The following is a 106,795-nucleotide window of genomic DNA, read 5'->3' as shown; positions in this document are numbered from 1 at the left end:
TCCCTCCCCCCCCCCCTCCCCCCCCCACCCCCCCCCCCCCCCCCCCCCCCCCCCCCCCCCCCCCCCCCCCCCCCCCCCCCCCCCCCCCCCCCCCCCCCCCCCCCCCCACGCCTGCTCAGGCGAGTGCCTGGTAGACGGTGGTCCAGAAGTCGTGCATGAGCTGTACCGAGTACGGGGCGGACGCCCCGACCTGGGTGAGCAGGATTCCGGTGAGTTGGTTCTCCGGGTCGGCGTACGAAGAGGTACCGCTCCCGCCGTCCCAGCCGAACTGGCCGACCGGCGCGTAGTCGCCGCGGTAGGTGCGCACAGCCATCCCGAACCCCCAGCCGCCGTGCTGCCCCTGCCCGAACGAGATGTGCACGTTGTCGCGGGCCAGGGCCTCCCGGGCGGCGTGGTAGTCGTCGACGGTGGAGTTCAGTCCGCCGCCACCGCCCGCGAACGCCGGCGGCGTGCTCGGTGGTGGACATGATCATGTACTCCTTCGATCGATGACGCGGTCAGAGACTGCGGGCAACGATGTCGCCGACGGTGGTGGTCGCGTGGATGGTCAGCTCGGCGGCGGCGCCTTCGGCGTTCTTGAGCGCGTTGCTGATCCGTCCGGTGGTGGTGCCGGCGTCCAGCGAGGCCGAAGCCCCGGCAGCGGCGCCGATCTCCACGTCACCGGCGACGGTGCGCAGTACGACCGAGCCGCGGACGGCCTCGGCGACCCGGATGTCGCCCTTGCTGGTGCGAATCTCGGCGGGGCCGTTGAGGCGGCCGACCGTGACGTCACCGGCGGTGGTGGTGATGCGGGCGCTCGCGACCTCGTCGAGGTCGATCGAGCCGTGCTCGCTCTCGACGGCCACCTCGCCGAACCGTCCGGCAGCCCGGAGCTCGGCACTGGCGGCCTTCACCTGGACCCGGGAACCCGCCGGCAGCTGGACCGTCACCGCGACGGATCCGGACGGCCCGAAGTACTGGTTCTTCGCGACGACCTCGATCCGCAGGACGCCGTCGCCGTACTCGACCTTGGCCTCCTCGGCCACCTTCACGTCGCGGCCCTTCGAGGGGTCGGCGGGCAGAATCTCGACGGCGGTGTCGGTCCGGTCGGCGGCGATGAACTGGACGCGTCCCGCGGGGATGTCCAGGACAGCGGAGATCGGCTCGGGGGTGTTGAAAGTAGGCATTGTCGTACCTTCCTGATGCGTTGTTGACGACCTGATGACTGAAACGATCGACGACCGCCCTGACACCAAGCAGCCACCGTGCTGACACGACCGAAGGACGGTTGTCAGCACCCGAGCCGATCGGCGATCACCGGCCCGGCCCGCGGTCACAGCAAGCGCTTGAGAGCGGCCCGGCCCGCCGGGCCCCAGGTCGGCTTGCCGCCGGGCAAACCCTTGTCCCCGGCATCGCCGACCGAGATCAGCGCGAGCGCCTTGCCGACGGCCCAGCCCCGGGCGCGCGTGATCATCGCGTCGTCCGCGGCCGCGTAGGCGTCGAAGAAGCGGTCGGCGGCACCGTCGGGCAACAGCACCCACGCGGCGGCGAGGTCGCACGCCGGATCGCCGACGCTCAGGTCGCCGAAGTCGATCACCCCGGTGAGCATCCCGTCGGCGACGACGATGTTCGCGGGATGCAGGTCGCCGTGCAGCCACACAGGCCCGCCGTCCCACTCCGGCGCGGCCACGGCCTCGTCCCAAACCTTGCGGACAGCAACGGGTGCGTCCTCGTCGATTCCCAGAGTCCGCAGCGGGACTCCCCGGTCGTAGCTGACCGGTCCGTCCGCGGGCGCGTCGACGTGCAGGGCCTGCAGGAACGTCGCCAGTGTGTCGGCCGCCTCGACCGCGGTGATCGGCGTACGGTCGGCCGGCTCGCCGCCGACCCAGGTGGTGACGAGCCAGGTGTGCGGGAAGCGCTCGGACGGCTCGCCGATGCGCTGAGGCACTGGTACCGGCAACGGGAGCCGCGGCGCGAGCTCGGGCAACCAGCGGTACTCCTTGCGCAGCAGCTCCGGCGCACGCTCCGTCCGCGGCAGCCGCACCGCGAGCTCGTCCCCGAGCCGCCAGAGCTGGTTGTCCCAGCCTCCGATCACCTGACCCAACGCCAGGTCGGCGAGGTCCGGATGCTGCTCCTTCAACAGTCCGCGCACCAGTTCTTCGTCCATGGAGCGTCAGACGCGTCACAACCGGATCGGGTTGGGAATAGCGCCGGAATGCTCCGAGTTGCCGACAAGCATGCGTATTGATGTGTGGTCCGACGTCGTCTGCCCGTGGTGCTACATCGGCAAGCGGCGGCTGGAGCAGGCGCTCGAGCAGAGCGGGGACCGGGCCGAGATCGTCTGGCACAGCTTCCAGCTGGATCCGTCGTCGACGAACGACGACCCGCGGGACCTGCCGACCCGGCTCGGCGAGAAGTACGGGCGCGGCCGCGAGTGGGGCGTGCAGGCGAACGCCCACGTCACCGAGATCGCCTCGGAGCTCGGCCTCGAGTACCACCTGGATCAGGCGAAGTCCGCCAACACCGTCGACGCACACCGCCTGCTCCATCTCGCTCGTGAGCTGGTCGAGTCCGGCCAGGTGCCCGCCGACACCCAGGACCGCCTGAAGGAGCGCCTGCTCAAGGCGTACTTCACCGACGGCCTCCCGGTCGGCGACCACATCACCCTGACCGAGCTGGCCACCGAGGTCGGCCTCCCGTCCGACCGGGTCCAGGAGGTCCTCGCGAGTACGACGTACACCGAGGAGGTCGCCGAGGACCAGGCGCAGGCGCTGGCGTACGGCGCGAACGGGGTGCCGTTCTTCGTGATCGACGAGAAGTACGGCGTGAGCGGCGCGCAGCCCGTGGAGGTGTTCCAGGAGGCCCTGCGGCGGGCGAACGCGGACCGCAAGCCGGTCACGCTCATCACCAGCCCGGGTGCGACCGACGACCCCACCTGCGGACCTGACGGGTGTGCGATCTGACTCTTGGGTACCGGGAGTCATCGAAAACTTGGTGTATGAAGGAGGCATGACTGTCGTGCGCGCTCTGGCCAGGCCGTTGCTGTCCATGATCTTCGTCGTGCAGGGTGTGAACTCGATCCGCAACCCGGAGCCACTGGTGCCCAAGGCCCAGCCGGTGACGGACCGGTTGGTGCCGATGGTGAAGCGGGTCGCGCCGGCGCAGGTCGGCGACCGGATCCCGGAGACCACGGTGAACCTGGTCCGCCTGAACGGTGCGGTCCAGGTCCTCGGCGGTCTCGCGCTGGCCAGCGGCAAGGGCCGGCGGGTCGGCGCCGCCACGCTGGCGGCCACGCTGATCCCGGTGACCGTCGCCGGGCACCCGTTCTGGCAGATGAAGGACAAGGAGACGCGGGCCGCGCAGCGGATCCAGTTCATGAAGAACCTGGGCCTGTTCGGCGGCCTGTTGCTCGCCGCGGTCGACACCGAGGGCAAGCCGGGTGTCGCCTGGCGCGCCACGCACGGCGCCAAGGCCGCGAAGCGCGAGACCAAGCGCGGCGCGAAGGCAGCCAAGCGCGAGACCAGGCGCGGCGCTACGGCGGCCAAGCGCGAGGCCAAGGACCTGGCCCGCGAGGCCCGGCACGCCGCGAAACTCGCCAAGGCGCAACTGAACGTCGGCTAACGCCCCAGCGCCCATGCCCTAGGCTCAAGGCAGTACACGAGCCGAAGGAGTGGGATGAGTACAGAGCAGGGCTGGCCGACGCCGCGCGTCAACGGACCGGTCACCGGCCGGGTCACGGTGCCCGGATCGAAGTCGATCAGTAACCGCGCTCTCATCCTCGCCGCGCTCGCCGACGGGCCGTCGCACCTGACCGGCCTGCTCGCCGCCCGCGACACCGCCCTGATGCGGTCCGCGCTGGTATCCCTCGGCGTCGGCATCAGCGAGAGCGGTACGACGGTCACCGTCACCCCAGGTTCGCTGAAGGGCCCGGCGAGCGTCGACTGCGGTCTGGCCGGCACCGTCATGCGCTTCGTCCCACCCGTCGCCGCACTGGCCGACGGTGTGGTCGCGTTCGACGGCGACGCGTACGCGCGGGAGCGTCCGATGGACGTCATCCTCGGCGCCCTGCGGACCCTCGGCGTACAGATCGACGACGCGGGCACCGGACGGATGCCGTACACGGTCTCCGGCACCGGCTCCGTTCGTGGCGGCAAGGTGACGCTCGACGCGTCCGGTTCGAGCCAGTTCGTGTCCGCGCTGCTGCTGGCCGGAGCCCGGTACAACGAAGGCGTCGACATCCGGCACGACGGGAAGCCGGTGCCGTCGCAGCCGCACCTGGACATGTCGGTGGGCATGCTGCGCGAGCGCGGCGTCCAGGTCGACGACAGCGAGCCGAACCGCTGGGTCGTTGCCCCTGGCCCCATTCGGGCGCTGGACACCGCGATCGAGCCGGACCTGTCGAACGCGGCGCCGTTCCTGGCCGCGGCCGTGATCACCGGCGGCGAGGTCACCGTGACCGGCTGGCCGTCGCAGACCACCCAGCCCGGCGACCACCTGCGTGAAATCTTCACCCGCTTCGGCGCGGAGGTCACCAGCACCGACGAGGGTCTGACGGTTCGCGGCACCGGTCGCGTGCAGGGCGTGGACCTCGACCTGAGCGAGGTCGGCGAGCTCAGCCCGGTGATCGCGGCGGTGGCCGCGTTCGCGGACGGACCGTCGTACCTGCGGGGGATCGCGCACCTGCGCAACCACGAGACGGACCGGCTGGCGGCGCTCGAGCAGGAGTTCAACGCGCTCGGCGGTGACGTGACGCAGACGGCCGACGGGCTGATCGTTCGGCCGAAGCCCTTGCACGGCGGGCTTTTCGGCACGTACAACGACCACCGGATGGCGCACGCCGCCGCCGTACTCGGCCTGCTCGTCGACGGCGTGCTGATCGAGAACATCGGGACCACGGCGAAAACCCTGCCCGAGTTCCCAGAGCTCTGGACCGGGCTCGCCGGCTGATGTCGCGGTACGACGAGGAGGCCCGGTACGACCGTCCGAAGCGCCGGACCCGGCCGCGGACCAAGGACCGCCCCTCGTACGACGACGCCACCATCGGCTTCGTCTTCACCCGCGACCGCGGGCGGTACGCCTGCTGGGTCCAGGACGCCCACGGAGGCCACGAGGTGACCGCGATGAAGGCGCGTCAGCTCGGCCGCACGAGTGTGATCGTCGGTGACCGGGTCAAGCTCGACGGCGACGCCAGCGGCTCCGAAGGGACGCTGGCCCGGATCGTCGAGGTACTCCCCCGGACCACGCTGCTGCGCCGATCGGCCGATGACGACGACCCGGTCGAACGACCGCTGGTCGCGAACGCGGATCAGCTCGTCATCGTCGTCGCAGTCGCGAACCCGGAGCCGCGGACCGGACTGATCGACCGCTTCCTGGTGGCGGCGTACGACGCGGGGATGCGGCCGCTGCTGTGCCTGACCAAGACCGACCTGGCCGACCCGGATCCGCTGCTGTCGATCTACCGCCCGCTCGGGGTCGAATCCGTGGCGACCCACCAAGGTGGCGACCTCAGCGAGCTCCGTGCGCAACTCGACGACCGTACGAGCGTCCTCGTCGGCCACTCCGGCGTCGGCAAGTCGACCCTGGTGAACGGGCTGATCCCGGGTGCGGACCGGGCGATCGGCGTGGTCAACGAGGTGACCGGCCGTGGGCGTCATACGTCGACCAACACTCTGGTGCTGCGCCTGCCCGACGGCGGATGGCTCATCGACACCCCCGGCATCCGCACCTTCGGCCTGGCCCACGTCGAGCCGGACCAGCTGATCCACGCCTTCCCCGACCTGGCCGAGATCGCCGAGACCTGCCCGCGCGGCTGCACCCACACCGAGACCGCTCCCGACTGCGCCCTCGACGAGGCAGTCGCCGAGGGTCGCGCCGACGCCGAGCGGGTCGCGTCGTTCCGCCGGCTCCTCGCCAGCCGCGAAGGCCGCGAGACCCGCCAGGACGCCGTACCGCAGCAGGACGCTACTTAGCCGGGAGCTGGCCGTCCCAGACCGCCTTGGCGCCGGCATCGCCGGTCCGGATGGTCTGCCAGAGGACGAGGACGGCGATCACCACGACCGCGGCCTGGGTGACGAGCTCGAGCGGGCGGCTCGTCGTTGCCTTCTCACCCTTTCCGCTGGCGAGCGCAGACGTGCCGCCGAGCAGCAGGAAGGCGGCGACGGCAACCACGGCGAAGGTCAGGCAGTACCAGAACAGCAGGTTGCCACGCTGCTCGTGCAGCTCGACCGGCTTCTGCAGCGTCGGCACCGCGGCCACGAACGCCTCGCCGCTCTTCTTCGCCACGAACGCGCAGACCAGCGCACCAATGCCCAGCAGCAACGCCGGCCACCGCAGGAACCAGCGCCACTTCGGCACCAGCGCGAAGACGATCAGCGTGAGCGCGGCCACCGGCAGCAGCACCACCGCCAGGTGAATCACGAGCACATGCAGCGGCAGGTCCCCGAAGCGCTCGAACATGGACGCCTCCCGGCAGTCGTATGACGTGGGTCAGACACTAGGGCATGGCGCCCGGTGACATTGCTCTTAGCACGTTCGACGACCGGATTCGGTTCAACTCGCGCCGCAACCGATCCGCAACGTTTGCGGTCACTTGCCCCGCTGAGCGGGGTGACGGGCTAGCCTTCCGGCATGCCTTCGCACACGGATGACCTGCGGCTCGCCCACATCCTGGCCGACGACGCGGACTCGACCACGATGGACCGCTACAAGGCGCTCGACCTGCACGTGGCCACCAAGCCGGACCTCACCCCGGTGAGCGAGTCGGACAAGAAGGTCGAGGACGTGATGCGCAAGACGCTCTCCCGGGCCCGCCCGCGGGACGCGTTCGTGGGCGAGGAGGACGGCACCTCCGGCTGGGGCGTCCGCCGCTGGGTGGTCGACCCGATCGACGGCACCAAGAACTACATCCGTGGCGTCCCGGTCTGGGCCACGCTGATCAGCCTGATGATCGAGGACCAGGTGGTCGTCGGCGTGGTGTCGGCTCCGGCGCTGGGCAAGCGCTGGTGGGCGTCGTACGGCGATGGCGCCTGGACCGGCCGCGCGCTGCACTCGTCGCAGCCGTGCCGGGTCAGCGACGTGAGCAAGATCGAGGACGCCTCCCTGTCGTACGCCTCGCTCAAGGGCTGGGAGAAGATCGGCAAGAAGAACCAGTGGGCCGAGCTGATGGAGTCCTGCTGGCGGACCCGCGCGTACGGCGACTTCTGGTCCTACATGCTGGTCGCCGAGGGAGCCGTCGACATCGCCGCCGAACCGGAGCTCAACCTCTACGACATGGCCGCGCTGGCGATCATCGTCGACGAGGCCGGCGGCAAGTTCACCTCGGTCGAGGGTGCTCCCGGTCCGAACGGCCCGAACGCCGTCGCCACCAACGGCCGCCTGCACGACGAGGTGCTCAAGCGCCTCGAGTGATCCGCCGCTGCAGGAACTCCGCCTCCACGGCATTGCTGGTGAACGCCAGCGCCTCCTCGTACGCCGCCCGAGCCTCCTCCACCCGGCCGGTCCGCCACAGCAGCTCGCCCCGCGTCGACGCCAGATAGGGGTACGTCGCCAACGCCGGATCGTCGGCCAACTCCGCCAGCGCCACCTCAGGACCGGCCACGTAGCTGAGCGCGACCACCCGGTTCAACGCGACCACCGGCGACGGCCAGCACGCCAGCAAAACGTCGTACAGGCCGAGGATCTCCGCCCAATCGGTGTCCTCCCAGCGTGCCGCCTCACCGTGCACGGCGGCGATCGCCGCCATCAGCCCGAAGCGCCCGGCCGACTGTCCCAACGCCTCACGCACCAGCGCCAACCCTTCAGCGATCAGCGCTCGATCCCACAGCGACCGGTCCTGGTCCTCCATCAACACCAAGTGCCCGGCACCATCCACCCGGGCGGCCTGCCGGGACTCCGTCAGCGCCAGCAGCGCGAGCAGACCCGCCGCCTCCGCGCTGTCCGGCAACAGCAACCGCATCATCCGGGCGAGATCGATCCCCCGCCGCGCCAGATCCGGCCGGGTCAGCCCCTCTCCATCCGCCGCCGTGTGTCCCGCCGTGTAGACCAGATGTACGACGTCCAGCACCGCGTCGATGCGCTCCGGCAGATCGGCCCGCCGCGGGATCCGGTAAGCGATCCCCGACCTCGAGATCTTGTGCTTCGCCCGGGTGATCCGCGCTTGCATCGTCGCTTCCTTCACCAGGAACGCCTTCGCGATCTCCGCCGACGACAACCCGCACACCAACCGCAGCGTCAACGCAATCTGTGCTTCCTGCGCCAGCGCCGGGTGACAGCACGTGAATACCAGTCGTAGCCGGTCGTCCGGGAACACCCCGGGCGCGTCCTCGGCGTCCGGCACCAACATCGGAAGCTTCCGCCGTGCGACATCGGCCCGCCGCCGCAGTTCCAGCGCTCGCCGCGTGGCGACCGTCGTCAACCATGCACCCGGCCGCCGCGGCACGCCCTGCTCACGCCAATGCACCAGCGCCTTGGCGTACGCGTCCTGCACGCAGTCCTCGGCCAGATCCAGGTCGGCCGCGACCCGCGCCGTGGCGGCCAAGACGGCGGCCCACTCGGTCGAGTGGGCCTCCGCCACGGCCTGAGTGATCTGATCAGCCACCGTTGATGATGGGACGCACCTCGACCCCACCCATCGGCGACGGGACCTGCTTCGCGATCTCGAGCGCCTCGTCCAGGTCGGCCGCCTCGATCAGGTAGTAGCCGCCCATCACCTCTTTGGTCTCCGCGAACGCCCCGTCCGTGACCACGAACCCGCCGTTGCCGTCGGACCGGATCGACGTCGCGGTCCTGCTGTCCCCCAGTTGCGCGCCACCGCGCAGCGCGGGGCCGTTCGCGTCGGCGAAGGCCTGGTGGTTCTTGTGGTTCTGCTCCATCACGGACGGATCTGCCGCGTCCCACTTGGCTTCGTCGTCGTAGATCATCACCAAGTACTTGCCCACTGATGTCACCTCTCTTGTGCGGGTCGGTCCCAACATCTACCACTCCGATGCGCGACCTGGGCCGAGATCGACATCTCACCCGAACAATTTCCGGACCACGTAGGGTGGCCGGTATGCCCTTGACGTACCCCATCGCGGAGCAGACGCTCGACAACGGCCTGCGGGTCGTCGTGAGCTCGGACCGCGCCGTCCCGATCGTCGCCGTGAACCTCTGGTACGACGTCGGGTCGCGCCACGAGCCGCCGGGCCTGACCGGCTTTGCGCACCTGTTCGAGCACTTGATGTTCCAGGGATCGCGCAACGTCGCCTCCGGTCAGCACTTCAGCCTGCTGGAGACGGCCGGCGCGAGTCTGAACGCGAGTACCTTCTTCGACCGCACCAACTACTTCGAGTCACTGCCCAGCGGCGGACTGGATCTCGCGCTCTGGCTCGAGGCGGACCGGATGGGCTACCTGCTCGACGCGGTCAACCAGGAGAACCTGGACAACCAGCGCGACGTGGTCAAGGAGGAGAAGCGGCAGAGCTACGACAACCGCCCGTACGGCGACTCGTACGAGCGGCTCGTCCGGCTCGCGTTCCCCGCGGACCACCCGTACGCGCACATGACGATCGGCTCGATGGAAGACCTCGACGCCGCGTCGGTCGAGGACGTGCACGCGTTCTTCCGCAAGTACTACGGCCCCAACAACGCCGTCCTGACGATCGTCGGGGACGTCTCCGTCGACGATGCGTTCGACGCCGCCAAGCGGTACTTCGGGCACCTGCCCGCGATCCCGCCGCCGCCGCCGGCACCGGACGGCACGATCGGCCCGCTCACCGAGGTGCAGCGCGACGACGTCGTGTCCGACGTACCGTCCGACCTGATCACGATGATGTTCCGGCTGCCGATGGACGGGACGCCGGAGCTGGACGCGGCCGGGCTCGCGCTCGACATCCTGGCCGCCGGCCAGAGCGGCCGGCTGAACCGCCGGCTGGTCCGCGACGAGCAGATCGCGCAGTCGGTGTCCGGGGGCGCGCTGCCGCTGATCGGCGGGGTCTCGTTCGGCACGCTGACCGGGATCGCGTCCGACGGCGTCGACCTGCAGAAGGTCGAGGATGCGCTGCTCGACGAGCTCGAGAAGCTGGCCGAGGACGGCGTCACCGAGGACGAACTGGCCACCGTGCAGGCGCAGGCCGAGCGGGACTGGCTGGAACAGCTGGCGACGTGCGCCGGCCGCGCCGACGAGATCTCCCACCACGCCCTGCTGTTCGACGACCCGAACCGGATCAACACGCGGATCGACCAGGTCCGCGCGGTGACCGTCGAGCAGGTCAAGAGCGCCGCGTCGCAGTGGCTGCGCGCCGCCGGGCGCGTCCAGGTCAGCTACCGCCGTGCGGAAACAGCTGAAGGAACCGAGGGAGAGCAGGCATGAACCAGGTTCTGACCACGCCGCCGGCGGTCGGCGCGCCCCGCCCGTGGAAGTTCCCGGCCGCCACCACCACGATCACCAGCGTCGGCGCACCGGTGCACGTCTTCGACCGCCCCGGCCAGTACGTCGCCACCGTCCGGGTCACGATCGCGATGCCGCTGATCGCCGAACCGCGTGAGCTCGAAGGCGTCGCGACGATCATGTCCCGCACCCTCGACGAAGGCACCGAGCTGCACTCGGCCAACGAGTTCGCAGCCGCGCTGGAACGGCACGGAGCGGCGTACGGCGTGGATGTCAGCTCGGACGCATTGCACGTAGAGATCTCGGTGCCGGTGTCGCACCTCGCGCCCGCTGTGGAGCTGCTCGCGGAAGCGATCACCCGGCCCGCGTTCAACCAAGCCGATGTCGGCCGGCACGTGACGATCCGGCTCGGCGAGATCAACCAGGAGCGGGCGAACGCGGGCTACCGGGCCCGTGAGGCGTTCGCGGCCCACCTGTTCGACCCGTCGACGCGGCGGTCCCGGCCGACCGCGGGGTCGCCGGACACGATCCGGCCGCTCACCAACGTGCAGGTGGCCGACTTCTACCGCAACAACATCGGCCCGGAGCGCGCTGAGATCCTGTTCGCGGGCGACGCGACCGGTGTGGACGTCGCCGCGATCATCGACCAGGCCTTCGCCGGTTGGACCTCCACGGCCGGTACGGCGCTGGCGACGCCGGAGCCCTTGTACATCCCGGGCAACCGCGTCGTCCTCGTCGACAGGCCAGGCTCGGTGCAGAGCCAGTTGCTGATCGGCTGCGCCGGCCCCGATCGCCGGGATCCCGCCTGGGGTGCGGCGGCGGTCGCGAACCACGTGGTCGGCGGCACGATCACCTCCCGCGTGGACACCGTGCTGCGTGAGGAGAAGGGCTACACCTACGGCACGCGGACCAGCTTCGCCGCGCCCCGCAAGGGCGGGACCTTCAGCCTCGGCGGCGCCGTCCGCACCGAGGTGACCGGGGCCGCGATCGGTGACGCGCTGCGGATCCTGCGGGAGGCTCGCGACGGGCTGACCGAGCAGGAGGTCCAGGAGGCGAAGGACAGCCTGATCCGGACCGCGCCGCTGCGCTACGAGCAGGCGGATTCGGTGGCCCAGCAGGTCGGCAGCAACATCGCGAACGGCGTACCGATCGACTTCGCCGACACCTACCTGACCCAGATCGCCGGCACCACCGCCGCCGAGGCCACCGAGGCCTACCGCCGGTACGTCGGAACCGACGGGCTACTGGTCGTCGTCGTAGGGGAAGCCAAGGATGTCCGCCCCCAGCTCGCCGAGCTGGGCAGTGACATCGTCGGCGACCTGGTCGACCAGAGCTGAGGACATCGCTGCTCCTCTGCGCGGCCACCGGCCCTGAGCAGAGGAGCAGCACCATGTCGTTCACCGAACGTCCCACCGACGCCACCGACCGGACCCACACCTTCTGGGCGCCGGGCACCTACCCGGTCCAGCCCGGCTTCCCGGACCAACCGGCGTACGGCGTGCTGCGCGACCACTCGGAGGCCACCGTCGCGCTCGTTCTCGGCGTACTCGCGCTGTGCACCGGTCTCCTGGTCGTATCGCCGGTCGCGTGGTGGCTGGGCAACCAGGCGCTCGCCGAGATCGACGCCGCGCCGGGCGTCTACAACAACCGGGGCATGGCTCAGGCCGGGCAGATCTGCGGCCTGATCGGCACGGTTCTGCTCGGCGCCGGCCTGCTCTTCCTGCTCGCGATGGTGGTGCTGTTCGCCGCCGCCTGACCTGGGCTCCGCCTGCGGCTCGGCTCAGCTGGTGATGTAGTTGGAGAGTTGCTCGCGCTCGAACTCGAGCTCGCCGATCCGGGACTTGACCACGTCACCGATGCTGACCAGACCGGCCAGGTTGCCGTCGACCACGACCGGGACGTGCCGGATCCGGCGATCCGTCATCAGCCGCATCAGGTTGTCGATATGCTCGTCCGGGGCGCAGGTGGCGACCTCGGCCGTCATGATCGCGCTCACCCGGACGTCGCCGGCCTCGGGGGTGCCGTTCCAGAGCCTGACGATGTCGCGCTCGGACACGATGCCGTCCACCGCGGACCCGTCCGAGCTGACCACCACCGCTCCGATGTTGTGTTCGGCCAGCAGTGCGAGCAGTTCGGTGACAGTGGCTTCTGGGGAGATGGTGACGACCTGGTTACCCTTGCCGCGCAGTACGTCGTTGATCTTCACGGAGCCTCCTGCAAATCGAAGGACCAATACCCCAAGGTAGCGAAAACCCGCCCCCAGCGGCAGCCCCCGCATGTCCCCACCCCTGACAACGAAAGACAATCCCCAACTCAGTTGCCTCCGGCATCAATCACCCCCGAACCCCCACAAAATGAAGGTTCTTTCCCATATGGTGGGTCGGGAGGTACAGATGGATTTGCTCGAACCGCCTCGTGTCGTCGAGCGGCCGCCGCAGGACTATCTCGGCATCCGCGTCGTCACGCCGTTCCGTGGCATGTTGAGCGTTCGTAATGAACTGATCGACGAGCTCAGTGCCTGGCTGCAACGGCAGAGCGTTGACGACCTCGGCATGTTCTTCCTCCGGCTGCATGTGATCGACATGAGCGGCCCGATGGACCTGGAGGTCGGCGTGACCACCCCCGGCCCGCGTGCCGGTGATGCTCGGGTGCGGCCCGCCACTCTTCCGGCAGGCCGCTACGCGACCCTCACCTACCGCAACCACTCGCTCCGCGCGAACCGCGCCCTCCTCGAGTGGGCCGGTGACCTCACGCTCGACCGCCGCGATGTCCCCGAAGGCGACCTGTTCGGCTGCCGGTACGAGGCGTTCCGCACGGATCCCCGCACAGAGCCCCGCAAGACGAAGTGGGAAGTCGAACTCAACATCCGTCTCGCCGACCCGCCCGGCTCCGGCCGCTGACACACCTCGCCCGTTCACGACCCCAGCCGCCCGGCCGCCCGCCGGAGCTCCGGGGCCGCAGGTCGGGCGGGGCTCTGCCCTCGGAAAACAGCAGGCCCGGTCGGCCTGGTAGCTCGTAGGATCGGCGGGTTCGGGTGGTGATCGAGGGAGTTGCGGGTGAGTTGGCGGCAGGATCTTGCGGTGCTGCGGCATCGGGATGTGCGGATCTTCATCTCGGCCAGGTTCGTGTCGCTGCTCGGCTCGGCGATCGCTCCGATCGCCCTGGTGTTCGCCGTACTTGACATATCCGACGAGGCCGGCGCTGTCGGCATCGTGCTCGCCGCGCGCAGCATCCCGAACATCGTCTTCCTGCTCATCGGCGGCGTGATCTCCGACCGGCTACCCCGGAATCTGGTACTCGTCGTCGCCAACACCGTCAGCGGCCTCACCCAGGGCCTCGCGGCCGTTCTGGTCCTGTCCGGCCACGCGACGATCTGGCAGTTGGCCGCAATCGAAGCCTTGAACGGCACCGCCGCCGCGTTCGTGATGCCCGCGCTCACCGGGATCCTGCCGTCGATTGTCGACCGTACGGAACTCCCCCAGGCGAACGCCGTCTCCGGCTTCGCCCGTTCGATCGCCCTGATCGGCGGCGGCGCGGTCGCCGGCGTGCTCGTCGGCTTCACCAGCCCGGGCATCGGGCTCGCGGTCGACGCCATCACGTTCCTGCTCGGCGCGTACTTGCTCGCCCGGCTGTCCATCCCGAGGATCGAGCGTCCGGCGAGCTCCGTGCTGACCGACCTGCGCGTCGGCTGGACCGAGTTCGTCTCCCGCCAGTGGGTCTGGGTGATCGTGCTCGGCTTCTGCCTGCTGAACGTGATCTTCGTGGCCTGCTACCGCACCCTCGGCCCGGTGATCGCCGACGACACCTTCGGCCGGACCGGCTGGGGCATCGCGAGCGCCTGCTTCGGCGTCGGCCTGATCGTCGGCGGCGTGCTGATGATCCGGGTCAAGCCCCGCTACCCGTTGCGGATCGGCATGTTCGGCATCCTGCTCGGCGCACCGATCATGGTCGTCCTCGCGCTCGCACCGAACACGATCATGGTCGCCGCGATGTCGTTCCTGGTCGGCATCAGCTACGAGATCTTCGGCATCGGCTGGGAGACCGCCCTCGGCCAGCACATCCCGATCGACAAGCTCTCCCGCGTCTCGTCGTACGACATGCTCGGTTCGATCATCGCCGTACCCATCGGCCAGCTGTCGGTCGGCGCCGTGGCAGCCGCCGCCGGCATCACCGCGGTCGAGTTGTACGGCGCCGCCCTGTACGTCGCCATCACCCTGGCAACCCTCGTCGTCCCGTCCGTCTGGCACCTCAGGCGAACCGAGTAGGCACGTAAGGTTGTGGTGTGAGCTTCATCGTGCCGGGGCAAGGGAAGAAGAACGAAGAGGTCATCGGCACGCGTGCCGGTGCCAAGCCGTTGGCTCCTGAGTCCGCCGCGCCGGTACCGATCGAGGAGCCGCCGGAGGTGGCGATCGCCGGCTGGCCGCCGGCGTTGCAGAAGGTGGTGGAAGACGACTTCCGCCGTACGAACGCTCTGGCCACCTACCGCTGGAAGACCGCCGACGCCGCGCTGGTCGACGTCGTCCGCGGCCTGGACGACCTCCTCGACCTGGCCGCCGACAGCATCCGCAACGACGAGCCACGACGCTCCCGCCGTCAGCCCCGCAAGGCCGCCGCGGCCGACGCCGCCGCCAAACTGCTGACCGAACTTCCCTTCGCCCAGGTAGCGGACCTCCTCGGCATCCCCGCCGACGAGATCGACCAGGCGATCGACAGCTTCGGCCATCCGCTCCGCCGCTCCCGGGCCGACCGCCGTACGGCGCTGCGAGCCATCAAGCAACTCCGCGTCCAACTCCAACAGGTCGAGATCACCCGGGACCACACCCGCCTGAACCGCCTGCTCAGCTTCATCGTCAGACTCATCCTGGTCCTCGCCACCGCCGTCGGCTCCCAATCAGCCGCCGCCCTGGTAGCAGGCGACGAACACCTGGACGCCGTCATCCAAACAGCCGTCGGCGCCCTGGCGGCATTCGCCCTGGAACGCTCCACCGGAGCCCTCCGCGACGCCTGGCACGAACACAAGCCGGCAACCATCGCAGCCCAAACTCACAAAGACCTCCTCGAGTCCCTGGCCGACACCAACGCCGACCACGACAAAGTCCTGGCCTTCCGAGTCCTCGTCCACTCCGCCCGAGCCTGGACAGCCTGCTTCCAACTCGACTGGCCCTTCACCCAAAAAATCGAATACTGGTCAGCCCTCGACGAAATCCCCGAAGCCCTCCACTCCGGAACCGGCCTCCAAGCCGTCCACGACCGCCTGCAAGCCTTGACCCCGAGCTGAGCACCCCCACGAGACCGTTGCCATAGACTCCTACTCTCGTGTGATGAACTGCGGTATGTGTTGAATGCAAGGGATCTACGCGCCGCCTCAGATCACAACATCGAAGCAGCAGTGGAGCACTTCGGTCGGCACGGCAACGACTCGGTCCTCACCCGGCAGCCGGGCGCCCTCTTCATCGCGGCCGCATCCGACTACGTCGGCGCCTTCCACAACGCAGCCTTGCGACTGACCCCGAACGTCGCCCCCGGACAATTGCTCAGCGAAGCGCAGGCATTCGGTCAGCTGCACCACCGAGACCTCATCGTGTGGGCCTCGACCCATCGCGACCAGGACCTGATCGAAGAAGCCCAAGCCAAAGGACTGCACCCTCAGTCCACCGCCCTAGGCATGGCGCTCCACATTCCGCCGCCCCCACTCTCTCCCTCCATGGCAGTAGACCTGACCCAGGTCGTCGACCAAGCCGGAGTCGAAGCCTTCGCCACGATCCACCGCCGCGTCTTCCACGACACCGGCCGAGACACCAAGGCCGTAGACCAGTTCGCAACACCGGAAGCCCTGATGGCCCCGAACGTCGCCGCGGTAGTCGCCAGCACAAACGGCACCCCCGTCTCCTGCGCAATGCTCATCCACACCGGCCCCACCGCCGGCATCTACTGGGTAGCCACCACCCCCACAGCCCGCCGCCAAGGCCTAGGCACCCTGGTCACCACCGCCACCACCCACCTCGCCTTCGACCAAGGCGCCGAAGTCACACTCCTACAGGCCACCACCCAAGGAGCCCCGATCTACCAACGAATGGGCTTCACCCCCTTCACCAACTACCTAAGATTCGTCCTCCCCCACACCGCACAACTCCAGTAGAACAGTCATCCCGCCCGGCCTGATCAACAGCCGCTGTACGGCGCGAGCACATGTCGGATCCACTTCCCGTCCCCCGCTCCCCGACCGCAACCACAGCAACCGGGTTCTCACGCGGGCGGCAGCCCGCACAACCATGGGCGGGCGAGGCGGCCTGCGTAGTACGCGATGGAGGAGCGCGCGCGTAGCAGGCCGCCTGGGGCGGTAGGTGTCAGCCCTTGATGGCTCCGCCCAGTGCGAACGCGCCGCCGAGCTTCTTGCTCAGGAGCAGGTACAGGAGCAGGACCGGCATTGTGTAGATGAGGGAGTATGCCGCCAGCTGTCCGTAGTTCGGTTCGCCGTATTGGCCGAAGAAGGTGAAGATGCTGACCGAGGCCGGCAGCCGCTCAGGGGAGAGCAGCAGCATGAACGGGACGAAGAAGTTGCCCCACATGCCGATGAAGGTGAAGATCGCGACCACCGCGATGCCCGGCCACATCAGCGGCAGGACGATGCGGCGCAGGGCCTGCATGTTGCTGGCGCCGTCGACCCAGGCGGCCTCCTCGAGGGACAGCGGTACGCCGTCCATGAACGTCTTCGTCAGCCAGATCGCGAACGGCAGCGACGACGTCGCCATGAACATGATCGTGCCGCCGAGGGTGTCGACCAGGTTCAGCTGCACGAACAGGCCGTACACCGGCACCATCACCGCGGTGATCGGCAACCCGGTGCAGAAGAGCACGGTCAGCAGGAACGGCCGGTTGAACTTCGACTTGAAGCGGGACAGCGGGTACGCCGCCAGCACCGCACAGACCATCGTGAGCAGAGCGGAGCCGCCGCACAGCACGATGCCGTTGAACACCGGCCGGTACGTCGTGTCGGTGTTCAGCACCGCCTTGAAGTTCCCCAGGGTCGGATGAGTCGGGAACTCGACCCGCAACCCCGCGGTCCTGTTGATCGACGCGAACAACACCCACAGCAACGGGAGCACGAACAGCACGCCGATCGCCAGCAGAACGAGGTTGGCGGACAACTTGCTGATCCGGTCGCGGGCTATCACGCTGCCTCCGAGTTCAATCCACGCAGGTAGATCAGCGAGAAGACCGCGCCGATCGCCAGCATCACCAGGGCGATCGCCGTGCCGTAGCCGATCTGGGAGAAGCTGAACGCCTGCTCGTACATGTACAGCGGCAGCGTCTGGCTCTTGGTGCCGGGGCCGCCGCGAGTCATCGCGAAGATCAGGCCGAACACGCTCAGCGTCTGCAGCGTGATCAGCATCAGGTTGGTCATGATCGCCCGGCTGATCATCGGCAGCGTGACGAACCACAGCCGCCGCAGGCCCGCCGCACCGTCCATCTCGGCCGACTCCTCGATCTCCTTGGGTACTTCGCTCAGTGCGGCGGAGTACACCAGCATCGAGAACGCCGTACCGCGCCAGATGTTGGCCAGCGACACCGCGATGATCGGTGCCGCGTACAACCAGTCCTGACCGGGCAGGCCGACGGCGTGCAGCATCACGTTCAGCGTGCCCTCGTCGTTGAAGAACGCGCTGAGCAGGTACGCCGCCACCACTTCGGGCAGCACCCACGCACCGATGACCGCCGTACCGACGAAGTTGCGGACCACCTTGGTGGACCGGCGCATCAGCAGCGACAGGCCGAGGCCGAGGGTGTTCTGGCCGATGATCGCGGAGATCAGCGTGAACACCAGGGTCAGCCAGATCGCGTTGGTGAACGCACCGCTGCCGAACGCCTTGCGGAAGTTGTCCAGCCCGACGAACTTCACGTTCGCCGCGCCGGTGCCGGTGAGCGCCATGTTCGTGAACGCGGCGTACACGCAGTAGATGATCGGGCCGGCCAGGAAGACCAGCATCAGGCCGATCGCCGGACCCAGCGGCAGCATCTTGAACAGCTTCGCGGCCCGCGGCTTCCCGCCCGCTCCGGAAGACTTACCGGAGGGAGCGGTGCCGGCCGCTGTGGGGGCGACTGTCGTCGTCACAGGGGAACTTCCTCGCCGGGCCGGGTTACTGGCCCTGGGTCGTCTTGTCCTTGCCGACGATGCCTTCGACCGCTTCGTCGTAGTTCTTCGCCGCGTCGTCGACCGACGACTGTCCGGTCATCACCGCCTCCATCGAGGTGATGATCTCGTTGGAGACCTTCGGGTACTCGGCGTACGCCGGCCGGTACACGGTGACCGAGACCAGGTCGGTGAAGAACTGCGTGCTCTGCGAGGAGCTCTTGTAGCCGGCGTCGGAGGCGACGTCCTTGCGGACCGCGATCTGAGCGCCGTCGGTCGCGTACTTGGCCGCGTTCTTCTGGGTCTGCAGGGTCTTGATCAGGTTCCAGGCCGCGTCCGGGTTCTTCGACTTGGCCGGGATCGCCCAGGTCCAGCCGCCGGACAGGCTGACCTTCCCCTTGCCGCCGCCGTCCTGCGTCGGCATCGCGGTCTGGCCCATCACCGTGGTCCACTGCGGCCACGGCTTCGCACCGGTCTTCTGCCAGTTGCCGTAGATCCAGGAGCCGTCCAGCGCGATCCCCAGCTTGCCGCCCGGCAGCAGCTCGGTCCCGACCTTGCTGCCCATGTTCGGGTCCAGCGCCTGCTTCGGCGACGGGCCGAGGCCCTCGGTGTAGACGGTCTTGATGAAGTTCAGCGAGTCCTTGTAGCCCTGGCTGCCGACGACCCACTTCTGCTGGTCGTTGTTGTACAGCGTGTCCTTCGTGCCGTACAGCAGCATCTCGAAGCCCTGCATGGCCGAGGCTTCACCCATCGGCTTGCCCGAGTACACGTTCATCGGGATGACGCCGGGGACCTTCTGCTTGATGGTGCGAGCAGCCGACAGTACGTCGTCCCAGTTCTTCGGCTGCCAGTCGGCGGGCAGCCCCGCCTTGGCGAAGATCTGCTTGTTGTACCAGAGCGCCCGGGTGTCGGTGCCGTCCGGGACGCCGTACGTCTTGCCGTCCAGCGCCTTGGCCGCACCCTTGGCGGTGTCCTCGAACTGGCTCCACTGGTCCCAGTTCTTGATGTAGTCGTCGAGCGGCCGCAGGTAGCCGGCGGTGATGTCGGAGTTGATCAGGAAGGTGTCCTCGTAGACCACGTCCGGCGCGGTGTTGGGCGACCGCATCATCAGCTGGAGCTTGGTGTAGTAGTCGTTCTCACTGGCCACGATGGGCAGGATCTCGACCGTCGACCCGGGGTTGGCCGACTCGTACTCGGCCTTGACGCCGGTGAGGAAGTTCTTCATCACCACGCCCGGGCCCCACTGCTGGTACGCGATCTTGATGTGCGCCGGTCCCGAGCTCTGCGAGCCGCCCGCCTCCGGCTGTTTGGTCGTCGAGCCCTGGCCGCAGGCCGAGACCGCCAGCAGCAGCGCACTCACCACAGCAGCTGCTTTGAAACGTTTCCTTGTCACCATCAGGTCCACCTTCGGGCAATCGTTGTCATCCCGGTACCACAGCCCAAACCCAGCGGGCTTTCCCGCGACCGTAGGAGTCCTGGGCCGCCGAAGTCAATGCTTGACAGACAACGTTGTCCGCGCAGGTACGCGGTAACGCGGTGACCGGTACGTAACAATCCGGTCACCGCGTTGTCATGACATTCAGACAGTAACTGGTTTCGCCTCGTGGCGGGCCTGTACGGCGCGCTGCGACCTCATCGCTCCGAGTGCACAGAGCGCGAATCCGGCGATCAGCCAGCAGCTGAGTACGACGAGCGGCCGAGCGGCCCCCGCACCGTCGAAGAAGCTGACCGAGCGCAGCGCAGTACCTGCGGCTCCGGGCGGCAGCAACTGCCCCAGCGTGCCCCAGCCGCTGGGCAGCATCTCGGGTGCACTCGTCATCCCGGACAACGGGTTGCCGAGCAGCATCATCACCGCGCCACCGAGCGCGAGACCGGCCGTCCCGAGCAGCCACTCCAGCCCGAGCAGCGTCAGGCTGATCGCCGCGATCGACATCCCGATCACGCCGGCGTTGCCGAGATAGCTGCCCTCGAACGAACCGAGCCAGTACTGCAGTACGGCGGCCAGCGCGAGCCCACCCGTGATCGCGAACGCGACCGCACCGATCATCCGCCTCGAACCGGACCGCACCAGTTGCGTCAGTGCGCCGGCGGCGATGATCCCACCGAGCACGAGCGGCAGCGCACCCGCGGCGAGACCGGCACCGCGCGGGTCGTCCTGCGGCAGCGGTACGACGTCCGTCACCTTCGGCGGGTTCTCCGGGGAGAGCCGGGCCGACATCTGCGTCAGCAGCTGCGCGACCACGGGACCGCCCGCGGAGGCGGTCAGCACCTCGGGCTGCGTCGCGTCGAGCACGATCGCGCCGTACACGTCGCGGTCCTGGATCTTCTGCACCGCGGCGGCCCGATCAGGTACGGCGGTGATCTCGAAGCCACCGGGCATCGCCTGGTCGAGGCCGGTCGTGACCTGCTGGACGGCCGGGGCTGGACCGGCGACGGCGAGCGGCAGGTCGCGTGGTTCGGACCGCGCGGCCGGCCAGGCGAAGGCGATCAGCAGGACGGTGAGCAGGACGGTCAGCAGCGTGATGACTGCGACCAGCGGCGGCCGGCGACGTTCGGCCGCGTGCACCTCAGCGGACATGGCGGGGACTCCTAACAAAACCGAATGACCGTTCTTTATTGTTTCGAGCCTGGAACATCCACGCCGACTTGTCAAGAACGGACATTCGTTTTATGTTCCGGACATGCCCAAGGTCACTGAGGAGCACCGCCTGGCCCGCCGACAGCAGATCGTCGACGCCGCCCGGCTCTGCGTGATCGAGCAGGGCTTCCACAAGACGACGATGGCCGACGTGATCCGCGCCTCGGGCCTGTCCGCCGGCGCGGTGTACGGCTACTTCAAGAGCAAGGAAGACATCGTCGCGGCGATCGCCGAGGACGCGCTGAGCACGATCGACGAGCTCTTCGAGAAGATCCTCGCCACCGACGAGCCGCTGTCACCGCTGGCCGCGCTCGAGGCGACGCTCAACCACGTGGTCACCGTCGCCGAGGCACCCGGCGGCGATGTCACCCGGGTCGCGGTCCAGGCCTGGGCGGAAGCCTTGCGCAACGAGTCGATCCACCGGACCGCCCGCGGCAAGTACTGCCAGCTGCGTGACCACTTCCTCGAGATCGCCCGCCGGGCCCAGGCCGACGGCACGGTTCCCGCCGACGCCGACCCAGCCGACATCGCGCAGGTCATGTTCGGCATGGTGCCCGGTTTCGTCCTGCAGCGCCTGCTGATCGGCGACGTCACGCCCGCCTCCTACACGGCCGGACTGCGCGCACTACTCCGTTCCTAGGTGGACTTTCATCTACCCTGAGCGGCGGTCCAGCACCATGGGGTGGCCGGTGCGCGCTCCGTAGCGTCATCGGCATGAAGAAACGGACGCGGGAAACAGTCGCCGGCACCGAGTACTCAGTCGTCCTCAACGACGTACGGCGGGTCTACGGCCGGGGCACCAACACCGTCACCGCCCTCAACGGCATCAGCATCAACTTCACGCCTGGCACCTTCACCGCCGTGATGGGCCCGTCCGGGTCGGGCAAGAGCACCTTCCTGCATTGTGCCGCCGGGCTCGACCGGCCCACCTCCGGCAGCGTCTACATCGACGGCCGGCCACTGGCCGGTCTGAGCGAGCGCAGGCTCACCGAGCTCCGCCGCGAGCGGATCGGGTTCGTGTTCCAGTCCTTCAACCTGCTGCCCGCGTTGACCGTCTGGCAGAACGTCACCCTGCCGCAGGAACTCGATGGCCGCCGCGTGAACCGCGCCGCGGTCCGCGAGGTCCTCGACCGGGTCGGCCTCGGCGACCGGCGCAAGCACCGTCCCGGTGAACTGTCCGGTGGCCAGCAGCAACGCGTCGCCATCGCTCGCGCCCTGGTCGCCCGGCCGGCCGTGATCTTCGCCGACGAGCCCACCGGCGCTCTCGACACCCAGACCGCGGCCGACGTACTCGAGCTGCTCCGCGAGCCCGTCCGTACGCAGGGCCAGACGGTCGTGATGGTCACCCACGACCCGGTCGCCGCGTCGTACGCCGATCAGGTGGTCTTCCTGGCCGACGGCGTCCTGGCCGGCAGCCTCACCGCGCCGACGGCCGAAGAGGTCGCCGACCGGATGACCCACCTCGGCGCGCGGTCCAAGCTGAAGGCGGTAGCGGGATGATGCGCCTGGCAGTCCGCACCTTGCGGCACCGCAAGAGCGGCTTCATCGCCACCTTCGTCGCGGTCGTCTTCGGCACCGCGATCGTGATGGCCTGCGGCGGCCTGATGGAGACGGGGATCCGTTCCAACGTCGAGCCCACCCGGCTCGCCGCCGCCTCACTCGTGGTCACCGGCAATCAATCTCATCTGCGCCCGGGAGCTGAGGACGCGACCCCGCTGCCCGAGCGGGTCGGCGTACCGATCGACCTCGTCGCCAAGATCCGTTCTGTGCCAGGCGTTTCGGCCGCGATCGGCGACCTCACGTTCCCAGCGATCGGTGGTCCGGTTGCTGAAGGCCACAACTGGTCCTCGGCCGCGCTTGCGCCGTACAAGCTGACGTCCGGTCACGCGCCGCGCGCCGGCCAGGTAGTGATGACTGGCGCCAAAATGGGAAGCCGGGTCACCTTCCTGATCGACGGCGAGCCGTCGACCTTCACGGTGAGCGGGTCGGCTACCGGACCGACGGGTCATGCATTCTTCTCCGACCGCGAGGCGGCCGAGCTGGCCGGCAACCCCGCCCGCTTCGCCGATGTCGGCGTACTGGTTGCCCCTGGCACCAACGTCGACGACGTGAAGGACCGGATCAAGGCTCTCGATGGCGAGATCACCGTCCGCGCCGGGATCGACCGCGGACTGGCCGAGCACCCGGACGCCGAGTCGCACCGGACCGCGCTGATTTCGATCGCCGGCTCGTTCGGCGGGATCGCGACGATGACGATGATGTTCGTGGTCGCGTCCACGCTGGCGTTGTCCGCCCAGCACCGCGAGCGCGAGTTCGCGCTGCTCCGCGGCATCGGCACGACGCCTGGCCAGGTCCGGCGGATGATCCTCGGCGAAGCGATGCTCGTGTCGCTCCCGGCGGTCGCGCTGGGCGCCGTACCCGGGATCTTCCTCGGCCGGTTCCTGTTCGAGCAACTCGGCTCGCACGGCGTCGCGTCGCCGGTCGTCGAGTTCTCCCAAGGCCTGATCCCGTTCGCGGCCGGTGCGGGTGCGGCCGTTCTCGCGGCCATCGGTGCCGCCCTGATCGCGGCTCGCAAGTCGGCGAAGATCCGGCCGGTCGAGGCGTTGATGGAGGCGTCGCTGCAGCGGAAGTGGTTCAGCTGGGTGCGCTTGCTGTTCGGTCTGGCGTTCCTCGGTGGCGGCCTCGCGCTGCTGATCGTTACCGCGACCGTGATGACAGGTCCGCTCGCCGGTGCAACTGCCGGCCCATCGATCCTGTGCTGGGCCATCGGTGTCGCGCTGCTCGGGCCGTTCTGGACCAAGGCAGTCCTCGCGGTGTGGCGCTGGCCGGTGCAGGCACTGACCCGGGTCAACGGACGCCTCGCGATCCGCAACGTCACGGCGCGTTCGGTGGCGATGTCGGCCGCGGTGATGCCGGTGATGCTTGCCGTCGGCATCTCGACCGCCAACCTCTACATGCAGACCACGCAGGTCCACGCGTCGTCCGAGGCGTTCACGCGAGACCTGCGGGCGGACGCCGTACTGGTCTCGGACGCAGGCCTGTCCCCCACGGTGCTGAGCCAGGTCCGTGCGGTGCCGGGTGTCACGAGTGCGTCGGCGTTCGTCACCAGCCTGGGAACGATCGACGAGCCCCGCAACGCTCCGTTCGACGAGGACGGCGCTCCGCTGATCGGCGTGGATGCCCAGGGCGCGGACGGTACGGCGCCGGTGCGGCTGACGCATGGATCACTCGCCGGCTTGACCGGGTCGACCGTCGCTCTGCCGGACTATGTGGCCGGGAAGATCGACCGCCCGGTGGGCTCGACGATCAGCATGACGTTGGGCGACGGCACCGCGGTGACACTGCGGGTGGTCGCGACCTTCGCGGCCGAGCGCGGCTACGAGAGCATCATCCTGCCCGCTTCGCTCGTCGCCGCTCACACCACGGACGGACTGACCAAGCAGATCCTGGTTCGCACCGCACCGGGTACCGACGTACGACCGGCCCTGACCAAGCTCGCCGCCGCGCATCCCGGCGTACAGGTCGCCGACCGGGACAGCCTGGTTGCTGCCAACGCGGAAGACCTGCAGACACAGGCGTGGGTCAACTACATGCTCGTCGGGATGCTGATCGCCTACACCGCGGTCTCGGTTGTCAACACTCTCGTCTCGACCACGTTGCGCCGGCGCCGCGAGTTCGCCCTCCAACGCCTCACCGGATCCACCCGCGGCCAGGTCCTCCGCATGCTGTGGACGGAAAGCACCCTGGTCACCCTGGCCGGCATCACTCTCGGCACGCTTGTTGCCCTGGCCTGCCTCCTCCCCTATTCGGCCAAGGTCTCCACCAGCGCCATCCCGACCGGCCCGTTGTGGATCTACGGCGTGATCGTCGGAGCCGCCACGCTCCTCACCTTCGCCTCAACCCTGCTGCCCGCCACCACAACCCTCCGCCACTCCCCCACCCAGCCAACCCACGCGGACTGAAGCCGGCCCGCTGAGCTGGAGGGTTGCCCCCTCGGATTCTCAGGGGGCAACCCTCCATGTGAGGGGATGCCCACCGCCCTGGAGGGTTGGACCGCGATCGTGCTAACGGGCCGGGGTAGGCTCTGCGACGGGTTGGAGGGCGATGGTCGTGGCCTGGACGATGCCGGCGTTGGTGCGGAGCCAGCCGGAGAGGACCACCTGGAGGTCCTCGAGGTCGCGCTCCTCGAGGATGACGCCGGGGACCGGAACGCTCGCACCGAGCTCAGCCAGAACGGGACGCAGATGCTGGTCCGCGAGCAGCTTGTGGCTCGGCGCCGCGGAGACCGTCACAGGCACAACGACCGCGCCCGCCAGAGCCTGCGGTCGCAGGACGTCCAGGAAGCTCTTCAGCAGACCGGTGTAACTGCCCTTGTACACCGGCGTCGCGACCACGATCACCGAGGCCGACGACACCAGATCGATCGCGCTCTCCAACGCCGCGCGCTCCTTGTCCGCGGCCCGCTCCCCCTGGAAGATCGCCGGTGCGAACGTCACCAGGTCGATCAGTTCGTCGATCCGGTACGGCGTACCGAGCTCGGAGGCGAGCAACTCCGCCACGGACGCCGCCGCGGCCGCGGTCCTGGACCCGGGCCGGGGGTTGCCGACCACGGTGACAACAGACTGCGGCCAGACCGGAGGATCCGGTACGACCTGCGGTTCGAACGCGACTGAGGGCATCTGACCCAACTCCTGAACTCGGCAAGTGATGGATCGAGCGTAGTTAAAGTCGAGCTTGCTACTTGACTTTCTCAGTATCCGAACGCCGGGCCCGGATCTTGACCGCCACGAACCACACCACCGCCGCCACCGCACCGGCGATCACGAACTTCTGGAAGATGCCCACCGAGGACTCCACCACATGCCAGCGCTCACCAAGCTGATAGCCGGCAACGATCAGCAACGCGTTCCAGACCAGGCTGCCGACCGCGGTCAGCGCCAGAAACAACGCCACCGACATCCGCTCCACCCCGGCCGGAACCGAGATCAGACTGCGCACGACCGGGACCAGCCGGCCGATCAGCACTGCCTTCGGCCCGTGCCGGGTGAACCACTCCTCGGCCTTGTCGACGTCCTGCACCTTCACCAACGGCAGCTTGCCGGCGACCGCCCTGGTCCGATCCCGGCCGAGCCCGGCGCCCACGCCGTACAGGGCGAGCGCGCCGACGATCGAGCCGAGCGTGGTGAAGAGGATCGCGCTGACCAGCCCGAGATCACCGCGGCTGGCCGCGAACCCGGCCAGCGGCAGGATCACCTCACTGGGCAGCGGCGGGAACAGATTCTCCAGCGCGACCGCGAGCCCCGCTCCTGGCGCTCCGAGTCGCTCCATCAGGTCGATGGCCCAGCCGGCCACTCCTCCGGTCGGTTCCTGTGTCGCCTGCAGCGCGGCCATCATCACCTGATTCGTCGTGTGCATGCCGACGACGCTAGGCCCGCGCGTACCACTCACACACTGTGGCCAACCGCCGTCTCGGGGTCGGGCCTTCCACCGTACCGACCGGGGGAAAACCCAACCCCGTCAGGCGAAACGAGGTCCGAGGAACAACCCTCCGGTGGCGTCCACCGTCTGGCCGGTGACCCAGCGAGCCGCGTCGGACGCGAGGAACGCGACCACCTCGGCGACATCCTCGCCCCGACCGAGCCGTCCGAGAGCGGTCTGCTGCGTGACGAAGTCGACCAGCCCCGGGGTCTCGAAGAACGCGCCGTTCGCCTCGGTCCGGGTCGCGCCGGGCGACACCGCGTTGACGGTGATGCCACGACGGCCCAGCTCCTGGGCGAGTGTGAGAGTCATCGTCTCGACCGCACCCTTGGTCATCGCGAACGACGTCTGGACGGGGTTCGCCATCCGGGTCGCGGCGGACGAGATCGAGACGATCCGACCGTCGTCGGCCAGGACCGGAAGCAGCCGCTGGATCAGGAAGTACGGCGCGCGCACGTTGACCGCGAACAGCCGGTCGAACGCGTCCACGGTGTCTGTCTCGAGCGGACCCGCCGGCGGCGCGGCAGCGTTGTTGACCAGGATGCCCAAGGACCGCCCCGACAGACCTTCCGAGAGCTGCCCGAACACCTCGTCGACGTCACCCGCGACACCGAGCTCGGCGCCGACCAGGAATCCGCGACCGTCGATGCGCTCGAGGGTCTCCTCGGCGCCGGCCTTGTCGCTGTTGTAGTGCACCGCGATCTCGACCCCGTCCGCGGCCAGCCGTTCCGCGATCGCGCGGCCGATCCCCCGCGACGCCCCCGTTACCAACGCCACCCTGCCGATCATGTTAGAAACTATCATGTTGTTAGTATCTACCACATGAACCTGAAGGACCGCCAGCGTGCCGAGACCCGGCAGCGGATCCAGCGGCACGCGATCCGGCTGTTCGAGGAACGCGCGTACGACGCGACGACGGTGAACGACGTCGCGGTCGCCGCCGGCGTCTCCGCGATGACCGTCTACCGGCACTTCCCCACCAAGGAAGACCTCGTCCTGTACGACGACCTCGACCAGCTGGCCGCGGCGACGATCAGCGAACTTCCCACCACCGGATCGTTGGCAGACCGGATCGGTCGGACGATGCTCGCGACGTTCGACCTGACCACCGGACCGGATCGAGAGCTCCTGCTCGCCCGGCTGCGACTGATGATCTCGACACCAGCCCTCCAAGCCCGCCACCTCGACAGCCAGAACCGACTGCAGGAAGCGTTCGTCACCGCGCTCCGCGCCGACTCGTCCGGCCCGGTCTTCGAGTTCCAGACCCGCGCGGCCGCCAGCGCCTGTCTGGGAGTCGCCCACGTCGCCCTACTTCGCTGGGCCTCCGAAGACGGTAAGACCAGCCTGCCCGACCTCTTCCGCGACGCCTTCAAGGCGACCTTCGACCACGAACTCAGCCGGTAGACGGCGTATATTCCTCATATGGCAAGTACGTTCGAGGTGCTGGCGGAGCCCCGGCGCCGGGAGATCCTGGATCTGCTGCGGACCGGCGAACGGCCGGTCGGCGAGCTCGTCGACGAACTGTCGCTCAGCCAGCCCGCGGTCTCGAAGCATCTGAAGGTGCTCCGCGACGCCGGTCTGGTCGAGGTCCGCCGGGAGGCCCAACGCCGCTGGTACCGCCTCAGCCCGGGCCCGCTCGCCGAGATCGACACCTGGCTCGAGCCTTACCGCGACCTCTGGCGCACCCGCCTGGACGCCCTCGAAGCCCATCTCGACACGATGGACTGAGCGACGGCCCGGAGTTGGGTCCGGGCCGCGCTGGTCGGATGGGCCGACGACGGGTTGCTTCAGGTGAGCTCGGGGACGTGAAGATGGGCGAGGACGAGCTCGAACTCGCCGACGTCGACCATCTCGGCGCCGGCGTCCTTCGCGGTCGCCGACCGCATCGACGCGGCGGCCTCCCGGTTCGAGTCCATGGCCTCCTGGGAGTCGTACGTGACCGACGAGACCGCCCGGCCGGACGCGCGGTCCACCAGCAGGCTCGCGCTGCAGAAGCCGGCCAGGTCCTCGAGCCGCGGCAACGACGCCAGCCGGTAGACGTCGATCGCCCGGTCCAGCGTCGCGGGGTCGACCTTCACCCAAGTGGCCCGGACGCAGGCGCCTGCGACCGAACGGTGGTCACGGTGCATGACGGCGATCTCCCACTCCTGCACCATCGGGCTGCCACCGAGCGTCCGCGCGAGCCGGTCCCGGACCGACCAAAGCTCTTGGTCGGTGGCCCGCATCGCCATCTCCGACCGCCAGGCACTCGTGGCGATGCACCGGCCGGACTCCCTGTCGATCATCATCGACAGGCCGACACAGCCGTCCATCTCCAGGAGCGAGGGCATTACCTCGTCCCGCACCTGCGCGACACCGGCGTCGATCGATGCCGACAGGGCGTTGATCGTGGTGGAACGTGCGTACACGACCCACCCCCTCATCTCAGGGCAGCACCCCGCCGGCGCCGCCGGTCACAACCCACACTCCTCCGCGCGTCCGACCAGCACAAGGGACTGATGATTGACTGGCCCTATGGGACTCCCGAGCACCTCCGACGCCGAGCTCGGCCAGGCTCGCGCCACCCGCTGGTGGATCCGCGGCCGACGGATCGGATCGATCGAGCGCGCCGCGAGGTTCGTCGACGACGTCGGTTTCGCGCTGCTCTTCCCGGCACCGCGAGCCGTCGTCCCGTCGCTGTGGGAGGCGGTCGCCGGCGAGGACGAGGAGCCGTTCGGTAGCGGCATGGGCACGAACGAGCAACGTGTCTGGACCTGGAAGGACGAGCTGCCCCGGCGAGGGCTCGCCTGGTACGGCGCCTACCTCGGCGGCCGTGGATCGTTCTTGTCGCCGGAGTTGCTGACCGCGCTCTACCCAGCCGCGGGCGACCCCGGCGACCACCTGTTCCTGAACCTGTCTCCGACCGCACACGAGATCGCCGACGCCATCGCGGCCGAGCCGTTGCCGAGCGCAACCCTGCGGGCGTTGGTCGGTGATCGCAGCCGCTATCAACGGGCGATCACCGAGCTGCAGCGCACCCTGCTGGTGACCACAGCCGGTGTCCACGAAACCGGATCCGGCTGGCCGGCCGCGATGATCTCACTCACCTGTCACCAGTTCGACATCGGTGGCGCGGCCGACCATGCGCTCGCGACCCGACGGTTCCTGGACACCATGCTCGCCACCACGGCAGGCGAACTCGCCCGCGCCTTCCGCTGGCCGGTGGCGACAGCGCGAGCCCGCTTGGAGCAACAGGTCGAGCTCGGCAACGCGAGCTTCGACGGCACCCGGTACTCGTCCAGTCACCCGTAGCGCACCGAGAACCTGTGCCGGCCTCAGCGGATCTCGGCCAGGTCGAAGACGTTGCCTTCGGGGTCGGCGAGGGTGATCCAGTGAGTGCCGTACTCGTCGTGCTCGTCGAGGCGCTTGGCACCGAGGCCGACCAGGCGGTCGAGCTCGGCAGACCAGTCCGCGGTGGCGAGGTCGACGTGCAGGCGGTTCTTGCCGTTGCGGGGCTCGGGCACCTGGACGAACATCAGCGTCGGCCCGTCCGCGGACCGGTTCACGGTGGCGAAGAACTCATTGCTGTCAGCATCGACCTTCGAGGACAGCACGTCGGCCCAGAAGGTGGCGAGGGCGCCGGCGTCGGCGCAGTCGAAGACGACGTTCTCAAGCGTGATGGACATGGATTTCAGCCTCTCAGTGTTGGATTCTTTCCCGACCCCGCCCCAGTCGCAGGGATTCGCTGGATCGGCCAGCAGATCTCGGTTCGGTAGGTGGTGGGATCGGGGTCGTCCCCCGGCCCGACGACATACAGCTCGCGGATCGGGCCCGGCGCGACCTCGCAGTGCTCGGCGACGTGCGTACCGAGTGCGCCGTAGCTGCGGTCGAAGTCGGTCAGCGGCCCGCTGTGGACGGCGATCGCGAAGAACCCGCCGGGCAGGTCGACGAGCTCGACCCCGTCGGCCGGCGCCTGGTCCGGCGCGACCGGCAGGAACGCGACGACCTCGCCCGCGTCCTCGGCGAAGAAGTCGTCGCTGTACGTCGCTCCCGCCGTAGCCGTGATGTCACCGGCGACCGCGTTGAGCCGGCCGAACGCGTACTCGCACCACGGCCCGATCCCCTCCCGCTCGACCCGATCGCGCACGCCGTACGCACGAAACGCGGGGATGAACCGGTATTCGACATCGAGCGCGGGCCGGCCGGGGGTGAGCAGCTCGCGCAACGAGACGACGACCTCACGGGTGTGCGCGAGCTCCTGCTCCATCCGCTCCAGGTGCGTCCGCAGCGTTTCCTCGCGCTTCGTGCCGTCGGTGGTCTCGACCAACTCGCGGACTTCCGGCAACGGCATCCGGAGCTCGCGGAGCCGGCGGATCAGCAACGCCGTCTCCACCTGAGCCGTGGCGTAGCGCCGGTAGCCGGACGAAGGATCGACCGTCGCGGGCGCCAGCAGGCCGATCTCGTGGTAATGATGCAGCGTTTTCACGCTCAGATGGGTGAGGCGGGAGAACTCGCCGACTGTCACCGTTGCCGTCATGCGACAAGCTTCCACCCTCCGGTAACCGGAGGGTCAACACGCAACTGCCCGCCTGAAAGATCAGGCGGGCAGTTGTTGGTGGAGAGGTCAGCCGCGGTAGCGGCCTATGACCTTGGTGTAGTCCCAGGGCTGCTGAGGGACGCCGCCGCAGGAGTCGGCCGGGCCGCCGGTGCACGGGCGGTCACGGTTGACCGACCAGAACGTGAAGCGCGCCAGGTGGTGCTCCGAGGCGTACGACAGCATCGACTCGAAGTCGGATAGGTTGACCCGCTCCCCGGCGACATCGGTGATCCCGTTCATCGACGAGATCCCGATCTTGCGGTACGCCGCGTCGTCGCTCAGCCCGTACGCCGACTTGACCTGGTTCTTCAGGCCATCGGCCGCCTGCCGGGTCAGCGTGCCCATGTTGTTCGACCCACCGCCGAAGTCGAACGGCATGATCACCCAGCCGTCCAGGTTCAGCGCGGAGGCCGCGCCCCGCCGGATCAGGTCCTGACCGTTGCCGTCCGGACCGGAGGTCGTCGTACCGAAGGTCAGGTACGTCGCGATGCCCGGGTTGTTCTGCTCGACGATCTTCAGCGCGTCGATCACCTTCTGCCGGACGGCGGCGTTGGCGAACTCCTGGTCCTCGATGTCGACGTCGATCGCCTTCAGCGACAGCGCGTTGATCACCTTCTGGTACGCGTCGGCCAGCTCGCTCGCACTGTTGCAGCTCTGCCCGAGCTTGTTGCCGGACCAGCCTCCGACCGACACCACGGCGTCACCGCCGTTGGCGCGGATCGTGTTGAGCGCCTGCTGATCCACACCACCCGTCAGCGGCCGGTTCCCGTCCCACTGAGGGTTGCAGTATCCGTTGGACAGGATGAACGCCATCGTGAACCACTTGACCCCGGTCGCGTTCATCACGGTCGCCGGGTTGGGCGGGCTGCCCCAGCCCTGGTACAGGTACGGCGCTGCCGCCATCGGCGCGCCACCGGCCGGCGGCGGTCCGTCGTCGGCCGCCGGGACGTTCCACTTCTGGTTCGCCGCACCGGTGCAGGTCCACAGCTGCAGCGGTGTGCCGTTGGCGGAGTTGTTGCCGGTGACATCGAGGCACTTGTTGGCCTGCGGGTTCACCAGATCGCGGCCGGACGTGTAGGTCCACTGCTGCGCGGCGCTTCCGTTGCAGGTCCACAGCTGGATCCGGGCACCGTTCGCGACCGAGCCGCCGCTGACATCGAGACACTTGCCGAGCGCGGTCAACGTGCCATTGGAGTTGCGGCTCCAGTTCTGCGCGCCGGTTCCGTTGCAGTCATAGAGCTGTACGGCGGTCCCGTCGGCAGTGTTGGCCGCGGCGATGTCGGCGCACTTGCCGGCCAACCCGGTGATCGTCCCGGTCGCCGCCTGCGCGGGTGCGGCCGTCATGAGCAGTCCCGCACCGAGCACCAGCGCCGCGGCGAGCGCCGCCACCCGGCGCATCAGACGGTCCACTTCTGATTCGCCGCACCCGTGCAGGTCCAGATCTGCAGTGGGGTCGCGTTCGCGGAATTGTTGCCGGTGACATCAAGACACTTGTTCGCCTGCGGATTCACCAGGTCTCTCCCACTCGTATAGGTCCACTGCTGGGCGGCAGTTCCGTTGCACGAATACAGCTGCACGCGAGCACCATCGGCGACCGATCCGGCGTTCACGTCGAGGCACTTGCCGAGGGCACGGATCGTCCCGTCACCCGGGCGCTCCCACTGCTGAGCCGCCGTACCGTTGCAGTCGTAAAGCTGTACGGCGGTCCCGTCGGCGCTGTTGGCTCCGGCGACGTCGATGCACTTGCCGGCCAGCCCGGTGATCGCCGAACCACCGCCGCCGCCACCGCCCTGCGTGCCGGACCAGGTGAAGGTCGCGGACGTCTTGGTGGGCAGTGTGTAGACGAACGACTGCGAGCCCCAGTTCACCCGCACCGACTGCGGGCTTCCCGTGGTGTTGAACGCGATCAGTGCCTTCGAACCGTCCGGGTTCTTCCAGGCCACGTTCTTCACCGAGTTGTTCGCGCTCGAGTCGATCCGCAGCGCACCCGGCTTCACGAACTTGGTCAGGTGGCCCATCGTGTAGTACTCGACCGTCTTGGTGACCTGACCGCGCTGGCTGTCGTTGCGGTGCACGGTGACGAGCCCGGTACAGACGTTGCAGCCGGCTCCGACGAACGGCAGGTGGTCCTCGTCGAGCGCGATGCCCCACTTCACCCACGACTTGTCCCAGTTGCGGGTGTAGTCGATCAGGTTGTTCATGTCCTCGACCTGCTGGTTCGGGATCCAGGTCCCGCCCGAGTGCTCGGTCATGTACGCGTTCACGTTCGGGTACTGGTTGTGGATCTGGGTCTGCAGGTTCACGTCGCCGCCGTACCCGTGCCAGGCGATGCCGCCGAAGTTCGGGTCGTTGCGCAGCCCGGCGTCCGCGATCGGGACCGAACCGAGGTCGTTGTAGTTGCCCCAGTTGTAGTCGAGGATCAGCACCTTGGTGGAGAGCCCGGCGGCGTGCAGCGCCGGGAACAGGTGGTTCTTGGTGAAGTTGAGCAGGCCCGCGCCGTTCCAGTTCATCGAGGCGTAGCCGGTGTTGTCGTTGCCGCAGCACGTCGGCTCGTTCTGCACCGAGATGTAGTCGATGTGGTTGCCCTGGGCCTCGTTCTGCTGGAGGTACTTGACGAAGTACTGCGCGTACAGCGGGTAGTACTCGGCCTTCAGCCAGCCGCGGTGGACGAAGTCGTTGTTGTCCTTCATCCAGGCCGGCGCGCTCCACGGCGAGCCCATCACCTTGACCGCCGGGTTGAGCTGCTTGGCCTGCTTGGTCAGCGGGACCACGTCCGCCAGGTCGTGGTTGATGCTGAAGTCGTTCAGGTCGCAGCAGGTGTCGTCGTAGGAGTAGTTGAAGCGGGCCAGGTCCGAGGCACCCATCGGGTTGCGGATGAAGGCCAGGCCGATGCCGTTGACCGGGTCGAACAGGTCCTTCATGACCTGGTTGCGGGTCGCGGCCGAGATCGTGTTGCTGCTGTTCAGCAACCAGGCGGAACTGTCGGCGAACGACGCGCCACCGCCCTCGAAGGACTGGTACGTCGTGTTCTCGTTGACCGTGATCGTCTGGTTGGCCGAGCCGCCGGCCGGGCCGAAGCTGATCGGGCTCTGCTGCTGCAGGCCACGGGTGACGTTCTGTCCGGCCGAGTCGTTCGTCGTGGTGAGCCAGATGTTGACCTGCTCACCGGCGGCCTGGGCCGGTGGGGCGGTGCCGAAACCGAGTCCGGCGGCGGCCACGCACAAGGCGGCGACCGCGACGGGCAGGAGGCGTTTCGCGGGCATGGGGCGGTTCTCCCTTGTTCTAAAGGGCTTTGAGGACAACAGGGAGTTGCCGGCGTCTGCCCGCGCCGCAACTGGTGGTCACCATGAGGTAACCATCGGTGAATCGTCGTGTCAACGCCGAACCGAGACTTTTTTCAGGTCTTTTATTTAGTCCCGGGCTTGACGTGAAAGCGTTCTCACAGCAAGCTGCGGCCAGGGTGTGTCCCCTCGTCCCCTGCAGTCGCGAGCAGGTGCTCGGCGCGGTGCATCGGCGTGCTGGAGCGAAGGTCTCGATGCGGAGCATCGTGGCCTTTGCGCCAGTGCGCCGAGGTGCCGTGCCGAGTGCCGCGCAGCACGCAGGGGACGAGGGGACACACCCTTAGCCTTCACTCCTGACGCCCCCCGTGAGAAATGAGGCATCCATGAAGCGTTCCCGTGTCGCGGCGCTCGTCGCGATCGGTGCCGCACTGGTCGGCACCACCCTCCTGCAAGCCCCCGCCCAGGCCCGTCAGCAGGCGCCCGCCGCGGCGACGGCGACGATCTGGGAGGACAACTTCGACGGCCCGTCCGGCCAGGCCCCCGACCCCGGCAAGTGGCGTTACGACATCGGCGGCTCCGGCTGGGGCAACGACGAGCGGCAGTACTACACCAACAGCACCCGCAACTCCGCCCTCGACGGCCAGGGCAACCTGGTGATCACCGCCCGCCAGGAGAACGGCGGCTTCCAGTGTCACTACGGCCCGTGCCAGTACACCTCGGCCCGGCTGCTCACCGCGCAGACGTTCACCCAGACCTACGGGCGGTTCGAGGCACGGATCAAGATCCCCAGGTCACAAGGGATCTGGCCGGCGTTCTGGATGCTCGGCGGCGGCAACTGGCCGGCCGACGGCGAGATCGACATCATGGAGAACATCGGCCGCGAGCCCGCGACCGTGCACGGCACGATCCACGGACCGGGCTACTCCGGTGCCGACGGCATCGGTGCCGCGTACAACCATCCGAACGGGTGGTCGTTCGCCGACGACTTCCACACCTTCCGGGTCGACTGGGAGCCGAACGCGATCTCCTGGTTCGTCGACGGAGTCCAGTACCAGCGCCGGACACCGGCCGATCTGAACGGCAAGACCTGGGTCTACAACCACCCGTTCTTCATGATCATGAACGTCGCGGTGGGCGGCTACTGGCCGGGCTACCCGGACGGCTCTACGGTGATGCCGCAGACGATGACCGTCGACTACGTCCGTGTCTCCACCCTCGGCGCCGGCTCCGGCGGATCCCAGATCACCGGACTGGCCAACAAGTGCGTCGATGTGGCGGCTGCGGGAACGGCGGACGGTACGCCGGTCCAGCTCTACGACTGCAACGGTACGAACGCCCAGCAGTGGACCCGGCCCGGTGACGGGACGATCCGGGCCCTGGGCAAGTGCCTCGACGTCAACGCCGGATCCCTTGCCGACGGGGCGAAAGTCCAGCTCTGGACCTGCAACGGATCCGGCGCCCAGCAATGGAACTACACCGCGGCCCGCGATCTGGTGAATCCACAGGCGAACAAGTGCCTCGATGTCACCGGCAACAACTCCGCCAACGCGACCCCGCTGCAAACCTGGAGCTGCGGCGGCGGTGCGAACCAGAAGTGGAACGTCTAACGCGCCGGAGGTAGCGCGCCTCCCTCGCGAAGCAACCGGAACACCGGAAGGGTCGCGGCGCCGAGAGCAACGGCGTCGCGGCCCAGCGCACACAGGACGATCGAGACCTGCTGATACGGCTGTCGCAGCGCGTGCTTGCCGACCTCTTCACGTAACTGGGGCAGGTACCGCTCACCGAGCAGCAGACCGGCCCAGCCACCGAGGACGATGCGTTCGGGGTTGACCAGGTTGACCAGGTTCGCGAAGCCGGCGGCGAGATACCCGATCGTGTCGGTGACGACCGTTGCCGCTACCTCCGACGTACTCGCGACCTCCAGCAACTCGACGAACGCCGTCTCCTCGTCGGCGGACAACCCGGATCCGCCCGCTTGGCGATAGCGATCCAGCACACCCTCGGCACCGACGTACGCCTCCAGGCACCCGATCGCGCCGCATCGGCACTGGCGACCGCCGTACGCGATCGTCATGTGGCCCCATTCGCCCGCGCTGCTTCGGGTTCCGCGGTAGCTCGAGCCGTCGGTGACCAGGGCCGCACCGACGCCGGAGCCGACCAGCGCGACCACCGCGTCGGTGGCTCCGCGGCCGGCGCCGTACCACATCTCGGCCTGGCCGAGCGTGTTCGCGCCGTTGTCCACCTGGATCGGAATATCGGTGCCCTCGGCAAGCATCTGCCCGATCGGTACGGCGTCCCAGCCGAGCGTCTGCGCATGCACGACGGCATCACCCTCGACGATGCCGGCCACCGCGACGCCGAGCCCGAGGACCAGCTCCGGGCGCACGCCGGCGGACGCGATCACGGTCGCAAGGCCTTCCAGCACGTGCTTCACGACGACCGACGGCTGCGGCTCCTCGATCGGGTGGTCGACGGTGGCCAGCACGTTCATGGCCAGGTCGAACAACTCGACCCGGACCCGGGTCTCGCCGACTTCGGCGCCGACGACGTACCGGAACGTCGGTGACACCCGCAGCAGGACGCGCGGCCGGCCGCCTTCGGACTCGACCGATCCGGCCTCCTCGACCACACCTTCGGCGATCAGCTCGCCGACCAGGTTGCTGACGCTCGCGGCGCTCAGCGAGGTCCGGACACTCAGTTCCTGGCGGCTCAGGGGACCGTCGCGATAGATGCTGGACAGGATGACCGACCGGTTGGACCGGCGCATGTCGCGCACAGTGGTCCGCCGAACATCCATGCCCTCTGCCCCTACCCGGTCCGGCCCCAGGCAGGCCGCTCGCCCAGAGTTCATCACGTCACTCCGGCGACCGGAAGAGGACCCTTCCTCCAAGTTGTGAACTAAGCAGCGATTCGTTACCCGCCCGTGATTGACGACTCCTCGTCCGCTCGGCTTCACTCTACGGAACCGCTTCCGAAACCGGTTCCGGCGATCAGCTGGAGCCTCACCCGCCCGAGGGGAGCCGTGCAGTGTCGATCACCATCGCCGATGTGGCCGCGCGTGCCGGCGTCAGCAAGACGACGGTCTCCCGCGTGCTCAACGGCAAGGGCGAGCTCGACCTGCGCACCGCCGAGCGGGTCCGCCAGGTGATCGCCGAGCTCGGGTACGTGCCGAGCGCCCGCGCGGTCGGTCTGGCCCGCGGCCGGACCCGGATCGTCGGCATGCTGGTCCCGTCGCTCACCTGGCCCTGGATGGGCGAGGTGCTGCAGGGCGCCGTCGACGTGGTCGAGAGCGAGGGCTACGGACTGCTGCTGTTCACCTTCAACCGGGGTGAGGAGTCGATGCACCAGTTCGCCTCGCAGGTCTCGGCCCAGTCGTTCGACGGCCTGCTGGTGATCGAGCCGGAAGGCACCCTCACCTACATCGAGCAACTCCACGCGCGCGGCCTGCCGGTCGTCCTGATCGACGACCGGGCCAAGCGCCCGCAGTTCCCGTCCGTCGCCACCACCAACTACGCCGGCGGCGAGTCCGCCGCCCGGCACCTGCTGGAACTCGGCCGTCGCCGGCCACTGGTGATCACCGGCGTCGAACGGTTCGGCTGCACCCACGAACGCCTGGACGGCTTCCGCGACATCTACGCCGAGGCCGGTTTCGAGCTCGACCGGAGACTCGTGTTCGAAGGCGATTTCACCCACGAGAGCGGGCGCCGCGGCGTCCAGCACGCGCTCGACCAGCGACTCGACTTCGACGCGATCTTCGCCCACAACGACCTCTCCGCCGGCGGCGCCATCCAGGCCGTCCGGGAGACCGGGCGGAACGTGCCGAACGACGTGTCGGTGGTCGGGTTCGACGACATCCCGTACGCCGAACACACCGAGCCGCCCCTGACCACGGTGCATCAGCCGATGCGCCAGATGGGCCAGGCGGCGGCCCGGATGCTGATGGGCTACTTCGGCGGCACCCCGCTGCCGGACGAGCCCCAAGTGCTGCCCACGACGCTGATCGTCCGCAGCTCAACCGCCCCGACCGTCACCACGAGGACCAGGCCCGCCCCGAGAACCCGGTCCCACTGAAGACTCCGGTGGCGGGACAGCTGCCCCTGTCCCGCCGCCGGCAGTAACCCCCCGATATCGATCCGTTAAGGCGTCCGCTCTTCCCATGAGAGCGTTCTCACGCCACGATGCACCTGCTCACGCGGCTCAGGCGTGAGCATCCGCCAACAGATACACAGGAGGAACCGATGCGAGCACGACGCACTGTCGCGCTGGCCCTGACGGGCCTGCTCGCGGCAGCCACCCTGGCTGCCTGTAGTAGCGGGGACGGGAACAACACCGGCAGCACGTCCGGCACCGCGGCCACCGTTCTGAACGTTGGCATGCCCAACGGCCCACAGACCGAGAACCACAACCCGTTCCTCGGCTCCTCCTCGGGCGCCTCACTGGGCTACCGCTGGATGATCTTCGAGCCGCTGGTGATGATCAACGGCATCAAGCCGACCGAGCCCGGCAAGCCGTGGCTGGCGACCGAGTGGAAGTGGGACGCGAACTTCACCAAGCTGTCGTTCACGATCCGCGACGGGGTGAAGTGGTCCGACGGCCAGCCGATGACGGCCGACGACGTCGCCTACTCGTTCCAGCTGCGCAAGGACAACGAGGGCCTGAACCAGGACGCGATCCCGTACGGCACGATCACCGCGTCCGGCAACAAGGTCGACCTGACCTTCACCCGGTCCCAGTTCACCAACCAGAACAAGATCCTGACCGTGTTCGTGGTCCCGAAGCACCAGTGGTCGACGCTGAAGGACCCGACCCAGGACACGCTGAAGAGCCCGATCGGCACCGGTCCGTACACGGTGAAGTCGTTCACCCCGCAGACGACCACGCTGACGCTGCGGGACTCGTACTGGCAGGACCTGCCGAAGGTCAAGGAGCTGCGGTACACGTCGTACAACGACAACAACGCGCAGACCACCGCGCTGGCCAACGGCGCGTCGGAGTGGAGCTTCGTCTTCGTCCCGAACGTGAAAGCCGTGTACCAGGACAAGGACCCGGCGAACCACAAGCTCTGGTTCCCGGCGAACCTCGGCATCCACGGCCTGTGGATCAACACCACCCGCAAGCCCTTCGACAACCCGGCGCTGCGGCGGGCGATGGACAAGGTAATCAACCGCGACGACATCTTCCAGCAGGGTGAGGCCGGCTACTTCTACCCGAAGGTCGAGTCCGTCACGGGCATCCCGACCCCGGCCGGTGAGTCGTTCATCGCGCCGGAGTTCAAGGACAAGAAGCACTCGGTCGACGTCGACGCTGCGAAGAAGGAACTGACCGACGCCGGCTTCAAGTTCGAGGGCGACGCATTGAAGGACCCGACCGGCAAGCCGGTGACGATCACGCTGACCGACCCGGCCGGCTGGTCCGACTACATCACCGACCTGGAGATCATCAAGGACAACCTGTCCACGATCGGCATCAAGGCGACCGTCGACAAGGCCAACCAGGACGCGTGGTTCAAGAACATCGACGAGGGCAACTTCGACGCCGCGATGCACTGGACCAACGGTGGTGCGACGCCGTTCGACATCTACCAGAACATCATGGACGGCAAGATCCTGAAGCCGGTCGGCAAGGGCGGCGTGAGCGGCAACTACGGCCGGTTCAACAGCCCGGAGGCGACCAAGGCGCTGGACCAGTACGCCAACGCCACCGACGACGCCGCCCGGACCACGGCGCTGAACACGCTGCAGAAGATCATGGTCGAGCAGATGCCGGTGATCCCCACCTCGGCGTCGAACGTCGGCGGTCTCTACAGCACCAAGAACTGGGTCGGCTGGCCGGACGAGCAGAACCAGTACGGGCCGGCTCAGCCGACCCAGCAGAACGCGCTGCAGATCGTCCTGAACCTGAAGCCCGCCGGCAGCCAGTGAGGCCGGACCGCGGGCGCCGGGCCATTCCTCTGGTCCGGCGCCCGCGGTGCCAATCCAGCAGAGAGACCCGATTCCATGACGGTGACCGACACCGAGGTGGTTCTCGAGGCCGACGGCCTCACCAAGCACTTCCCCGTCCGGCGGGGCGTCCGCGAGCTGCTCACCCGTGACCGCAAGGTCGTGCACGCCGTGGACGACATCAGGCTCACCCTGCGCCGGGGCCGGGTGACCGCGCTGGTCGGTGAGTCCGGCTCGGGGAAGTCGACCGTTGCCCGGCTGCTCGCCCAGTTGTACGGGCGGACATCCGGTGACATCCGGTTGCACGGCGAGACCATCACGGTCCGCGGCGGCCGCAAGTTCCGCGCGTACTGCCGCCGGGTGCAGATGATCTTCCAGGACCCGTTCGCCTCGCTGAACCCGACGCACACCGTGCGGTACCACCTGACCCGCTCGCTGAAGATCCACGGGCGCGACGGCGATCTGGAGCAGAACCTGCGCGACCTCCTGGTGCAGGTTCAGCTCACCCCGCCGGAGCGCTACCTCGACAAGTTCCCGCACGAACTGTCCGGCGGCCAGCGGCAGCGCGTCTCGATCGCCCGCGCACTTGGCGCGGACCCCGAGGCGCTGCTCGCGGACGAGCCCGTGTCGATGCTCGACGTGTCGATCCGGCTCGGCGTACTCAATCTGCTCCGTGACCTGAAGGAGCGGCTCAACCTCGCGATCCTCTACATCACCCACGACATCGCGTCGGCCCGGTACTTCGCGGACGAGACGCTCGTGATGTACGCCGGTCGCATCGTCGAGGGCGGTGACTCCGAAACCGTCACGCAGAACCCGGCACATCCGTACACCCGCCTGCTGATCGAGAGCGCTCCCGACCCCGATCGGCTGGACCGCGTGGGTGATCCACGCGCTCCGGAGGACCAGGGCAGCGGCGAGCCGCCGAGCCTGATCGTGCCGCCGTCCGGGTGCCGCTTCCACCCGCGCTGCGTGCACGCGATGCCGAAGTGCTCGACCGACCTTCCGCCCCGCTTCGACCTGCCCGCGAACGACGGTCACTGGGCGGCCTGCTGGCTCTACGAGGAAGGAGCGGCCAAGTGAAGTTCCTGCTGCAACGGATCGCCTTCTACCTCTTCACCGCGTGGGCCGCGCTCACCATCAACTTCTTCATCCCGCGGCTGATCCCGGGTGACCCGGTCACCTCGCTGATCAACAAGTTCCAGGGCCAGATGAGCACCGAGGCGATCAACTCGCTGTACGTGCTGTTCGGCCTGGACAAGAACGCGTCGCTGTGGAGCCAGTACGTCGACTACTGGGGGCAGGTGTTCCATGGCGACCTCGGGTTGTCGTTCACCTTCTTCCCCACGCCAGTCTCGGAGATCCTCCGGCAGAGCCTGCCGTGGACGATCGCACTGGTCGGCATCACCACGTTCGCCAGCTTCATGATCGGTACGTCGCTCGGCGTCCTGGCCGGCTGGCGACGCGGCTCCTGGCTGGACGGACTGTTGCCGGTGACAACTTTCCTGTCGTCGATCCCGTACTTCTGGCTCGGGCTGCTGGCGATCACGCTGCTGGCCGGCCCGAACAGCATCTTCCCGTCGTCGGGTGGGTACGAGCCGGGCCTGGTGCCGTCCTGGAACGGTGAGTTCATCGGCAGCGCGATCCAGCACAGCCTGCTGCCGGCGGTGACGATCCTGATCTCGTCGGTCAGCGGCTGGATCCTCAGCATGCGGAACATGATGGTGACGGTCGCGTCCGAGGACTACATCACCGTTGCCCACGCCAAGGGTCTGCCCGAGCGCCGGGTGATGGTCGGCTACGCGGCCCGCAACGCGCTGCTGCCGAACGTGTCCGGCTTCGCGCTGGCACTCGGCTTCATCGTCGGCGGCACGCTGCTGGTCGAGATCGTCTTCTCGTACCCGGGCATCGGCTACAACCTGTTCCAGGCCGTGGGTGCGAAGGACTACCCGCTGATGCAGGGCGTGTTCCTGGTGATCACGCTGTCCGTGCTGGTCGCCAACCTGATGGCCGACATCGCGTACCTCCTGCTCGACCCGCGTACCCGGAAGGAGGGCTGATCACCGTGTCAGCGCCAGCCAGCACCATCACCGCGGTCACGCCGGAAGGTCCCGAGGTCGCCGCGGCACCGGCCAAGCGGCGCCGGTTGCGGTTCGTCGCCAACCCCAAGGCCGCGACCGGCCTGATCGTGCTCGGGTTCTTCTGCCTGATCGCGATCATCGGCCCGTGGATCGCGCCGTACGACCCGTCCGCCCGCAGCAGCGACCTGATCCAGCCGCCGTCCGGCGAGCACTGGTTCGGGACCACGCATCTGGGGCAGGACATCTTCAGCCAGGTCCTGGTCGGCACTCGCGGCGTGATGTTCGTCGGCCTGCTGGCAGGCATCGTGGCGACCGCGTTGTCGATCCTGATCGGCGTCAGTGCGGGCTTCCTCGGCGGCGCCGCGGACGAGAGCCTGTCGGCGCTGTCCAACGTGTTCCTGGTGATCCCGGCACTGCCGTTGATCATCATCGTCGCCTCGACGATCCCTTCGGCCGGCGATCTCATGGTTGCCCTGGTCATCGGTTTCACGTCGTGGGCGTGGGGTGCGCGGGTGCTGCGGGCACAGACGCTGTCGCTGCGGCGGCGTGACTACGTCGAGGCCGCGCGGGCGACGGGTGAGAGTACCTGGCGGATCATCACCGCCGAGATCATGCCGAACCTGACCGCGATCATCGCCTCCGGCTTCGTCGGCACGGTGATCTTCGCGGTGATGTCCGAGATCACCCTGGCCTTCATCGGCATCTCGACGATCTCGGAGTGGAACTGGGGCACGATCCTGTTCTGGGCGCAAAGCCAGCAGGCCCTGGCTCAGGGAGCCTGGTGGTGGTTCGTCCCGGCCGGCCTCGCGATCGCGATCCTCGGTACGGCGCTGTCGCTGATCAACTTCGGGATCGACGAGTTCGTCAGCCCGCGGTTGCGCAGCAGCGGTCACACCCGGGTGAAGACCAAGGACGGTCACTCGGTCCGGATGCGAGTCGGCTTCACCCCGGTGCTCGGTGACAAGGCCACGCCCGTGACCCCCGTCGTACGGCGCGAGGAGGACGCGGCATGAAAGAGCCCGTGCTGGAGATCAAGAACTTCCACGTCGACTACGGCCTCGGCGACGAGGCGGTGCAGGCGGTCCGCGATGTCACGCTGACGCTGCATCGCGGCGAGGTGCTCGGCCTGGCCGGCGAGAGCGGCAGCGGGAAGTCGACACTCGCGTACGGCGTGACGCGACTGCTGCCGCCTCCGGGCGTGATCAGCGGCGGCTCGGTCGTCTACCACCCGCCGGGCGGGGACGCGTACGACGTGATGGCGCTGACGGACCCGGAGCTGCGCAAGTTCCGCTGGGCCGAGACGTCGATCGTCTTCCAGGGCGCGATGAACTCGCTGAACCCGGTCCACAAGGTCTCGACCCAGATGCTCGACGTGATCAAGGCGCACGAGCCCCAGCTGAGCGCGCAGGCCCGGGTCGCCCGGGCCCAGGAGATGCTCAAGCTGGTCGGCATCTCGGCCGACCGGATGGACGCGTACCCTCACCAGCTGTCCGGCGGCATGCGGCAACGCGTGATGATCGGGATGGCGCTCGTACTGGAACCGCAGATCGTGATCATGGACGAGCCGACCACCGCGCTCGACGTGGTGATGCAGCGGCAGATCCTGGCCCAGCTGGTCGAGTTGCGTGAGCGGCTCGGGTTCTCCGTCCTGTTCATCACCCACGACCTGTCGTTGCTCGTCGAGTTCTCCGACCGGATCGCGATCATGTACGGCGGCCGGATCGTCGAGGAGGCACGTTCGGCCGATCTCTACAAGGACTCGTTGCACCCTTACAGCGAAGGGCTCCTCAAGTCCTTTCCGGCGCTGCGCGGTGTCCGCAAAGAGCTCGCCGGGATCCCGGGTTCGCCACCCGACCTGCGCGGGATGCCGTCGGGCTGTTCGTTCCACCCGCGCTGCCCGCACGCGTTCGACCGCTGCTCGGCGGAGATCCCGCTGCTGGGCATCCCGTCGGCGCGCAATGATCCCAGCCGGTCCGTCGCCTGCTGGCTGCCCGGCCGGGCTCCGGCTTACATCTCTGAAGGGTGACTATGAGCACAATCTCCGTCTCGGGGGACGCCGAGCTCGTTGCAAGCCTGCCGGCCGGGTTCCGGTGGGGTGTCGCGACGTCGGCGTACCAGATCGAGGGCGCCGTCGAAGCCGATGGCCGGACTCCGTCGATCTGGGACACCTACTGCCGCGCGCCGGGCGCGATCGACAACGGCGACACCGGCGACGTTGCCTGCGACCACTACTACCGGATGCCGGACGATGTTGCCTTGATCAAGGAGCTCGGGCTGGACACATACCGGTTCTCGGTGGCGTGGCCGCGGGTCCAGCCGCGCGGCAAGGGTCCGGTGAACCCGGCCGGGATCGGGTTCTACGACCGGCTCGTCGACGAACTGCTTGCCCAGGGCATCGACCCGTGGGTGACGCTGTACCACTGGGACCTGCCGCAGGAGCTCGAGGACGCGGGCGGCTGGCCGGTGCGCGACACGGCGTACCGGTTCGCGGACTACTCGATGCTGGTGTTCGACGTGCTCAAGGATCGGGTCGGCACCTGGACCACGCTGAACGAGCCGTGGTGCTCGGCGATGCTCGGGTACGCGTACGGCGCTCACGCTCCCGGGCGACGCGAGTACCCGGCGGCCCTGTCAGCGGTGCACCACCTGCTGCTCGGGCACGGGCTGGCCACGCAGCGGATGCGTGAGGCGTCACCGCGGAAGCTCGACATCGGCATCACGTTGAACGTGGCAACGGCGTACCCGGCCTCGGTCGCGGAGCCGGACGTCGAGGCGGCCCGGCGAGCGGACGGGATGGGCCGGCGGATCTACCTCGATCCCCTGGTCCACGGCCACTACCCCGCGGACGTCGTTGCGGACCTGGCGCACGAGGGTGTCGAACTGCCTGTGCTCGAAGGCGACCTGGACACGATCTCCGCGCCGATCGACGTGCTCGGGGTGAATTACTACTTCTCGCAGAAGTTCACCGGGTACGCCGAGGACGGCAGCACGGTGGACGCGGACGGGTTGCCTGTCAGCCGGACCATCCCGTTGGACAAGCCGCGGACCGCGATGGACTGGGAGATCGTCCCCGAAGGCTTCACCGACCTGCTCGTCGGCATCGCCCGCGACTACCCCGGCCTCCCGATGGTCATCACCGAGAACGGCTCCGCGTTCGCCGACGTCCCCGACTCGAACGGCTACGTCGCCGACACCGACCGTACGGCGTACTTCACCAGCCACCTCACCGCCGTCGCCGAAGCCATCCACCAGGGCGCCGACATCCGCGGCTACCTCGCCTGGTCCCTGATGGACAACTTCGAATGGGCCTACGGCTACGCCAAACGCTTCGGCATCATCCGAGTCGACTACGAAACCCAAACCCGCACCCCCAAGCAGAGCGCCCTCTACCTCAAACACCTCGCCCAGCGGCACCGCGGTCGGTGAGAGGCGGACCGCCAGGCCATCACAACCGGTCCGCCGACTGCCCCTGCAGCGGTCGGCCGCGGTTCAGCCGAGATTGTGATGGCCTGGCGGTCCGGCACCCTCACACCGTTAGGAAGTCCAGGATGAGGACGACTGCGGCGCCGAGGGCGCAGGCGAGGGACAGGTTGCGGGTGCGATAGGCGACCACACCGATCGCGGCACTCGCGGCGGCCAAGGCCATCGCATCCAGCGGCTCGGCGTCACGCGCCAGTCCGACGAGCTCCACCGCCACGATCGCCGCGAGTACCGCGGGTGCGAGGTACTCGAGTCCGTCCTGGAGCCGGGCCGGCAGCCGGTCGGCGGGCAGCAGCGTGATGAAGGCGATGCGCAGCAGCCAGCTGACTGCTCCCAGCGCCACCATGGCCGCCAACGCGGTCATCGCCGGACCGCCGATCCGGCCAGCACGCCTGCCATCGCGCCACCCACGATGCCGAGCTCCGGCCGGACCAAGCCGACCACCGCGGCCACCGATCCTCCGGTCACCGCCGCAGCCACGGCCGGGCGGTTCGTCAGCCGGGGCGCCAGCAGGCCCAGGAACATCGCGGTGCCGACGAAGGCAAGATGCGGCATCTCCGGCAGCGCGGGGCCGACGACCAGCCCTGTAGCGACGGACGACGACCAGACGACCAGCACGAAGAATCCCAGGCAGCCCCAGTAGCGCCGGAAAGCACGCGGGTCGAGATCGGGCCGGGCGTTCGCCAGAAGATAGGTCTGGTCGACGATGAAATGCGGCGCCAGCCAGCGGAACCAGGACGGCTGTCCGCTGAACCGCGGCGACAACGACGCGCTGTACAACAGCATTCGGGCATTCACGACTGCGGCCGACGCCACCACCACAGCCAGCCCTGCGCCCTGCTGGACCAGCGTGACCGCAGTCAGTTGCGCACTTCCGGCGTACACCACGGGCGCACCGACCAGTCCGGGCAGCGTGCCGAAGCCGAGCGCCGAGATCGTCACGCCGAGGGTCACCCCGAATGCGGCCAGGCCCAGCGCGACCGAGGCCGCGTCGCGTAATGCCAGCGCTTGCGGCCGGCTGTCGAGAAGAGTCGCCATCGTCCCAAGGTCGGCGGGACCGCACCCGGTGGCTTGGCGGCCGGGCGGTGGAAATGTGGAGGATTCGTGGTGATCGGATCCTCCACCTTGTCTCCAAGCTTCACGCGGTGTACCTCGCGCAGAGTCGTCTCATCGGAGATGGGGGGCAGGAGATGTACGACGTTGTGGTGGTTGGAGCGCGCTGCGCCGGGGCGGCGACCGCGAGGTTGCTGGCGGGACAAGGCCACGACGTCCTCCTGGTCGACAAGACGCGGCTGCCGAGCGACACGCTGTCGACGCACGGACTGATCCGCGGCGGCGTCGTCCAGCTGTCCCGTTGGGGACTGCTCGATCGCGTCCTCGCCGGCGGCGCCCCGGAGATCACGCACGTACGCTTCGACATCGAGGGGGAGCCGAAGGTACGGCGGATCAAGCCGCGCGCCGGCGTGGACGCGCTCGTCGCACCACGTCGCCGGGTTCTCGACAGCCTCCTCGCCGATGCGGCGACGGAAGCTGGCGCGCGGCTCCGGACCGGTCTGACCGCGACCGGCGTACTGCGGTCGGACGACGGGCGGGTCACCGGAATCGAGGGTCGTTCCGCGGGCGGCGACCGCGTCGAACTGCCCGCCCGCATGGTCGTCGGCGCGGACGGTCGCGGGTCACGGATGGCCGGTTTCCTCGGCGCCGGGACACTCGAGGAGTTCACCTCCCCGTGCGCGGTCTTCTACACGTACGTGACCGGCCTCAGCCCGGACACGTACGAGTTCCACATCGCACGGGATGCGTTCGCCGGCGTCTTCCCGACCAACGACGGCGAGGCCTGCGTCTGGCTGATCCGCCCGACTCCCCTGCTGGAGCCGATCCGGATCGCCGGCACCGCGCGTACGGCGGCCTTCGTCGAACAGCTCGAACTCCTGGTACCCGACCTCGGGCGCCGGGTCCGCGCCGGCCGCATCAAGGCGCGGCTGCGCGGCACCGCGAATCTGCGGAACTACCGTCGCCAGGCCCACGGCCCGGGATGGGCACTCGTCGGCGACGCCGGCTACCACCGGGACCCGATCACCGGGCACGGCATCACCGACGCGTTCCGGGACGCCGAACTGCTGGCGACCGCGATCGACCACAGCCTCCGCGACCCATCGGGCGAGCAGGCCGCGATGGCGTCGTACCAGGAGACCCGCGACGCGATGGGGTGTGAGGTGTTCGACCTGACCCGCGCGCTGACCGCCTTCCCACCGCCGAACCGCTTCGTGGAGCTGCAACTCCAGCTCAGCGACGCACTCGAACGTGAGGCCGACGCGTTGGCCTCGTTTCCAGGACTCACCGCAACTCTCGCCGCTTGAAGGGAAGAGCATCATGACCGCAACCACGACCGACGGCCGCCGCAACGGGGTCGACACCGCCACGTTGTTCGCGACCCTCGACGCCGTCAAGGCCCAGCCGGAGATCGCCCGGTTCCAGTTCCGCGCCACCAACCGGTGGATCAGCGGAACGCACAACCGTGGCACGATCAACGGGTTCTACGGAGCCGGACAGGAGAACATGCGTCCGGCGGACTTCACCTTCGACGCCGACCACCCGCCGGTACTCGTCGGTGGCGACAACGGCCCGACGCCGGCCGAGCACCTGCTGCACGCGCTGGCCGCCTGCCTCACCAGCGGCCTGGCGAACATCGCCGCGGCCCGCGGGATCAACCTCGAAGAGGTCACCTCGACCGTCGAGGGTGACATCAACCTGCTCGGCATCCTCGGCCTCGACCCGGACGTCCGCAACGGGTACGAAGCGATCCGGGTCGTCTTCCACGTCAAGGGCGACGCCGAGGCGGAGAAGCTGGCCGCCCTGGTCATGCAGTCGCGCAACCGATCAGCCGTGTACGACGTGATCACCCATGGCGTCCCGGTGTCGATCGACGTCGCCACCGCCTGATCACAGGGCGCGGAACACCGCCTGTGGCTCCGCGCCACCGATCACCTGCTCGCCGGCGAACTCGGTCATGACACCGGAGCCGGCGAGCAGATCGCGCACCGCCGACGTCAGCCACAACGATCCCGGCGCCGCCTGGTCGGCCAGTGCGATCGCGACCTGTACGCCGTACGCGTCGAGCTCGGTCTCGTCGCCGGGGACCTCCGCGATCGCGACACCGAGCTTGTCGGTGCTGTGGACCTGAGCGAGCCCGGCCCGGACGGCAGTCGCCGGACCGTCGAACAGCACCACCGGCCGCCCGCCCGGACCGGAGCGCCGGCGTCCTCTGGCCGCGACCAGGCCGGCGGTGAGGTCGCCGGCTCCTGGGCCGGCCGGCGCGGCGACGGCAGCCAGGGCGACCGCACGACCGGCGGGTCCCGGCAGGTCGCGCACGAAGCGCTCGATCGGGTCGAGGATCTGGTCCGGGTTACCGGACACGAAGTGGTCGTCGCCTTCGAGCAGCTCCAGCCGTGCGCCGGGGATGTGCTCGGCGATGTACCGCGATCCGCCGACGTCGATGAGCGCATCGCCGACCCGGTGCAGCACCAGCGTCGGAACCCGGACCGCCGGCAGCGCGTCCCGGACGTCGACGAGCGAGTTCATGTCCATCAACGCCCGTACGGTGGAAGGCGTCGCGGACGCCCGCATGCGCTGCGCCCACCACCGCTGCATCGGTACGTCGGCCGACGGGCAGCGCAGCCGCATGTCGGCCTCCCAGTCCCACTTGTTCACGAGCAGGTCGGTGTAGGCCTCCCGCACCTCCTGCTTCTGCGCCCACGGATAGTCCTCGGACCAGATCCGCTTCGCCCAGGTGCCGTACAGCACGAGCCCGGCGACGCGTTCGGGGTGGGCCGCCGCGCACAGGATCGCCATCGGGCCACCCTCGGAGTACCCGACGAGCACCGCCCGCTGGGAGCCGACGGCATCCATCACGGACAGTACGTCGTGCATCCGCGTCTCGATATCCGGCAGACCTGACGGACGGTCGGACATCCCGGTGCCGCGCTTGTCGAACCGGATCAGCCGACCGAACGACCCCAGCCGATGCAGGAAAAGTGCGTGCCGGGGATCGCCCCAGTCGAGCTCGAGGTGCGAGACGAAACCGGAGATCAGCACGATGTCGAGCGGACCACCACCGGTCACCTGGTAGGCGATGTGCAGGCCGTCGCTGACGGTGTAGCGGATCGGCTCGGTCGCCCGCAGCACCGCCCGCGCCTCGACCGGGGCGACGAATCGGTAGCCCCGGCCGTGCAGAGTCTTGATCATCCGCTGACTGTGGCCGTCGTCGCCGAGCGCCCGCCGGATCTGCTTGATCCGGCTGGTGACGGCCGTCTCGCTGACGAAACGGCCGCCCCAGATCCCGTCCATCAGTTCCTCTTTCGGAACCACCCGGTCACGGTGCGAGACGAGATACGCGAGTACGTCGAACGCTTGCGGCTCCAGCGGCACCGCAACGCCACCCCGCCGTACCTCGAACAAGGCGGGATCGAACTCCAGATCGTCGTCGAACGCGAGTACCACATGTCGACTATGCCGCGTCAGCCCTTCTGCGTCACGCGGTCGAGGGGCGCCGGGGTGAGGGTCTTGTGGGCCTTCAGGTAGGCGGCGAAGGTTTCGTGGTCGGTGTTGTTGCGGACCGGGTTGGTGTAGCTCTTGAAGGCTGAGTAGCCGTCGGCGCCGATGACGGTGTAGGCGAGGGCCGCGACGCGGTAGGTCTTGGCAGGGTCGAGCGCGGCGCCGTCGATCTTCACGTCGGCGGGATCGATGCGGTCACCTACCGGGCGGCTCGCGTCGAAGGCGTAGGTGACGTTGCCGGAAATGGCCAGTGGCGCGAACTTCACGGTGCCGTTGGTCTGCGTCTGCCACTGCTGCTCGAGGACGGCGTCCAACTGGGCACCGGTGAGGCTGACGGTCAGGACCGGGTTGCCGTAGCCGTACGCGTCCCACGACTCACCAAGCAGCACCCGGCCGTCGGCGTCGCCCGGCTTGTTGCTGTTGGCAACGAGGAGGTCGCCGCGCAGCGCGGTCGACCCGGTGGCGGGTTTGGCCGCGATGACGCCGAGGTCCGCGTGTCCTCCGTTCTGCCGGGCGGTCCACAGGTGTACGTCGGCGGCGAGGTCGGCCAGGGTACTTTCGCCAACCGCGTTCGCCGTCCGGGTGAAGTCGCCGGTGACGGTCGCGACGGGTTCGGCGTACTTGCGGTTCCCGGCGGCTGCCCAGTAGTCGACGATCCCCTGGATCTTCGGGTCCGGCGTCACGTCGCGGGTAACGGCGTGGTTGGTCGAGGTCGTCCGGTCGCGCAGTACCTCACCGGTCTTGCCGTCGAGCTGGAGGTTGATCTCGTTGATCAGCCGGCCGTGGTTCGCGGCCTCGACCACCGGGCGCGGGTTGCCGTCCGGGTCCGGGATGCTGCAGTTGAACGCGGCATGCCAGTGCCCGGTGACGATCGCGTCGATCTGCGGCGTCACCTGGCGAGCCAGGTCGATGGCGGGTCCGGTCGGGTTGACGCAGTTGCCGTACGTCGCCGACGCGTCGGTACCGCCGTCGTGCATGTTCAGCACGATCGCCTTCACACCCTTTCGGGTCAGCTCGGCCGCGGCCCGGTTCGCCGACTCGACCGTGTCGAGCGCCTTCAGGTCCGGCTGGTACGACGTGGAGCCGACCGGCGTATCGGGGACAGTCATTCCGATGAAGCCGATCGGGTACGCGCGGCCGTGGTCCCGGACCCAGCGGATCGTGTACGGGGCGACGATCGTACGGCCCTTGGCATCGACGATGTTGGCCGACTGGAACTCGAAGTCCGCGCCGTGGAAGCGGCGGCCGGTCGAGTCGGTGAAGCAGCTGTCGACGCCGACCTGGCCGAAGCATTTGCCCTCGGTCATGTGGTCTACGAGGAAGCTCTTCGACACGTCCAGCTCGTGGTTGCCGACGCTGGAGAACTCGACGCCGAGCGCGTTCAGCACCTCGATCGTCGGCTCGTCGGCGTGCGCGTCCACCTCGAACGGCCAGCCGGAGAAGTTGTCGCCGTCGGCGAAGAAGATCGAGTTCTGCTTGCCCGCTCGGATGCTCTTCAGGTGGGTCGCCAGGTACGCCGCTCCGCCGACGACCTGGGCGGTCCCGTCGGGGCCGGCGATGGTTCCGCCGTCGGCCGGCGACGGCGGGCGGAGGTAGCCGTGGAAGTCGGTGATCGACACCAGCTGCACCGGCACCGCGGCGGCGGCGTGATCAGGCTGGGATGGGTTGGCGGCCTGGGCGATCGCTGGTGCCAGGCTTGTCGTCACGATCGCCGCGAGACCGGCGGCGAGGGCGCGGGGGCGGCTGACTTTGCGCACAAATGTCTCCTTTAGTCTCCAAACAAGCAGTTCCCGACAGGATGAGACTGCCCCACGATGAACGCGATGTCACTACCAAACGGCGAGTCAGAAAAGTCAGAAAGAATCCGCCAGGCTCGACCTGCCGCTGAAGGCCCCTCGTGCCGCAGACTCAGGTCATGAATCTCCCGCTGATTCCTGCCCCCGCCCGGACGTTCGGTGACGACGGCACATTCGTCGTCGACGAGACTGTCGGGGTCGTCGCCCAGCCTGCCGAGCTGATCGAGGTTGCCGCACGCTTCGTCGACGACGTCCAGGCCGACGCCGGGTTCACGCTCGCCGGCAAGTCCGGTATCACGGTCATGATCGACACGGCCGGCCTCGAGGAAGTCGCGCCCGTCGCGGGCCTGCGGGCCGACGGCAACGAGGACGCCGACGAACGCTACGGGCTCGAGGTCGCCGGCGACGGCGTACGCGTCTGGGGTGCTACGGCGGAGGGCGTGCATCGCGGGCTGACCACGCTCCGGCAGCTCATCGCTGCGCACGCGCACGACGGTACGGCGGTCCTGCCGACCACCCGCATCATCGACGGGCCCCGTTTTGCGTGGCGTGGGTTGTCGCTGGACGTCGTACGAACGTTCCACGCACCCGACGAGGTTCGCCGGGTCATCGACATGCTCTCGCTGTACAAGCTCAACGTGCTGCACCTTCACCTCACCGATGACCAGGGGTGGCGGGTCGAGGTGCCGTCGCGACCGATGCTGACCGAGGTCGGAGCGAAGGGCGCGGTTGGCGACCGGGCGGGCGGCTACTTCACCCGGGACGAGCTGGCGGAGCTGGTTGCGTACGCCGCCGAGCGGTTCGTGACGGTGGTCCCGGAGATCGATATGCCCGGGCACACGACCGCGGTGTTCAGCGCGTACCCCGAGCTGGCTCCGGCCGAGCTGCGGTCGGTCGATCTCGGTGATGGAACCAGCATCCCGCTCAATACCTTCGAACCGGAGCGGCCGGAGATCTGGGCGTTCGTCGAGGATGTGCTGGATGCGGTCATTCCGCAGTTCCCGCAGAGCGCGTATGTGCACATCGGTGGGGACGAGGCGTGGGGGATGCCGGATGAGGCGCACGCGGCGTTCGTGGAGCGGGCCGCCGCACTCGTTCGCGAGCGCGGGAAGCGGGTGGTGGGGTGGCAGGAGATCGCCCGAGCTGCTATCAGCTCCGACGAGGTCGTGCAGTACTGGCTGGAGCCGCGCCAGCTCGAGTCGCTCGACGGTGACGCCAGCTCGATGGTGCCCTCGGACCTGTTGCCGGTCCTGGTTGAGCACATGAAGAAAGCTGCGCAGGATGTCCCTCGGGCGATCGCCCACGGATCCCGCCTGATCATGTCGCCTACGAGTCGCCTCTACTTCGACTGCCCGCACGCGGAGCCGTCCTCCGACCCTGCCCAGGAAGAGCTGCGACAGCGTGTCGGTCTCCCCTTCTATACGCCGGTGTCAATCCGCGGCGGCATCGACTGGGACCCGCTCGAGGTCACCCCGGAAGTCACTTCCGACACCCAGATCGCCGGCGTGGAAGCCGCCATCTGGTGCGAAACCATCACCAGCCAAGAAGACCTCGAGTTCATGCTCCTCCCCCGCCTCCCCGGTGCCGCCGAGAAAGCCTGGTCCCCGACCCCCACCGCCTGGCCGGATTACGCCACCCGCCTGTCGCACCAGTCCCCCACTTGGCGCAGCCGCGAATGGACCTGGTTCAAGTCGGTCGAGATCGATTGGACCTAGCTCTGGTGAAGGGCAGACCGATCGCCGGCCTGCCCCTCCTCAGAAGAACTCAGCAGGTAGCGGTCGGAGCCGCCCAGTCGGCGCGGTCGTTGTACCCACCGTCGCCCGCGTCACCGACGACCAGGTCGAGGACACGTACGCCGGTCAGGTCCACGTCGACCTGCTTCGGGGTGAACCGGTCGACGACGCCGCTGTCGAACAGCACCTTGCCGTCACCGACCACCTGGAACGTCGCCGTCCCGCCATCCGGCCCGACGTTGCTCACCACATCGTCGATCCCGACGACCCCGGTCAGCCGGGTGCAGGACTTCCCCAGGTAGTAGCGAATCAGCGACGGTGACGCGACGCCGATCCCGGTCGGGTACGTCTGCCCGACGAGCTTGATCGGGTTGCCCCCGCCGACGCTCTCGTCCACGGTCGGCGACATCCAGCCGCTGGTCGCGGTGATCCACTCGTGGTGCGAGAGCGGGACGGTCCCGGCCGGCGGCGCCGGCGCGACCACGACCGGTGACACGGTCGTCTGCCGCTGCACGCCGTACCCGATCGCCTGGTACGACGTCGACGCGGTGAGACTCGCGGTTCCGGGCGCGGCCCCGGCGACGAGCTTCACGGTGAAGGCGAATGTCGCCTCCTTGCCTCCGGCCAACAAAATCGGGGCCTTCGACAACGGGGTGACGGTCCACCCGGTGCCACCGGCCAGCGTCACGGCCGGCTCGAGCACGGGCAGCAGCCCGTCGTTGCGGACGGCAACCTGCACGGTCAACTCGTCGCCGCCGGCAACCACCGGCGCCACGCCCTCAGGCTGTGCATCGGTGCCGACCTCGGTCACCTGCGGGATGCCCGCCGTGACATGCGGGATCCCCGGGACGCCGGTAGCCGGCTGGACCCGGAACAGCGCCGTACCGTGTGCCGGAACGGCCGCGCTGATCGTTCCGGCGCTCTCGGTCACCTTGTTCGTCCACGCGTTCTTCAGCGTGAAGCGCGATCCCTGCAGACCGACCGCGGCCGCCGTCGTGGTGAGTGTCTTCGCGCTGTCGCCACGGTTGAGCAGCACGACGGCACGACTGCCGTCGGCGAGCCGCTTCACCCAGGTTTCCGTCGTCCCCGCGGCACCGACCCGGACAGCCTGAACCGCGGCCCGGTCTTGGTTGATCGCGAGTACGTCGGGATCGGTCAGCATGCCGATCGTCGTCGTACTGAGTTTGCGGATGTCGCTGCCGACCATCAGCGGCGCCGCGGCAACGGCCCACAGTGTGAACTGGGTACGGAACTCCTCGTCGGTCATGCCGAGCTCAGGCGCGAGGTAGTCGGGGTCGCTGAACGCACCCGGTTTGACGACCTCGGGGTGCCGCGCGTTCGCGTCGTAGTTGCGCAGGACGTCCTTGAACTTGATGTCGCCCTGGAAGCCGACATCGGTGTAGGTCCGCCACGACTGGGCGATCCCCGGCGCGTACGACCAGGAGTTGATCGACTGCTGCGATTCCGGGTAGTTGCCCCAGTCCGGCGAGGTGACCGGGTTGCAGAGGTTGAAGATCATCGGCCGGTGGCTCGCGTTGTTCCGCAGTGCCTGGGCGAACTCGGTGAACACCGTCTTCGGGTCCAGGTCGGCCGCGATGCCGCACAGGTAGTCGACCTTGACCGCGTCGAAGCCCCACGCGGCGAACTGGTCCGCGTCACGCTGGTAGTAGCCGCCGCTGCCGAGACCGCACTTGCCCGGGATGTACGGTCCCGCGTCGGTGTAGATACCGGCCTTCAGGCCCTTGCTGTGGATGTAGTCCACGAGCGGCTTGAGACCGTTCGGGAACTTGGCCGGGTTCGGGACCAGGTCACCGGCCGCGCTCCGCGATTGGTCGGCCTGCCAGCCACCGTCGAGCCAGACGATGTCGTAGCCGGCCTTGGCCAGCCCGCGGCTCACCAGCGAGTCGGCGACCGACTTGATCGTGTCCTCGGTGAAGTCACCGCCGAGGCCGTAGTAGGTGTTCCAGCCCATGTACGGCGTGGGGCTGAGCACGGGCGCCGCGGCCGGAGTGGCCGTGGCTGAGGTTGTTGTGGTGGCAAGTGAAGCGGTCACCAGGACCGCCGCGATCACCCCACCGAGGAGTCGCTTCATCTGTTGTCCTTTGCTGCCGTTGAGCGGAACGGTCAGTCGAGTGCTTCGACGACCAGGCAGTTCGAGTCGGTCGAGCCGTCCCAGCGGACGCCGACCTGCAGCAGATAGCTGCCCGGGTGGACCTCGTCTCCCACCCGGTAGTTCTTCGCGGGATCCAGCTGGACGAGCGGCACACGTCGCGGCCTGGTCGGCAACGTCCCGCGCACGTTGCCGTCACCCGTCTCCCACAGGAACACCACGGACCGCGTCGTACCGACGTACTGCACGCCGGCCTCGAGTCCGTAGACCTTGCTCTTGGCAATCAAGTCACGGAAGCCCTTGTATTGCTCGATGTGTCGCGTCGCCGTCGCGAGCTGGTCGTCGGTCCAGCGCGACAGGTCCGCGCCGATGCCGAGTACGCCGGCCATCGCGACGTGGAAGCGGAAGTCGAGGGACCGGTCGCGCCCGTCGTGGGTGCCGACGGCATCGGTCACCCAGGAGCTCATCAGGTGCGGCGCGAAGCCGGTCCGGAAGCCGCGCTGGATCCTGAGCCGATCCAGCGGGGCCGTATTGTCGCTCGGCCAGAGCGTGTCGACCCGCGCCGCCATCCCGAGGTCGACCCGTGCGCCGCCGCCTGCGCATCCCTCGACGTACACACCTGGGTGTTCGGCTCGGACCCGGTCGAGGATCGCGTACAAGTTGGCGACCACGCGTCCGTCGAGATCCCGGCGCTGGTTCCCGCTGTCGAGCCGCGGCCGGTTGGCGTCCCATTTCAGATACGTGATCTGGTACGACGACAGGAGTCGGTCCAGCGTGGTCCAGATGAAGTCAGCGACGTCGTCGCGACTCAGGTCGAGGAGCAGTTGGTTGCGAATCTGGACGGGTTCGCGGCCGGGGGTGCGCAGGATCCAGTCCGGATGCTCGGCGGCCAACTCGGACGAGGGGCTCACCGACTCCGGCTCCACCCACAACCCGAAGTCGAGCCCGATGTCCTCGAGTTGCCCGATGAAGGTGTCGAGGCCATCGGGGAACTTGGCTGGGTCGACGTACCAGTCTCCCAGGCCGCCGGTGTCGTCCGAGCGCCCGACGAACCACCCGTCGTCCACTACGAACGTCTCGACGCCGATGCTCGCCGCGCGCCGGGCCAGTTCGAGCTGATGCTCGGCGCGGATGTCGAACTCGGTCGCGAACCAGGAGTTGTACAGCACCTTCGGCGTGAGGCTTCTCGACAGTGCGCGTTCGTAGTCGTGGAAGGCCCTCGCCAGTCCGTCGGATCCCTCCGAGCTACAAGCCCCGACCGCCTTCGGAGACACCCACGTCTCCCCCGGTGCGAGCTTCGTCCCGAAGCTCGACGAGACCCGACCGGCTTGGATCCGCAGGACCCCGGTGGTGTCGACGTCCGCAGTCATCTCCCACGATCCGGACCACGCCAGCTGCACACCGTACGCCGTACCGTCGTCGTCGACCGCCAGGAACGGTGAGTAGGAGTGCCCGGTGATCCCCTGCGCACTCCCGATCGTGAAGCTGCCGCGCTCCAAGACCACTTCGGACTGCTGGAACTCGCTGTTCCACTCACCCCACAAGTACATGACGGTGTTGCCCCGAGGCACCACGAACCCGGCGGAGTCATGCCGATGCAAGGTGAGCTCGTCGTCCCCGTCGTTGTGCACGGAGACCCATCGCTCCACCACATCCCCCACCATCCGGTAGTGCAGGACGAGGCGAGTTGCTCGCACCTCATCCACGAACGTCAGCTCCAGTTGTTCCCCGTCGGGGCCGCTCACCACCAGGTCCACGGGTGCCGCGTAGCGGACGCCGCGGACGGCGTACTCGAGGGGTTCTACGTCGGCTCGTGGGAGGAAGTGTTCGGTGCCGACCGGCGCGACGGTGGACGGACCGTCGGCGACGGCGTGCGGGCCCCAGGCAACCAACTGGGCCCACTGGTTGTGGTCCGGGACACCGACGACGTACGACGTGGTGGTGCCGCGGAGAGTCCACGTCTTCACTTGACGGCTCCGATCGCCAGCCCGCCGACGAAGTGTTTCTGGAAGCGGAGGAACACGGCGACCGTGGGGACAGCGGCGATGACCGTGCCGGCCGCGATCACGTTCCACGAAGAGACGAAGAGACCCTGAAGACCCAGCAACGCCGGGGTGACCGGCATCTTCTCGCCGGAGCGGATCACCGTGATCGACCAGAGCAGATCGTTGAAGATCCACGTGAACGACAACGCACCGAGCGCGGCCAGTGCCGGCCGGGTCAGCGGCAGGATCACGGCCGAGTAGATCTTCCCCGGACCGGCACCGTCGATCGTCGCCGCCTCCTGGATCTCCCGCGGCAGATCCCGCATGAACCCGTGTAGTACGAACGTGTAGAACCCGAGCCCGAACCCGACATGCACGGCGATGAGTGCGACGAGCGTGTCGTAGTACCCGATCAGTTCCACGAACCGCGAGATCGGGATCAGCAGGATCTGCGGCGGCAGCAGGTTCCCCATCAGCATGAGCAGCAACACCGTCCGCCGGAACGGGATGTTGTACCGCGCCAGCCCGTACGCCGCGATCGACGCCAGCCCCAGACTGAGGAGCACCGCCGGAATCGTCACCAGCAGGCTGTTGATCAACGCCCGGAACTCGTCCGCGTCCTCCCACGCCGACTTGTACGTCGAGAACGTGAACGAGTGCGGCAACGACCCGAGCCCGTTCGCGGCGACGTCGTCGAAGCTGCGGAACGAGATCACGATCACCCACAGGATCGGCGCGATCCACAGGAACGAGACGAGCCCCATCGCCAGGTGGTAGCCCGACGTCTTGAGCCGGTTCACGATTCCTCCCGGAAGGCGCGGATCAGGTAGCCGAGGATCACGGCCAGGGCGAGCAGGAAGATCACCACGGCCAGCGCGGACGCGTAGCCCAGCTGGGTGGATTGGAACGCGGTCGAGTACATGTAGGTGCTGAGTAGCTCCGACGAGTGGTACGGACCGCCCCTCGTCATCGACCAGACGATGTCGAAGGACCGCAGCGAGTCGATCACGATCACCGACAGCACAACGGAGTTCACGCCTTTGAGCTGCGGGATCGTGACGTATCTGGTCCGCTGCCAGGCCGAGGCGCCGTCCACCTTCGCGGCTTCGTACAGCGCCGGGTCGACGGCCTTCAGACCGGCCAGGTACAGCACCATCACGTACCCGATCTGGCGCCACAGCGCCGGCACGATGACGGCGTACAGGGCGGTGTCGGGATCGGCGAGCCACGGCCGGATGAAGTTGCCCAAGCCAACGGATCGGAACACCGTGTCGACAAGTCCATCCGGCTGGTAGAACACCCGCCAGATCAGCGCGGTGACGACCAGCGAGAACACCACCGGGGTGAACAGCGCGGCCCGGTAGATACCGACGCCACGGCGCTCCTTCTGCAACAGCAGCGCCATTCCGAACCCGCCGACCACACTCAGCCCACCGAACAACACCAGCCAGATCGCCGTGTTCTTCAGCGCGGTCCGGAAGATCGGATCCGACACCATGTCCCCGAAGTTGCCGAACCCCACGAACCGAGGCGCCGACAACCCGTCCCAACTCGTCAGCGACAGCCAGAACCCCTGCATCGCCGGCCAGAACACCCACACGGCCTCGATCAGGAACGGCACGAGCACAAACGCCAGGATCAGCGGCGACACCCGGCGCGGCCCGGAGTTCTTGGTACGGCGGGACGCACCCCCGCCGGCCCGTGGTGCGGACCGGCCGGGAGCCGTCTCTGTCAAGGTGGAAGTCACGCCTTGAAAACCTTTTCTGCGGCGGCTTGCCAGTCCTTCAGGATCTGGTCGATCTGGTCCGGCTTGTCGAGGAATTTGGTGAGGGCGGCGTCGGCCGTCGGCTGGAGGGCGTCGCTGGAGTCGCGGTTGAAGAATTGGGTCAGCTCGGCCGCCCTCTCGATCATCGCCTTGCCCTTGTTCACCAGCGGGGTGTCGGCCGACCTGCCGTCCGGGTTCGCGGGAATCGCCGTACCGGACGAGCTCTGTACGTAGATCTCCTGCGCCTCCGGCGTCGCCAGCCAGGTCATGAACTTCTTCACGCCGTCGGGATCCTTCGCCTTCTTGGACGCGAAGTACCCGTCCGTCGGCGCTTCCTCAGCCACCGGTACGGCGGGGTCGATGATCGGGAACTGGAAGAAGTCGATGTCGTCCAGCGCGTCCTTCGGTGCCGAGTCGGCGAAGAACGTGCCGATCAGGAACATCCCGGTCTTGCCGGCCAGCAGCGCCGACGTCGCCTCCTGGAACGGGAACGACTTGCCCTTCGGGTCGAAGTACGGCAGTGCCTCGCGCCACTTGGTGAAGACCGCCTTCACCTTCGGGTCGTCGAAACGGCCCTCGCCGGCGAGCAACTGGCGGTGGAACGGCGCACCGTTGATCCGGATGTTCAGGTAGTCGAACCACGCCGACGCGACCCACGGGGTGTCGCCGAGACCGATCCCGATCGGCGGGATGCCCTTGCTCTGGATGGTCTTGCAGACGGCCACGAACTCGTCCCAGGTCTTCGGCGGCGTCACGCCCCACTTGGCGAAGTTCGACTTGCGGTAGAACATGCCCCACCAGTAGTAGCTGGTCGGCACGAAGATCTTCTGCCCGGCGCTGCTCGTGGACAGCGTCTGCATCGACTTCGGGTAGTTCGTCATGCCGTCCCACACGCTCGTCACGTCGAGCAGCAGGTCCTTCTTCGCGTACGAGTCCGCGACGGAGCCGGCGTACCAGGTGTAGACGTCCGGCGGGTTCGCCGAGGTCAGGTACGTCGGCAGCTGGGTCCGGAAGATCTCCGACGCGACCGTGTTCAGCTTGACCTGGGACCCGCCGGTTTTGTTGTACGCAGCAACGAGCTTCTCCATCGCGGCCTTGGCCTGCTCGCTGGAGAGGTTCGACTGCAGCGCGAGCTCACCAGTCGCCGCGCTACCGCTGCCGGGACTCTTCGTCGAGGTCGCGCACCCGGGCACCAGGGCAACCGCCCCGAGCGCTCCGAGTCCCTTGAGGAATGTCCGCCGATCTGCTGCCAGACCCGTCATGCCAACTCCTGAGATCGACTCGACGGTCATGCCAGTCGAGTGAGTGGTCCTTGTTGCCGACGATCTTGCGGCGAGCGGCCCCAGGTGTCAATATTAATTCGTAAATTACGAGCAAATCGCTTGACGCGACAGCGACGTCACGGTCAACTGGTGCCTCGTTCATCGTTGGAACGCTCCGCCGCACGTGCTTGGGTGGGAGTCGGCGTGGGAGGAGTGGCGGGTGCGGCTGGGTGGGCGGGTGATCGTGGTGACCGGCGCGGCGTCGGGAATCGGTGCTGCCTGTGTGGAGCGGTTCCTGACCGAGGGCGCCTCGGTGGTGCAGGTCGACGTCCAGCCGTCCAAGGAGGTCCCCGGCCGGGCGATCGCCGTACTGGGTGATGTCTCGGCGCCGGACACCTGGGCCGAGGTGCGGTCCCGCGTTCGCGACGAGCTCGGCCCGATCGACGGACTCGTCAGCAACGCGGGCTTCGCCGACGTGAAGCCGGCCCACGAGCTGTCGCCGCTGTCCTGGCAACGACAGCTCGACGTCAACCTGACCGCCGCGTTTCTGGGGTTCCAGGCGCTGTACGACGACCTGGCGGCCGCCGCGGGATCCGTCGTACTGATGTCGTCGGTGCACGCTCTCGCGGGCCTGCCCGGGCATCCGGCGTACGCGGCGACGAAGGGCGCGCTGGTCGCCCTCGGCCGCCAGCTGGCCGTCGAGTACGGCGGCTCGATCCGGGTGAACACCGTGCTTCCAGGTCCGATCGAGACCGCGATGTGGGACCGCGTCGACGCCGAGGGCCGGGAGCAGAGTGCACGGGCGACGGCGATCGGGCGACTCGGGCAGCCGGACGAGGTGGCTCAGGTGGTCGCGTTCTTGTTGTCGGCGGAGGCGTCGTACGTGACCGCCGCCAGCCTGGTGGTCGACGGCGGATGGTCCGCGGCGAAGGACTCTGCATGAGGGAGAACGGTGTGACGGGGATTCAGCGCGGGGTGTCGCGAGGGCTGCACGGGCAGATCGTGGAGGTGATGGCCGAGCGGATCTTGTCCGGGCAGATCCCGGAGGGCGCGACCATCAACGTGACCGAGCTGCAGTCCGACCTCGGGGTCAGCCTGACCGCGGTCCGGGAGGCGTTGAAGGTCCTGACCGCGAAAGGCCTCGTCGACGCGCGACAGAAGCGGGGCACGTTCGTCCGCCCGCGCTCGGACTGGAACCTGCTCGACGCGGACATGATCCGCTGGCACTTCAAGGACGCCGACGCCCGGCCCGAGTTGCTCGAGGAGCTGCACGAGGTGCGCGGGATCGTCGAACCGGCCGCCGCCCGGCTGGCCGCGCTGCGATCCGACGACGCAGACCTCGCGGCACTCGACGAGGCGCTCGCAGCGATGGAGTCCGCGGGTGACAACCTCGCCGCGGCGGCCGCGGACCTCGCGTTCCACCGGGCGTTGCTGGCGGCAACGGGCAACGAACTGCTGACGAAGATGGAAGTGATCATGGAGACCGGGCTCGCCGATCGCGACCGGCTGGTGCACAAGGTGAAGCCGTCGGACGACCCGATACCGAGCCACCGCCGCGTGCTCGACGCCATCCGGGCGCACGACTCCGTCGCCGCCGAGCAGGCGATGCGAGAGCTGCTGGCCAAGGCCGCGGAGGACCTGACCGAGGTTCGCGGTTCCTCCCGTGGACGGCGCCGGTGAAGATCGAGCGGATCGAGACATTCCTGGTCCCACCGCGCTGGCTGTTCTGCCGGATCGAGACCAGCGACGGCGTCGTCGGCTGGGGCGAGCCCGTGGTCGAGGGCCGGGCCGAGCTCGTCCGGACCGCGATCGACGTCCTGTCGGAGTACCTGATCGGCCAGGATCCGTTGCAGATCGAGCGGCACTGGCAGGTCCTGACCAAGGGCGGCTTCTACCGCGGCGGTCCGGTGCTGAGTAGTGCCGTCGCCGGGCTGGACCACGCGCTGTGGGACATCGCCGGCAAGGTGTACGGCGCTCCCGTCGCGGCACTGCTCGGTGGACGGGTGCGCGACCGGGTGCGCGTGTACTCGTGGGTGGGTGGCGACGAGCCGGCCGAGGTCGGGGACGCCGTCGCGGAACAGGTCGCCGCCGGGATGACCGCGGTGAAGATGAACGGCAGCGGCCGGATCCAGCCGTCGCCGTCTCTTGCCGAGATCAACGACATCGTCGCCCGGCTGGCCGCCGCCCGGGAGGCCCTCGGCAACGACCGCGACGTGGCCATCGACCTGCATGGCCGGGTCGGAGTAGCCGGCGCGCGCCGGATCCTGCACGCCGTCGAGGACCTGCAGCCTTTCTTCGTCGAAGAGCCGGTGCTGCCCGAGCACATGACCCACCTGGCGGAAGTCGTCAGCACCTCGACGGTTCCGGTCGCGCTCGGCGAGCGGCTCTACCACCGCTCCGAATTCGTGGCGCCGCTCGACGCCGGCGTCGCGGTCGTCCAGCCCGACGTGTCGCATGCGGGCGGGATCTCCGAGCTGCGGCGGATCGCCGTACTGGCTGACACGCACGGCGCGATGCTGGCGCCGCACTGTCCGCTCGGCCCGATCTCGCTGGCGGCGAGTCTGCAGGTGTCGTTCGCGACGCCGAACTTCCTGATCCAGGAGCAGAGTCGCGGCATCCATTACAACCTGACCAGCGACCTCACGTCGTACGTCGCCGACCCGGCACCGTTCGCCTGGGTCGACGGCCACGCCGAGTGGAATCCCCTGCCTGGCTTGGGAATCACGGTCGACGAGGCCGCCGTCCGGGCCGCCGACAAGACCGGTCATGCCTGGCGCAACCCGGTCTGGACCCACGAAGACGGCTCCTTCGCCGAATGGTGACCGAGCAAGCCGCAGCCGGCCGTGTCGTGACCATCGACCCCACTGACGGGGGTCGATGGACGTCCCTGTGGCTGGCCGGCCGCGAATGGCTTTGGGCCGGACCTGGCTTGCTCGCCGGACCACGTGCCGGCCTCGCGACCTTCATCGACGCCGGCGGTCTCGACGAGTGCTTCCCCACCGTCCGCGGCGCACCTGACCACGGCGGCCTGTGGAACCAGCCCTGGGACACTACCGTCACGTATGACGACGCGATCCTGACTCGGGCCTTCACCCCCGGCACGGACACCGTTACCGTCGACTATCGGCTGCAAGCACCGGCCGGCTTCCGTTTCATCTGGGCTGCCCACGCCCTCCTCGACTGCGCCGTCGGCACCACTCTCTCGGTGCCTGGTGGGACTATCTGCCGCCTCTACCCGGAGGCCGCTCCGTTGTTGCCCTGGACCTGGCCTGACGACGCACCTTGGGTCGCCACCCCGTGGCCGACCCCACTCGACTTGACCACCTACGGGCCGTCCGACGGGAGCGCGGTCGGTGGGGTCTTGGTCGACTGCCCGACCATCTCGGTCCGGGACCGTGGAGCCGAGCTCACCCTGACTTTGAGTTGCCCTGGGCAACCAGTCTCCACGGCGTTCTGGCGCAACCTGGGTGGCTTCCCGGACGAAGCGCCGTACCGGAGTCTCGGGGTGGAGCCGATGCTCGGCCGGGTGTTCGACCTGGCCTCCGCGGGACCGGATGATGCCGCGGTGGTGCCCGCCAACGGTGAGCTGGCCTGGCGGCTGACCGTCTCCGCCAGGCCAGTGTGATGTCACCCGAGCGGCAGGTCGAGTACGACGTTCGGCACCGTCGTGCTGTTCGTGGTGCGGATGCTGTTGAGCTCGGTCGACGTGAGCGCCCGCTTGTAGAGGCGGACCTCGTCCATCGACCCGTCGAAGTGATGCGCGCCGTCCAGCCGTTGGCCGACGTACATCTTGAACGGACGGCCCGGGCTCACCGATCCGGCCGGCGCGGTGCCGCCGGCCGCCTGGGTTCCGTCGACCCAGATCGACAGCGTGCCGGCTTTGCGCTGCAGGGCGACGTGGTGCCAGGCGTTGTCGTTGTAGGCCCTGGCCGTCGCGACGGCCGCAGTGCTTCCGCCGGTCGTGATCAGACCGCGGATCCGGCTGTCAGCCGGCTCGGCGCGCAGCCAGAACTGCGAGAACTCGTTGATCCCGTAACCCCAGAAGATCGCCTGGTTCGCCGTACTCGCGCCGTACTTGATCCACGCCATCGCGGTGAAGTCACCCGCGCCGACCGCGAGCGACTCGGCGAACGGCAACTGGATCGCGTCATCGGTTCCGTCGAGGTCGCGCGCCTGGCCGAACTTCCCGGTGATCGACGTCGTCCCGCCGCGGAGGTAGCTGTTGTTGCCGTAGCCGGAGACGTCGGGTGTCGTCGTACCGAGAGGTGCGTCGGGGTGGCCGATGTCGGTCTCGGTGAAGCGGGCGAAGCGGATCTGATCCCGGGCGTCGACCGAGCCACCTTCGTACAGCAGCCCGATCTCGCCCGTGTCGAGGATGGCCATGTCGGAGTAGCCGGACCAGTCGCCGGTGATCCGGGTGCCATCGGCAACGGACTGCCAGGTTTTGCCTTCGTCGAAGCTGGACCGGATCGTCATGTACCGGCGCCGCTCCGGATCGGCGGGAGCAGCGAACAGGATCCGGTTGTACTTGTCGCCTTGATCGACCGCGCGCAGCCGTTGGAGCGATCCCTGCACCGTCGGTGTGGTCAGACCGGCGATCGTTGCGTAGGGCGCCACGTACGTCTGACCGCCGTCGTTGCTGACCGCAAACATCCGGCTGGCTCCAGCGCTGCCGGCGTTGTTGCGGGCACCGGCATAGATGCCGCCGTCAACCTTCTCGACCACGCTGATCTCCTGAGGCGTCGCATCGGAGCGCTGGTCGGTCGCACCCTTGTGCCAGGTCTCGCCGTGGTCGTCGCTGTAGACGAGCTGGCCCGCGTTCACACCGGCTCCGTTGTCGTAGTTGGTCCCGGCCACCAACCGGCCGGCGTGCGTACCGCGGGTCAGCTGGATGCCGTGCACCGGCCCGGTCGCGTACCAGCCCCAGGCCGGATCATCGATCTGGTCACCGGTGTTCTTGGCCTTGCTCCAGGTCTTCCCGTCGTCCTCGCTGAACTGCACGTACGGCGTCCGCGGGCGAGTCGTCGTACCCGGGTCCATCGTGGTCAGCAAGACGATGCGACCCGTCTCGTAGTCGACGATCGGGGTGGGATTGCCGCGCGTGGCGACCGCGTTCGGGTCGCTGTCCGTACCGGACAGGACGGTCTGCGCCGCCGACCAGGTACGACCGTCGTCCTCGGAGCGACGCATCACCAGGTCGATCTCCTGGGAGTCCGCACACCAGGCGCGGCGCGCTTCGGCGAAGGCGAGCAGGGTGCCGGTTTTGGTCTTCACGACGGCCGGAATGCGGTAGCAGCCGTAGCCGGCGTCGCCCTTGTTGAAGAGCACGGTCTGGGTGACGGCGGCCTGCGCGGCCGGGACGGTCAGCCCGGCGGCGGCCAGGGCGAGGGCGATGAGCAGTGGAAGGCGTTTGGGCATGGGCGGATGCCTCCTGAAAGGAAACAACGGGGCGGTTGTTCAGTTAGTAATTCAGCCACAATCCGGCGTCGCGAACCAGAGCTCATCGGACGTCCTATGTCTAGATCGATCAAATAGGTTGGGAACCATGGATCTGCTTGCCGAAATTCGCGACCGCAAGATGCTCGCCATCATCCGCGCCGACGGAGCCGATCGCGCTCTGGAGTGCATCCACACCCTGGTCGAGGCCGGGATCACCGCGCTCGAGGTGTCCCTCACCACGCCCGGCGCGGTGGACGCGATCGCCAAGGCCCGCTCGGAGTACGACCCGAGCATCCTGATCGGCGCCGGCACCGTCATCACCGCCGCCCAGGCCGACGAGGTCGCCGCCGCCCGCGCCGGCTTCGTCGTCACTCCTGCGATCACTCGGGGCGCCCAGCGCAGCGTCGAGCTCGGTCTCCCGCTGCTGTGCGGTGCCCTCACCCCGACCGAGGTCGTCGCCGCCCTCGACCTGGGCGCGACCGCGGTGAAAATCTTCCCAGCGAAGGTCTATGGCCCGGGCTACTTCCGCGAACTCCGCGCTCCGCTTCCCGACGCACCCCTCATCGCCGTCGGCGGTGTCGACGCCGCGACCGCTCCGGAGTATCTGGCTGCAGGCGCGCTCGCGGTCGGCGTCGGCTCTCCACTGCAGGGCGATGCCGGTACGGGCGGATCGCAGTCCGCCCTGGCCGCCCGAGCCGCCACCTTCCGCACCACGCTCGGCGTCTAGCCCCAACCGCCCGCCACCTCAGCCACCTACGCCCGGAGCTCTCGCGATGACCGACCTGCTCACCCTCGGCGAGACCATGGTCTCGTTGCGCACCACCCGCCCGATGCGGCTCGGCGGTGACGCACACCTGTCGATCGCCGGCTCGGAGACCAACGTCGCCATCGGCCTGTCCAGGCTCGGACACCAGGCCACCTGGGTAGGCGCCGTGGGCAACGATGAGCCCGGCCGCCTGATCCAGCGAACGTTGCGCGCCGAGGGAATCGACACCAGCCGGCTGCGGTTCTCGGACGAGTCGTTCACCGGATTCATCGCGTTCGACCAACCGTCACACGACATCACCCGGGTCAGCTACCACCGCCGCGGTTCGGCCGGATCGACCCTCACCGCCGACGAATGCGTCGCCGCGATCGACGCAACGCAACCACGCCTGCTCCACGTCACCGGCATCACCCCGGCTCTCTCGGACACCGCCCGCGCCGCGACGCTGTCCGCCGTACGCACAGCTTTCGCCGCAGGCGTGCAGGTCTCCCTCGACGTCAACTACCGCGCTCGGCTGTGGTCCCGCCCCGATGCCGCGGTCGCTCTCCGCGACCTCCTCCCCCATGTCCAGACCGTCTTCGCCTCCGACGACGAGCTCGACCTCCTGACCGACGCCGCTGACCCGGTCGCCGACCTCCTCGCCCACAGCACCGTCGACCAGGTCGTCGTCACCGCCGGCGGCAAGGGCGCCTGGGCCCACTCGTCCGACGGCACCATCCACCGCCCCGCCCTCCCGGTCACCGTCGTCGACAGCATCGGCGCCGGCGACGCCTTCGTCTCCGGCCACCTCTCCGCCACCCTCGACAACCTCGCCCCCGAAGCCCGCCTCGACCGCGCCACCACCTCCGGCGCCTTCTGCGTCACCGCCCTCGGCGACTGGGAATCCCTCCCCACCCGCGACGACCTGCACCTCCTGTCCCACACCCACGGCACCGCTCTCCGCTGATCGCCGTACCTAAGAACAGGACGTAGTCGTCTACGTATACCCCCGGCTGAGCCTGAGTCCCCCAGCCGTGCGCCCAGAAACCGAACCACCTCCTGTTCTTAGGTACGCATCGCCGCGCTAAGTTCAGAGTGGGTGGGAGGGAGATCGGCGTGGGGACTTCACGAAAGTTTGCGTCCAACACCGACCTGTACGCCGACCCTGGGCTGACCGAGGGCGTCGACTACGCGCGGCGGTATCGGCGGCACGAGTGGTTCGACGACGACCTGACCGAGCAGTCTGCCGTCCAGCGCACCACGATCCTGGCCCCGCATGGCGGTGGCATCGAGGCCGGCACGTCGGAACTGTGCCTGGCGATCGCCGGCTACCACCCGGCCGACCTCACCCCGACCCCGGCTGACGGGCCGCTCCACGACTATTGGATGTTCGAGGGCCTGCGCGACTCCGGCAACAGCGAACTCCACGTCACGTCCACCGGCTGCGACGACCACGTCGCCCGGGCCCTCGCCGCCGGTTCACTCAACGCCGTCGGCCTCCACGGCTGCACGACGTCCGAGGCCGAACTACCGAACGGCACCCAAGCGGTCCTCGTCGGCGGCCTCAACACCACCTTCAAGTCCCATCTCCTGACCAGACTCACCGCAGCCCGCATCCGCGCCATCGACGCCGACTCCGTCCCTGACCTCAACGGCGACGAGCCCCTCAACATCGCCAATCGGACACTCCTCGGCGTCGGCGCCCAACTCGAGCTCACGACCCCGCTGCGTCGGGCGATGTTCCGCATCAACACCCGGGCGGACCGCAAGAACACCACCCTGCGACTCTTCTGGTCTTTCACCACCGCAACCCGAGCAGCCATCGCCGACCTGGAAGCCACCCAGCCAATCCCCTGACCTCCATCGCCCGCCACTTACACCCGCGACTTGCGCCCTGGTGTCAGCGGTCGGCGACGACCTCGCCGTTCACGGCTGAGGAGTCGGAGGTCAGGGACCAGGCTGCGGCCGCCTCGGGGCTCTTCGCCATCGGGAACGCCGCGGCCATTGCCGCCATCGACTCCCACTGCCACGTGTCCGTGTAGCTGTCATCCTCGAGCCGAACCAGCCTGGTCGCGATCAGGCCCGGATGAGCGGCGCGGATCAGGTCGATCACCGCGGCTCGGCGGGTGAGAAACTCCCCGAGATTCTTGGGCTCCATGACGTAGGTGTGAAACCGCACGACACTCGACTGCATGATCGTCTCCTCGTCGTTTCGGGTACGCCCAGTTGACGGATCCACGCGAGGAAATGTGACTAGTCCTCGACGGGGAACAGGATCGGACTGAGCAGATAACGCTTCCGCTCAGGCGTGGCCTCGTTGGTGAGGACCGGGAGGATCGCCGCCCGCATTCCCTCGATCAGCTGCCCGCCGTACGCCGATCCCGCCCGCTTCACCGAGGAAGAGATCGCCCTAACCGCCGGCGGGCAGGAGGTGCCGGGGACGCTGACGCTTCCTCGACCTGCGGTCCCGGGGAGTGGTGGAAAGCAGGACAGCGGTCGACTCATGCCGGGCGTCGGCGTCGTCCTGTTGGCCGGCAGCGGGCCGTTCGATCGCGACGAGACCAGTGGCCCCAACAAGCCGCTCAAGGACCTGGCCTGGGGACTCGCCAGCCAGGGCATCGCCGTACTGCGCTTCGACAAGCTCACCGCCAACCGGCCCGAGGCTATGACCGAACCGGGCTTCACCATGACGGCGGAGTACGTCCCGCATGCGATCGCCGCCGTACGCACACTGAAGCAATACGTCGATCAGGTCTTCCTGATCGGCCACAGCATGGGCGGCAAGGTCGCACCGAAGATCGCGGCCGAGGAACCGCTGGTATCAGGACTCGTCATCATGGCCGGCGACACCCAGCCCATCCACCACGCCGCCGTCCGCGTGATGACCTACCTCAGCACCACGAACCCGGAAGCCGTTCCACCGGGGACGATCGAGCTGTTCGAACGCCAGGCCGCCGTCGTCGACAGCCCGGACCTCTCACCGGACACCCCACCCGCGGACCTCCCGTTCGGCATGCCGGGGTCGTACTGGCTCGACCTCCGCGAGTACGACGGTGTCGCCACGGCCGCGAAGCTCGACGTACCGATCCTCGTCCTCCAGGGCGGCCGCGACTACCAGGTGACGGTCGCCGACGACCTCCCCGCCTGGCGGGAAGCCCTCCCCACCGCAACCATCAAGATCCTGCCGGCCGACGACCACCTGTTCTTCCCCGGCACCGGGCCGTCCACCCTGGCTGACTACCGAACCGCGCAGCACGTCGATCCGGAAGCCCTAACCACGATTCTCAACTGGTTGCGCTGAGCTACGAAAGGAGCGCCGGGTCGGACTCCAGTTCCTTCTCCGGGTCCAGAGGGAGGACGACCTTGAAGCGGGTGTTGCCGGGTTCGGATTCGACGCGGAGGTCGCCGTGGTGCTTCTTGACCACAATCCGCCAGGAGATGTCGAGACCCAGGCCCGTGCCTTCGCCGATCGGCTTGGTGGTGAAGAACGGCTCGAAGATGCGGCGCCGGATCTCCGCCGGGATGCCCGGACCGGTGTCGCCGATCTCGACGACCGCGTACGCGCCGTCCCTCTGGGTCCGGATCGTCAGCGTGCCGGATCCGCCCATCGCACTGACCGCGTTGTCGATGATGTTCGTCCACACCTGGTTGAGCTCGGCGGCGTACGCCGGGATCGGCGGCAGCTCGGGATCGAAGTCCTTCACCACTTCGAGACCCTGCAGTTTGCCCGACATCATCACCAGCGTGGACTTCAGCAGCTCGCGCAGATCGACGGTCTGGTACGGCGCTCTGTCGATCTGGGAGTACTGCTTCGCGGCACCGACAAGCGTCGAGATCCGCGTGACCGAGTCGTCGATCTCGTTCATCAGTGACTCGGTGTCGATCGTGTACATCAGCCACCGCACGGCACCTTCGAGGTACTTCGGGCCGACCGCGGTCAGCACCGCCTCCATCCACGGCACGTCCAGGCCGGCCGCCGCCAGCACCGGCGCGACGTCCCAGCTGGCCTGGACGTCGTGGTCGTCGAGCCAATCGGTCAACGCGTCCTCGGCGTCGGACAGCTCCATCGGCGAGACGTCTTTGTCCTTGTTCTTCTCCAGCCGCTCGACCGCGTCGTCCTGCAGCGCGACGATCTGGTGCAGCTTCGTCGCGTCCAGCGTGCCGTCGGCGAGCATCGCCAGCTTGGATCGCATCCCGGAGACCCGCTGCCGCAAGGTCGCCGCGGCCCGGACCGCCGCCGCGGCCGGGTTGTTCAGCTCGTGCGTGAGACCGGCCGACAAGGAGCCGAGGGCAAGCAACCGCTCGCGCTCGCCGAGCGTCTCGTTGGTCCGCCGCATGCCCATCACGAAGCCCTCGATCAGGTGCACCGCCATCGGGAACCAGGTGTTCATCATCGTCGCCATCGTCTCGGCGCCGATGACGAAGAACTCCGACGGCTGGATCACCTGCATCGTCGCCGTGTACGACTTGTGGTCGGCGGCACCGAAGAAGGCGTTGAACGCACCGGCGTACACACCGCGCTGGCTGGTCCGGTTGATCTCGACCAGCTCGCCGTGCGACAGCTTGCACAGCCTGAGCTCACCCGACAGCAGCACGTAGCAGCAGGTCGCCTCGTCGCCCTCGTTGAACACGATTCCGTCGGGCCAAGACTCGACGTACCCGGCGTCGGACAGCCAGTGCAGCTGCTCGTCCGTCAGGCTCTCGAAGAGGAACAGCGTGCGCAGCTCGTCCGGGCTCAGCCGCCGCGGCTCCACTGTCTGGTCAGTCATCAGAGCATCTCCAGGTATCGGTGCACCAGTGTCACGGCCATCGCTCCGTCGCCGACCGCGGAGGCGACCCGCTTCACCGACTCGGCCCGGACGTCGCCGGCGGCGAACACGCCCGGCATGCTCGTCTCCAGGTGGTACGGCTCCCGGTCCAGGGGCCAGCCCGGCGGTTTGCCGTGCAGGTCCGGACCGGTGAGCACGAAGCCGCGCTCGTCGCGGTGCAGATCCGTCGGCAGCCAGTCCGTCCGGGGCGCCGCTCCGATGAACACGAACATCCACTCCGTGCTCACCTCGCGGCTCTCGCCGGTCTGGCTGTCCAGCAGGGTCAACACCTCGAGGTGCTCCGAGCCCTTGCAGGAAACGACCTGCGTGCAGGTGTGCACCTCGATGTTGTCGATGCCGTCGATCTGGTCGATCAGGTACGACGACATCGTCGCCGTGAGCGATGGTCCTCTGACCAGCATATGCACGCGTTTGGCATGCCTGGAGAAATAGACCGCGGCCTGGCCGGCGGAGTTCGCCCCGCCGATGATGTAGACCTCCTGGCCGGCGCAGGCCGGACCCTCGGTCGTCGCCGAGCCGTAGTAGATCCCGCGACCGCACAGGTCGTCGACACCCGGAGCCTCGAGGGTCCGGTAGGACACCCCGGTCGCCAGGATCACCGAGTGCGACGAGATCTCGCTGCCGTCGGAGAACATCAGCCGCCGCGCGTTGCCGAGCGTCTCCAGCCCCACCACCTGACGAGCGGTCAGTAGCTCCGCCCCGAACCGCACCGCCTGCCGCCGGGCCCGGTCCGTCAGCTGCGCCCCGGACACCCCGTCCGGGAAGCCCAGGTAGTTCTCGATCCGGCTCGACTGGCCGGCCTGGCCGCCGGTCGCCAATTGCTCGACCAGGACGGTCCGCAGTCCCTCGCTGGCGCCGTACACCGCGGCGCCGAGCCCGGCCGGGCCTCCGCCGACCACGACGAGGTCGTAGAAATCCTGGGTCGGGGCGGTCAACAGCCCGACCTTGTCGGCCAGCTCCGCCTCGCTCGGGGCGACCATCACCGTCGCGTCCGCGGTGATCACCACCGGCAGGGTGGACCCGTCGATGCCGGCCGCGGCGAGCAGCCGCTGGCTCTCGTCGTCGTCGACGCTGAACCAGCGGTAGGGCACCGCGTTCCGGGCCAGGAAGTCACGGGCCGCGAACGACGGCGCGGACCAGCGGTGGCCGATCACCTTCGTCTCGTCCGTGGACGGCTCCGGGGTCTCCTTCCACAGGTCGAGCATCGCGTCGACCACCGGGTAGAGCTTCTCCTCCGGCGGGTTCCACGGCTTGAGCAGGTAGTGGTCGAGGTCGACTACGTTGATCGCCTGGATCGCCGCGTCGGTGTCGGCGTACGCCGTCAGCAGCACGCGGCGGGCGAGCGGGAACAGGTCCATCGCGGCCTCGAGGAACTCGATGCCGGACATCTGGGGCATCCGGTAGTCGGCCAGCAGCAGGGCGACCGGCTCACCGCGGAGCTTCAGCTCCTTCAGGGCGTCCAGCGCCTGGGCCGGGTTCTCCGCCCGGACGATGCGGTGCTCCTCGCCGTACCGGCGGCGGAGGTCACGGGCGATCGACCGGGAAACGCCGGGGTCGTCGTCCACGGTGAGGATCACCGGGCGGGTCGTTGACGCTGTCATGCCTCCTTCATACCAGCGCGAAGCCACAAAGCGGATCGATAATCCACAGCCCAGATCCGGTCCGCGGGGGCTGGGCGCGGACCGGATCGGCCAGACCGGCGATCCGCGGGGCTGTGGCACCCGCGGATCGTCGCTCTCAGGACAGGGCCGCGAGGTACGGCGCGTGGCTGTTCTGGAACTCCCAGTTGTAGTAGCGGTCCCAGTTGATCGACCACGTCATCAGCCCGCGGAACGCCGGCGACGTGCCGCCGCGAAGCGTGTAGCCACCGCAGTTCTGCCCCTTCACCAAGCAGTCGAGCGCCTGATGTACGGCTGCCGGGGCGGTGTAGCCGTTGCCGGCGCTGACCGCAGCCGGTAGGCCGAACCCGATCTGGTCGTCCCGTAGACCAGGGAACGTCTGACCGGTGTTCGCTACCGGGAATCCGGCCTTGACCATGTCGGTCATCGCGATGTGGAAGTCCGCGCCGCCCATGGTGTGGTACTGGTTGTCCAGCCCCATCACAGGCCCCGAGTTGTAGTCCTGGACGTGCAGCACGGTCAGGGCGTCACGCATCGCGTGAATCACCGGCAGGTACGACCCGGTCCGGTTGTCGCCACCGCCCGCACCGCCGTAGAACTGGTACCCGACCTGTACGAAGAACGTCTCCGGCGCCATCGTCAGCACGAACTTCGCGCCGTACTTCGCCTTGAGCGTCTTGAGCGCCGAGATCAGATTGACGATCACCGGTGTGGTCGGGTTGCGGAAGTCGGTGTCACCGGCGTTCAGGTACAGCGAGTGTCCCTCGAAGTCGATGTCCAGCCCGTCCAGCCCGTACCGGTCGATGATCGCGCTGACCGAGCTGACGAATGCGTCCCGGGCCGCCGTGGTGGTGAGCTGCACCTGGCCGTTCGCACCGCCGATCGAGATCAGCACCTTCTTCCCGGCCGCCTGCTTGGCCCGGATCGCGGCACTGAAGTCCGCATCGCTCTCCACGTTCGGGCACTCTGCCGCCGGGCACCGGTTGAAGCGGATGTCGCCGGACGTGACCGACGTGGGCTCTCCGAAGGCCAGATTGATGATGTTCCACTCGGCTGGTACGTCGGCCATCCGCACGTACCCGGATCCGTTCGCGAAGCTCGCATGCAGGTAGCCGATCAGCGCATGCTTCGGCAATCCCGTGCTGGTGCAGCCTCCCGTCGTACCTGTTGTCGCCGCCGACTTGGCCGACTCACCAACGCTGTTGTACGCCGCTACCGAGTAGGTGTGACTGCTGCATGCCACGAGTCCGCTGACGGTTGCCGTCGTACCAGTGACGGTCTGTACGACGCTCGCCCCCTCATACACGCGATAGCCGGTGACCGCGCCTGTTGCTGCCGGCCAACTCAGGGAGATGGCGGAGTTCGTCGTACCGGTGACTGTCGGCGTACCTGGAGCGCTCGGAGCACCCGGAGTGCCGCCAGGGCCGTCAAGACTGAAGTCATCGGCCTGGTACGCCGGTTGGCCGTACCAGCCGTGCACATAGATCTGTGCGGACGTCTGACTAGCCCCAGTAGTAAAGGAGAGGCTCAGCTGGGAGAAGTTCGCAGCGGACGGCGTCCAGGTGGACGTGCCACCAGTGACACCCAGATAGACATAGGAGCCACGCACCCAGGCCGACAGCGTGTATGACGTACTGGGCTGCACGGAGACTGTCTGACTGCACTGTGCGAAGTCGGAACTCGTTACCCCGCCGTTGAGCGCATAGCCGCCGGTTCGGACCGGAGTGGTGACGACCGAGCCGCCGGAGCAGTTCCAGCCGCTCAGTGAGCCCGACTCGAACCCGGGATTGGTCAGGATGTTGGCGGCCTGCGCAGGCACCGTGATGCCGGCCAGGAGGACCCCGAAGACAACCGCAAGCCATCGCATAGCGATTAAGTAGAGACGCTCCATAACTACAGGTCAATGCGTCGCTGCCGTCGGATACCCGACCCTGTCCGGATCCCGACGACGGGAATGGCAGGTTTTCGCCAGCGGCTACTTGAAGCCAAAACCGTGTGCGGGCAGCGGCGGATTGGCAGGCTCTTCGGCGTCCGAGCTCGGGGGCGGGCGACCGGGGCTACAGCCGCGGTCAGGACTACTGGGACAGACCGTCCCCCGTGGAGGCATCACGTGAACCATCCCAACCTGCGCCGGCGGGCCGCACTACTCGCCGGCGCCGTGCTGATCACCACCGCCCTGGTGGCTCCACCAGGCTCCGCACAACCACCGGCCGAATCGGCAGCCACCTCACTCGGGCTGCCGACGTTCGCACCGGGCCGGTACGTCGTCACACTGGCCGACAAGCCGGTGGCGACGTACCAAGGTGGCGTGAGCGGTCTCAAGGCGACCAAGCCCGCGGCCGGTCGCAAGGTGGAGGTCAACAGCACCGACGCCAAGCGCTACCGCTCTTTCCTGGGCTCCAAGCACGCAGAGGTCGCGGCGCACGTCGGCGCCAAGGTCTCTCACGACTACTCGACCGCGCTGAACGCCTTTACCGCCTCGCTGACCTCCAAGCAGGTCAACGAGCTCAGCAAGACAGCAGGCGTGGTGTCGGTCGTCCCCGACCAGCTACGCGTCGCCCTCGACGACCGCAAGTCGACTGACTTCCTCAAACTGTCCGGCAAGACCGGAGTCTGGAACGCACTCGGCGGTACGTCGTCAGCCGGCAAGGGAGTCGTAGTCGGCGTAGTCGACACCGGCGTCTGGCCGGAGAGCGCGTCCTTCGCCGGACCCGCGCTCGGCACGACACCCCCGACCGCAGCGAACCCCTACCAGCCGTACCGCACTGGCGACACCACCGTCATGCAGAAGGCCGACGGCGACACGTTCACGGGCAGTTGCGAGGCCGGTGAGGAGTTCACCGCCGACCTGTGCAACACCAAGCTGATCAGCGCCAAGTACTTCGGTGACGGCTGGCTCAGCTTCGTGCCACCGGACGCACGGGCGGACTACGTGTCACCGCGTGATGGACAGGGCCATGGCACCCACACTGCCTCGACCGCCGCGGGCAACCCGGGTATCGACGTCGCAGTGGGCGGTATCAACTACGGCACTGTCTCCGGTGTCGCGCCGGCCGCCAAGATCGCCGTGTACAAGGCGCTCTGGGAAGGCAAGGACGGCCAGAACTCCGGTGGCTTCACGTCGGACATCCTGGCCGCGATCGACCAAGCGGTGGCCGACGGAGTCGACGTCATCAACTACTCGGTCGGCTCGATCTTCGAGTCCGCGCACACCGACCCGGTCCAGCTCGCCTTCCTGTCCGCGGCCTCGGCCGGCATCTTCGTCTCCGCGGCCGGTGGCAACTCCGGTCCGGACGCGTCCACGCTCGACAACACCTCGCCCTGGGTGACCACGGTCGGCGCGAGCACGGTAGCGCCGTACGCCGGGACTGTTGTGCTGGGCAACGGACAGAAGTACGCCGGGATCAGCACGAGCATCGCCGCCAAGACCGGTGTACACCCCCTGGTTGGCGGTCCGGCTGTGAAGACCACAACGGCCGGCGACTCCGACGCACTGGGCTGTCTGCCCGGCACGCTCGACCCAGCCAAGACCGCGGGCAAGATCGTCGTGTGTGAGCGCGGCGTGGGCGCCCGCGTGGACAAGTCCGCCGAGGTGAAGCGGGCCGGCGGCGTGGGGATGGTGCTGCTCAACCTGTTCGACCAGGACGCGCTCGGCGACTCCCACGTCGTACCGACTGTGCACCTCAACGTGCCGGCGGCGCTGACCGTCAAGGCATACGCGGCCGGCGGTAACGCGACCGCTGAGCTCGTGCCGGGTAATACGAGCGGCACCGTCGATCCATACCCGCAGATGGCCGACTTCTCGTCGCGTGGACCGTCGACCTCGAGCCATGGCGATCTGTTGAAGCCGGACCTCGCGGCACCGGGAGTCAACGTGCTCGCTGCGGTCGCACCGCCGACGAACGCCGGCCAGAGCTACGCGTTCTACTCGGGTACGTCGATGGCCGCGCCGCATGTGGCCGGCCTGGCGGCGCTGTACCTGTCAGCGCACCCGGACTGGTCGCCGATGGCGGTCAAGTCCGCGCTGATGACGACTGCCGGCGACGTACTGACCTCTAGTGGCGCCGTCAACAGCAACCCCTTCGACCGAGGTGCCGGTGAGGTGCAGCCGTCGAAGATGCTGGATCCCGGACTGATCTACGACTCGGGTGATGCGGACTGGCTGGGCTACCTGGAAGGCAGCGGTGTCGACACCGGCACCGGCGCACCGGCGATCGATCCGAGTGACTACAACACTCCGTCCATCGCGGTCGGCCAACTGCTGGGCACGCAGACGATCACCCGCCGGGTGACTGCTGTGACGCCGGGGCTGTACCGAGCGACCGTCTCGGTGCCGGGCATGAAGGCTGTGGTGACGCCGTCCATCCTGAACTTCACCGCAGCGGGTCAGACGAAGACGTTCAAGGTGAAGCTCACGCTGGACACCGGAGCCTCGGGTGACACGACCAGCGGCTGGCTGACCTGGCAGGGCGCGGGCAAGACTGTCCGTAGTCCCATTGCCGTGGTGCCGACCTCGGTGCTGGCACCGGCCAACGTCACCGGCTCCGGCGCCTCCGGCAGTGTCTCCTTCGAGGCCACCTCGGGTGCTGCAGGCGCTCCAATCCGTTCGTACGGCGTGGTGTCGGCTCCGCTCGTGCCAGGCGCCGTACCCGCTGGTGCTGCGGATGCGGATCTGCCGAACTACCCGGTCACGGTGACCGCGCAGACCAAGGCCGTGCAGTGGAACATCAAGACCGTGGACCCGGCCGGCAGCATCTGGCTGGTGCTCTACAAGGTCGTGAACGGTCAGATGCAGTTGCTGTCCTTCGTGGGCGATGGCTCCAACCAGGCGTCGGCGACTGTCCCGGCACCGACCCTTGGCGTGTGGGGCGTCCTCGCGATCACGCTGACCAACCCGCCGGGCGCGGACACCACGCAGTACACGATGCAGACCAACGTGGTGACGTCCACGTCGGGTCGTGCGCTGCAGGTCAGCCCGCCGGTCGCACCAGCGGCCTTCAAGCCCTTCCAGGTCACCGCATCCTGGTCGGGTCTGCCGACTGACAAGCGCTCCACCGGCTTCGTCGAGTTCCCGAACCGGGCCGGGACGGTGGTGACGCTGAACTAGATCCAGCGACGCCGGGCGGCCTGAACACCCGCCTGGAACCGGGTCTGCGCGCCGAGCGATTCCATCAGCGCGCGGACCCGGCGCTGGGTCGTCCGAGGGCTGATCCGCAACCGCCGGCTGATCATGTCGTCCGTCGCACCACCGGCAAGCAAGAGCAGGATGTCCCGGTCCGGCGCCCGCAAAGCCGGGACCTCTCCATTGGCCAGCAGTGCAGGCATTGGGATCGCCAACGCCCACAACATCTCGAACGTCGCGATCAACCCGTCGAGCAATCCGGACGACCTGATCAGGAGGTTGGACTCGGCCGGCGCCCGCTTCGTCAATCCGATCAGCGCGGTGTGGTCATCCCCCACCGCCATCTTCATCGGCACCTGCGCCAGCACCCGGCCCACCTCGCCGGCCGCCTGCAGCTCCGGCAGCACCCCCATGATGTCCTCGGACTCGAAGATCTCCGTCCCATAGATCGCCCGGTACTCGACGCCGTCCGCGAGCCGGTCCAGCTCCAGCTTCTGCTGAGTCGAGGGCGGCGTCACGTACGGCGGCCGATCCAGCACGCGCACCTCGTACCGGGAGTTCTTCTGCAAATCCTCGTACGCGCGCAGCAGGGTCGGCCCGTCCTCGATCAGCTCGATCTGGTTGCCCTCGAGCACCGGCCGCCCCCGCGCCCCACGCAGCTCGTCCGCCACGTTCCGCAGCCGTGCCAACTGCGCATCCAGCTCGTCCAGCGGATCCACAACCGCACCGTCCGCCACTCGACACCACCCTTCCCGCACCCGACCAAATCTCCTCAGACTAAACCGGATCAGCGCGCGCCTGGCAGCGGTGTCTCACCTCACTCGGCTCGGGTGGCTACGGTCCGCAACTGAGACACGGCCAGGGCTGACCGCAGCGGGAGCACAGGCCGTCCAGGCCGGGCGCCGGCAGCCAGAGGGTGTGCACGCGTTCTGCTGGTCTCGGCGGTGCGGACGTCCTGCTCACGAGCGCGGGTGCAGTGGGGAGCCAGTGGATCTGGGTGCGGCCGCCGGTGCCGTGGACTGCCAGCACAGAGTCGACCCCGCCGTCCCAGGTCGACGTGCTCGGCCACGGACCGCGCCACCTCAGCGCAACGGTGCCGTCCGACCACTCCACGCCTTCGGCCAGGGTGCCGGTTGCGTGGACGCCGGAGGGGTCGGTGTGGCGGACCAGACGGAAGAGGCGAGCCTGTCGCTGCATCGTGTTCACCTCTGAACAATCGCCCAGCGCGCGCTGTGCACAACAGGTGTGGTCTGTGGGCTGTGAGAACAGCCCACACCCCTGACTGCCCCGCTTGGGCTGGTTTTGTCGGTGGGGGCTCGTAACGTCCTCGACACGCACCGCAACCACCAGGCGGACCAGTGAGCGGGGGTGATCCTGTGGCTGAAACGAATTCTGGGACAGCTATCGGAGCAAGGTTCGGCACGCAGTTGAGGCAGTGCAGGCAGGCGGTCGGCTTGAGCCTGCGGCAACTGGCAGGTCGCGTCGGGTACGACTACAGCTACCTGTCGCAGGTGGAGCGCGGCCAACGCCCGGGATCCGCCGACCTGGCGCGCCTCTGCGACCGCGAGCTCGGCACCGGCCACCAGCTGACCGACACCTACGCGGAGAAACACCGCAGAGGCAACCCAGTCGAGCCGCTCCCCCTGGATCCGTTGGGCGCCGCGTGGCATCAGCTGACCAGTGGGTACGGCGGAGTGGACGCGGTCGACGAATGCGGAGACCCCCACACTGTTCCGCCGCGTCGGCTGTTGCCGGAGCTCGTGAGTGAACTGCAGTTCCTGCAGGCTCGTGGGCCGGAGCACGTGGCCTCCCAAGCGGTCCGGGCCACGCGACTGTGTGTGCTGATCGCCGAGACACTGACCGGGCTCGGGGAGTCGCGCGGTGCGCGGCGTTGGTGGTGGGCCGGCCGAGCGATCGCGGACGACTCGGGCGAGGGCTGGCTCCGGAGTGAGCTGCGCGCCGCCGAAGCGGCCAGCGGGTTGGCGGAGCGGAGGCCCCTGCCGCAACTGCTGGAGCTGGCCGACGAAGCGTTGGCGCTTGCGCAGCACGGACCGGTTCGGCCGAGCGCCGTTCTCCAGGCTCATGCGGTGCGTGCACGGGTCCTCGCCGAGGTGGGCGAGGCAGTCGAGGCACACCGAGCCTTGCAGGATGTGCTGAGCTGTTCCGATGCGTTGCCCTCGGCAAGCACGCACGACCTGGCGCCGTACCAGGTGCACGGTCTGGAAGGCAGAGTGTGCACGAGCCTCGGCTATGGGACGGCCGGATGTCTGCTGCTGGGACGCGCGCTGGAGCTCTGTCCCGACGACAACCGGGACGAGCGGGCAAGGCTGCAGGTGGCGCAGGCAGAGTGCCTGGCGCTGGAAGGCGAGGTCGCTGCCGCGCTGGCACTGGCCATGCGGGTGCTTGTCGAGCTTCCGGACGAGTGGCACACCTATTACTTGTACGACGACGCCGACCGGGTGCTGTCCGCTGCACGACAGCGTGAGCCCGGGCTGCCCGGCGTACGGGATCTGCAGGCGCTTCTGGAGCGACGGGCGTACCTGAGCGGCCGGAGTGTGGGCGGCGGGTCGTGGCCGGGACAGTGCCGGGAGTAGCGTGCGGAGGGTGACAGCTGAGACGACGGTGACAGGCGCTTGGGATTTCGCGGTTGAGTTGCGGAGTGATCCGGCCAGTGCGGAGGCTCGGGCGGAGGTGCTGGCCAAGCCGACGTTCGGGCAGGCGTTCACGGACCACATGGTCGTGGCCAACTGGACGACGGAGGGTGGATGGCAAGACGCGCGGGTGACGGCGTACGCACCACTCACGGTCAGCCCGGCCGCCGCCGTACTGCACTACTCGCAGGAGATCTTCGAAGGCCTCAAGGCGTACCGGCACGCGGATGGATCCGTCTGGGCGTTCCGGCCCGATCGCAACGCTGCCCGATTCACTGCGAGCGCTCAGCGACTTGCGCTGCCACATGTTCCGGAGGACGCGTTCATCGCGGCGCTCCGTGCATTGGTGACCGTGGACGAGTCATGGGTGCCGTCTGCCGAGGACGGCGAGACCAGTCTGTACTTGCGCCCGTACATGATCGCCACCGAGGCCGCGCTGAGCGTGCGGCCGGCTCGGGAGGTGCTCTTCGGGGTCATCGCGTCGCCCGCGGGTCCGTACTTCGACACCGGCCCCATGCCTGTCTCCATCTGGCTGACGACCTCCACCATCCGCGCGACTCCCGGCGGGACCGGTGCGGCGAAGTGCGGCGGGAACTACGCGGCCAGCCTCGCCGGGCTGGCCGAGGCGGTCGCCAACGGCTGCGAGCAGGTCGCCTTCGTCGACGCGGTCGAGCACAAGTGGCTCGAGGAGATCGGCAGCATGAACATGTTCTTCGTGTACGCCGACGGCCGCATCGCGACGCCTGCGTTGAACGGTTCGATCCTGGAAGGCGTCACCCGAGCCTCGGTCGTCGAGCTCGCGAAGGACCTCGGGCACACCGTCGAGGAGCGCCTGATCTCCGCGGACGAGTGGAAGGACGGCGTTCGTACCGGTGAGATCTCCGAGGTGTTCGCGTCCGGCACGGCCGCGGTCATCACGCCCATCGGCCGGGTCGCCTGGCCCGAGGGCGACCTCACCATCGGCGATCACTCCATCGACTACGGCGTCGGCCCGGTCACCCGGTCGATCCGCAGCAGCCTGCTCGACCTCCAGTACGGCCGCACCCCCGACACTCGCGGCTGGCTGACCAGACTGGCGTAGGCACGTCTCCCGATCCCACGCCTACTGCGCGGCACTCGGCGGGCGCCTCGCTGCACTGGAGGGAAGGACACGATGGATCCGCATCGAGCCCTCCCCTCCAGCACACCGATGCACTCCGCAGAGCACCTGCTCGCGACGGCGTGGGATCGGGAGACGTGCCTTAGTGCGGTTTGTCCCTGGGCGCGGCTAGGTTGAGGGCATGGCTGAGTCCAAGGGGAAGGCGAAGTCTCCGGCGATCGAGCTGGAGGTGGGGGAACGCACGGTGCGGATCTCGAATCCGGATCGGGTCTACTTCCCTGCCCGGGGTGAGACGAAGCTGGACCTGGTGAAGTACTACCTGTCCGTCGGCGACGGGATCGTGCGGGCGTTGCGGGAGCGGCCGTGCATGTTGCACCGGTTCCCGGAGGGCGTGTCCGGCGAGAAGGTGCATCAGAAGCGGCTGCCGCATGGGGCACCACCGTGGATGGAGACCGTGCGGGTGAAGTTCCCGCGGTACAACCGGACCGCCGACGAGCTGTGCGTCACCGAGATCGCGCACGTCGCCTGGGCGGTGCAGATGTCGACGGTCGAGTTTCACCCGTGGAACTCGCGCCGCGCCGACACCGAGAAGCCGGACGAGTGGCGAATCGACCTCGACCCGATGCCGGACTGCCCTTTCGATCGGGTCCGCCGGGTCGCCCACGTCGCGCACGAAGTTCTGGAGGAGCTGGGGGCGGTCGGGTATCCGAAGACGTCCGGTGGTTCAGGGATCCACATCTACGTCCGCGTCGAGCCGGCGTACGGATTCTCCGACGTACGCCGGGCCGCACTCGCCTTCGCGCGGGAAGTCGAGCGGCGCGCACCGGATGACGTGACCACGACCTGGTGGCGCAAGGACCGGGATCCGAAGAAGCTGTTCGTCGATTTCAATCAGAACGCACGGGACCACACGATCGCCGCCGCGTACTCGGTCCGCGGGAATCCGGAAGGCACCGTCTCGACACCGATCCGCTGGGACGAGATCGATGACGTCAATCCGAAGGACTTCACGATCGAAACGGTCCCGGCCCGCTTCGCCGAGCTGGGCGACCTGCACGAGACGATCGACGACAACATCTACTCCCTCGACACCCTGATGGAATGGGCCGCCCGCGACGAACGCGAAGGCGCCGAAGAGCCACCGCCACCCGACGAGTAGCCCGGGGTCAGAGTGGGTCGGCCGTCAGGATCGCCGCGAGCTTGAAGAGCGGCATGGAGATCTGCCGCACCAGCCAGTACGCGATCACAGAGCCGGCCAGCAACGCCGCGAGCAGGCAGCCGACCAAGATCATGACGGCTCTCGTCGCCGAGCTGGGCAGCCAGCCGGTGGCCGACTGCAGCGTGGTCTGGCCAAGACTCCGAGTCTGCTGCAGCGACTCCTCGTACTCGCACCGCGGTCGCGAGCTCCCGGCGTACGGCGGCCGCGCTCTGGTCGGCCTCCCGCAGGTACATCGAGTCGCCGGTCAACAGGAAGCCGCGCTGGTCGTTGGCGACACTCTTCGCGTCCAAGGATGCCGAGGCGATCGCCGTCGCGAACGGGACGTCGTCCTTCACCCGGGACTCGTCCCGGCTCAGACTGACGACGAGGACGATCGCGACACCGGTCAGGATCACCAGGAGCGCGAGCAGAGCGCCGAGTGCGGCCCGCACCTTGTGACCGAGCGGGATCTTGGGCTGCACGGATTCGATGTCGGCCACGATGCCTCCCCAACAGGGCCCACAGATCCTCCCATTGTGCACATGTCGAGCTAGTGTGCGCCGCCCGTCAACCCGTGATGGAGGAGGTTGGTGAGGGTTTCGATCGCGGCTTTGTCGGTGATGGTCTGGCCATTGGGTGGGTTCACCACGAGCCAGGTGTACGCGAAGCCCTCCATCAGTGCGTTCATGGCCGAGATCTGCACGAGCGGATCGGCCGGTGGGTTCGGCAGGTGGGAGAAGTGCTCGATCATGTGCTGGTCGTCGTCGGCCATGACCTGCTGCAGCCGGCGACCGAGCTCCGGGTCGGCCATCGCGGCCTGTTTCACCGCGATCATCTCCGGCAGATGCGCCTGGTAGAACCGCCAGAACGCCGCCACGTGCCAGCGAACTGCCGACAACTTGCTGAAGTCCGCGTCGTGGCCGGCGTCGTCGTGCACCGCCTCGTCGGCCTCCAGGAGCATGTCCTTCAGGAGCGCCTCGAGCAACTCCTCCTTGCTCGCGAAGTGGTTGTAGAACGACCCCGTCGCGCGGCCGGCGGCCGCGGTGATGTCGGTGATCTTCGTGTTCAGGTATCCGCGCTCGGCGAACACCTCCCGGGCGGCCTGCTTCAGCGCCACCTCGGTCCCGGCCGCCCGCTGCCGGCGGCTCACCGCGTCCGTCACCAGGAACCTCCTTGACAGCGAACCCTAGCCAGGTTCACATTGAATCCGAATTCAGTGAATCACAATTCAGCCAAGGAGACCAGCATGAACGTCCTGATTGCAGGTGCCGGGCCGACCGGCCTGACGCTGGCGATCGACCTCGCGCGGCGCGGCATCACCGTCCGCGTGATCGACAAGGCGACCGAGTTCTTCAACGGATCGCGGGGCGACGGACTGCAGCCGCGGACGCTGGAGGTGTTCGAGGACCTCGGCGTACTCGAGGAGGTCTTGCAGCAGAGCATCGCGATCCCGCTGATGAAGATCTACCTCGACGGCACGCTGTTCGACCAGCGCAGGATGGCCGAGCCTGTCGAGCCCACCCCGGACATCCCGTACCCGAACGCCCGGATGCTCGGCCAGTCGCGCACCGAGAAGATCCTCCGCGACAAGCTGTCCCAGTACGGCGTCGCCGTCGAACTGGACACCGCGATCGTCGGGTTCGTCCAGGACGACGACTCGGTGACCGCCGAGCTCTCCACCGACGAGACCATCGCGGCGGACTATCTGGTCGGCGCGGACGGCGGCCGGAGCTTCGTCCGCAAGCACCTCGGGATCGCGTTCGAGGGGACGACGGATGAGTCGATCCGGACGCTGCTCGGCGATGTCGCGGCCGATGGGCTCGACCACGAGGTCGGCTACTGGTTCGCGACCAAGGAGAACCCGATGGCCGGAATCGCGATGACGCCGCTCTCCGGTGGGGACCAGTTCCAGTTCGGCGCTCCGCTCGACACTGACGACGCCGACACCTCGATCGAAGCCCTGCAGGAGCTGGTCGATCGGTACGCCGGTCCCGGTACGGCGAAGCTCCGCGACCTGACCTGGTCGACGGTGTGGCGCCCGAACGTCCGCCTGGCCGAGCGATTCCGGGTCGGCCGGGTCTTCATCGCCGGCGACGCGGCGCATGTGCACCCACCCACCGGTGGTCAGGGCCTGAACACCGGCGTCCAGGATGCGTACAACCTCGGCTGGAAGCTCGCGGCGGGTAGTGAAGAGGTACTCGCGACGTACGAGACCGAGCGCCGGACGAACGCCAAGCGCGTGCTCGGGATCAGCGAGGACCTGCTGCAGAAGCACGTCGACGGCGACGAGTCCGCGATGGAGCGCGGCGAGAACACCCGCCAGCTCGACGTCTCCTACCGCGACCCTTCGGAAACCCGCCCGATCGCATCCGGCGACCGCGCTCCCGACGCGCCACTAGTCGATGCCGCAGGCAACCACCTCCGCCTTTTCGACCTCTTCCGCGGCCCCCACGAGACCCTCCTGCGCTTCTCCCCCACCACCCCGGCCACCCACCCCCACACCGTCGACATCGGAACGACGTACACCTCCCCGGAAGCCTTCACCGACTACCACGCAACCGCCGGCGACGAGATCCTCATCCGCTCCGACGGCTACCTCGCTTGACCGGCGCTCCCGCCAGACCCGCCTGGCGATGCGCGTCAGACCCGGACCTGCCGCACTCACCAACTCGGCACCGTGCGGCCACACCACGCTCAGCCACTGGTCTCAATGAGCCGCTGGTCGGGGTTAGTGAGTGGGGCCGGTCCGCCAAGCCGCCGAGCCGGCTCGAAGCGGCCCGTGACTTCAGGCGGTGTGGGCGATCTGTTCCTGGACCTTGAACTCGAGGCCGTCGGCGGCGGCCAGGTAGACGTCCTGGTCGACCAGGTTGCCGTCGAGGCGGAGCAGACCGCGGGGACTGTCGTAGAAGTGGCCGGTGGGGAGCGCGGCGACCGAGGACATCGCGATCGAGCCGCTGACCTCGCCGAGGCGGCCGAGGAACCGGATGGCCTCGTAGCAGGACTCGCCCACCGCATTCAGCGCAGGGGCGAAGCGGCCGAAGCGCGCGTAGTACGCCTGGGCGAATTCGCCGCTCTCCACGGTCTCCAGGCCGTCGAAGTACGCCGCGGCCGCGTAGACACCGTCGTTGGCACTCGGACCGGCGCCGAGGAGCGTGTTCTCCTCGATCGCCGGGCTGAGGCGGAGCAGGTTCTCACTCAGTCCGGCGCGGGCGAACTGGCGATTGAAGTGGACCGCGTCCTGGCCCATCAGGAGCATGATCACCCCGTCGGCCTTGGTTGCCTTCAGCTCATTGATGACCGGGCTGAAGTCCTCGGTGCCGAGAGCAACGTACGCCGACTCGACGATCTCGGATCCCGTTCCCTGTAGGGCCTCGTGGGCAACCGAGCCGGTCACGCGCGGATAGACGTAGTCGTTGCCGACGACCACCCATCGACGGGCTCCATGATGCTCGCGGAGCCAGTGGGTTGCTGGCAGCAACTGGTTGACCGGGCGCTCGCCGAGCATGAAGACACCCGGGGTGTCGTCGCTGCCTTCGTGCATCGCGGCGAAGGCGTAGACGACCCGGCCGCCGATACGCCGGGTGAGCGCGACGCGGACGGCGGAGATGTGCCAGCCCGCGACCGCGTCGACCCGGCCGGCGTCGACCAGCCGGCCGACATCCTCGGCGACGACTTCGGGTGATCGGCCGGCATCGACCTGGACGAGTTCGATCCGGCGGCCGGCGATGCCGTTGCGCGCATTGAGTTGCTCGACGGCGAGCTGTCCGCAAGTGAGACAGGAGGGCCCATAGATCCCGGTCGGTCCCTGCAGCGGCACCACGAAGGCAATCGAGAGCACATCGGAACGCCGCACAGTCACCTCCTCACGCCACGGATTCGAACAGTGTGACCGCATCGGAGGCGCAACTTCGAGCGAACGGCTATATTTCCCAGCACCTAGGACGGGAGGAGTACGGATGCCAACCAGCCTGCTCCTGCTGCTCAAGCGGGCCGAGCGCCGGATCGAGCTCGGCCTGGCGCCTTCACTCGACGAGTTCGGGCTGACGATCGAGCAGTGGCGGATCATGTCGGCGCTGCACGAGGAGCCCGGTCAGCCGATGTCGGTCCTGGCCGAGTCCGCCGTACTCCCGGCCGCGAGCCTGACCCGGCACGTGGACAAGCTGGTCGAGCGCGGTCTGGTCCTGCGGCGCATCCACCCGGGCGACAAGCGGCGCGTCGTCACCGCCCTCTCCCCCGTCGGCACAACCGTCGCCGACCGCCTCGCGGCCACCCAGCGCGACCTCGAGACCGACCTCGCGGATTACTTCCAGATGGAAATACACGAACGTAGCGGATCGGCAACACAGCGGTAACACCGCGTTCCTAGGTTCCTTCCATTCGGGTGCATCCCCGCCGGCAGCGTCGCCGGTGCGCCGGAGCACCGCTCGCCCGAAGGTGCCGCAGGAGTTCCGCCATGACTGTTGAACCCTCGCTCGACAACCGCACCCCCGCCCAGCCCTCCGCCCAGCCACAGCCCCAGACGGCCGCGACCCGGGAGACGCTGGAGGACTACACCCTCCGGTTCGCGCCGCGCAGTTATCGCAAGTGGTCGACCGGCGTCGTCGCCGTCTCGGCGCTCGGCGGCATCGCCTACCTCGCCGATTTCGCGATCGGCGCGAACATCGGGATCTCCTACGGGACGACGAACGCGCTGTGGGGCATCGGGATCTTCGCCGTGGTGATCTTCGTGACCGGCCTGCCGCTCGCGTACTACGCGGCCCGCTACAACATCGACCTCGACCTGATCACCCGCGGCAGCGGCTTCGGGTACTACGGCTCGGTCGTGACGAACGTGATCTTCGCGTCGTTCACCTTCATCTTCTTCGCCCTCGAGGGCTCGATCATGGCACAGGGTCTCGAGCTCGGGCTGCAGGTGCCGCTGTGGCTCGGGTACGCCGTGTCCACGCTGGTGATCTTCCCGTTGGTCATCTACGGGATGAAGGTGTTGTCGACCTTGCAGGTGTGGACAACACCGCTGTGGCTGATCCTGATGGTGCTGCCGTTCGTCTACCTGGTCGTCTCGCACCCGGATTCGGTGTCGACGTTCTTCGACTACGGCCCGGACGCGGACCTCGGCTCGATGCTGCTCGCGGCCGGTGTGTGCCTCTCGCTGATCGCCCAGATCGCCGAGCAGATCGACTACCTGCGCTTCATGCCGCCGAAGACGCCGGAGAACTCGCGCAAGTGGTGGACCGCGATGCTGCTGGCCGGACCGGGGTGGGTGATCTTCGGCGCGATCAAGCAGGTGATCGGTCTCTTCCTGGCGGTCTACATCATCGCTCAGGTCTCCGACGGCACCACGATCGCGAACCAGCCGGTGCACCAGTTCCTCGAGATCTACCGCGGGTTCCTGCCGGGCTGGCTGGCGATGACGCTGGCCGTCGTACTGGTCGTGATCAGCCAGGTGAAGATCAACGTCACCAACGCGTACTCCGGTTCGCTCGCCTGGACGAACTCGTACACCCGGCTGACCCGGCACTACCCCGGCCGGCTGGTGTTCCTCGGCTTCAACCTGGTGATCGCGCTGGTGCTGATGGAGGCGAACATGTTCGACTTCCTCAACACCATCCTCGGGTTCTACGCGAACTGCGGGATGGCGTGGATCGTGGTCGTTGCCTCCGACATCGTCTTCAACAAGTACCTGCTGAAGCTGTCGCCGAAGGCGCCCGAGTTCCGGCGGGGCATGCTGTACGCCGTCAACCCGGTCGGCTTCGTCTCGATGGCGGTGGCCGCGGGGGTGTCGATCCTGGTCTTCTTCGGTGGACTCGGCGACACGATCAAGCCGTACTCACCACTTGTCGCGATCGGGCTGGCCGTCGTACTGCCGCCGATCCTGGCCGTGGTGACGCGGGGCAAGTACTACCTGCGCCGTACTGACGACGGGTTGGACCTGCCGATGTACGACGAGCACGGGAACCCGTCGGGCGCGGTCCTGACGTGTCACGTGTGCCGGCAGGAGTACGAACGGCCGGACATGACCGCGTGCGCGACCCACGACGCGGCCGTCTGCTCGCTCTGCCTGAGCACCGACAAGGTGTCCGACCACGTCCTCCCGGTCGCACCGTGAACTTCACACCCTCCGACGTCGAGAAGCTGCTGCTCTCCGTGGCCGGCATGGTCGCCCGCGACCGGCTGGCCCGGGGAGTCCGGCTCAACCACCCCGAAGCCGTGGCGCTGCTGAGCACCTGGGTGATCGAACGCGCCCGCGAAGGCGCCCGCGTCACCGACCTGATGGAGTCCGGCCGCACCGTCCTCACCCGGGACCAGGTCATGCCCGGCGTCGCCGAACTCCTCCACGACGTGCAAGTCGAGGCAACCTTCCCCGACGGCCGAAAACTCGTCACCATCCACAACCCGATCATTTGAAGGCGGTCCCATGCCTGACGCCGATAGACTTAGCAATGAAGGTCAGAGAGCGCACACCGCGCCACCAGGCCCCGGTGCCATCCGCGTCGCCCCCGGCACGATCGTCCTGAACGCCGACCGCTCGACCCACGAACGTTTACGACTGGTGATCGTGAACACCGGCGACCGCCCGATCCAGATCGGCTCCCACCTGCACCTGCCGGATGCGAACACCGCCCTCGCCTTCGACCGGGAGGCAGCGGCCGGCTTTCGGCTGGACATCCCGTCAGGTACCTCGCAACGCTTCGAGCCCGGCGCCTCCCGCGAGGTACAGCTTGTTGCTCTCAAGGGGCGCCGTCGGGTGCCTGGGATTCAGGTGAAGCGCGATGGTTGAGATCTCGCGGGCTGCGTATGCCGCGTTGTATGGGCCGACTGTTGGGGATCAGGTGCGGTTGGGTGATACCGACCTGTGGGTTCAGGTGGAGGAGGACCTCACCGTGGGCGGGGAGGAGGTGGTGTTCGGTGGGGGGAAGTCCATTCGGGAGTCGATGGGGCAGGGTACGGCGACTCGGGCGGATGGGGCTCCGGACACGGTCGTCACGAATGTGCTGGTGGTGGACTGGTGGGGCATCGTGCGGGCCGACGTCGGGATCCGGGACGGGCGGATCGTCGCGCTCGGGCGGGCGGGGAATCCGGACATCGCGGACGGCGTACACCCGGACCTGCGGATCGGGCCGTCGACCGATGTGATCGCGGGTGAGGGGCGGATCCTCACCGCGGGGGCGATCGACTCGCATGTGCATCTGCTGTCGCCGTCGCAGTTGCACGAAGCGCTGGCGACCGGGATCACCACGATCGTCGGCGGCGGGACCGGGCCGAGCGAAGGGTCGAAGGCGACCACCGTCACGCCGGGCGCGTGGCACCTCGAGCAGATGCATCGGAGCTTGGACGCGTACCCGGTCAACGTGCTGCTGCTGGGCAAGGGGAACACGGTCAGCGCGGAAGCTCTCGCCGAGCAGGCGCTCGCGGGTGCGGCCGGGTACAAGGTGCACGAGGACTGGGGATCGACGCCGGCCGCGATCGACGCCGCGCTCCACGCCGCGGACGAGTGGGGTCTGCAGGTCGCGCTCCACGCGGACAGCCTGAACGAGGCCGGGTTCGTCGAGTCGACCCTGAACGCGATCGGCGGGCGAGGGATCCACGCGTTCCACGTCGAGGGCGCGGGCGGTGGCCACGCGCCGGACATCCTCTCGATCGCGTCGTACCCGCACGTCATCCCCGGATCGACGAACCCGACGTTGCCGCACACCGTCAACACCGTCGCCGAGCATCTCGACATGCTGATGGTGTGTCACCACCTCAGCCCGGACGTGCCGGAGGATCTCGCGTTCGCCGAGTCGCGGATCCGGGCGACCACGATCGCGGCCGAGGACATCCTGCACGACCTCGGCGCATTGTCGGTGACGTCGTCCGACGCGCAGGCGATGGGCCGGATCGGCGAGGTGATCACCCGGACCTGGCAGGTCGCGCACGTGATGAAGCACCGGCGCGGCGCGCTCGGCGGTGGGTTGCCTGCGGACAACGAGCGGGTACGGCGGTACGTCGCGAAATACACCATCAACCCGGCGGTTGCCCATGGCATCGATCATGTGGTCGGGTCGGTGGAGCCTGGGAAGCTGGCGGATCTGACGCTGTGGGATCCGCGGTACTTCGGGGTGCGGCCGAGCCTCGTGATCAAGGGCGGCGTGATCGCGTGGGCGGCGTTGGGCGATCCGAACGCGTCGATCCCGACGCCGCAGCCGGTGCTGATGCGGCCGGCGTTCGGGGATGCGATCGGGGCGGATCTGTCGTTCACGTTCGTCTCGCCGGCGGCGCTGGAGGACGGGCTGGCGGAGCGACTGCGGTTGCGTCGGCAACTGCTCGGCGTACGGCCGACGCGGGAGATCGGCAAGGCGGACATGAAGAACAACAGCGCGTTGCCGACGATCGACATCGATCCGGAGACGTTCGCGATCAAGGTCGACGGTGACCTGATCGAGCCCGCTCCGGCCGAGGTGCTTCCACTCGCCCAGCTCTACGCGATGTTCTGATGAGCTCGCTTCAGGTGGGCGCGGCTGAGGTAGTGGCGCCGTGAGCTCGCCGGACGTGGTTGCGCTGATGCTCGCGGATGGGCGGCTGCCGACCGGTGGGCACACGCAGTCGGCCGGGTTGGAGCCTGCGGTCCGGGCCGGGTTAGGTGCTGACGGCAAGCAGCTCGGCGACGTGGCCGCCTACGTCCGCGACCGCCTCCGGACGATCACCCGCGTCGAGGCCGCCGTCGCGGTGGTGGCTCGCGACGTCACCCTCACCACCTCCCATGATGTCGATGGTGGGTTGAGGGTGGTTGAGGGAGCTTGGGCGGCGCGGACGCCCAGTCAGGCATTGCGAGCAGCCTCGCGCCGGCAGGGGCGGGCGTATTGGCGGTTGGCGGCGCGGGTTTGGCCGGAGGTAGTGGGTTGTCTGCCGCCAGACAGTGAGGTTGCGCGGCCGGTTGTGGTTGGCATGACCGGGGCGGTGACCGGGTTGTCCGCGGAGCAGGTTGCACGGTTGGTGGCGTACGACGACGCGCAGACGGTCGTTGCCGCCTCGCTCAAGTTGTTGCCGGTGGATCCGGCCGACGCGGCGGGCTGGCTGGTCGGATTGCACGACGACATCGAGCGGCTCGTCACCGAGGTCGCACCGCTCACCGAGATCGAGAAGATTCCCGCGAACGGCGCACCGCTGGTCGATCTGTTCGCGCAGAACCATTCCACCGAGAAGATGAGGTTGTTCCATGCCTGAAACCGCGCACAGATCCTTCCGGCTCGGCGTCGCAGGTCCCGTCGGGACCGGGAAGAGTTCGCTGATCGCGACCGTCTGCCGCGAACTGGCCGACGAGCTGCGGCTCGGCGTGATCACCAACGACATCTACACCGACGAGGACGCGCGGTTGCTGCGGTCGGCCGGCGTACTCGATCCGGAGCGGATCCGCGCCGTCGAGACCGGCGCCTGCCCACACACCGCGATCCGCGACGACGTGACCCCGAACCTGATCGCCGTCGAGGACCTCGAACGCGACTTCGCCCCACTCGACGTGGTCCTCGTGGAGTCCGGCGGCGACAACCTGACCGCGACCTTCTCCCCCGCGCTCGTCGACGCGCAGATCTTCGTCCTCGACGTGGCCGGTGGTGGCGATGTCGCACGCAAGGGCGGGCCGGGGATCGCGCGGGCGGACCTGCTCGTCGTCAACAAGACTGACCTCGCGCAGTACGTCGGGGTCGACGTCGACCAGATGGTGAAGGACGCCGAGGCCGCACGCGACGGGAAGCCGGTACTCGCGCTCTCCCGCACGGACCCCGCATCCGTCGCGCAGCTCAAACACTGGGTGTTATCGATGGCGGCCACTGTTCGCAGCGGCGATCACACGCCAGTCGACCCAGGGCCGATGGCACCGCACTCGCACGTCGGTGAGACCGGCGAGCTGATCACGCACACTCACGCCCACACGCACTGAGGACGCGGCAGCATGTCCACGCGAATCGACGTCGTCGCGGATCCGGTCCGCGATCGGTGCATGGTGAGCACCGATCACCTGTCGCCGCGCCGTCTCCCCGCGCCGCCCGGCGTCGTCCGCATCGTGTTGGTCGCCGCGGGTGCACTGCTGCTGGCCGGAGACGAAGTACGGATCGAGGTCGCAGCCGACGGGCCGGTGCGACTGGAGATCATCGAAACGGCCGGCACCGTCGCCTACGGGATGCGCGGAGCGTCTGCGCGCTGGGACGTCGACATCCAGCTGACAAACTATGCAAGCCTGCACTGGTACGGCGAACCGTTCGTCGTCTCCGCGGACGCCGACGTGACGCGGTCGACGACCGTACGCATCGCGGAAGGGTGCACAGCCGAGCTCAGGGAGTCGCTCATCCTCGGCCGGCACGGCGAAGTCGGCGGCGCGTTGCACACCAGCACTCGCGCCTGGATCGGCGACGAGCTAGCCCTCGCCGAAGACCTGGATCTGTCCCCGACGGCACGCACAGGCTGGGCGATCCTGGGAACCGCCCGCTGCCTCGACACCGTGACCGCACTCGGCTTCCGCTTGCCGGACGCACCGCACACCCTGCAACTCGAAGCCGCCGGATCCATCGCACGTCGCCTGGTCCACGAGCAGCACGAGAGCGACCTCGGCCTGCGCACGACCGGTACACCCTAGGATCGACAGGTGCTCACACTCGACCCGGCCGCCGCCTACGACCGTGCCGTCGGTCTCGCCACCCGCAGCTCAAGATCCGTCCTGGGGATTACCGGGGCGCCGGCGGCGGGGAAGTCGACGTACGCGGAGCAGCTTGCGGCGAAGCTGACCGCGGACGGGCACAAGGTCGCGCTCGTGCCGATGGATGGGTATCACCTGGCGCAGTCGGTGTTGGAGGAGTTGGGGCTGGCTGACGTGAAAGGTGCGCCGCACACGTTCGACGGGTATGGGTTCGTCGCCTTGCTCAGAAGGTTGAAGGAGGCCCCGGACGAGCTGATCTGGGCCCCGCGATTCGATCGTGGGCTGGAGGATTCGATCGCCGCGAGCATCGGGATCGCACCGGAGGTCACGCTGGTCGTGACCGAGGGCAACTACCTGCTGTTCGACGAGATGCCCTGGGCAACCATCCGCACGCTGCTCGACCAGTGCTGGTACGTCGAAGTGCCCGAACAACTGCGGCACGAACGACTGGAGGCCCGCCACCGCCGGTACGGTCGATCACCCGAGGAAGCCCATGAACGAGCCTTCGGTTCCGACGAGCGCAACGCCCGCCTGATCGCCGCCACCGCGCCGGCAGCGGACGCGATCATTCAGCTGGACTGACACACCCGGTCGATGAAGGCGGCGACGCCGTCCAGGTAGAGCTGGAGGCCGAAGTCGAAGTCGGCCTCGTTGTCTTCCTCGAAGCTGCCGACCTCGTCGAAGACGCCGGCTTCGACGGTCCGGGCGACCGCCGGGTAGACCCGGGGGTCCGCGACCCGCGCCAGGGTGGCGCCGAACTGCTGGAAGGCCGCCGGGTTGTCGGCGTACCCGCGGGCCAGATCGAAGGCCATCCGAACCTCGCCCTGGACGTAGGTGATCAGGCCCATCACGATGCCGACCTTCGCCTCCTCCGGCAGACCGGTGTCCTGCAGCGCGGCGAGGGCGGAGTCGAACCAGGCGAGGTTGTTCGGGCCGGCCGGTGGGCCGGAGATCGGGATCCGCGCATACCACGGGTGTCTGCGGATCGCGGTCAGCACGTTGTCCGCCCAGAACGTCAGACCGGTCCGCCAGTCGATCCCGGCCGGCGTCGGGTCGGGGCGTTCGATCGCGGCGTCCGACATCAGCACGAGCAGGTCGTCCTTGCTCTTCACATGCCGGTACAGCGCCATCGTCGAGTTGCCCAGCCGCTCGGCGACCCGGGCCATCGAGACCGCGGCCAGGTCGTTCTCCTCGTCGGCGATCTCGATCGCGGCCCGGACGATGTCGTCGAGGGTCAGTGACGGCTTCGGCCCGCGCCGGGGCGTCTCCCGCAGGCGCCACATCAACGCCACGTCGGCCGGCAACTCCGGCAACTCGGCCTTCTCTCCCGGGTCCACCAGATCAGTTTAGTGGTTGCCAAGCTGTATTGCGTACCTGTTACGCTATTTAGCGTATCCAATACGCAGTAAGGAGGGGACCATGATCGTCGAGGCAGCCGGACTGCGGAAGTCGTTCGGCGCGACCGAGGTGCTGGCCGGCGTCGACCTGCAGGTCCGTGAGGGTTCCGTGCTCGCCCTGCTCGGTCCGAACGGCGCCGGTAAGACCACCACCGTGCGGATCCTGACCACCTTGACCAGGCCCGATGCCGGCGACGCCACCATCGCCGGGTACGACGTACTCCGCGAGCCGGCGAAGGTCCGCGGAGTGATCAGCCTGACCGGGCAGTACGCCGCGGTCGACGAGAACCAGACCGGCCGGGAGAACCTGGTGATGGTCGGCCGCCTGATGCATCTGGGCAAACCCGCTGCCCGACGCCGGACCGGTGAGCTGCTGGAGCAGTTCGGACTGACCGGCGCAATGAACTGGCGAGTGAAGACGTACTCCGGTGGCATGCGGAGACGACTCGATCTGGCGATGAGCTTGATCGCGCGACCGCGGGTGATCTTCCTGGACGAACCGACCACCGGGCTGGACCCGGCCAGCCGGTCGACGATGTGGGACGCGATCGGCGACCTTGTCCGCGACGGCACCACGATCCTGCTGACCACGCAGTACCTGGAGGAGGCGGACCGGTTGGCCGACCGGATCGTGCTGCTCGACCACGGCCGGGTCGTTGCCACCGGCACCGCTGACGCGCTGAAAGCACAGATCGGCGGCGAACGGATCGAGCTTCGCTTCCGCACCGAACCCGAGTTGCTCAAGGCAACCGGCGTACTGGACGGGATCGCCGGCCAGGACGTGCTGAGCCTTCCGTCGGACGGTACGGCGGCGCACCTGCATCACGTCCTCGACGTCCTCCGGGACAACGGGCTGCAGCCGGAGCGCGTGTCGTCGCACCGGCCGACGCTCGACGACGTCTTCCTCGCGCTGACCGCTTAGGAGCAGACATGTCACTTCAAGGAATCTCGGACGCGGTGACGATGATGGATCGCAGCGTCCGGCTCGCGCGGCGGAACGTCGACACGTTGTTCGCGTCGATCCTGATGCCGTTGCTGATGATGGCGCTGTTCGTGTACGTGTTCGGCGGCGCGATCAACACCGGCACGGAGTACATCAACTACGTCGTCCCCGGGATCCTGCTGCTCACCACCGGGTACGGCGCCGCGTCGACGGCGATGGTGGTCGCGGACGACATGACCAGCGGGATGATCGACCGGCTGCGCTCGTTGCCGATCCGCAGCTTCGCCGTACTGACCGGACATGTCACCGGGAGCGTCGCGCGGAACGCGGCGTCGACGGCGATCGTCATCCTCGCCTCGCTGGCAATGGGATTCCGCCCGGCCGCGTCCGCCGTCGACTGGCTTGCCACGATCGGGCTGCTACTGCTCTACGTCCTCGCGCTCTCCTGGCTCGCGGCGGGTCTCGGCGTCATCGCGAAGTCGGTCGAGTCGGCCAGCACACTGAGTTTCTTCATGCTGTTCCTGCCGTACCTGAGCAGCGCGTTCGTCCGGCCCGAGACGATGCCGTCGTGGTTGCGGCCGATCGGTGAGCACCAGCCGATCACGCCGGTGATCGAGACCGTGCGCAGCCTGCTGATCGGAACGCCGCTGGGGAACAACGGCTGGATCGCGCTCGCGTGGTGTTGTGGTCTACTCCTGTTCTCGGTGACTCTCGCTACTTCGTTGTACCGGAAGCGAGCCAGCCGCTGAGCGCAGAGTTGGCACCGTTCGACGGATGAGGTCGCCGATGACCCCCTGGCCTTGTTAACGTCAAAGTCCCCCCCAACGTGTGGTGGTCCCACTCCCCCCGGGACCCACACGGACAAGCGCCCCGATCATTGATCGGGGCGCTCTGTTTTCGTCATCACCGGGAGCTCGAGCAGACCGCGCGTACGGATCGTGTCGCGCCAGCGCAGCTCGGACCGCGGCACGGCGAGCGACAACGCGGGAGTGTGGTCGAGCAGCGCCTCCAGTGCGATGGCGATCTCGAGGCGAGCCAATGGCGCACCGACGCAGTAGTGGATGCCGTGACCGAGCGCGAGATGGCCGCCGGCCACGCGATCGAAGTCCACCCGGTCCGGATCCGCGAACCGATCCGCGTCCCTGTTCGCCGACGACAGCCCGAGCAGCACGGTCTCCCCCGCCGGGATCACCACACCACCGATCTCCACGTCCTCGACCGGAAACCGCCTGATCGCGAGCGGCGCGGGTCCGTCGTATCGCATCAGCTCCTCGACGGCGCCCGGCAGCAGCGACCTGTCCCGCAGCAACTGCTCCCACAGCGCCGGGTCGTCGAGCAGTGCGAGTGTCGCGTTGCCGATGAGGTGTACGACGTTCTCGTAGCCGGCGAAGAGGATCAGGAAGATGAGTGACGTCAGCTCGTCGTCGGTCAGCCGGTCGGCGTCGTCCCGCGCGGCGATCAGATCACTGACCAGATCGTCGCCGGGCGTCGACCGCTTGCTCTTGATCAAGTCCCCGAAGAACTGCAGCATCGCCCCGATCGCTGCACGCGCCTCGTCCGGACCGGGCGGCGCGAGCATGGTGTCGGTCCAGGCCCGAAAGTCGGTCCGAATCTCCTCCGGTACGCCGAGCAGATCGCAGATCACGGTGATCGGCAGTGGTGCCGCATACTCCGCGACCAGGTCGGCCCGGCCCTCTCGTACGACGGGTTCCAGCAGGGCGCGCGCCGTACGTCGGATCGGATCGGCCAGCGCGACGACGCGAGCCGGTGTGAAGGCGCGGGTGACCAGGGTCCGGATGCGGGTGTGGTCGGGCGGATCCAGGTTGAGCAGGTTGGCGTCGAGGGCGGGCGGGAGGCTCAGGCCGCGGTAGTTCCCGGGCAGTGCGTTCCGCTTGTCGACGGACAGCCGTGGGTCGGCGAGGGCTCGGCGGACATCGCCGTACCGGGTGACGAGCCAGGAGGGACTTCCGTCGGGTCCGGCGATGCGGTGGACCGGTCCGGAGAGGCGGAGGGCGGAGTAGGCGGCGTACGGATCGCTCGGAGTGATCGTCACCGCGCCAAACTAGCCAAAAACTTGTCGAGGTGGTGTCGATTCCGGCCGGCCTGGTCCGACGTATCAGTAAGAGCGACCAAAAGGAGAGGGTCAGAATGAACACCACCGCTACCACCGAGAACCTGATCATCACGATGCTGGCCGAGGGCAGCCCGGTCTGGTTCGTCGCCGGCATGGTCAACATGCGCAGCCACGACGTCTACGAGATCGGCCGAGCGGCCGGCTACCCCGACAAGGCCAAGCTGCGCCGGGCCGTCTGGGCCGCGAAGAACCGCAACCGCGTGCCGCAAGCTGCCTGACACCCCTGTCCAGGTCGCTCTACAGCAAACGCCAGCCGCTGCTGCCCGCACCGGGCACAGCGGCTGACGTCTGTTTTGGAGGCCGGGTTGCGGCTGGATGCACAGTGGGGTGGGGGTAGCCCTACTTCAGTGCTGATCTGGCCGAAATGGCTGCGCGGATGGTGCACAGTGAAATCACCAACCGTAGCGAGGAAGAGGTTCCGATGGCGTGGGTAGCGAAGGCCGGTGTGGGGTTCGTCCGGGCGTGCATCGTCGTGGCGATCAGCCTGTTGGTGCCGGCCGTGTGGGCTTCCGCCGTGGTGGTGGCGATCTGGTGGCGGAACCCGTGGACCTGGATCGGGCCACTCATCTGGGCCGGCATCGGCACTCTCCTGCTCCTCCGGCCGGTCTGCCGGATCGTCCGTACTCTCGTCGCCCGGTGGACCGGCGTCGTGATCCCGGCCGACTACCGGGAGCTCGGGACGGTGGTGCAACTGTCGACGGGTTACTGGTGGAACGGTCACTCGTACGAGCGCAGTCGCCGGGATGCCGAGAAGGATCTGGCGATGCGGGTGCGCTGGACGGATCCGGCGAACTGGCGGGACCTGCGGTTCGCCGCGATCCTGCTGGTCACGGCCGGACTGGCCGCCGCGATTCCACCGGCCGGCGTTGTCGCAGCGGTCGTTGGGTTCGCACAGTCGATGCCCGTGCTCGGACTCGTCGGCCTGGTGGTGGCGGTTGCGAGTGCGCCGTACGCGTGGCGAGCCTTCGGGCCGATCGCCGTACGCTTCCTGCGCCCGACGCCGGCGATGGCCCTGTCGGACCGCGTCGAGGAGCTCACCGCGCAGCGTGCGGACGCGACGATCGCGCAGGCTGCCGAGATTCGCCGGATCGAGCGAGATCTGCATGACGGAGCCCAGGCCCGGCTGGTCGCTCTCGGTCTGTCGCTGGCGACGGCGGAGAAACTGATGGAGACCAACCCGGCGCAGGCCAAAGCCCTGTTGAAGGAGGCCCGGGTCGGCGCGGCCACCTCGCTGTCCGAGCTGCGCGAACTGGTCCGCGGGATCAACCCACCGGTGCTGAACGAGCGCGGGCTCGTGGACGCCGTACGAGCGTTGGCCCTGGACGGCCCGCTCGAGACGGCAGTCAGCGCCGAGGGCGAGCCGCGCCTGGATCCGCCGATCGAGTCCGCCTTGTACTTCGGAATCGCAGAGCTGCTGACCAACGCGGTCAAGCACGCCGAGGCGTCCCAGGCCCAGATCACGATCGTTGCCGACAGCACCGGCATCGTGGCCACGGTCGAGGACAACGGCCGGGGCGGGGCCGAGGTGAATCCGGCGGGAGGGCTCGGCGGGCTGCGCCGGCGGCTCGCGGCCTTCGACGGATCGCTGGAGATCACCAGCCCGCTCGGTGGGCCGACGCGTGCGAGGATGACGGTGCCATGCGAATCCTTGTAGCCGAAGACCTCTACCTGCTGCGGGACGGGATGGTTCGCCTGATCGAGGCCTACGGACACCAGGTCGTGGCGACGGCGACCACCGGGCCCGAGACCCTCGACGCGCTGCTGAAGTGGCGGCCGGACGTGTCGATCATCGACGTCCGGATGCCACCGACGCAGTCGGACGAGGGGCTGCGGGCAGCCCTCGCCGCTCGCCGCGAGGTGCCCGGCCTGCCGGTTCTGATCCTGTCCCAGCACGTCGAGCAGCTGTACGCCCGCGAGCTCCTGACCGACGGCGCCAGTGGCGTCGGCTACCTGCTCAAGGAGAGCGTCTTCGAGGCCGATCAGTTCATCGACGCGCTGGAGCGGGTCGGCGCCGGCGGGACCGCGATGGACCCGGCCGTCATCTCCAAACTGCTCTCCAACGGTACGGCGAACAAGCGGCTCGACCGCCTCACCGAACGCGAGCACGACGTCCTCGGCCTGATGGCCGAAGGCCTGTCCAACCAGGCCATCCGGCAACGGCTGTTCCTCAGCGAGAGCGCCATCGGCAAGCACACCACCTCGCTGTTCACCAAGCTCGGCCTCACCGACGACGACACGAGCAACCGCCGAGTACTCGCCGTACTCACCTACCTAGGACTTACCGGCTGACTCCTCATTTCTTCTTTCACCGGTTCTTGAGCTGGTCAGCGAGGAAGCGTTCGACTGTCGGCAGGATCTTGCGGCCCGAGTGGGCGGCACCCTCGACCAGGTCGAACGTGATGTCCAGCCCGTGCGACCGGTAGTTCTTCTCCAAAGTGCGAAGCCGCTCGATCCGCGTGCTGCCGGTGAGCTCGGCGCCGTCCATCCAGTTGGACTCACCAGGGTTCATGATCTCCCAGCTCTCGACGTCCTCAGTGCCGACGACGAGCTGGATCGGCACCTTGCGGAGCGCGTCGAAGTCGATCGATTGGCCGAACTTCTCCTCGAACCCCTTCGTCCCGAGCCACCACGGCAACGTGTCGTCCAACTGGGTGATCCGCCCGGGCGCGCCGATCGACACAGCGGCCAGGCGCTCCGGATGCAGGTAGAGGAAGCGGTGCGTGAACTGCCCGCCTCCGGAGAACCCGTGCAGGTAGAACTGCTCGGCCGCCACCGGGTACCGGGCCGCGACCTCGTCCACGATCGCGAGCAGCATCCGATCGAACCGGATCCCCTGGTATTCGATGAACTTGAAGTTGTGCAGGTCGGTCGGATCCACCAGCCCGGCCGGGAAGATCGGCGTCAGGATCACCACGCCCTGGTCCTCGGCGAAGTCCTTCAGCTGGTTGCGATAGTTCGTCGCCGACCGGGCCGTGCCATGCTGCACCACCACCAGCGGTGCCTGGTCGTCGTCGGTCAGCCGCTGCGGTACGTACAGGCAGTAGTGCAGCCGCTGATCCGCCTGGGACGCGAAGATCGGCGTCGCGCCACGCTGGTAGAAGGTCGAGGTATCCGTCATGAACGTCCTTCGGGTGATGGTGAACGCGGCTCTCAGCGCAGATCCGCTTCCCCTACGATGTGTTACAGATCAGGGTTGCGCTGGATGATTTGTTACAGGGCGATGGGAACGGATGATACACATATGACCGATGAGGTAACAGGGGTTACGAAGAATCCTGCGCTCGCCGAGCTCCGCCGCCGGATCCGGGAGCACTGGGACGAGTTCACGCCCGCGTCCCGCGCGGTCTGCCGGTCGCTGTCGGAGATCTCGCCGGAGCGACTGCTCTACCTGTCCGCCCAGGAACTCGGTCAGGCGAGCAAGACCAGCAACGCGACCGTGATCCGGACACTGCAGTCCCTCGGCTACGCCGGCCTGGCCGAACTGAAGGATCTGGTCGCCTCGCCGTTCCAGTACCCGAGCCGTCGGGAGGAGCGCCTGCGAAGCCGGATGGAAGCCACCGGCGGGGATCCCAAGCACGTGTGGGACCAGGTGATCACGGAGGCGATCGAGCGGATCGAGTTCCTCAACCAGCACATGTCGATGGACGGGTTCCGGGAAGCGGTCCGGCTGGTGCTCGACGCGCGGGAGGTGGCGACGTACGGGTTCGGCGCCAACTACGTCGCCGCGGAGCACCTGACGCTGAAGCTGCGCCGGTTCGGACTCCGCAGCCGCTGCATCCAGACGGCCGGGTTCCGCCTGGCCGACGACCTGCTCGCCGTCGGCTCCGACGACGTGGTGATCGTGATCGCCCCCGGGCGGCTCGTGATCGACGCGGAGATCGTGATCGACCGGGCCCGCGCGGTCGGCGCCGGCATCATCCTGCTCAGCGAGCAACTCATCGCCGAGCGGCTGGCGGACGACGTGACGGTGGCGATCCACGTCCCGAACACGGTCACCGGGATCACCGCCGAGGTGCTGACCACCATCGTGACCACCGACGCCTTGGCCCAGGCGGTCGCGGCGGCGGACACCGAGCGGACGCTGGAGTCCGCGCACACGCTCGAGTCGCTCCGACAGCAACTGGGGTTCTGACCGTGGATGCGGTGAGCGTCGTCGACTACCACACGGCCGGTGAACCCTTCCGGATCGTGACCTCCGTGGAGGTCCCTGGTGCGTCGGTGCCTGATCGCCGGGTCGCGGCCCAGTCGTCCGACTCGATCGACGCGATTCGTCGTCTGCTGGTGAACGAACCGCGCGGCCATGCGGACATGTACGGCTGCTTCGTTGTCCCGGGCAACGATGATGGCGCGGACTTCGGCGTACTGTTCTGGCACAAGGACGGCTACTCGACCGCCTGCGGGCACGGGACGATCGCGCTCGGGACCTGGGCCGTGGAGACCGGGCTCGTTCCGGCCTCGGCCGACGGCGACACGGACGTGGTCATCGACGTGCCGTCCGGCCGGGTCGTTGCCCGGGTCACCTGTTCCGGCGGTGCTGTCACGGGCGTTGCCTTTCGCAACGTTCCGTCGTACGTCGTGGACCGTGCGGTGCCGGTGTCGACCTCACGGGGTGAAGTGGTGGCGGACATCAGCTTCGGCGGAGCGTTCTACGCCTCGGTCCCGGCGTCGTCGGTCGGACTCTCGGTGCAGCCCTCGTCGTACTCCGAGCTCGTCGCGATCGGGCGCGAGATCAAATGGGCGCTCGACTCGGTGGCCGTCCACCCCACGGATCCCCGGCTGAGCGGCCTCTACGGAACGATCCTGTACGACGACCTAGGCTCCGTGGACGGTGATCCGCACCAGCGGAACCTCACCATCTTCGCCGACGGCGAGGCCGACCGCTCCCCCTGCGGCTCCGGTACGTCGGCCCGGCTCGCGCTGCTCCACGATGAGGGCCGGCTGGGTCCCGGGCAGGTGTTGCACCACGACTCCATCGTCGGCACCACATTCCTGGGCCGCGTGGTCGAGGAGACCGCCGCGGGAGTCATCACCGAGGTGGAAGGCGCCGCCTACCGCACCGGCACCGCCACCTTCACCCTCGACCCCCGGGACCCGGTGGGGACCGGCTTCACCCTGCGCTGATCTCAGATTGCGACGACGGCACCGGGGCGGTGACCGATAGCATCGATCCGGTCCCATCGATTCAGCGGAGGTTCGCCTCATGATCTTCATCACCGCCAAGTTCCGCGTGAAGCCCGAGCACGCCGACAACTGGCCCTCGATCACCGCCGACTTCACCGCGGCCACCCGCGGCGAGTCCGGCTGCCTCTGGTTCGACTGGTCCCGCTCCCTGGACGATGCGAACGAGTACGTGCTCGTCGAGGCCTTCGCCGACGACGACGCCGCCAGCGCCCACGTCACCTCGGCCCACTTCAAGGCCGCCCAGGCGCACCTCCCCCCGCACCTGGTCGAGACTCCCCGCATCGTCAACTTCAAGCTCCCCCAGAACGACTGGTCCGAACTGGGCGAGCTCGAAGTGAGGTAGCTCAGACCTCGCTGGGGGCCTCGGTTCGCGTCGTCCGCTGGGCGAGGTGGCGGACGACGTACGCCGCGTCCTTGCCGACTCCGCCGACGGTGTGCGAGTTGAACATGTACTCGAACTGCTGGCCGAGGACGTAGAGACCGGGTTGCCCGGTCACGGCACCGCGCTCGCTGGCGAGACGTCCGGTCGAGTCCAGACCGGGCAGATCGATCCAGCTGAAGCCGGGGGTGAACCCGGTGCACCAGATGACGTTGGCGACATCGAGGCGTACGCCGTCCTCGGTCTGCGGACGTCCGTCCACCACAGCCTCGATGCGGGCGACCCGTTCGATGCCGACGGCAAGCAGATCCTTCTCCTTCTGCCGGATCAGGAACTCGCTGTGGCCCGCGAGCGACTCCGCCTGGATCTTGCGGCCGGGCTTCTTGTGCTCGGTCAGGATGTGCTCCCACACCCACCAGATCACCGGGAAGAAGACCTTGCCCTGCCAGGCGCGGATGTCGATCGGGAGGTAGCCGACGTTGCGGCCGGACAGCAGCACCTTGTGGTCGGTGGCGACGTCGATCCCGATCTCGGCTCCCGAGTTCCCGGCGCCGACGATCAGCACGGTGCCCGGCTGCAACTGCCCTGGGTTGCGGTAGTCGGCGGAGTGCATTTGCACGATGTCGGCCGACAACTCACTCGCGAAGGCAGGGGTCTTCGGCACCCGGTGGTACCCGATCGCCAGGATCACGTTCCGGGTGAGGAACGACTCCGGCCCGGCGGTGACCCGGAAGCCGTCGCCTTCGCGGAACAACCCGTCCACGTGGGTCCCCAGGCGGATCGGGAGCTTGAACTGCTCGGCGTACCGCTCCAGATAGGCCACCATCTCGTCCCGCGACGGGAACCGGTAGTCGCTCCCGAACTCGACTCCTGGTAGCCCGTCGTGACCGGCCGGCGTGAACAGCGCGAGCGAGTCCCAGCGCTCGAGCCACGATCCGCCGACGCGATCGGCGGCATCCAGGATCACGAACGGCTCACCCCGCTGCGCGAGGTGGTACCCGGCCGACAGACCGGCCTGGCCGGCCCCGATGACTACTGTTTCGTACTGCATGGTTCCTCCTTCGGTTGTTTCGAAGGTAGGAATTCCGGCCCTGGTGCCGCGTCGGCGAAATCACCCAACCGCGGGCGCTGGGTGAATGGGTACGTCAGACCAGCTTGTGCTCGAAGCCATACGCCGTCGCCGCGGACCGGGACGACACACCCAGCTTGGTGAAGATGTTGCTCACGTGCCGGTCGACGGTCCGTTCACTCAGCACCAACTGGGCCGCGATCGCTCGGTTCGTGGCCCCGGTGGCGACGAGCCGTAGTACTTCGATCTCGCGGGGTGAGAGCAGCCGGTCCGTGGGCTCGGTGTACGCACCCAGCTTCTCGAAGATCACCCGCGCGGTGGTGGTTTCCCGGTCCGCGGATTCGTCGTCCCCGAGCGCCCGGCACGCGTCCGCGATCAGCAGCCGGGTGCGCCCCTCCTGGTACGGCGCTCGCAGCTCGACCCACTTCCGGAGCGCGGACCGCGCGGGTGTCAGCGCGGCATCCGGCCGGTGATCGGCGAGCAGGACCATGGCCTGCGCCTGCGCACTCGACGCCTGTACCAGCGTGGTCCGGCACTTGTCCGCGAGGACGCGCAGCCCCGAGGCGGCCTCGTCGGCCGACTCGGTGTCGCCCACCGCCACCAGGATCTCCGTAGCGGCCAGGTGCAGCTCCACGCGTTTCGCGTCGTCTTGTGCTTCGGCCAGCCGACGCTTGATCATCGCCGCAGCTGCCTGAGTGCTGCCTTGCGCAAGCCGCAACATGGCCAGCCCGGGCTGCGGGTCGTACCCGAGTTCGCTCGCCTCGGCGAAGCTCTCTTCGGCCGAGTCGAACCGTCCCTGCAGCCGGTCGAGCTCCCCGCGTACGTACGCCGCACATCCCGCTGCCCACGCGTCGACATCCGCTGGGCTGACCGCGGCCAGGTCGGCGCGGGCGTCGGTCCAGGCACCACGCAGTTGCTTGAGCTCTGCCCGCCGTACCTTGCACTCGCCGGTGAAGTTGCCCAGGTCCGGCTGGGAGTCGCACCACCGCGCCATCGCGGCGGTCCACTCCTCAGCGCGCCGCATCTCGTACGCCGTCCAGCAGCCGAGGATCGCGCCGCAGTACACGATCCCGGTCACCATCGGCGAGAGCGAACCCGACGACAGCTCGACCATGGCCTCGTCGAGCTTCGCCAAGCCCTCGGGCACCAGTCCGGCCTCGAGAAGGA

At 68.3% G+C, this 106,795-nt stretch carries 104 protein-coding genes (1 of these 104 only partly in view); 59 read left to right on the top strand and 45 right to left on the bottom strand.

What is annotated here, in order from left to right:
• Window positions 1–115: 115 nt before the first annotated feature.
• From ACZ3HV_RS15050 to ACZ3HV_RS15040, 3 genes are all read right to left on the bottom strand, one after another.
• Complete coding sequence (locus tag ACZ3HV_RS15050; RefSeq protein WP_465684585.1) at window positions 116–313, bottom strand: hypothetical protein; 198 nt, start codon at window positions 311–313, stop codon at window positions 116–118.
• Window positions 314–497: 184 nt separating this feature from the next.
• Window positions 498–1,166, bottom strand: coding sequence for a DUF4097 family beta strand repeat-containing protein (locus ACZ3HV_RS15045; protein WP_465684583.1), 669 nt, complete (start codon window positions 1,164–1,166; stop codon window positions 498–500).
• Between the two features lie 146 nt (window positions 1,167–1,312).
• Complete coding sequence (locus ACZ3HV_RS15040) at window positions 1,313–2,146, bottom strand: aminoglycoside phosphotransferase family protein (RefSeq protein WP_465684581.1); 834 nt, start codon at window positions 2,144–2,146, stop codon at window positions 1,313–1,315.
• Window positions 2,147–2,216: 70 nt separating this feature from the next.
• On the opposite strand from ACZ3HV_RS15040, the gene ACZ3HV_RS15035 reads away from it, so the two are divergent.
• The 4 genes from ACZ3HV_RS15035 to rsgA are packed head-to-tail and all read left to right on the top strand — an operon-like array spanning window position 2,217 to window position 5,948.
• Window positions 2,217–2,942, top strand: coding sequence for a DsbA family oxidoreductase (locus ACZ3HV_RS15035; RefSeq protein WP_465684579.1), 726 nt, complete (start codon window positions 2,217–2,219; stop codon window positions 2,940–2,942).
• 46 nt (window positions 2,943–2,988) lie between these two features.
• Window positions 2,989–3,600, top strand: a complete 612-nt coding sequence (locus ACZ3HV_RS15030) for a DoxX family membrane protein (protein ID WP_465684577.1) — start codon at window positions 2,989–2,991, stop codon at window positions 3,598–3,600.
• Window positions 3,601–3,654: 54 nt separating this feature from the next.
• Window positions 3,655–4,926, top strand: coding sequence for a 3-phosphoshikimate 1-carboxyvinyltransferase (gene aroA / locus ACZ3HV_RS15025; protein WP_465684575.1), 1,272 nt, complete (start codon window positions 3,655–3,657; stop codon window positions 4,924–4,926).
• Complete coding sequence (gene rsgA / locus ACZ3HV_RS15020; protein WP_465684573.1) at window positions 4,926–5,948, top strand: ribosome small subunit-dependent GTPase A; 1,023 nt, start codon at window positions 4,926–4,928, stop codon at window positions 5,946–5,948. The genes aroA and rsgA overlap by 1 nt, the downstream gene beginning before the upstream one ends.
• Here rsgA and ACZ3HV_RS15015 read toward each other — a convergent pair.
• Window positions 5,941–6,435 (bottom strand): DUF2231 domain-containing protein, encoded by a 495-nt coding sequence (locus ACZ3HV_RS15015; protein WP_465684571.1) that lies wholly within the window; start codon window positions 6,433–6,435, stop codon window positions 5,941–5,943. The two genes, rsgA and ACZ3HV_RS15015, sit on opposite strands and share 8 nt — an antisense overlap.
• A 171-nt stretch (window positions 6,436–6,606) precedes the next feature.
• On the opposite strand from ACZ3HV_RS15015, the gene hisN reads away from it, so the two are divergent.
• Window positions 6,607–7,386 carry a histidinol-phosphatase gene (gene hisN, locus ACZ3HV_RS15010; RefSeq protein ID WP_465684569.1) on the top strand — a complete coding sequence of 260 codons (780 nt, stop codon included), beginning with the start codon at window positions 6,607–6,609 and terminating at the stop codon, window positions 7,384–7,386.
• On the opposite strand, the gene ACZ3HV_RS15005 is transcribed toward hisN, so the two are convergent.
• Both ACZ3HV_RS15005 and ACZ3HV_RS15000 read right to left on the bottom strand, forming a co-directional pair.
• Window positions 7,370–8,575, bottom strand: coding sequence for an RNA polymerase sigma factor (locus ACZ3HV_RS15005; RefSeq protein WP_465684567.1), 1,206 nt, complete (start codon window positions 8,573–8,575; stop codon window positions 7,370–7,372). The two genes, hisN and ACZ3HV_RS15005, sit on opposite strands and share 17 nt — an antisense overlap.
• Complete coding sequence (locus ACZ3HV_RS15000; protein ID WP_465684565.1) at window positions 8,568–8,915, bottom strand: YciI family protein; 348 nt, start codon at window positions 8,913–8,915, stop codon at window positions 8,568–8,570. Before ACZ3HV_RS15000 ends, ACZ3HV_RS15005 begins: the two co-directional genes overlap by 8 nt.
• A gap of 113 nt (window positions 8,916–9,028) precedes the next feature.
• On the opposite strand from ACZ3HV_RS15000, the gene ACZ3HV_RS14995 reads away from it, so the two are divergent.
• The 3 genes from ACZ3HV_RS14995 to ACZ3HV_RS14985 are packed head-to-tail and all read left to right on the top strand — an operon-like array spanning window position 9,029 to window position 12,101.
• Entirely contained in the window at window positions 9,029–10,327 is a 1,299-nt protein-coding gene (locus ACZ3HV_RS14995; protein WP_465684563.1) for a M16 family metallopeptidase, read from the top strand.
• A complete protein-coding gene (locus ACZ3HV_RS14990; protein ID WP_465684561.1) occupies window positions 10,324–11,682 on the top strand; it encodes a M16 family metallopeptidase in 1,359 nt (452 codons plus the stop codon). Before ACZ3HV_RS14995 ends, ACZ3HV_RS14990 begins: the two co-directional genes overlap by 4 nt.
• A gap of 53 nt (window positions 11,683–11,735) precedes the next feature.
• Window positions 11,736–12,101 (top strand): DUF4190 domain-containing protein, encoded by a 366-nt coding sequence (locus ACZ3HV_RS14985; RefSeq protein WP_360377943.1) that lies wholly within the window; start codon window positions 11,736–11,738, stop codon window positions 12,099–12,101.
• Between the two features lie 24 nt (window positions 12,102–12,125).
• Here the strand turns inward: ACZ3HV_RS14985 and ACZ3HV_RS14980 are convergent, their stop codons facing one another.
• Window positions 12,126–12,551 carry a CBS domain-containing protein gene (locus ACZ3HV_RS14980; RefSeq protein WP_360377940.1) on the bottom strand — a complete coding sequence of 142 codons (426 nt, stop codon included), beginning with the start codon at window positions 12,549–12,551 and terminating at the stop codon, window positions 12,126–12,128.
• Window positions 12,552–12,738: 187 nt separating this feature from the next.
• Between ACZ3HV_RS14980 and ACZ3HV_RS14975 the strand changes: the two genes are divergently transcribed.
• From ACZ3HV_RS14975 to ACZ3HV_RS14960, 4 genes are all read left to right on the top strand, one after another.
• Window positions 12,739–13,245 (top strand): GyrI-like domain-containing protein, encoded by a 507-nt coding sequence (locus ACZ3HV_RS14975; protein ID WP_465684558.1) that lies wholly within the window; start codon window positions 12,739–12,741, stop codon window positions 13,243–13,245.
• A 156-nt stretch (window positions 13,246–13,401) separates the two neighbouring features.
• A complete protein-coding gene (locus ACZ3HV_RS14970) occupies window positions 13,402–14,610 on the top strand; it encodes an MFS transporter (RefSeq protein WP_465684556.1) in 1,209 nt (402 codons plus the stop codon).
• A gap of 17 nt (window positions 14,611–14,627) precedes the next feature.
• Complete coding sequence (locus ACZ3HV_RS14965) at window positions 14,628–15,623, top strand: hypothetical protein (RefSeq protein WP_465684554.1); 996 nt, start codon at window positions 14,628–14,630, stop codon at window positions 15,621–15,623.
• 111 nt (window positions 15,624–15,734) lie between these two features.
• A complete protein-coding gene (locus ACZ3HV_RS14960) occupies window positions 15,735–16,484 on the top strand; it encodes a GNAT family N-acetyltransferase (RefSeq protein ID WP_465684552.1) in 750 nt (249 codons plus the stop codon).
• Between the two features lie 208 nt (window positions 16,485–16,692).
• Here ACZ3HV_RS14960 and ACZ3HV_RS14955 read toward each other — a convergent pair whose 3' ends face one another.
• From ACZ3HV_RS14955 to ACZ3HV_RS14940, 4 genes are all read right to left on the bottom strand, one after another.
• Window positions 16,693–17,520 carry a carbohydrate ABC transporter permease gene (locus ACZ3HV_RS14955; protein WP_360377925.1) on the bottom strand — a complete coding sequence of 276 codons (828 nt, stop codon included), beginning with the start codon at window positions 17,518–17,520 and terminating at the stop codon, window positions 16,693–16,695.
• On the bottom strand, window positions 17,517–18,458 hold the full coding sequence (locus tag ACZ3HV_RS14950) for a carbohydrate ABC transporter permease (RefSeq protein WP_465684549.1): 942 nt from the start codon (window positions 18,456–18,458) through the stop codon (window positions 17,517–17,519). Before ACZ3HV_RS14950 ends, ACZ3HV_RS14955 begins: the two co-directional genes overlap by 4 nt.
• A 25-nt stretch (window positions 18,459–18,483) precedes the next feature.
• Window positions 18,484–19,872 carry an extracellular solute-binding protein gene (locus ACZ3HV_RS14945; protein WP_465684547.1) on the bottom strand — a complete coding sequence of 463 codons (1,389 nt, stop codon included), beginning with the start codon at window positions 19,870–19,872 and terminating at the stop codon, window positions 18,484–18,486.
• 183 nt (window positions 19,873–20,055) lie between these two features.
• A complete protein-coding gene (locus ACZ3HV_RS14940) occupies window positions 20,056–21,054 on the bottom strand; it encodes a hypothetical protein (protein WP_465684545.1) in 999 nt (332 codons plus the stop codon).
• 103 nt (window positions 21,055–21,157) lie between these two features.
• Between ACZ3HV_RS14940 and ACZ3HV_RS14935 the strand changes: the two genes are divergently transcribed.
• The 3 genes from ACZ3HV_RS14935 (at window position 21,158) to ACZ3HV_RS14925 (ending at window position 25,076) form a co-directional block, all read left to right on the top strand.
• The gene (locus tag ACZ3HV_RS14935) at window positions 21,158–21,754 is read left to right on the top strand and encodes a TetR/AcrR family transcriptional regulator (protein WP_360377917.1); all 597 of its coding nucleotides are present in this window, start codon (window positions 21,158–21,160) and stop codon (window positions 21,752–21,754) included.
• A 74-nt stretch (window positions 21,755–21,828) separates the two neighbouring features.
• Window positions 21,829–22,614 (top strand): ABC transporter ATP-binding protein, encoded by a 786-nt coding sequence (locus ACZ3HV_RS14930; RefSeq protein ID WP_465684542.1) that lies wholly within the window; start codon window positions 21,829–21,831, stop codon window positions 22,612–22,614.
• On the top strand, window positions 22,611–25,076 hold the full coding sequence (locus ACZ3HV_RS14925; RefSeq protein ID WP_465684540.1) for an FtsX-like permease family protein: 2,466 nt from the start codon (window positions 22,611–22,613) through the stop codon (window positions 25,074–25,076). Before ACZ3HV_RS14930 ends, ACZ3HV_RS14925 begins: the two co-directional genes overlap by 4 nt.
• 102 nt (window positions 25,077–25,178) lie before the next feature.
• Here ACZ3HV_RS14925 and ACZ3HV_RS14920 read toward each other — a convergent pair whose 3' ends face one another.
• The 3 genes from ACZ3HV_RS14920 to ACZ3HV_RS14910 form a co-directional block, all read right to left on the bottom strand.
• Window positions 25,179–25,793, bottom strand: coding sequence for an NADPH-dependent FMN reductase (locus tag ACZ3HV_RS14920; RefSeq protein WP_465684538.1), 615 nt, complete (start codon window positions 25,791–25,793; stop codon window positions 25,179–25,181).
• A 58-nt stretch (window positions 25,794–25,851) separates the two neighbouring features.
• A complete protein-coding gene (locus ACZ3HV_RS14915) occupies window positions 25,852–26,529 on the bottom strand; it encodes a DedA family protein (RefSeq protein WP_465684536.1) in 678 nt (225 codons plus the stop codon).
• A gap of 102 nt (window positions 26,530–26,631) precedes the next feature.
• Window positions 26,632–27,381: an SDR family oxidoreductase gene (locus tag ACZ3HV_RS14910; RefSeq protein ID WP_465684534.1), complete on the bottom strand. Its 750-nt coding sequence runs from the start codon at window positions 27,379–27,381 to the stop codon at window positions 26,632–26,634.
• Between the two features lie 33 nt (window positions 27,382–27,414).
• Between ACZ3HV_RS14910 and ACZ3HV_RS14905 the strand changes: the two genes are divergently transcribed.
• Together ACZ3HV_RS14905 and ACZ3HV_RS14900 are read left to right on the top strand one after the other, a co-directional pair.
• Window positions 27,415–27,996 (top strand): TetR/AcrR family transcriptional regulator, encoded by a 582-nt coding sequence (locus tag ACZ3HV_RS14905; protein ID WP_465684532.1) that lies wholly within the window; start codon window positions 27,415–27,417, stop codon window positions 27,994–27,996.
• Between the two features lie 18 nt (window positions 27,997–28,014).
• The gene (locus ACZ3HV_RS14900) at window positions 28,015–28,320 is read left to right on the top strand and encodes an ArsR/SmtB family transcription factor (protein WP_360377898.1); all 306 of its coding nucleotides are present in this window, start codon (window positions 28,015–28,017) and stop codon (window positions 28,318–28,320) included.
• 59 nt (window positions 28,321–28,379) lie between these two features.
• On the opposite strand, the gene ACZ3HV_RS14895 is transcribed toward ACZ3HV_RS14900, so the two are convergent.
• Window positions 28,380–29,000 carry a hypothetical protein gene (locus ACZ3HV_RS14895; RefSeq protein ID WP_465684530.1) on the bottom strand — a complete coding sequence of 207 codons (621 nt, stop codon included), beginning with the start codon at window positions 28,998–29,000 and terminating at the stop codon, window positions 28,380–28,382.
• Between the two features lie 106 nt (window positions 29,001–29,106).
• Here ACZ3HV_RS14895 and ACZ3HV_RS14890 point away from each other — a divergent pair, with 106 nt between their 5' ends.
• A complete protein-coding gene (locus tag ACZ3HV_RS14890; RefSeq protein ID WP_465684528.1) occupies window positions 29,107–29,883 on the top strand; it encodes an AlkZ-related protein in 777 nt (258 codons plus the stop codon).
• A gap of 23 nt (window positions 29,884–29,906) precedes the next feature.
• On the opposite strand, the gene ACZ3HV_RS14885 is transcribed toward ACZ3HV_RS14890, so the two are convergent.
• The 4 genes from ACZ3HV_RS14885 to ACZ3HV_RS14870 all read right to left on the bottom strand — a co-directional run bounded on the left by ACZ3HV_RS14885 (window position 29,907) and on the right by ACZ3HV_RS14870 (window position 34,431).
• Window positions 29,907–30,257: a VOC family protein gene (locus tag ACZ3HV_RS14885; protein ID WP_465684526.1), complete on the bottom strand. Its 351-nt coding sequence runs from the start codon at window positions 30,255–30,257 to the stop codon at window positions 29,907–29,909.
• Window positions 30,258–30,262: 5 nt separating this feature from the next.
• Window positions 30,263–31,108: a MerR family transcriptional regulator gene (locus tag ACZ3HV_RS14880; protein WP_465684524.1), complete on the bottom strand. Its 846-nt coding sequence runs from the start codon at window positions 31,106–31,108 to the stop codon at window positions 30,263–30,265.
• 87 nt (window positions 31,109–31,195) lie between these two features.
• Window positions 31,196–32,566: a ricin-type beta-trefoil lectin domain protein gene (locus ACZ3HV_RS14875; protein ID WP_465684522.1), complete on the bottom strand. Its 1,371-nt coding sequence runs from the start codon at window positions 32,564–32,566 to the stop codon at window positions 31,196–31,198.
• Window positions 32,566–34,431, bottom strand: coding sequence for a ricin-type beta-trefoil lectin domain protein (locus ACZ3HV_RS14870; protein WP_465684520.1), 1,866 nt, complete (start codon window positions 34,429–34,431; stop codon window positions 32,566–32,568). Before ACZ3HV_RS14870 ends, ACZ3HV_RS14875 begins: the two co-directional genes overlap by 1 nt.
• A 401-nt stretch (window positions 34,432–34,832) precedes the next feature.
• Here ACZ3HV_RS14870 and ACZ3HV_RS14865 point away from each other — a divergent pair, with 401 nt between their 5' ends.
• On the top strand, window positions 34,833–36,056 hold the full coding sequence (locus ACZ3HV_RS14865) for a family 16 glycosylhydrolase (protein WP_465684518.1): 1,224 nt from the start codon (window positions 34,833–34,835) through the stop codon (window positions 36,054–36,056).
• Here ACZ3HV_RS14865 and ACZ3HV_RS14860 read toward each other — a convergent pair.
• Window positions 36,053–37,246: an ROK family transcriptional regulator gene (locus ACZ3HV_RS14860; protein WP_465684516.1), complete on the bottom strand. Its 1,194-nt coding sequence runs from the start codon at window positions 37,244–37,246 to the stop codon at window positions 36,053–36,055. The genes ACZ3HV_RS14865 and ACZ3HV_RS14860 overlap by 4 nt on opposite strands.
• Before the next feature lie 230 nt (window positions 37,247–37,476).
• Here ACZ3HV_RS14860 and ACZ3HV_RS14855 point away from each other — a divergent pair, with 230 nt between their 5' ends.
• The 7 genes from ACZ3HV_RS14855 to ACZ3HV_RS14825 all read left to right on the top strand — a co-directional run bounded on the left by ACZ3HV_RS14855 (window position 37,477) and on the right by ACZ3HV_RS14825 (window position 45,895).
• Window positions 37,477–38,520 carry a LacI family DNA-binding transcriptional regulator gene (locus tag ACZ3HV_RS14855; protein ID WP_465684514.1) on the top strand — a complete coding sequence of 348 codons (1,044 nt, stop codon included), beginning with the start codon at window positions 37,477–37,479 and terminating at the stop codon, window positions 38,518–38,520.
• A 167-nt stretch (window positions 38,521–38,687) separates the two neighbouring features.
• Window positions 38,688–40,370 carry an ABC transporter substrate-binding protein gene (locus ACZ3HV_RS14850; protein WP_360377878.1) on the top strand — a complete coding sequence of 561 codons (1,683 nt, stop codon included), beginning with the start codon at window positions 38,688–38,690 and terminating at the stop codon, window positions 40,368–40,370.
• 75 nt (window positions 40,371–40,445) lie between these two features.
• Window positions 40,446–41,471, top strand: coding sequence for an ABC transporter ATP-binding protein (locus ACZ3HV_RS14845; protein ID WP_465684511.1), 1,026 nt, complete (start codon window positions 40,446–40,448; stop codon window positions 41,469–41,471).
• Window positions 41,468–42,448 (top strand): ABC transporter permease, encoded by a 981-nt coding sequence (locus ACZ3HV_RS14840; RefSeq protein WP_465684509.1) that lies wholly within the window; start codon window positions 41,468–41,470, stop codon window positions 42,446–42,448. The genes ACZ3HV_RS14845 and ACZ3HV_RS14840 overlap by 4 nt, the downstream gene beginning before the upstream one ends.
• 5 nt (window positions 42,449–42,453) lie before the next feature.
• Window positions 42,454–43,482 carry an ABC transporter permease gene (locus ACZ3HV_RS14835; RefSeq protein ID WP_465684507.1) on the top strand — a complete coding sequence of 343 codons (1,029 nt, stop codon included), beginning with the start codon at window positions 42,454–42,456 and terminating at the stop codon, window positions 43,480–43,482.
• Window positions 43,479–44,495, top strand: coding sequence for an ABC transporter ATP-binding protein (locus tag ACZ3HV_RS14830; RefSeq protein WP_465684505.1), 1,017 nt, complete (start codon window positions 43,479–43,481; stop codon window positions 44,493–44,495). The genes ACZ3HV_RS14835 and ACZ3HV_RS14830 overlap by 4 nt, the downstream gene beginning before the upstream one ends.
• A 2-nt stretch (window positions 44,496–44,497) precedes the next feature.
• On the top strand, window positions 44,498–45,895 hold the full coding sequence (locus ACZ3HV_RS14825) for a GH1 family beta-glucosidase (RefSeq protein WP_465684503.1): 1,398 nt from the start codon (window positions 44,498–44,500) through the stop codon (window positions 45,893–45,895).
• 100 nt (window positions 45,896–45,995) lie between these two features.
• Here ACZ3HV_RS14825 and ACZ3HV_RS14820 read toward each other — a convergent pair whose 3' ends face one another.
• Together ACZ3HV_RS14820 and ACZ3HV_RS14815 are read right to left on the bottom strand one after the other, a co-directional pair.
• Window positions 45,996–46,313, bottom strand: coding sequence for an AzlD domain-containing protein (locus ACZ3HV_RS14820; RefSeq protein ID WP_465684501.1), 318 nt, complete (start codon window positions 46,311–46,313; stop codon window positions 45,996–45,998).
• Entirely contained in the window at window positions 46,310–46,987 is a 678-nt protein-coding gene (locus ACZ3HV_RS14815; RefSeq protein ID WP_465684499.1) for an AzlC family ABC transporter permease, read from the bottom strand. The genes ACZ3HV_RS14820 and ACZ3HV_RS14815 overlap by 4 nt, the downstream gene beginning before the upstream one ends.
• Window positions 46,988–47,139: 152 nt before the next feature.
• On the opposite strand from ACZ3HV_RS14815, the gene ACZ3HV_RS14810 reads away from it, so the two are divergent.
• A complete protein-coding gene (locus ACZ3HV_RS14810; protein ID WP_465684497.1) occupies window positions 47,140–48,309 on the top strand; it encodes an NAD(P)/FAD-dependent oxidoreductase in 1,170 nt (389 codons plus the stop codon).
• 13 nt (window positions 48,310–48,322) lie between these two features.
• Window positions 48,323–48,892 (top strand): OsmC family protein, encoded by a 570-nt coding sequence (locus tag ACZ3HV_RS14805; protein ID WP_465684495.1) that lies wholly within the window; start codon window positions 48,323–48,325, stop codon window positions 48,890–48,892.
• Here the strand turns inward: ACZ3HV_RS14805 and ACZ3HV_RS14800 are convergent, their stop codons facing one another.
• Window positions 48,893–50,449 carry an alpha/beta hydrolase gene (locus ACZ3HV_RS14800; protein WP_465684494.1) on the bottom strand — a complete coding sequence of 519 codons (1,557 nt, stop codon included), beginning with the start codon at window positions 50,447–50,449 and terminating at the stop codon, window positions 48,893–48,895. It abuts the gene before it with no gap.
• A 17-nt stretch (window positions 50,450–50,466) separates the two neighbouring features.
• On the bottom strand, window positions 50,467–52,260 hold the full coding sequence (locus ACZ3HV_RS14795) for a bifunctional metallophosphatase/5'-nucleotidase (RefSeq protein ID WP_465684492.1): 1,794 nt from the start codon (window positions 52,258–52,260) through the stop codon (window positions 50,467–50,469).
• A gap of 158 nt (window positions 52,261–52,418) precedes the next feature.
• Here ACZ3HV_RS14795 and ACZ3HV_RS14790 point away from each other — a divergent pair, with 158 nt between their 5' ends.
• A complete protein-coding gene (locus tag ACZ3HV_RS14790; RefSeq protein ID WP_465684490.1) occupies window positions 52,419–54,014 on the top strand; it encodes a beta-N-acetylhexosaminidase in 1,596 nt (531 codons plus the stop codon).
• Window positions 54,015–54,063: 49 nt separating this feature from the next.
• On the opposite strand, the gene ACZ3HV_RS14785 is transcribed toward ACZ3HV_RS14790, so the two are convergent.
• Genes ACZ3HV_RS14785 through ACZ3HV_RS14765 form a run of 5 tightly spaced genes read right to left on the bottom strand, consistent with a single transcriptional unit; the run spans window position 54,064 to window position 61,154 of the window.
• A complete protein-coding gene (locus ACZ3HV_RS14785; RefSeq protein ID WP_465684488.1) occupies window positions 54,064–56,124 on the bottom strand; it encodes an NPCBM/NEW2 domain-containing protein in 2,061 nt (686 codons plus the stop codon).
• Between the two features lie 32 nt (window positions 56,125–56,156).
• Complete coding sequence (locus ACZ3HV_RS14780; protein ID WP_465684486.1) at window positions 56,157–58,109, bottom strand: alpha-galactosidase; 1,953 nt, start codon at window positions 58,107–58,109, stop codon at window positions 56,157–56,159.
• Entirely contained in the window at window positions 58,106–58,927 is an 822-nt protein-coding gene (locus ACZ3HV_RS14775) for a carbohydrate ABC transporter permease (protein WP_465684484.1), read from the bottom strand. Before ACZ3HV_RS14775 ends, ACZ3HV_RS14780 begins: the two co-directional genes overlap by 4 nt.
• Window positions 58,924–59,874, bottom strand: coding sequence for a carbohydrate ABC transporter permease (locus ACZ3HV_RS14770; protein WP_360366086.1), 951 nt, complete (start codon window positions 59,872–59,874; stop codon window positions 58,924–58,926). Before ACZ3HV_RS14770 ends, ACZ3HV_RS14775 begins: the two co-directional genes overlap by 4 nt.
• On the bottom strand, window positions 59,871–61,154 hold the full coding sequence (locus tag ACZ3HV_RS14765; protein WP_465684482.1) for an ABC transporter substrate-binding protein: 1,284 nt from the start codon (window positions 61,152–61,154) through the stop codon (window positions 59,871–59,873). The genes ACZ3HV_RS14770 and ACZ3HV_RS14765 overlap by 4 nt, the downstream gene beginning before the upstream one ends.
• A gap of 220 nt (window positions 61,155–61,374) precedes the next feature.
• On the opposite strand from ACZ3HV_RS14765, the gene ACZ3HV_RS14760 reads away from it, so the two are divergent.
• The 4 genes from ACZ3HV_RS14760 to ACZ3HV_RS14745 are packed head-to-tail and all read left to right on the top strand — an operon-like array spanning window position 61,375 to window position 64,779.
• Window positions 61,375–62,097: an SDR family NAD(P)-dependent oxidoreductase gene (locus tag ACZ3HV_RS14760; protein WP_465684480.1), complete on the top strand. Its 723-nt coding sequence runs from the start codon at window positions 61,375–61,377 to the stop codon at window positions 62,095–62,097.
• The gene (locus ACZ3HV_RS14755) at window positions 62,094–62,834 is read left to right on the top strand and encodes a FadR/GntR family transcriptional regulator (RefSeq protein WP_360366080.1); all 741 of its coding nucleotides are present in this window, start codon (window positions 62,094–62,096) and stop codon (window positions 62,832–62,834) included. The genes ACZ3HV_RS14760 and ACZ3HV_RS14755 overlap by 4 nt, the downstream gene beginning before the upstream one ends.
• Entirely contained in the window at window positions 62,831–63,976 is a 1,146-nt protein-coding gene (gene dgoD / locus ACZ3HV_RS14750; RefSeq protein WP_465684478.1) for a galactonate dehydratase, read from the top strand. Before ACZ3HV_RS14755 ends, dgoD begins: the two co-directional genes overlap by 4 nt.
• Complete coding sequence (locus tag ACZ3HV_RS14745; RefSeq protein WP_465684476.1) at window positions 63,970–64,779, top strand: hypothetical protein; 810 nt, start codon at window positions 63,970–63,972, stop codon at window positions 64,777–64,779. Before dgoD ends, ACZ3HV_RS14745 begins: the two co-directional genes overlap by 7 nt.
• A gap of 2 nt (window positions 64,780–64,781) precedes the next feature.
• On the opposite strand, the gene ACZ3HV_RS14740 is transcribed toward ACZ3HV_RS14745, so the two are convergent.
• Window positions 64,782–66,572 carry an exo-alpha-sialidase gene (locus ACZ3HV_RS14740; RefSeq protein ID WP_465684474.1) on the bottom strand — a complete coding sequence of 597 codons (1,791 nt, stop codon included), beginning with the start codon at window positions 66,570–66,572 and terminating at the stop codon, window positions 64,782–64,784.
• Between the two features lie 127 nt (window positions 66,573–66,699).
• Here ACZ3HV_RS14740 and ACZ3HV_RS14735 point away from each other — a divergent pair, with 127 nt between their 5' ends.
• The 3 genes from ACZ3HV_RS14735 (at window position 66,700) to ACZ3HV_RS14725 (ending at window position 69,195) form a co-directional block, all read left to right on the top strand.
• The gene (locus ACZ3HV_RS14735) at window positions 66,700–67,320 is read left to right on the top strand and encodes a bifunctional 4-hydroxy-2-oxoglutarate aldolase/2-dehydro-3-deoxy-phosphogluconate aldolase (protein WP_465684472.1); all 621 of its coding nucleotides are present in this window, start codon (window positions 66,700–66,702) and stop codon (window positions 67,318–67,320) included.
• A 46-nt stretch (window positions 67,321–67,366) separates the two neighbouring features.
• A complete protein-coding gene (locus ACZ3HV_RS14730; RefSeq protein WP_465684471.1) occupies window positions 67,367–68,305 on the top strand; it encodes a sugar kinase in 939 nt (312 codons plus the stop codon).
• Window positions 68,306–68,454: 149 nt separating this feature from the next.
• Window positions 68,455–69,195 carry a poly-gamma-glutamate hydrolase family protein gene (locus ACZ3HV_RS14725; protein ID WP_465684469.1) on the top strand — a complete coding sequence of 247 codons (741 nt, stop codon included), beginning with the start codon at window positions 68,455–68,457 and terminating at the stop codon, window positions 69,193–69,195.
• A gap of 43 nt (window positions 69,196–69,238) precedes the next feature.
• Here the strand turns inward: ACZ3HV_RS14725 and ACZ3HV_RS14720 are convergent, their stop codons facing one another.
• The gene (locus ACZ3HV_RS14720; RefSeq protein WP_465684467.1) at window positions 69,239–69,532 is read right to left on the bottom strand and encodes a hypothetical protein; all 294 of its coding nucleotides are present in this window, start codon (window positions 69,530–69,532) and stop codon (window positions 69,239–69,241) included.
• 59 nt (window positions 69,533–69,591) lie between these two features.
• Window positions 69,592–69,732 (bottom strand): hypothetical protein, encoded by a 141-nt coding sequence (locus ACZ3HV_RS14715; RefSeq protein WP_465684465.1) that lies wholly within the window; start codon window positions 69,730–69,732, stop codon window positions 69,592–69,594.
• Window positions 69,733–69,841: 109 nt separating this feature from the next.
• Between ACZ3HV_RS14715 and ACZ3HV_RS14710 the strand changes: the two genes are divergently transcribed.
• Window positions 69,842–70,639: an alpha/beta hydrolase family protein gene (locus ACZ3HV_RS14710; RefSeq protein WP_465684463.1), complete on the top strand. Its 798-nt coding sequence runs from the start codon at window positions 69,842–69,844 to the stop codon at window positions 70,637–70,639.
• A gap of 1 nt (window position 70,640) precedes the next feature.
• On the opposite strand, the gene ACZ3HV_RS14705 is transcribed toward ACZ3HV_RS14710, so the two are convergent.
• From ACZ3HV_RS14705 to ACZ3HV_RS14695, 3 genes are all read right to left on the bottom strand, one after another.
• Window positions 70,641–72,107, bottom strand: coding sequence for an ATP-binding protein (locus ACZ3HV_RS14705; RefSeq protein WP_465684461.1), 1,467 nt, complete (start codon window positions 72,105–72,107; stop codon window positions 70,641–70,643).
• Window positions 72,107–73,768 (bottom strand): FAD-dependent oxidoreductase, encoded by a 1,662-nt coding sequence (locus tag ACZ3HV_RS14700; RefSeq protein WP_465684459.1) that lies wholly within the window; start codon window positions 73,766–73,768, stop codon window positions 72,107–72,109. Before ACZ3HV_RS14700 ends, ACZ3HV_RS14705 begins: the two co-directional genes overlap by 1 nt.
• Window positions 73,769–73,904: 136 nt before the next feature.
• The gene (locus tag ACZ3HV_RS14695) at window positions 73,905–75,653 is read right to left on the bottom strand and encodes a chitinase (protein WP_465684457.1); all 1,749 of its coding nucleotides are present in this window, start codon (window positions 75,651–75,653) and stop codon (window positions 73,905–73,907) included.
• 243 nt (window positions 75,654–75,896) lie between these two features.
• Between ACZ3HV_RS14695 and ACZ3HV_RS14690 the strand changes: the two genes are divergently transcribed.
• Complete coding sequence (locus ACZ3HV_RS14690; RefSeq protein ID WP_465684455.1) at window positions 75,897–78,893, top strand: S8 family peptidase; 2,997 nt, start codon at window positions 75,897–75,899, stop codon at window positions 78,891–78,893.
• Here the strand turns inward: ACZ3HV_RS14690 and ACZ3HV_RS14685 are convergent.
• Both ACZ3HV_RS14685 and ACZ3HV_RS14680 read right to left on the bottom strand, forming a co-directional pair.
• Window positions 78,890–79,645, bottom strand: coding sequence for a helix-turn-helix transcriptional regulator (locus ACZ3HV_RS14685; protein WP_465684453.1), 756 nt, complete (start codon window positions 79,643–79,645; stop codon window positions 78,890–78,892). The genes ACZ3HV_RS14690 and ACZ3HV_RS14685 overlap by 4 nt on opposite strands.
• A 97-nt stretch (window positions 79,646–79,742) precedes the next feature.
• On the bottom strand, window positions 79,743–80,105 hold the full coding sequence (locus ACZ3HV_RS14680) for a hypothetical protein (RefSeq protein WP_465684451.1): 363 nt from the start codon (window positions 80,103–80,105) through the stop codon (window positions 79,743–79,745).
• A gap of 161 nt (window positions 80,106–80,266) precedes the next feature.
• Here ACZ3HV_RS14680 and ACZ3HV_RS14675 point away from each other — a divergent pair, with 161 nt between their 5' ends.
• The 3 genes from ACZ3HV_RS14675 (at window position 80,267) to ligD (ending at window position 83,817) form a co-directional block, all read left to right on the top strand.
• Window positions 80,267–81,502, top strand: a complete 1,236-nt coding sequence (locus ACZ3HV_RS14675; RefSeq protein ID WP_465684449.1) for a helix-turn-helix domain-containing protein — start codon at window positions 80,267–80,269, stop codon at window positions 81,500–81,502.
• Window position 81,503: 1 nt separating this feature from the next.
• Window positions 81,504–82,640 carry a branched-chain amino acid aminotransferase gene (locus ACZ3HV_RS14670; protein ID WP_465684447.1) on the top strand — a complete coding sequence of 379 codons (1,137 nt, stop codon included), beginning with the start codon at window positions 81,504–81,506 and terminating at the stop codon, window positions 82,638–82,640.
• 199 nt (window positions 82,641–82,839) lie between these two features.
• Window positions 82,840–83,817 carry a non-homologous end-joining DNA ligase gene (ligD, locus tag ACZ3HV_RS14665; RefSeq protein ID WP_465684445.1) on the top strand — a complete coding sequence of 326 codons (978 nt, stop codon included), beginning with the start codon at window positions 82,840–82,842 and terminating at the stop codon, window positions 83,815–83,817.
• On the opposite strand, the gene ACZ3HV_RS14660 is transcribed toward ligD, so the two are convergent.
• Both ACZ3HV_RS14660 and ACZ3HV_RS14655 read right to left on the bottom strand, forming a co-directional pair.
• Entirely contained in the window at window positions 83,736–84,356 is a 621-nt protein-coding gene (locus tag ACZ3HV_RS14660) for a hypothetical protein (protein WP_465684443.1), read from the bottom strand. The genes ligD and ACZ3HV_RS14660 overlap by 82 nt on opposite strands.
• A 50-nt stretch (window positions 84,357–84,406) precedes the next feature.
• On the bottom strand, window positions 84,407–85,018 hold the full coding sequence (locus ACZ3HV_RS14655; RefSeq protein ID WP_465684441.1) for a TetR/AcrR family transcriptional regulator: 612 nt from the start codon (window positions 85,016–85,018) through the stop codon (window positions 84,407–84,409).
• Between the two features lie 84 nt (window positions 85,019–85,102).
• Between ACZ3HV_RS14655 and ACZ3HV_RS14650 the strand changes: the two genes are divergently transcribed.
• Entirely contained in the window at window positions 85,103–86,461 is a 1,359-nt protein-coding gene (locus ACZ3HV_RS14650; protein WP_465684439.1) for an FAD-dependent monooxygenase, read from the top strand.
• A 180-nt stretch (window positions 86,462–86,641) separates the two neighbouring features.
• Here the strand turns inward: ACZ3HV_RS14650 and ACZ3HV_RS14645 are convergent, their stop codons facing one another.
• Window positions 86,642–87,709 (bottom strand): substrate-binding domain-containing protein, encoded by a 1,068-nt coding sequence (locus ACZ3HV_RS14645; protein ID WP_465684437.1) that lies wholly within the window; start codon window positions 87,707–87,709, stop codon window positions 86,642–86,644.
• A 103-nt stretch (window positions 87,710–87,812) separates the two neighbouring features.
• Between ACZ3HV_RS14645 and ACZ3HV_RS14640 the strand changes: the two genes are divergently transcribed.
• The 9 genes from ACZ3HV_RS14640 to ACZ3HV_RS14600 all read left to right on the top strand — a co-directional run bounded on the left by ACZ3HV_RS14640 (window position 87,813) and on the right by ACZ3HV_RS14600 (window position 95,107).
• Window positions 87,813–88,208 carry a MarR family winged helix-turn-helix transcriptional regulator gene (locus ACZ3HV_RS14640; protein WP_465684435.1) on the top strand — a complete coding sequence of 132 codons (396 nt, stop codon included), beginning with the start codon at window positions 87,813–87,815 and terminating at the stop codon, window positions 88,206–88,208.
• A gap of 101 nt (window positions 88,209–88,309) precedes the next feature.
• Complete coding sequence (locus tag ACZ3HV_RS14635; protein WP_465684434.1) at window positions 88,310–89,962, top strand: purine-cytosine permease family protein; 1,653 nt, start codon at window positions 88,310–88,312, stop codon at window positions 89,960–89,962.
• Window positions 89,959–90,261, top strand: coding sequence for an urease subunit gamma (locus ACZ3HV_RS14630; protein WP_465684432.1), 303 nt, complete (start codon window positions 89,959–89,961; stop codon window positions 90,259–90,261). Before ACZ3HV_RS14635 ends, ACZ3HV_RS14630 begins: the two co-directional genes overlap by 4 nt.
• 10 nt (window positions 90,262–90,271) lie before the next feature.
• On the top strand, window positions 90,272–90,634 hold the full coding sequence (gene ureB, locus ACZ3HV_RS14625) for an urease subunit beta (RefSeq protein ID WP_465684430.1): 363 nt from the start codon (window positions 90,272–90,274) through the stop codon (window positions 90,632–90,634).
• Window positions 90,627–92,330 carry an urease subunit alpha gene (locus ACZ3HV_RS14620; protein ID WP_465684428.1) on the top strand — a complete coding sequence of 568 codons (1,704 nt, stop codon included), beginning with the start codon at window positions 90,627–90,629 and terminating at the stop codon, window positions 92,328–92,330. The genes ureB and ACZ3HV_RS14620 overlap by 8 nt, the downstream gene beginning before the upstream one ends.
• A 40-nt stretch (window positions 92,331–92,370) precedes the next feature.
• Window positions 92,371–93,060: an urease accessory protein UreF gene (locus ACZ3HV_RS14615; RefSeq protein WP_465684426.1), complete on the top strand. Its 690-nt coding sequence runs from the start codon at window positions 92,371–92,373 to the stop codon at window positions 93,058–93,060.
• Entirely contained in the window at window positions 93,053–93,772 is a 720-nt protein-coding gene (gene ureG / locus ACZ3HV_RS14610) for an urease accessory protein UreG (protein WP_465684424.1), read from the top strand. Before ACZ3HV_RS14615 ends, ureG begins: the two co-directional genes overlap by 8 nt.
• A gap of 12 nt (window positions 93,773–93,784) precedes the next feature.
• Window positions 93,785–94,465 (top strand): urease accessory protein UreD, encoded by a 681-nt coding sequence (locus ACZ3HV_RS14605; protein WP_465684422.1) that lies wholly within the window; start codon window positions 93,785–93,787, stop codon window positions 94,463–94,465.
• A 9-nt stretch (window positions 94,466–94,474) separates the two neighbouring features.
• Window positions 94,475–95,107 (top strand): nucleoside/nucleotide kinase family protein, encoded by a 633-nt coding sequence (locus ACZ3HV_RS14600; protein WP_465684420.1) that lies wholly within the window; start codon window positions 94,475–94,477, stop codon window positions 95,105–95,107.
• Here the strand turns inward: ACZ3HV_RS14600 and ACZ3HV_RS14595 are convergent.
• The gene (locus tag ACZ3HV_RS14595; protein ID WP_360366040.1) at window positions 95,095–95,862 is read right to left on the bottom strand and encodes a TetR/AcrR family transcriptional regulator; all 768 of its coding nucleotides are present in this window, start codon (window positions 95,860–95,862) and stop codon (window positions 95,095–95,097) included. The genes ACZ3HV_RS14600 and ACZ3HV_RS14595 overlap by 13 nt on opposite strands.
• A gap of 82 nt (window positions 95,863–95,944) precedes the next feature.
• Here ACZ3HV_RS14595 and ACZ3HV_RS14590 point away from each other — a divergent pair, with 82 nt between their 5' ends.
• Together ACZ3HV_RS14590 and ACZ3HV_RS14585 are read left to right on the top strand one after the other, a co-directional pair.
• Window positions 95,945–96,844: an ATP-binding cassette domain-containing protein gene (locus ACZ3HV_RS14590; protein ID WP_465684417.1), complete on the top strand. Its 900-nt coding sequence runs from the start codon at window positions 95,945–95,947 to the stop codon at window positions 96,842–96,844.
• Between the two features lie 8 nt (window positions 96,845–96,852).
• Window positions 96,853–97,614: an ABC transporter permease gene (locus tag ACZ3HV_RS14585; RefSeq protein ID WP_465684415.1), complete on the top strand. Its 762-nt coding sequence runs from the start codon at window positions 96,853–96,855 to the stop codon at window positions 97,612–97,614.
• Between the two features lie 125 nt (window positions 97,615–97,739).
• Here ACZ3HV_RS14585 and ACZ3HV_RS14580 read toward each other — a convergent pair whose 3' ends face one another.
• Entirely contained in the window at window positions 97,740–98,918 is a 1,179-nt protein-coding gene (locus ACZ3HV_RS14580; RefSeq protein WP_465684413.1) for a cytochrome P450 family protein, read from the bottom strand.
• 95 nt (window positions 98,919–99,013) lie between these two features.
• Here ACZ3HV_RS14580 and ACZ3HV_RS14575 point away from each other — a divergent pair, with 95 nt between their 5' ends.
• From ACZ3HV_RS14575 to ACZ3HV_RS14565, 3 genes are all read left to right on the top strand, one after another.
• Complete coding sequence (locus ACZ3HV_RS14575) at window positions 99,014–99,217, top strand: hypothetical protein (RefSeq protein ID WP_360366032.1); 204 nt, start codon at window positions 99,014–99,016, stop codon at window positions 99,215–99,217.
• 203 nt (window positions 99,218–99,420) lie between these two features.
• Window positions 99,421–100,653 carry a histidine kinase gene (locus ACZ3HV_RS14570; protein WP_465684410.1) on the top strand — a complete coding sequence of 411 codons (1,233 nt, stop codon included), beginning with the start codon at window positions 99,421–99,423 and terminating at the stop codon, window positions 100,651–100,653.
• A complete protein-coding gene (locus ACZ3HV_RS14565) occupies window positions 100,638–101,288 on the top strand; it encodes a response regulator transcription factor (protein WP_465684408.1) in 651 nt (216 codons plus the stop codon). Before ACZ3HV_RS14570 ends, ACZ3HV_RS14565 begins: the two co-directional genes overlap by 16 nt.
• A 16-nt stretch (window positions 101,289–101,304) precedes the next feature.
• Here ACZ3HV_RS14565 and ACZ3HV_RS14560 read toward each other — a convergent pair whose 3' ends face one another.
• On the bottom strand, window positions 101,305–102,117 hold the full coding sequence (locus ACZ3HV_RS14560; RefSeq protein WP_465684406.1) for an alpha/beta hydrolase family protein: 813 nt from the start codon (window positions 102,115–102,117) through the stop codon (window positions 101,305–101,307).
• A gap of 123 nt (window positions 102,118–102,240) precedes the next feature.
• Here ACZ3HV_RS14560 and ACZ3HV_RS14555 point away from each other — a divergent pair, with 123 nt between their 5' ends.
• From ACZ3HV_RS14555 to ACZ3HV_RS14545, 3 genes are all read left to right on the top strand, one after another.
• On the top strand, window positions 102,241–103,131 hold the full coding sequence (locus ACZ3HV_RS14555; RefSeq protein WP_465684404.1) for a MurR/RpiR family transcriptional regulator: 891 nt from the start codon (window positions 102,241–102,243) through the stop codon (window positions 103,129–103,131).
• Window positions 103,132–103,133: 2 nt separating this feature from the next.
• Window positions 103,134–104,120 (top strand): proline racemase family protein, encoded by a 987-nt coding sequence (locus ACZ3HV_RS14550; RefSeq protein WP_465684402.1) that lies wholly within the window; start codon window positions 103,134–103,136, stop codon window positions 104,118–104,120.
• 79 nt (window positions 104,121–104,199) lie between these two features.
• A complete protein-coding gene (locus ACZ3HV_RS14545; protein ID WP_465684400.1) occupies window positions 104,200–104,523 on the top strand; it encodes a putative quinol monooxygenase in 324 nt (107 codons plus the stop codon).
• A 1-nt stretch (window position 104,524) separates the two neighbouring features.
• On the opposite strand, the gene ACZ3HV_RS14540 is transcribed toward ACZ3HV_RS14545, so the two are convergent.
• Both ACZ3HV_RS14540 and ACZ3HV_RS14535 read right to left on the bottom strand, forming a co-directional pair.
• On the bottom strand, window positions 104,525–105,610 hold the full coding sequence (locus tag ACZ3HV_RS14540; protein ID WP_465684398.1) for a flavin-containing monooxygenase: 1,086 nt from the start codon (window positions 105,608–105,610) through the stop codon (window positions 104,525–104,527).
• A 94-nt stretch (window positions 105,611–105,704) separates the two neighbouring features.
• Window positions 105,705–106,795: the 3' portion of a LuxR C-terminal-related transcriptional regulator gene (locus ACZ3HV_RS14535; RefSeq protein ID WP_465684395.1), read on the bottom strand. Its footprint extends 469 nt past the window's final position; only the last 1,091 of its 1,560 coding nucleotides appear in the window; the start codon falls outside the window, past its right edge — the gene reads right to left on this strand; the stop codon is at window positions 105,705–105,707.

Source organism: Kribbella sp. NPDC020701, from assembly GCF_055562215.1.
Note: the sequence above shows the minus strand (reverse complement) of the source record. Positions and strands in the feature narration are given on the sequence as shown.

Excerpts from the sequence above, each read along its gene's own strand:
- ACZ3HV_RS14845 (WP_465684511.1), top strand. The coding sequence starts at position 40,446 with ATGACGGTGACCGACACCGAGGTGGTTCTCGAGGCCGACGGCCTCACC.
- ACZ3HV_RS14720 (WP_465684467.1), bottom strand. The coding sequence starts at position 69,532 with ATGCAGTCGAGTGTCGTGCGGTTTCACACCTACGTCATGGAGCCCAAG.
- ACZ3HV_RS15040 (WP_465684581.1), bottom strand. The coding sequence starts at position 2,146 with ATGGACGAAGAACTGGTGCGCGGACTGTTGAAGGAGCAGCATCCGGAC.
- ACZ3HV_RS14585 (WP_465684415.1), top strand. The coding sequence starts at position 96,853 with ATGTCACTTCAAGGAATCTCGGACGCGGTGACGATGATGGATCGCAGC.
- ACZ3HV_RS14635 (WP_465684434.1), top strand. The coding sequence starts at position 88,310 with ATGACTGTTGAACCCTCGCTCGACAACCGCACCCCCGCCCAGCCCTCC.
- ACZ3HV_RS14710 (WP_465684463.1), top strand. The coding sequence starts at position 69,842 with ATGCCGGGCGTCGGCGTCGTCCTGTTGGCCGGCAGCGGGCCGTTCGAT.
- ACZ3HV_RS14590 (WP_465684417.1), top strand. The coding sequence starts at position 95,945 with ATGATCGTCGAGGCAGCCGGACTGCGGAAGTCGTTCGGCGCGACCGAG.
- ACZ3HV_RS14605 (WP_465684422.1), top strand. The coding sequence starts at position 93,785 with ATGTCCACGCGAATCGACGTCGTCGCGGATCCGGTCCGCGATCGGTGC.
- ACZ3HV_RS14815 (WP_465684499.1), bottom strand. The coding sequence starts at position 46,987 with ATGGCGACTCTTCTCGACAGCCGGCCGCAAGCGCTGGCATTACGCGAC.
- ACZ3HV_RS15030 (WP_465684577.1), top strand. The coding sequence starts at position 2,989 with ATGACTGTCGTGCGCGCTCTGGCCAGGCCGTTGCTGTCCATGATCTTC.
- ACZ3HV_RS14560 (WP_465684406.1), bottom strand. The coding sequence starts at position 102,117 with ATGACGGATACCTCGACCTTCTACCAGCGTGGCGCGACGCCGATCTTC.
- ACZ3HV_RS14885 (WP_465684526.1), bottom strand. The coding sequence starts at position 30,257 with ATGTCCATCACGCTTGAGAACGTCGTCTTCGACTGCGCCGACGCCGGC.
- ACZ3HV_RS14810 (WP_465684497.1), top strand. The coding sequence starts at position 47,140 with ATGTACGACGTTGTGGTGGTTGGAGCGCGCTGCGCCGGGGCGGCGACC.
- ACZ3HV_RS14700 (WP_465684459.1), bottom strand. The coding sequence starts at position 73,768 with ATGACAGCGTCAACGACCCGCCCGGTGATCCTCACCGTGGACGACGAC.
- ACZ3HV_RS14790 (WP_465684490.1), top strand. The coding sequence starts at position 52,419 with ATGAATCTCCCGCTGATTCCTGCCCCCGCCCGGACGTTCGGTGACGAC.
- ACZ3HV_RS14735 (WP_465684472.1), top strand. The coding sequence starts at position 66,700 with ATGGATCTGCTTGCCGAAATTCGCGACCGCAAGATGCTCGCCATCATC.
- ACZ3HV_RS14620 (WP_465684428.1), top strand. The coding sequence starts at position 90,627 with ATGGTTGAGATCTCGCGGGCTGCGTATGCCGCGTTGTATGGGCCGACT.
- ACZ3HV_RS14930 (WP_465684542.1), top strand. The coding sequence starts at position 21,829 with ATGAAGAAACGGACGCGGGAAACAGTCGCCGGCACCGAGTACTCAGTC.
- ACZ3HV_RS14650 (WP_465684439.1), top strand. The coding sequence starts at position 85,103 with ATGAACGTCCTGATTGCAGGTGCCGGGCCGACCGGCCTGACGCTGGCG.
- ACZ3HV_RS14755 (WP_360366080.1), top strand. The coding sequence starts at position 62,094 with ATGAGGGAGAACGGTGTGACGGGGATTCAGCGCGGGGTGTCGCGAGGG.
- ACZ3HV_RS14940 (WP_465684545.1), bottom strand. The coding sequence starts at position 21,054 with ATGTCCGCTGAGGTGCACGCGGCCGAACGTCGCCGGCCGCCGCTGGTC.
- ACZ3HV_RS14910 (WP_465684534.1), bottom strand. The coding sequence starts at position 27,381 with ATGATCGGCAGGGTGGCGTTGGTAACGGGGGCGTCGCGGGGGATCGGC.
- ACZ3HV_RS14555 (WP_465684404.1), top strand. The coding sequence starts at position 102,241 with ATGACCGATGAGGTAACAGGGGTTACGAAGAATCCTGCGCTCGCCGAG.
- ACZ3HV_RS14575 (WP_360366032.1), top strand. The coding sequence starts at position 99,014 with ATGAACACCACCGCTACCACCGAGAACCTGATCATCACGATGCTGGCC.
- ACZ3HV_RS14995 (WP_465684563.1), top strand. The coding sequence starts at position 9,029 with ATGCCCTTGACGTACCCCATCGCGGAGCAGACGCTCGACAACGGCCTG.
- ACZ3HV_RS14820 (WP_465684501.1), bottom strand. The coding sequence starts at position 46,313 with ATGACCGCGTTGGCGGCCATGGTGGCGCTGGGAGCAGTCAGCTGGCTG.
- ACZ3HV_RS14990 (WP_465684561.1), top strand. The coding sequence starts at position 10,324 with ATGAACCAGGTTCTGACCACGCCGCCGGCGGTCGGCGCGCCCCGCCCG.
- rsgA (WP_465684573.1), top strand. The coding sequence starts at position 4,926 with ATGTCGCGGTACGACGAGGAGGCCCGGTACGACCGTCCGAAGCGCCGG.
- ACZ3HV_RS14705 (WP_465684461.1), bottom strand. The coding sequence starts at position 72,107 with ATGACTGACCAGACAGTGGAGCCGCGGCGGCTGAGCCCGGACGAGCTG.
- ACZ3HV_RS14850 (WP_360377878.1), top strand. The coding sequence starts at position 38,688 with ATGCGAGCACGACGCACTGTCGCGCTGGCCCTGACGGGCCTGCTCGCG.
- ACZ3HV_RS14945 (WP_465684547.1), bottom strand. The coding sequence starts at position 19,872 with ATGGTGACAAGGAAACGTTTCAAAGCAGCTGCTGTGGTGAGTGCGCTG.
- ureG (WP_465684424.1), top strand. The coding sequence starts at position 93,053 with ATGCCTGAAACCGCGCACAGATCCTTCCGGCTCGGCGTCGCAGGTCCC.
- ureB (WP_465684430.1), top strand. The coding sequence starts at position 90,272 with ATGCCTGACGCCGATAGACTTAGCAATGAAGGTCAGAGAGCGCACACC.
- ACZ3HV_RS15050 (WP_465684585.1), bottom strand. The coding sequence starts at position 313 with ATGGCTGTGCGCACCTACCGCGGCGACTACGCGCCGGTCGGCCAGTTC.
- ACZ3HV_RS14935 (WP_360377917.1), top strand. The coding sequence starts at position 21,158 with ATGCCCAAGGTCACTGAGGAGCACCGCCTGGCCCGCCGACAGCAGATC.
- ACZ3HV_RS14870 (WP_465684520.1), bottom strand. The coding sequence starts at position 34,431 with ATGCCCGCGAAACGCCTCCTGCCCGTCGCGGTCGCCGCCTTGTGCGTG.
- ACZ3HV_RS14680 (WP_465684451.1), bottom strand. The coding sequence starts at position 80,105 with ATGCAGCGACAGGCTCGCCTCTTCCGTCTGGTCCGCCACACCGACCCC.
- ACZ3HV_RS14765 (WP_465684482.1), bottom strand. The coding sequence starts at position 61,154 with ATGACGGGTCTGGCAGCAGATCGGCGGACATTCCTCAAGGGACTCGGA.
- ACZ3HV_RS14540 (WP_465684398.1), bottom strand. The coding sequence starts at position 105,610 with ATGCAGTACGAAACAGTAGTCATCGGGGCCGGCCAGGCCGGTCTGTCG.
- ACZ3HV_RS14730 (WP_465684471.1), top strand. The coding sequence starts at position 67,367 with ATGACCGACCTGCTCACCCTCGGCGAGACCATGGTCTCGTTGCGCACC.
- ACZ3HV_RS14565 (WP_465684408.1), top strand. The coding sequence starts at position 100,638 with ATGCGAATCCTTGTAGCCGAAGACCTCTACCTGCTGCGGGACGGGATG.
- ACZ3HV_RS14695 (WP_465684457.1), bottom strand. The coding sequence starts at position 75,653 with ATGCGATGGCTTGCGGTTGTCTTCGGGGTCCTCCTGGCCGGCATCACG.
- ACZ3HV_RS14785 (WP_465684488.1), bottom strand. The coding sequence starts at position 56,124 with ATGAAGCGACTCCTCGGTGGGGTGATCGCGGCGGTCCTGGTGACCGCT.
- ACZ3HV_RS14640 (WP_465684435.1), top strand. The coding sequence starts at position 87,813 with ATGCCAACCAGCCTGCTCCTGCTGCTCAAGCGGGCCGAGCGCCGGATC.
- ACZ3HV_RS14890 (WP_465684528.1), top strand. The coding sequence starts at position 29,107 with ATGGGACTCCCGAGCACCTCCGACGCCGAGCTCGGCCAGGCTCGCGCC.
- ACZ3HV_RS14975 (WP_465684558.1), top strand. The coding sequence starts at position 12,739 with ATGGATTTGCTCGAACCGCCTCGTGTCGTCGAGCGGCCGCCGCAGGAC.
- ACZ3HV_RS14915 (WP_465684536.1), bottom strand. The coding sequence starts at position 26,529 with ATGCACACGACGAATCAGGTGATGATGGCCGCGCTGCAGGCGACACAG.
- ACZ3HV_RS14925 (WP_465684540.1), top strand. The coding sequence starts at position 22,611 with ATGATGCGCCTGGCAGTCCGCACCTTGCGGCACCGCAAGAGCGGCTTC.
- ACZ3HV_RS15035 (WP_465684579.1), top strand. The coding sequence starts at position 2,217 with ATGCGTATTGATGTGTGGTCCGACGTCGTCTGCCCGTGGTGCTACATC.
- ACZ3HV_RS14545 (WP_465684400.1), top strand. The coding sequence starts at position 104,200 with ATGATCTTCATCACCGCCAAGTTCCGCGTGAAGCCCGAGCACGCCGAC.
- ACZ3HV_RS14905 (WP_465684532.1), top strand. The coding sequence starts at position 27,415 with ATGAACCTGAAGGACCGCCAGCGTGCCGAGACCCGGCAGCGGATCCAG.
- ACZ3HV_RS14875 (WP_465684522.1), bottom strand. The coding sequence starts at position 32,566 with ATGCGCCGGGTGGCGGCGCTCGCCGCGGCGCTGGTGCTCGGTGCGGGA.
- ACZ3HV_RS14865 (WP_465684518.1), top strand. The coding sequence starts at position 34,833 with ATGAAGCGTTCCCGTGTCGCGGCGCTCGTCGCGATCGGTGCCGCACTG.
- hisN (WP_465684569.1), top strand. The coding sequence starts at position 6,607 with ATGCCTTCGCACACGGATGACCTGCGGCTCGCCCACATCCTGGCCGAC.
- ACZ3HV_RS14570 (WP_465684410.1), top strand. The coding sequence starts at position 99,421 with ATGGCGTGGGTAGCGAAGGCCGGTGTGGGGTTCGTCCGGGCGTGCATC.
- ACZ3HV_RS14805 (WP_465684495.1), top strand. The coding sequence starts at position 48,323 with ATGACCGCAACCACGACCGACGGCCGCCGCAACGGGGTCGACACCGCC.
- ACZ3HV_RS14740 (WP_465684474.1), bottom strand. The coding sequence starts at position 66,572 with ATGCCCAAACGCCTTCCACTGCTCATCGCCCTCGCCCTGGCCGCCGCC.
- ACZ3HV_RS15045 (WP_465684583.1), bottom strand. The coding sequence starts at position 1,166 with ATGCCTACTTTCAACACCCCCGAGCCGATCTCCGCTGTCCTGGACATC.
- ACZ3HV_RS14830 (WP_465684505.1), top strand. The coding sequence starts at position 43,479 with ATGAAAGAGCCCGTGCTGGAGATCAAGAACTTCCACGTCGACTACGGC.
- aroA (WP_465684575.1), top strand. The coding sequence starts at position 3,655 with ATGAGTACAGAGCAGGGCTGGCCGACGCCGCGCGTCAACGGACCGGTC.
- ACZ3HV_RS15015 (WP_465684571.1), bottom strand. The coding sequence starts at position 6,435 with ATGTTCGAGCGCTTCGGGGACCTGCCGCTGCATGTGCTCGTGATTCAC.
- ACZ3HV_RS14920 (WP_465684538.1), bottom strand. The coding sequence starts at position 25,793 with ATGCCCTCAGTCGCGTTCGAACCGCAGGTCGTACCGGATCCTCCGGTC.
- ACZ3HV_RS14745 (WP_465684476.1), top strand. The coding sequence starts at position 63,970 with ATGGTGACCGAGCAAGCCGCAGCCGGCCGTGTCGTGACCATCGACCCC.
- ACZ3HV_RS14880 (WP_465684524.1), bottom strand. The coding sequence starts at position 31,108 with ATGACGGCAACGGTGACAGTCGGCGAGTTCTCCCGCCTCACCCATCTG.
- ligD (WP_465684445.1), top strand. The coding sequence starts at position 82,840 with ATGGCTGAGTCCAAGGGGAAGGCGAAGTCTCCGGCGATCGAGCTGGAG.
- ACZ3HV_RS14860 (WP_465684516.1), bottom strand. The coding sequence starts at position 37,246 with ATGGATGTTCGGCGGACCACTGTGCGCGACATGCGCCGGTCCAACCGG.
- ACZ3HV_RS14825 (WP_465684503.1), top strand. The coding sequence starts at position 44,498 with ATGAGCACAATCTCCGTCTCGGGGGACGCCGAGCTCGTTGCAAGCCTG.
- ACZ3HV_RS14985 (WP_360377943.1), top strand. The coding sequence starts at position 11,736 with ATGTCGTTCACCGAACGTCCCACCGACGCCACCGACCGGACCCACACC.
- ACZ3HV_RS14900 (WP_360377898.1), top strand. The coding sequence starts at position 28,015 with ATGGCAAGTACGTTCGAGGTGCTGGCGGAGCCCCGGCGCCGGGAGATC.